Source organism: Novosphingobium pentaromativorans US6-1 (assembly GCF_000767465.1).
GTDB classification, from domain to species: domain Bacteria; phylum Pseudomonadota; class Alphaproteobacteria; order Sphingomonadales; family Sphingomonadaceae; genus Novosphingobium; species Novosphingobium pentaromativorans.
This window is the reverse complement of the sequence record NZ_CP009292.1, coordinates 1-115,343: the sequence shown is the minus strand read 5'-3', so window position 1 is coordinate 115,343 and position 115,343 is coordinate 1. Positions and strand designations below refer to the sequence as shown.

The window sequence follows — 115,343 nt, the reverse complement described above, 5'->3', positions numbered from 1 at the left end:
GACGATGTAACTGTGCCGGAAACCGCGCTGCTGCCAAATGTCGAAGGACTGAAAGGCCCCTTCGGCTGCCTGAACCGGGCCCGCTACGGTATCTCCTGGGGCGCGCTTGGCGCAGCGGAATTCTGCTATGCCGCCGCGCGCCAATATGGGCTTGAGCGCAGGCAGTTCGGACGGCCGCTCGCCGCAACCCAGCTCTACCAGAAAAAGCTGGCCGACATGGTAACGGACATCAGCCTTGGCCTTCAGGCATCGCTGCGGGTCGGCCGGCTGATGGATGAAGGAAATTACGCGCCGGAGATGATCTCGCTGGTCAAGCGCAACAATGTCGGCAAGGCACTCGACATCGCCCGCGCGGCGCGAGACATGCACGGCGGCAACGGCATTTCGGGCGAATATCATGTCATCCGCCACATGCTCAATCTGGAGACCGTGAACACTTACGAAGGCACGCATGACGTGCACGCCTTGATCCTTGGGCGGGGCATCACCGGGCTTTCGGCGTTCTGATGGAGGCTTTGCCGCCCCTGCATGGCCTGAGGGTTGTTGAGTTCGCGCGGATATTGGCTGGCCCCTGGGCGGGACAGATTTTCGCCGATCTTGGCGCCGAGGTGATCAAGGTGGAAAGCCCGGCCGGCGACGATACGCGTCGCTGGGGTCCGCCGTTCGTCGAACATGAAGACGGATCGCGCGAGGCAGCCTATTTTCACGCGACCAACCGGGGAAAGCAGTTCGTCACCATCGACTTTGCGACACCGGAAGGCCAGGCCCAGGCGCGTGAACTTGCAGCCAATGCCGATGTTCTGATTGAGAACTTCAAGGTTGGCGGGCTGGTGCGCTACGGCCTCGATTACCCTTCCCTTTCCGCTATCAATCCGCGTCTGGTCTATTGCTCGATCACTGGCTTCGGACAGGACGGCCCCTATGCTGCGCGCCCGGGCTATGATTTCATCGCCCAGGGTCTGAGCGGGATCATGGACCTGACCGGAGAGCCGGACGGTCCGCCCCAGAAAATCGGCGTCGCCTATGCCGATATCATGACCGGACTCTATGCCGTCATCGCCATTCATGCCGCGCTGGCCGAACGCGAACGCAGCGGAATGGGACAGCAGATCGATATGGCGCTGCTCGACGTGATGGTCGGCACGCTGGCCAATCAGGCGATGAATTATCTTGTGTCGGGCGTCGCCCCAAGCCGCGCGGGCAATGTGCACCCGAACATCGCACCCTACCAATCCTATGCGACCAGCGATGGCTGGATCATCCTCGCGGTCGGCAACGATGAACAGTTCCAGCGATGCTGCGCGGTTCTGGGCGTGGAACCGCATGAAAATCTCGCCACCAATGCAGGCCGTGTAGAGCATCGTACGCCGATGAATACGATGCTGATCCCCGCCATAGCGGCGCGCCCGCGTGACGAGCTCCTCGCCGCCTTGACCGCTGCCGGTGTGCCTGCCGGGCCGATCAACTCTGTGGCCGATGCCTTCAACGATCCGCAAGTCCGCCACCGCGGAATGGCAATCGCCGTGGCCCAAAGCGACGGTGGCGCTGCCATTCCCGGTCTGCGATTGCCGATTGTCTTCTCGCGCTCGCCGCTGGCTTTCCCCTGCTGAAGGCAGGATGCCGGGTCAAATCTTTGTCCGGTCGGCGCCCTTGAGATGGAGCAGCCCGCGCGCTTCGTCCGGGGTTGCCGGTTCTAATCCCATTTCGCGAATTATGCGCACGATTTTCTCGACCTGCTGTGCGTTCGACGAGGCAAGCTGGCCCCGGCCGATGAACAGGCTGTCTTCCAGGCCGACCCGCACATTGCCGCCGAGTTGGGCCGCCATAGTGCAGACAGGCATCTGAAATTTGCCCGCGCCCAGCACCGACCAGACATAGTCGCTGCCGAACAGCCTGTCGGCGGTGCGTTTCATGAACATCACATTGTCCAGATCGCCTCCGATCCCGCCGAGAATCCCGAAGATCGACTGGATGAAGAAGGGGGGCTTCGCGATACCCTTGTCGGCGAAATAGGCCAGATTGTAGAGATGGCCGATATCATAGCATTCATGCTCGAACCTGGTGCCGTGGTCGGTCAGAAGCTCATAGTTGCGACGGATATCGGCGAAGGTGTTGCGGAAGATGAACTTCTCGCTGTCGAGAATATATTGATCTTCCCAGGGAAATTTCCATTCCTTCACCTTACGACCCATGTCGTGGAACGAGAAATTCATGCTGCCCATGTTGAGCGAACACATCTCAGGCGAGAAGGCGAGCGCACCCGCCAGCCGGTCCTCCGGCGTCATGTCCGGGCTGCCGCCGGTCGTCAGGTTGATGACCGCATCGGTGCCCTGCTTGATGATAGGCAGGAATTGCCGATAGACATCGGGGCTCCCTGTCGGCGCACCCGTCTCGGGGTCGCGTGCGTGGATGTGCAGGATTGCGGCACCAGCTTCGGCCGCTTCGATCGCCTGTGTGGCTAGATCGGCCGGTTTGTAGGGCAGCGCATCAGACAGGGTGGGCGTGTGAATGCCGCCCGTGATGGCGCACGTGATGATTACCTTATTGGCCATGTTTGGCACTCCAGCGTGTTTCTTTGAGGAATAGCGTCAGCGCGAGGGCGATCCCCATGGCCCCGAGCGGCAGCCACAGAATATGTTCGATCCCGAAACTGTCAGCGACATGGCCCGCAATGATCGGGGCCAGCCCGCCGCCGCCAAGTTCGCCGCAGGCAATGATCACCCCGGTCGCCGTCGCCGTCAGCGACGTCGGCACGGTCTCGGCGCAAATCGGTCCGACGGTCAGCGTGATGCAGGCGTTGTTGAACAGATGAACCGCCGCCAGCCAGACAAACAGCATTGCAGGGTCGCTGCCAGCGTGTGCCAGCATCCACAGCGAACCCGCCACACCCAGCGTGGAGCCGATCATCACCGGTTTACGCCCGGTGACATCTGAAAGTGTCGGCAAGACCAGAGTTCCCACTGTCGAGCCAAGACCAATGGCAGACATGATGCCGCCCATCTGACCCAGGCCGAGATGATGATGATCAATCAGATAACTGGGCATCAAAGCCGATGTAGTGATCAGGCAGGTCAGCCAGCACAGCATCAACGGCATCAGCAGGCGGATATTGCGATAGCGCAGGACCGCCTTCCAGTCGGCGAAACTGTTCCGCTCCTGATCCGGCGCGGCTGCTTCGGGAAGAAATTTCCAGACGGCAATAGTCAGCAACAGCCCTGGCGCAGCGAACAACACAAAGATCCACCGCCAACTCATATGTGGAAGCAATTGGCCGACAAGCCACGGCGCCAGCGCCAGTCCACAGAGCGGCAGCATCATCTGTTGAATGCCGATGTTGAGCCCATGGCGCTTGGGCGGAGAGGCCTCGAGCGTCGCCGAAATGCTGGGAGGGGTATAGGCGCCATCGGCCACGCCCATTACGATGCGGACAAGGACCAGCCCCATAAGGCCGGACGCAAGGCCGCTGGCACCGATCAGGAGCGAGAACAGCAGCATCGCGCCGGTTAGGACTTTTCGCCGCCCGATGCGGTCCGAGATATTGCCCATCAGTAGCGCAGACACACCCCAGGCAAGAGCAAGGGCACCGGCGATATAGCCGATATCGCTATAGTTGAGGTGAAGTTCCTTGGCGATCGTGGGGAACAGTGGGGAAATCAGGAAGCGATCTATCCCGACGAGGCCGAAACCAAGCGCCATCAGGCCGACAATCTTGAATTCGCTCCACCCTGTCCTGGCCGGGCTCACGCCCTGCCTCTTGCGGCGATCAGGTGATCGACCAGCCGTGCACGCAGGGCGGCCTGTTCCTCATCGCTCCATTGCTGGAACCCTTCGCCGGTTTTGAAGCCCAGCCGGCCCGCGCCGATAAGGTCGTCCAACAGGGAGTTGGGTGCCGCATCGCGATTGAGCTCGGGAATGATGGTTCGATGGATATCCCGCGTAAGATCGATCCCGACGAGGTCGGCATTTTCAAGGGGGCCAAGCACGGCAAGGCGCAGGCCAAAGCTGTTCTTCACACAATCATCGACGGTACGGGCATCGCATATCCCATCGGCCACCATGCCGATGGCTTCACGCCACAGGGCATGCTGAAGGCGATTGGCGACAAACCCGGCCACATCTTTTTTGACATGTGCAGGCTTCTTGCCAACGCTGGCCAGCAGCCGCATCGTTTCATCCACTGTGCCGTCAGACGTTTGCGGCCCCTGAATCACCTCAACCAGCGGCACCAGCGTTGGCGGATTCCACCAATGCGTACCAAGCATTCGGCCGGCACTGCCAAGCCCCGCGACAATCGAACCGATCGGCATGACCGACGTATTGCTGGCGAGAATGGCGTGCGCCGGCGCCGCCTGTTCGAGAGCGGAGAAGATGGTCCGTTTGATCCAAAGCTTTTCCGGAGCCGCTTCGGTCACGAAATCGGCCTTTTCCACCGCCTCGGTCAGACTGGAGGTTACCAGCACCCTGTCCGCCGATGCAGGATCGTCGCCCAGTCGCCTCAGACCAGCCCGGATGCGCGAAACAACAGTGTCCCTCACGGCATCGTCAGGTTCTTGAACCCACACGTCATGCCCGGCGGCAGCGAACACCTGGGCGATGCCCGCCCCCATCAAGCCGCCACCGATGACCGCAATGCGTTGTTTTGTCATCGCTCAGCCCGCCGTATAGCCGCCGTCGGCATAGACAATATGCCCGGTATGAAAATCCGACGCGCGCGAACAAAGGAACAGCAAGGGGCCAGCCAAATCCTCCGGTTCGCCGAGGCGCCCCACGGGAACCCGGGCTAGAAAGCCTTCGCGCACCTTGGCCGCACTTTCATTTTCCTCGAACATCCAGGCGGTAAGCGGCGAGCGAAACACCGTGGGCGCGATAGCGTTCACCGTAATACCATGCTTACCCCATTCGCAGCCCAGCGCCTTGGTCAAGCCGTCGACAGCGGACTTGGACGTGCAATAGGCCGAATAACCTGCCGGATGGCCCAGCTTGCCCCGTGCCGATGACGTAAAGACGACCTTGCCGCCCCGGCCCTGATCGATCATCACCTTGCCCGCCGCGCGCGCCATCATCCAAGCCCCATCGACATTGGCCAGCATCACTTTCTGGAACTGCTCCGGGGTCAAGTCACCGATCATCGCCACTTCATTGACGCCGGATGCGATAACCAGAATGTCCACCCCGCCATGGGCCGCAACGGCAGAGGCCACGATCGCATCGCACGCTTCCTCGCTGTCGGGCCGAAGGTTGACGCCGGTCGCGGCTACCCCCGCATCACCAAGATCGCTGCAAAGCGCGTCGAGGTCGGCAGCATTCCCCGCCGTCACTGTCAGGCGGGCACCGGCCCTGCCGAGTGTGACGCACACAACCTTACCGAATGAGCCGGTGGCGCCGACGATGATCGCGGACTTGCCGGTCACGTCAAAAAGGCCCGAAGTGTCGATCAGAGGTAGTGTCATGCGTTCTTCTCCGGATAGGGCATGACTACGATCATTGCCGCGATTACATTGCCGTCATTGCGCACCGCCCTTCCCTCGCCACCGGGAATGAAACAGCTATCGAGCTTGCCGAGCACCTGCGTCTCGCCCGACGCCAGCTCGATCGTGACTTCACCTTCGATCACAACATAGATCTTGCCGAGCGGCCCCGCGTCCATCTCGGCGCCGCCACCAGGCAGAAAATAAGACAGGCCGGCCCATGCAAAATCGGCGGCACTGGCATCGACGCCCTGCAGGCGCAGCGAGCGCATGTCATAATGTTTGGGCGCAATATAGGTTCTGGCATCCACCAGCCGGACGACATCCATCCACCATCCCCTCAAATTATCGGGCTATCCCTGATCTGAAAGGCGTGGCGGAGCTGCCCCGCCACGCACCAGGCAATTCAGTCGTTATCCTTGCCGGTTTCGATCCGGAACGTGCCCTTCGGATCGACGATGGCGACAAGGCGGACGATACAGCCGTCGCCCTTCTTCCAGCGCCACGGGAACGCCGCAAAGGTCACACGCTTGCCGGTCACCTTGTCGATATCGCCACCGACATTCTCGAACCCGCAGATTCCGGCTGACAGGATCGCGCTGTGGCAGGGCTCCCACTCCGGGAAGTCCTCGATCACCTTCCGACCCGTCAACTGTTCATATTCCTGGTTGATGCGCGGCAGGAGGCCATTGGGCGCGCCCGGACCATGCGGACCGATCGCGGTACCGAGCGGATGGTCGAGTGCCTGGGTGTCGGACCCGCACATCTTGACCTTCTTCTGGACGAACCACTCGCCCGCTTCCTTGTAGAAGCCCGGCGAGTAGCCATAATAATGCTGGTTATCGCCATAATATTTGTGCCAACCGGTGTTGACGATGACGATGTCGCCCTCGCGGATCTGCGGGCGTGCATTCTCCAGATCCTCGGCGGTGATGACTTCCCATTTCTTCTTCGGGATCGAAACCACGACGCCCGTGCCAAAGAAATATGGAAGCGGCACTTCATCCATGAAAGGCGTTCCCGGCACCACATGTGCTGGCGCATCGATATGCGTGCCCGAATGCATGACGGTGGTGATCTTCTGGGTCAGCACGCCCGATTTGGACATGCCGTGCAGCCGCTCGATCTTCACGTCTTCGAAATAGGGCCAGCATGGCTGACCCAGGCCCCACGGGTGGCTCAGGTCGTAGAATTCCAGACCCATATCATTGAGCAGATTGCTCTGCGTGAATTTGCAAAGCGACTCGTCGCGCCAATCGCCTTCTTCCCAACCGGGCATCTCTCTCTCCTAGAAAGTCGACATGCATGCAGCTGGAACAACACACATGACCAATGATCATGTGTGTATTACAATCAAAAGTGATCTACAATCACTTTTTTGAATCAGTCGACTTCCGCCCTGGAAAAATGCCAGTCTATCGACGCTGGGGGATAGTCCGGCAGGGGATATGTCGAAACGCGTTGCGCCGAAGCAAAATCAAGACCCAGCAGCGCCGCTGTAGCCTGCGCAACAAAGCCATCGTCATTGGCTGTGCGTGCACCCACAACAATGTCATGAATACCGCCAACCATGACCCAGCAGGCAAGCGCCCAAGCCTGATCGATGTCACCAGCATCGATATGAAATATGCCGCTATTGATGCCGTCGCGGATGTCGCGTTTGGCAAATGGCCCGAACCCATCACGCAGACGATCGACTAGCAGGTCCGGACGCATGGCCCACCATTGCCAAATCGGCTCTTTCGCGGCCTCCCGAATGACAAGGCGTGTGGAAACCGCAAAAACAAACGCCGGGCTCTCTTCGCGCAGTTCCTTTGTCGCGACAGCGTTGCGGCGCCCCAAATCATCGATCATGCAATCGAGCACCGCGCTTGCAAGATCGTCCTTGCTCTCAAAATAATTGTAGAAAGTCCCGAATCCGACATCGGCCCGGTCAGTGATATCCTTGATCTTCGCGCCGTCCACCCCGCAGTCAGCCATCACTTCAAAGGCTGCGGCAAGCAGGCTTGCACGGGTTATTGCCCTTTTCCGTGCCATACGCCCCGTCGTCGCGCCTGCAGGATCGTTCGACTTCGAAGCTTTTGATTGAGCTGACATAGGCGGCATTTGCGAGAGCAGCCGCCTGGATGTCAAGAACGATCACGAATCATTTTAATTTGCGGCCGGGTCAGTGTGCCGCGTCAGCTAGCAACCAAAGTAGCTGGTTTTCATGTTCGTATAGAAATCGACGGCTGCCCTGCCCTGCTCGCGTGGGCCATGGCTCGACGCCTTTCGTCCGCCAAAGGGGACATGATAATCGACGCCAGCCGTGGGCACATTGACCATGACCATGCCGACCTGCGCATTACGCCGGAAATCCATGGCCCGGCCAAGCGATGTAGTGCAAATGCCCGCACACAGGCCGAATGGCGTGTCGTTCGCCATCGCCAGCGCTTCGTCATAGTCCTCCACGCGCAGGATGGACGCGACCGGACCAAATACCTCCTCACGATTGATGCGCATGTCGTGCGTCGTTTCCGAAAACAGCGTCGGCGCGAGATAATAGCCAGGGGACTCCCGTGTCGGAGAAGTACCTCCACAGACAAGGCGCGCGCCCTCCACTTGGGCGTGATGCACGAACTCCAGATCCTGCTCCAGTTGGCGGCCATCGACGACCGGCCCCATCGTCGTGTCAGCCGCCCGCGCATCACCAACCACGATGTGCCCCATCTCTTCGCTCATACGAGCAACGAAGGCGTCATGAACGCCCGCTTCCACAATCAGCCGCGAGGACGCTGTGCACCGCTGGCCGGTCGCCCCGAACGCGCCTTCGCAGGCTATCCGCGCCGCCAGGTCCAGATCCGCATCATTGAGTATGACCAGAGGGTTTTTGCCACCCATTTCCAGCTGGACACGGATGTTGTGCTGCGCAGCCCGCGCATGAATCGAAGCACCAACACCAGTAGAGCCGGTAAAACTGACCGCATCGACACCCGGACCGACCAGAACGTCGCCAAGCACCCGCCCGCGTCCCATGACAAGGTTGAACACGCCGGCGGGGCAGCCCGCACGGTCAAGCATTTCGGCCAACGCCCAGGCGCAGCCCGGTACCAGATCAGCGGGCTTGAAGATCACGCAATTGCCGAATGCAAGTGCGGGTGCGATCTTCCACGCAGGAATGGCGATCGGGAAGTTCCAGGGCGTGATCAGCGAGACCACGCCAACCGGTTCGCGGGTCACCTGAACCTCAATGCCGGGGCGGACGGACCCCATGCTGTCGCCAGCGATCCGCATCGCCTCCCCGGCGAAAAACTTGAAGATTTGCCCTGCGCGAGTGACCTCGCCGGTCGCTTCGGCTCGCGTCTTTCCTTCTTCCCGGGCGAGCAGGTTGGTCAGTTCATCGCGGCGCAGGAGGATTTCGCTCCCAACCTGATCCAGTAAATCGGCACGCTGTTGCGGCGATGTGCGCGACCATCCGGGAAACGCATCGCGAGCCGCCTCAATCGCGAGGCGGGCCTGATCCTCATCAGCCTGCGCATAGTCCCCAATCACGTCATTGGTATCAGACGGGTTAATATTGGCGGCCGACGTGCCGGCAACCCAGCGTCCACCGATCAAGTTATGATTCACTAAGTTAGCCCTTTTTTTTTGAAGCGCCCAACATCGTCAGCACCCTGACTGTTCACCATTCGATCATCGGGCAACTTCGCCTAGGTGGTTTCAGCTGCGATAATCTGTTCCAGCAAGCGCCGGCCAATCACTAAAGTAGCATCGGATTTGAACAGGATTTCCTTTTGTGGCGTTGATGCGTTCTGCAGCTGTTTTTCGATTTCTTCTGCCGCGAATACGTCTTGATCGAGGACACCGCGAAAGCTCTTCAGCATCGCCTGGTCAACCGCTTCGTCGCCATGTGCGAAAGAACGAGCGAACGTGACAAAGTAGTGGCAGCTATTCCTGCGCGCCGGCGTCAAGGCATGGTATGCGATCACTTGCATGATTTCGCGTCCCGCGTCGGGTTCGCCTTCCGGAACGGTAAAAATATCAGGACCGACATGCAACCCGGGAATGTGCCAGTTCATAGTCAGCGTCCGGTCAACTCGACGCTGCCCGAAAAACGGCTGAAAAGCCTTGGGAAGTTCAATGTCACGCATTTTGCGCGCGCTGAGAATCCAGTCTTCACCGGAACCACGTTCTTCGTCGGCTTGCCCTATTCCGTCATTGCCCAGAATGCCGGCGTGCAACACCTCAAGGTGCTGCAGGTCGAGAAGATTGTCGTTGAGCAGTTGATAGCGCGCCGCGATATCCAGTCTAAGGCCGCGGACCGCATGGTAGGCTGGGTTCGTGACGCCAATTTCAAAATGATCGGGGATCAGGCTTTCATCCGCCAGTTCGGGGTCCCCGGGCCATATCCAGATCCAATTCCACTTCTCACGAAGCTGATAGGATTTGACGTTGCAAGCACCGGGCACTCCTTCCAAGAATGGGGCACCAATACACGTTCCATCCGGCTGGAATTCGAGCCCATGGTAATCGCAAACTATATTGTCATTTTTTGTGCCGCTCTTGCCGAGTGGATAAAGGTGATGGGGGCATCGCCCGTCCAAACCCACGGGGACGCCATTTTCCTGTCGATAGAGCGCAACAGGTTCATCCAGAATCCAGCGTTCGATCGGCGTGCGCGTAATTTCGTCCGACCATGCGGCGATATACCAGCGATTTCGCGCAGCAAAATGTCCCTCAGACAATGGAAACATTGTCTAACTCCTTTGTGATCACTTGCCGCCTTGACCGACGAGCGACCCCACATCGTGAGCCAACAGCTTGTCCGGATTCATGATGCCGCGCGGATCAAGCGCGTGCTTTATGCAGCGCATCATCGCCATCTCCACTTCCGATTTGTAACGGGCGGATTCATCGCGGCGCAAAACGCCCAGGCCATGCTCGGCCGAAATGGACCCGCCACGCGCCACGACAATATCGTGAACCAGCTTGTTGACCGGGCCGGTCAGGCTTTCGACTATCGTGTCGGGCGTGCCATCTCGGGGGAGCACGTTGAAGTGCAGATTGCCATCACCGACGTGTCCGAACACACCGGTCCGCACTTCGGGGAAGCGTGCGTCCAGCGCCGCCTCGGACTCGATTATGAAGTCAGCCAGTTGCGATAGCGGGAGTGCCACATCGTGCTTGATAGTCTTACCCGCTTCGCCTTGAGCTTCCGAGATATCTTCGCGCAGGGCCCACAACGCTTCGGCCTGTGCCTCGCTGGAGGAGAGCGCTGCGTCGATGACAAGGCCCTGCTCAAATCCGGCTTCCAACAGGCTTTGCATCGCTTCATTCGCCAGATCGGCATCGGTCGCTGAGCTTGCTTCGATCAGCACATACCAAGGTGCCGATTCTTCGACCGGGCGCCGCGCTCCTTCGCGATGATGCAGCACAAGCTCAAGACAGAAGTCCGAGAACAGCTCAAAGCCGGTGAGGCCACCACTCAAATGCGTCTGTGCCAGATGGAGCAGATCGAGCGCATTCGCCGGACATTCAAGCGCAGCGACCGCCACGCAGCGCCCAACACTGGGCGGAAACAGCTTCAGTACAGCAGCGGTGATAACGCCCAGCGTGCCTTCCGAACCAATGAACAAATCGCGCAGGTCATAGCCGGTGTTATCCTTGCGCAGCGCGCGCAGGCCATCCCAGACCGCCCCATCCGCGGTGACGACTTCCAGCCCAAGACACAGGTCCCGCATGTTCCCATAGCGTAAAACCCCGGTTCCACCCGCGTTGGTGGCGAGATTGCCGCCGATTGTGCAAGACCCTTCGGCCGCGAGCGACAATGGGAACAGCCGGTTCACGTCTTGCGCAGCGGCTTGCACATCCGCCAGGATGCAACCCGCCTCCACGGTGATCGTATTGTTGACGGCATCGACGGTGCGAATGGCCTTCATCCGCGCCAGCGACAGAACGATGCACGCGCCGACAGCGAGCGGGGTAGCACCACCCGACAGGCCGGTGTTGCCACCCTGCGGCACTATCGCCACGCCGTGATCGCCACACCAACGCACGACAGCCGCCACTACTTCGGCATCGTCGGGCTGGACCACCGCCAATGCCCTCCCTGTCCAAATCCTGCGCCAGTCGGTCAGGAACGGCGCCATGTCATCGGGGTCGGTCAGAACCCGGCCACGCACCACGTCACGCAGTTCATTGATATCGGGCATGTCAGATTTCTGTGCCCTCAGGCGGAATCCGCGCAGCACTCCAATGCTGGTGAACCCGACCCTGCGCATCGACCGTATCGGCAATCGCCAACGCCAGATCGGTCACCGATATGCCTGCCGGACGGCCGTTCTCGATAGGCAGCTTGTCAATCGTGGTGCGATACCGTCCCGTCACCTCGGACTGGCCCAGAAGCCAGGGCGGCGACACGAAGCTCCAGCGGAAGCTGCGATCGCATTCGAAAAATTCATATTGCGCCCGGCCGCCTTCGCCTTTGCCGAAGATCTCGCCGATGCGGCTGTACCATTCCTCGATAACCGGTCCGGTGAAGTTCGCGTAAGGATCCTGCGTCGGATCGGCCAGGATGCGCTCGCGCTGTTCGGCCATTTCGAGAAACGCTTCGAAACCACTGAGTTCATGCAACCGACGCCAGTGTTCCGGCGGTCCTGAATTGAAAAACCAGTTCTGCCATTCCGGCTCTTCGAACATCTGGAAACCATTTGGCGTCCACAAGCTCGATGCGCCGCCGACATTGAGGAAATAGGCGTCCGGTATCGTCGCCTTGAACGCGCGCTTGATCCGCCACGCCGCCTCGACCAACAGCTTGTAGCCGATATAGGCATTGTCCTTTGGCGCATAGGCGACAACCAGCGCCTCATGCCCTGCCAGCGCCGCTTCCAGCTGCGGGAAATCGAAAATGTCGGTGGCGCGCGCCGTCAGGCGCGGATGGCTGGGCACGCTGCCCGGATTGCGCGCAACGGCCGTGATCTCATGCCCTTTTTCGAGCAGGAACCGGGTCACTTCCGCGCCAACCGTCCCTGTCGCGCCAATGACTGCAATCTTCATCGAAACACTCTCCGAACTTTTCTTTTTCAATTTGTTACCGGCAAGAGCAGATGGGAGTCGTGTGATCCCCCGGTATGAATCACATGGGTTCCGAGGTTGATCGTATCCGCCGGCGCAAGCCCCGGAAATTCCACGCCCGACAGCTTCTTGCCGCCGATCACCAGTTGCAGGCGCTCACCCGCGCGCCAGCGCATCCCCAGCGGCCAGATCTGGATATCCACCGGCACGACTTCACCTGGCGCGAGCTTTTCGACCCGATCAAACATATGGAACGGCTCGGCTGGCCCCGACCGTGCCGGATCGGTGGCGCGCAGCGATACACGCTGGATGCCCTTGGCACCGGCAAACACGATCATGCCGGGAAGTTCTTCCGGGTTTTCAGGCAAATCCTGCCGATCAACACCCGGCGGCAGGAATGTGCGCGAGGCAAGATGCTTTCCGCCAGCGCCCAATTTGCGGACTTCGCAATAGATATCCAGATCGTCGGCATCGACCGCCTCGACCCACAGGTGCAGCTTGATATAGCCCGCGATTTCCGTGTCGCGGTCGAAGCGGTGCTCGAAGATCGCCCGGCTAGCCTCGTCGCATGGGTCATAGCGCACGGTGGCCGACGCCGAGGCAGGTATGTCACCTAGAGTGGCGGATGCGGCATCGAGATAGAGCGGCCTGTAGTCTGTGCGCGCCAAAGGAAAATCCTTCTCGGGCCGGTCGACAATATCGGCACCTCCGGGATCGAGAATCGCCATACGGACACGCGGCGTGGCTTCCCAGCCATTGTCCTCGCCTTTGAGGTAATGGTCGAAAAACCGCAGGAGATCGGGCGCGCTGGTGTAATATTCCGTCCATTCATGGGTGTTGTGAATGCGTAGCCACTTATCGGGCGAGGCAATGCCCCGCCAGCCGTTCAGCGTGCCCATCGCGTGTATAAGGTTGGTCCAACTCGCCAGCACGAAGGCCGGTACTTCGATATTGCCAAGCGCTGGAATCTTATCTTCCCAGCAGGTGCCCATCAGCGGATTGGCCCGAGCCATCGCCGGTACGTCCTCGACGCGCCCGCCACCGGCGAACATCGAAAACATGTGATCCGCAAATCCGGCATCAGGCACGCCGCCGCGAACCACATCGCAGCGATAAAGGTCGGTCCAGCCTTCGCACGGCGCGATCGCGGCCAGATGCGGCGGCCGTTCCGCCGCGATGAACCACTGCACGATCGCCAGCCAGGATGTGCCGGTCAGGCCGACCTTGCCATTGCTCCATGGCTGGGCAGCGATCCATTCAACCAGATCATGCCCATCGCGCCCTTCCTGCCGACCCCAGGCGCGAATATCCCCCTCGCTGCTGAACGCGCCGCGCGCATCGGCATTCACCACGGCATAGCCATTGGCACACCAGAACGCGGGATCCGGTCCTTCGAACATTTCCAGCCCGGAGACGCTTTCGACCGGGACGCCCCCACGGTGCGGCAGGTCGTCAAATGTGATGACACCGCCCTGCTTGCCATAAGGCCCCCAACTGACGAGCGCGGGCAGCGGCCCTGCCGCGTCGGCGGGGCGGAAGATATCGACATAGATGGTCGTGCCATCACGCAGGCGGACAGCAACATCCTGTTCCATCACCAGATCGCACGCCAATGGCAGCGCACCGTCACGCACGACACTGCCGGTCGAGAGCCGCTTTATCGCAGGGTTGAACCCCGGATAGCGCGCGGGCGGATGCGACGCGGGCTTGGCCTGTCGGTACGGAGTGATCAGCGTGTTAATCTGAGTGACCATAGTTTCGTCTTTTCCAGCCCTTTGCCCGAAGCGCGTCTTCGCGCCAGTTCAAGCCTACAAGAAAGCAGGCGCTCCCGCGCGGCCATTTCGGCCTTGTGGGAGCGCCCGCCGCGCATCAGAATTTGATGCTGGCGCGAACGCCGTATGTAGCCGGCGCGTTGATCGCGGTGAACAACGCCGAGCCGCCCGACAAAGGCTGTATCGTCGCATTCGAATAGACCGGCTTGTTGCCCACGTTGCGGCCATAGGCCGAAAGCGTGAACCCGTTGTCAGGCGAAGTATAGGTCAGGTCGACGTCGACCGTCGCAAAGGGCCTCGCCAGTTCGGCGCCGACATATTCGCCTCCTAGCCAACGCGATCCCGCGAACGTGGTGAACGCGCGGAAGTCGACGTCGCCGCCGTTCGCCAACGGAAACACGTGATCGTAGGATACCGTGCCGGAAAACTTCGGTGAACGCTGCAGCGGGAAGCCCGAGCAATCAAGCGTCTGCACCTGATTGCCGAACTGGGTGAAGGCCGGCCCCGAAAACGTGCAGCCAGTGGTCACGCCGGGCACCAGGCCGGTGGCCGAGCGTACGTAAGAGAACTCGCCAAACTGCGTATGCAGATATTCACCGACGAAGCGGATCGTGTCGAGCTTGGTGATCTTCGCCGTCACGTCGAGGTCAAGCCCATAGATCTTAGCCGAACCGGCGTTGATGATCGGCTGGCTGACAATGCCGTTGGGCTGGGGTTGAAGCACGCTGGTCTGGTAGTCGTTGTACTTCCAGTAAAACGCCTCGGCGTTGATCTGCAGCCGGTTGCCGAGGAAGCGGTTCTTCGAACCGAATACGTACGAGGTCAGGCTTTCGGGTCGGAACTGGTTGTTTGGCGGCGCAACGGCCGAGAAACCGCCGGCCTTGTAGCCCGTGCTCACCGTTGCGTAGAGCATGTTCTGCGGCCCCACGTCGAATTCCGCACCGGCCTTCCAGGTCACGCGTGAATAGTTTGCGCTGCCAGAAATTGCGACCGATGGCAGATGGGCGATGGAAAAGTCGTTGAGCATCCCGAGGATCGATTTCTTGTCATGCGTGTAGCGGATGCCACCCAAAAGTCGGAACGAACTGGAGACGCTGAAAGTCGCATCGGCGAAGGCACCCAGGCTGGTCGTGGGAAGCGAGGGGATGTCGAAGCTGGCATTGAGGAACGGGATCACGTTGCTGATCGTGGGGTTGAGCACCGAGTCAATATTTTCGTGGAAATAATAGAGGCCGGCGACCCATCGCAGGACGTTGCTCTGGTTACTAAGACGAAACTCTACGGAGTCCTGCTTTGACTTACCGGCATAGTTGGTCGTGAATCCAGGCTGGGCCGTACTGGAATGCTGATCGACGTAGCGATGCCCGGCAACCAGCGTCGCCTTGGCAAAACCGACGTTGAGATTAGCTTCGGCCGAAACGCTGGCGTAATTGCCGTTGATGAAAGCGGTGTTCGCATTGGGCAGTATAGCGATAGATGGCAGGCGGCTGGTGGACAGGGTATCAGACGGCCCGGTCCATGCAGATGCGCCAGCGGGAAGAGGCAACAGCGCGCCGCCCGGCCCCTTGCCGCCTTCGTGCTGCACGTCGGCAACAACCAGCAGCGAGAAGTCTGACGAAGGCTCGAGCATTGCGGTCAGGCGACCAGCGCGCTGATCCTGATCGTTGCGACCATCGCTGAGATAGCCGTCATGCTTGGCGATCTGGAATGCACCCCGCAGCATGAAGATATCGCTGACCGGCACGTTCAGCGCTCCGTTCACCTTGAGCGAATTGTAGTTGCCCGCCTCGACTGTGACATAGCCGCCGGTTTCATAGCCTGGCCGACGGGTGATCAGATTGATCGCCCCGCCAGTCGAGTTGCGGCCGTAGAGCGTACCCTGGGGGCCCTTCAGGACTTCGATCCGCTCGAGGTCGTAGAAGTTGGGCGATAGTGCGATATTGCGGTTAATCACCACGCCATTTTCGGAATAGACTACGCCGCTCGAGCTGAAGTCATTGGTGGTCGCGTCGCCCACGCCGCGGATGAAGGTCTGCGCATAAGATCCGCCCTGCGCAACGGAGAGGCCGGGAACCAGCTGGCCTAGGTCGCGTGCGCTGGTGACGCCTGACTTGGCGAGGTCTTCCTTCGAGAGGACCTCGATCGACAGCGACGACTTCTGCACATTCTCTTCTCGGCGCTGCGCCGTAACGACGATATCCGCAATCTGACCGGAATCGACCGTGGACTGAGACTCCGTACCCGCCTGGGCCATCGCCGCGGGCGAACATTCCAAAGTCAAAACCATCGCTGCAGAAATGAGAAAAATATTTCGTTTATTCAGGTGCATACTGCCCCCTCTCCTGTCCCATTCAAGGCCCCGCAAAACCCCATTGGCGTGCCGTCGACGAATTGTTTATCGATTGATTCTCTTTTTGTCGAATGATTTTTTGTTACACTATTGATCTAGACATAGACCTCTCTTTTATATATCACCGCGCAATAAGGAGCCCATATGTCAAACCTCACTCACATCGGAATTTTCACCGACAGACCAGTCGAGATGGAGCAATTTTATCGCGGCGTGCTGCACCTGGTCGTGTCCGACACGGGCATCGGAAACCACTTCAAGCGCCGAATCATCTTCATGACTGGCAACCCGGAACACCATCATCAGTTCGTTCTGGTGGTGCGCGAGGAGGGCGATCCACCCGGCGGTGCGTTGTTCCAGGTTTCGTTCAAAATGGCCTCGCTCTCGGAGTTGCGCGCCGTTGCGGCCCGCGCCGAATCCGCCGGCGCCCGAGGCATTCGTCCGCTCAATCACGGCAACAGCTGGTCAGTGTATTTCAACGACCCGGACGGCAACATGATCGAGATCTACACCGACACCGGCTGGCACGTAGCGCAGCCCTTCGGTGACCCGCTCGACCTGTCATGGAGCGATGAGGAAATCGTGGCGCGAACCGAACAACGGCTCAAAGAGTGCGAGGGCGTGGAACCTCAAGCGCAATGGGCAGCAAAAATGGCGGCCCGGCTTGCGGAGGTGCGCAAGTGAGCGCGCTGCTCCAATGCCGCAAGACGGTGGTGATGATCGAGGACGTTCGTCACGACGGCGGTCCCGTTCTTGCCGCCCCCCTTCGAAAGGGAGCGGCCGCGGCGGTCGTCAACAACCCCTATGCCGGACGCTATGTCGAGGACCTCATCGAATGGATGGAATCGCTGCGGCCGCTCGGTCTCGAGCTGGCTGAAAGGCTGCTCGACGCACTGGGCTTCCAGGCCGCGGACGTACAGGCTTTCGGCAAGGGCGCCATCGTCGGCGTAAACGGCGAGATCGAACACGCCGCCGTCTGGCATGCGCCGGGCGGCCATGGCATGCGACAATTGCTGGATGCGCGCGGTTTTGTCACCAGCGGGCAGATCATCGGCACCATCGGTGCGCATCTGCATATCCCGCTAGCCTCGGTGCACAGTCCCTGGGTCCGCAGCCATTTCGACGGCGTCGACATCACCATTTCGGACGCTCCCAAACCCGATGAACTCGTCTTCGCCGTGGCGATGAGCAACGGCGGACGGCCCCATGCAAGGATCGGCGGACTCAGCTTTGCCGAAGCCGCGGACGGCCAGGGGCCGAAATTCTGATCAGCAGCAACATTCAACCATAATCAAATAGGGCAATATCCATGAAATTCGTCAGTTATGAAGTAGACGGCCGCGCCAGCTACGGGCTGGTTCGAGATGGCCAGATCGTTGATCTGGGCGCGCGCTTCGGCGAGACATCTCCTGATCTCAAGAGCTTCATCACCGAAGAGGGCTGGCAGGAACGCTGCAAAGCACTACTGGAGACCGAAACGGGGGACTATTCCTATGACAGCGTAAAGCAGCTGCCGGTCATTCCCAACCCGGAAAAAATCCTGTGCGTTGCGCTCAACTATCACGACCATATCGCTGAGGCTGACAAGGCACTGCCCGGCGGACGTGAAGTGCCCAAATATCCCGTGATGTTTGCGCGGATGCCCGATTCCGTTACCGGACATAATCAGGACATTGAGCGTCCGAAGGTTTCCACACACCTTGATTTCGAAGCGGAAATGGCAGTCGTCATCGGCAAGCCGACACCTCGCTACGTCAAGCCGGAAGACGCGTTGCAATATGTTTTCGGCTACAGCGCGATGAACGAAGGAAGCGTGCGCGACTATCAGTTCCACTCACGGCAGTTAACGCCGGGCAAGAATTTCTACCATTCGGGTTCCATCGGGCCGTGGCTGGTCACCGCCGACGAAATCCCCGACCCTCAGGTTCTGGACATCGAATTCCGCCTGAACGGCAAAGTGCTGCAAAAGGCCAATACCAGCGACATGATCTTCAGTGTAGCCGCGCTGATCACATACATCACCGAATGGATTCCGTTGAAGCCCGGCGACATTATCGCCAGCGGCACGATGGGGGGTGTCGGCTTTACCCGCGAACCGCCGATCTTCATGAAGCCTGGAGATCGTGCTGAGGTGGAGATCAGCAAGATCGGTTTGCTGGTAAACGATATTATTGACGAGGTTTGACTTTCGCCCCAACGCTGGTCCGCCTTCCGGCGCATTAGAGCCGATACAAGGAACCGAGCACACCGCATGCCGACACAGAAAAAGACTGTCGGGCGAGGTCGTCCCAAAAAGGCCGACCCGTCCGATATGGACCAAGGCGCCAGCGAAACGGTCGATACCGAACCGACCGACTTGCGCGCACGTCTGCGTGACGATGTGATCAGTTGTGTGCTCGCCCCCGGTCAGCGGCTCAAGCTGGATGAACTCAGGTCGTGCTATAATGCCAGCGTCGGCAGCCTGCGTGAAGCGCTGACCCACATGGTGTTCGAGGGGCTGGTTTCGGCGGAAGCGAACCGGGGTTTCTGCGTCGCGCAGATTTCCCTCTCTGACCTCGACGACATCACCGAGGTCCGGCTGGATATCGAAAGGAAGGCGCTCGCCCAGTCGATCGAACATGGCGATGATCAATGGGAGGCGGATATCGTTGCCGCCTATCACATGATGGTCAAAGTGGAGGCGGCAGTCACTTCGCCGACCAACCGGCGGATTTGGGTTGAGCGTCACAGCCGCTTTCACGAAGCGCTGATCGCCGCGTGCCCATCGAACTGGTTGCTGCGATTCCGCAGTCTGCTGTTCGATCAGGCACAGCGCTATCGGACGCTGTCAGTACGCAAGAGCCCTGCCCCCGGCCGCATCGACGAACATCGCAAGCTTCTAGAAGCTGTGCTCGAACGGGATACGGAGAAGGCTTGCGAGATCATCGAAAACCACATTCGCGGTACAGCAGAAAACGCTCGCAAATGGCTGATAGAAAATGGGATGCGCTGACGGGCGCCGTGACACTTCGGCTTACGAAGGAACGGGCCTCCAAGCGACCGCAGCATTGAAAGTGACAATGTGACCAGCCCGTCAAAGAACCCGATAGATCGATACAGCCGCACGGCAGTGATCCTGCATTGGTGGATTGCGGCATTTATTGTCGGCAATCTCGCACTCGGCTTTGTGATGATCAGAATTGTCCCGCTTGCAATGCGACCCATCCTGATGCCGGTACACGCGTGGATCGGGTTGACCGTTTTGCTGCTCACCGTCGCGCGCATCGGCTGGCGCCTCAGCCATTCAGCTCCACCGACGCCATACTCTTACAAGACCTGGGAACGCGGTCTGGCGCGTGCCGTACATGCTCTCTTCTACATTCTCATGCTAGCGCTGCCGATCACGGGCTATCTCATTCTGTCAGCCAACCCACCCAATCCAGCGTGGCGCCTGATGTTCTGGGGCATCATCCACGTGCCCTATTTTGAACCGCTGCAGGCAATGGAGCCTGTCTCACAGAAGATCGTTCACGGCAGGTTTGTCTTTGTTCACCTGATCGGCGCGTTCACAATCCTGATTACCCTTATTCTCCATATAGCAGGCGTTGTGAAACATCAGCTACTGGATGGTGACGACATCCTGGCCCGAATGATGCTGAAAAAGCGGGCCGACTAGCTGACGCCGAGCCATCAGTTCCCGGTAGCCCGCATAACAAGAGCCTGCCACACTTTCCCTCAAGGCCTATTGCCTTCTGCGGCTGCCCCGGGATCGGCTAGCGATTCTCGAATTGGCCATGATCCGCCGCATCAATGTGCGTACTCTCAACCGCTCTACTGCTGGCCAAGTTCAAATCCTTATGGCTTGAAGCGGAGCCGCGTCAGTCCTGTCCTGATCCAGCGGAGCCAAGTTCACAAGCGAGTGACAACCACCGCCCACCGCCAGATCCCGCTCCATTCCCCCCTCTCACCCCACCACATTGTGCGCACTTAACGGGTATGAGAGGTGGCCGGGATGGTCTGCACAATCCACTTATCCCCTGTGCAGATTCTCCAGACCACCTCTCTCACCTAAAAATTGACGAAATACGAATCGTACGATGAACGCTCTGATATAGATTAAAAGACTAATTGATCATTGACATAATTTTTATCCGATAATAGTGTCCAATCCAGAGAAGCGACGAAGGTCCACTCCGGATTTGCCGGCTGAGAGCGTTTTGCGCCGAGGCCTAGCTCGCGCGCTTCCCAACTATATTCTGGCACCGCGCACTGTCGACACGACTTTCCGATACCGAAGTGTTGGGTGACAATAATTGATTGTTAGTTGATTGCAGATACACATTTTCATAACCTCTATCTGCGCCTTCGCTCAAATAGAGTTTCATTTAAGAATGCAGTGAAGTTATATATTTTAGTTTTACTACTTATACTTAAAAAACAAATGGGGTGGATGATATGAAACGCAAGTTTACCTTTCTTAGCAGTGTGTCGTTGATTGGGCCGATTGCTGTCGCGCTGGCAACTCCGGCATGGGCAAGCAGCGACGACACGGTCACGGGCAGCAACGTTGCTGAAACGCAGACCGCGCCAGATGTTACCTCCGGTGAATCCGCGGATGAGACAGGTGCCAGCGCATCGTCCTTGCAGGAAATCATCGTGACGGCACAGCGGCGAGAGGAAAACCTCCAGCGTGCCGCAATTGCCATTTCAGTGGTCACTGGGGGTGATTTGGCGCGCCAGGGCATTTCCCAGCCTAATCAACTACAAGCAGTTGTCCCCTCTCTCCAGACCAGAACCGGGGGTAGTTATTCCAACTTTTTCATCCGCGGCGTAGGTGCGACGGTAACGAATGGCTACACGGACCCGGCCGTCGCTTTCAACTATGACGGCATATACATTAGTCGGCCATCGGCACTTAACGGCTATTTCTACGATGTTCAGCGCGTCGAAGTCCTCAAAGGGCCGCAGGGAACACTCTACGGTCGCAATGCAACGGGCGGCGCAGTCAACGTTCTTTCAAATCTTCCAAAACTCGGTGAGCTGAGCGGCTCGCTGACGGGAGAAGTGGGCAACTATGATCTCGTGCACGTCGACGGGCACATCAACGTACCCATAGGGAACAACTCAGCCCTGAGACTGTCCTCTAACTGGATAAATCGCTCAGGCTATTACCGTGACGGCACCGGCGATGAAGTGAGCCGGGCTGCCCGTCTTCAATTCCTTACTGAGCCGACTGAAGATCTGAAAATTCGCTTATCAACTGACTATTACCATCAGGGTGGAAATGGTCAGGGAAGCACTATCAGTACAGTAATAAACCCGGTTACTTCGAATGGCGTCGTCACTGGTTATTCTTACGATCCAACCAATCTGGCTCCAAATACCGGCATCCGTTCGCGCGAAACTCAAGCGATCTTGGGGACTCGCTTTTTGTTGCCCACCCGCGTCTTCAATCCTGCCGAACCTGACTACAACACTCTCGATAATACTTTTTGGGGCGTGAATGCTCAGGTCGACTGGCGCACGCCGATTGGAACCCTCACAGTTTTACCTGCTTACCGGCGGTCCAAGCTGAACATTCGCGAAACGGACGGCGGCAACCCCACTCGAATCAATGAGCTTTCAAAGCAAACCAGCCTGGAGTTGCGGCTTGCCAGCGACAGCGACGGTCCGCTTAAATACTTGGCCGGACTGTATTACCTCAAGGAGGATATCGACGCTCGATATATCTTCAATTTCAGGAACGTTTCGCCCTATCAGGATCTGAAAACCGGCGTAAAGTCGTATGCGGCCTTCGGAAGGCTCACCTACGAGCTGAGCGATAGCTTTCGCCTGACTGGTGGCCTTCGCTACACAAACGACAAAAGATACATGGATGGCGATGGACTGGTACTCGTGGCAATCTGCACGGAACCCGGAACCGCTCCTTGCGCAAATGGCGTAGCCGTCCCCATTTTTGAAAATTTGAGTGATCTTGGAATTTCCCAGCCATATGCACCAACACCGATACCGGGAACAAGTACGGTACTATTGCCTAAACTTAACAGTGTTAATGGGAAGAGTTCAGAGAGCGCCGTAACCTGGAGAGTCGGGGCCGAATGGGATATTGGGCCACGCTCGCTCCTCTATGCAAGCTATGAAACAGGATTCCGATCTGGCGGCTTCTTTTTCACAGCAGATGATCCCACCTTTAAACCTGAGAAAATCGGTGCCTTGACTATTGGATCGAAGAACAGGTTTTTTGACAATCGCCTGCAACTCAATGTAGAATTATTCTATTGGAAATATCGTGACCAGCAGGTAAGTCATATAAGCACTGACTCTACGGGTGGGTCCGTCTTTATTACGGAGAACGTTGGTCGTTCGACTAACAAGGGCTTTGAAGTCGAAACCCGCTTCCTGCCGTTCAAAAACACACTTCTAAGCGCGGACGTGCAATATCTGGACGCAAAGTTCAACGAATTCACATATAACGCGCCGAACTCCGGCAGCCCTCCTGTGAACGGTTGCGCTAGTTCGCTGGCATCGAACAGCGTCACTTACTTGATTGATTGCTCGGGAGGAGCCCCCCTTCGCGCCCCGAAATGGTCGATGAACTTCGGAATTGAACAGACAATTGCGCTGATGAACGGAGCTGACTTGGTAGCGAATTTGTCCACTCATTACCAGACCTCAAGTCTTGTCGGTACGGAATTTATTGCGGCTGAAATGCAGAAGTCTTACTGGATGTCCAACGCCTCAATTACCTATAAGTCATCTGAAGGCAATTGGTCACTGACTGCCTTCTTGAATAATATCGAAAATACATATGTCTCGAACTCCATCAGGCTCAACAGTTCGAATAAAATATTGTCCACCTCATACATGCCCCCACGAACATACGGGTTGCGAGCGACGGTCAGCTTTTAATCGGAGGTGTTTGAATAGATACGGCAATGTCAGGAGAAGCATCGAGGTGGCCGATCGATGCTTCTCCAACACAGACCGACATTCAGAGCTGCGCCCGAAAGTTATTAAGGAATACCAGCATGTTGCGATTCACACCGTCCTTGCGAAGAGATGGAGTGATCGATAGCGTGGATTGGTATTACCCGAGAGGAGCATAGCCGAAAAGGATTGCGCTATTCCAGTGATATGACGAACCGGAAGTGGCAATTGGCGGAGCCGTTCATCCCGCCCGCCAAGCGTGGAGGTCGACGTCGTACGACGGACATGTGGGAGGCGGTCAATGTTTTGCTTTACATCGCGGCAAGCAGCTGCGCCTGGAGACTTCTGCCCAGACGCTTTCCGCCGGTCTCGACGGACCAGCGCTATTTCTATGGCTGGCGCAACACCGGCCTCCTCGAGGCAATGAACACCGTGCTAGCCATGAAGCTGCGCGAATTCGAGGGGCGCGAAGCCTCGCCGAGCGCCGGAGTGATCGACTGCCAATCGGAAAAAATCACGAAAGACAGCTGGCCCTGCGGCTACGATGCAGGAAAAAAGATCAAGGGGCGCAAACGGCATATCCTGACGGATACCTGCGGCTTCCTCATCTTCATCCTTGCGCATCCCGCTAACATCCAGGACTGCGACGGTCCGGTCGATAATCTCAAGGCCGTGCGCCGGCGCTTCCCATGGTTACGCCATGTCTTTGCCGATGGAGGCTATGCCGACGACAAACCTCGCAAGGCTTTGGCGGGATCGGGAGATTGGACAATCGAGATCATCAAGCGCTCAGACAAGGTCAAAGGCTTTCAGGTCCATCCCCGTCGATGGGTCTTTGAACGCCTTCGCACGGCTCGGTCGATGCCGACGCCTCGCCAAAGACTGAGGAACCACCATCGCATCGTCCACCGCTTCGGCGACAATAACCTCAATTCGCATGTTCACCCGCAGAACTGCAAGGTATTGCTACGGTTGATAAACTTCCGAGTCAGACTCTCAGAGAGGCATGTCCTCACCTAAGAAGCCAGGTATGTTTGTTTTGGAATTTCAACTCGTCTCCGTGCGTTGGCCCCGGTGACAATTGAGATCCATGTGAGGCTTCCCCTATGCATCTTATGCTTTCGTAATATAGTCTATTACATTGCTGCGTCAGAAATCAGAAACATCAAACAAACGGTGATGAAATGATTACCATTGGACCCGAAATGCAGCTCGTCGCAATGCTCAAGAGACTCTTTCTTTTTAGCCTAGGCGCGGTTCTGCTGAACATGAGCGGTACGGGACTTGCTGATCAGTCAACCGTGGAAGGGCGGAGTGCTTTGTCGGCAGTGGGCGGGTATGAGGGACGCATCAGATTGATACGGTATCTTGATGAGCCGGACGGATATTGTATCGACATTCCCGGGAACATCTCATTTCTGCTCCCGTTTCCGGCTTGGGCACATACCTGTCACTTCGATCGGGTTCCCGACCAGGTTTTTCGGTACAATCGAGATGGGAAGCATAATATTCGATGGATATACGAAGACAGTAAGCAAAAATTTGATTGGTGCCTGACAGCCAAGTCAAAAGTTTCTGGATCTTATTTCGAATACGCGACGTGTGACCAACCATCTCTTCAAGAGTTCGAATATACGGATCTCGGTGAGTTCAAACTAAAAGATAGTGATTTTTGTATTTACGTCGAAAGTACAGGTCCGATAGCCGGAAAATTAATGCTTCCAGGCGGAGACCCCTATGGTCGTGGGCGTTCCATCAACCCGGCTTATTCTCATCTCGCGCGAATATTAGAGCTTCAACCCTGCGGATCGGGCGAAATATCAATGGAGCGCTGGGAAGCTCTTATTGAATAGCACCACAGGGCTTGCAATGCCCCCCAACCTTGGACCGCTCAAATCTAAAGTTCTCCGCCTGACGCGGGTCCAGGAGGCTGGTGGCCCCGGTCGGGTTTGCCCGCTTGATCGGGGGGATATTTCCGATTGCGGTGTGCGGTCGCTCTTCGTTGGAGTGTCTACGCCACTGATCCAGTCTCATGCAAACGTCTTCCAGTGACATGAACTAGTGGGTGTTCACGCATTCGCTGCGCGGCTTGCTATTGAACGCCTCGATGAACGCATTGTCGGTGGACTTGCCTGGACGTGAGAAGTCGAGCGTCACGCCCCGCTTGTAAGTACGCATCCGATAGCGGCCGCCTTGCGGCGAGGTGGTCGCTCGAGTTGTTCGGCGTACACGCACTGTCGATAGCACCGGAGTTAGCGACGGGTCGTAAGTTCAGGCTTCCAATTCTGACGGATCGCGGTTCTGGAGGGCTTTCTGAATAGCTCCTAGACCGTATGTTCGTGCGGTGAAGTTGGCCCGCCCTCGGAGTAAGCAGGAAACGGGGGTTACGCCGGACGGGCCGGCGCCTATCCCCATGCTCAGGCGAGGGCGAACCATGCACGAGTATAGCGAACTTTTCATCGGACTCGATACATCGAAAGCGAAGATCTCGGTTGCGGTCGCGGAAAAGGAGCGGAACGGCGAAGTCCGTTTCTTTGGCGATATCTCAGCCGAACCGACATCGGTTGCATCGATGGTGGCCAAGTTGGCAAAGCGCGGGGCCAAGCTTCACTTCTGCTATGAGGCCGGCCCGACCGGGTACGATCTTTACCGCCAGATCATCGCGCTGGGACATGCGTGCCAGGTCGTTGCGCCATCCCTTATTCCCAAGCGTCCGGGCGATCGAGTGAAGACCAATCGACGCGATGCAGTCAGCCTGGCACGGCTGCATCGCGCCGGAGAGTTGACTGCTGTGTGGGTTCCGGACGAAGCGCATGAAGCTGTGCGAGACCTTGTCCGCGCCCGTGAGCGCGCTCACGACGCGCTAAAGAAGGCACGCCAGCAGCTTCAGTCATTCTTGCTGCGCCATGGCCGGATCTACCCGGGACGAACGCCTTGGACACGGACCCATTTTCGATGGCTGGCGGCGCAGAGCTTCACCCATCCCGCCCATCATATAGTGCTCGCCGAATATATCCAGGCCATCGAGGATGCGGCCGTCCGTGAAGACCGGTTGACCAAGCAGGTCGCTGAGGTAACCGTGTCCTGGGCCATGGCGCCTGTCGTGGAGGCCTATCAGGCAATGCGCGGCATTGCGTTCATCGCAGCGGTCACCTTTGTCGTGGAAATCGGCGACATACGACGCTTCGAAACGGCGCCGCAGTTGATGGCGTACCTCGGGCTTGTGCCATCCGAGAGTTCAACAGGCGAGCGGGTGAAGCGTGGCGGCATCACCAAGGCCGGCAACAGGCGGGCACGCCGCGTACTGATCGAAGGTGCATGGACTTATCGCTACCCTGCTCGGGTGAGTCAGGCGATCCAAGCCCGGTTGGACGGGCTGCCACGCTCCGTCCGCGAGATCGCATGGAAAGCCCAGATCCGGCTCTGCGCACGCTATCGGAGACTGATCACCACCGGCAAGCTCAAAACCGTCGCGGTAGCGGCGATTGCGCGGGAGATGGCCGCATTTCTCTGGGCAATTGGGCAAGAAGTTTCTCCCACCGCTCAGGCATGAAGGCTCTTCCTCGGTAAACCGCAACGAGAAAGGAACAGAACAAAACCAGCGTCATCATCTGCTTGATGTGCAAAGTTGGGAGCAGGGCCCCGGTGGGGAATCCTCGTGAAAACTAAGTGGCGGACAATAACGTCTACGCCCGACCCTAGGCAGAGGCAGCCCCGGACGAACATACGGATATGCGGTAACCAACCCGCGCATAAGAGTGTGCCAACCGTCGTCGAAAGCCCTGCTTCCTACTCTGCACATCAGCTTCGCACCTTTGATTTCGTCATCTCGGGCGGAAAGGACATCATCATGTCGAAGGCTCTTGAATTCGAACATAAGAGTTTTCTAGACGCCTTCCGCTTTCAAGAACTACTGCCGCTCGTACTGGACGGGCGGCAGCATGCCTTTCCTGACCTGCTTGCGCACCGGGTTACAGAACATTTCGATGTAATCGAACACGTCCTGCCGGGCTTCCTCGCACATTTTGTAGGTCCGGCGCCGGATACAATCGCGCTTGAGCGAGGAGAAGAAGCCGTCGGCAACTGCGCTGTCGGCTGTTGCCGCGTCCGCTCATTGACTGCTCAAGATTGTGGGTCCGGATGACGGCAGGCCAGTCCTTGCTGGTGAACTGCGAGCCCTGGTCCGAATGGATCAACACCCGCTGCTTCGGCTTGCGCCGCCATAGCTGCCGTGCCTGCGCTCCTAGCGCATCTGCGCCCTGATGCCCGCCAGCCTGGTCAACCGGGCAACGCGGTTCGGGCAGCTGATCTCACCCTGATCCGGCAGTTCGTCTGACAACTTACGGTAGCCATAGACCTTGCCGCTATCGTTCCAGGCCCGCCGGATCAACTCGGTCTGCCGAGCGTCATCCCGAGCCCCTCGGCTCAGCGGCCTCTTCTGCCATGCGTAGTAGCCACTGGGTTGCACGGCGGGGCACCGGCAAATTGACCGCACGCCGAAACGATCGCGATGCTCGGCAATGAACGCGTATCTCATTTTGCATCTCGAGCGAAATACGCGGTGGCTTCCTAAGAAACAGCTATCTCCGGCTCGGGCGGCAGTTCCTCGAGCGAGAAGCCGCAGGCCTTGGCGCGGCGCTGGAGATTGCCGATTACCCGGCTGCGATACCGATCTTCGTATTGGGTAGCGCCGGGGTCATTGTAGGCCATCCCGTGCCGCAAAGCGTTGTAGAACAGCACGGCGATCTTGCGCGCGGTGGCAGTCTCAGCCTTGGATTTTCCGGTCCTTGCAAACAGCCGCCGGTAGAATGTCCCAAGCGCTGTATCAGTCCGACCTATCGTCTTTGCCGCAAGGCGCAGCAGTGCGGCAGCCCGGATCGATGATCGGCGCGTTTTCGATGACAGCAGCTTACCGTCCGATATCCTGTTGCCAGGCGCCAGGCACAGCCATGATGTGACGTGCTTTGAGCTTGGCCACACCGCAAGGTCGGTGCCGCATTCCCCTACCAGCTTGAGGGCCAGCGATGGTCCAATGCCGTGTATCAAGGTTAGATCTACTACCAGTACGCGATAGAGTGCCAAACGAACGTCAAAGTCCGGCGTGTTCACTTGCGTGGACTTGGTCCGAACCTTGGGCAAACGCGCGATGTCGTACTCTTCGCCGCCTTCGAGGTCCCGAAAAGCAATCTCCAGCTTTCGGTCGCAGTCCACGGTCTTGACCTGGTAGAAGTCGAACAGCGCAAGCGATTGGTATACAGCGAAGATGTGTTCATCGCGCCAGTTGCCGGTTAAGGCGGAACAGATTGTCTCGGCCATGGCTGGCATGGCACCGAACGTCACGCATTTGGGCAAGGGTGACGGAGTCGGGCTCACCGTCGGCTATGGCCCGGATAACACACATGCCCGTGGCCCCTTGATGTCGGAGACGACGTGGTGCAACCGATTCAAAACGGTCGAAAACCGCTCTAGCGACATGATCTTCAATGTCGCGGCACTGATCTCCTACATCACCGAATGGATCACGTTGAAACCCGGCGACATCATCGCTAGCGGTACGATGGGCGGATTCAGCTTTGCTCGTGCACCGCCGATCTTCATGAAGCCAGGCGCCCTTGCCGAGGTGGAGATTAGCAAAATAGGCGTGCTGGTGAACGGCATTGTGGACGAAGTCTAACATTCACCTTAGTACAAATGCGCCTCAGGGCGCATTTGTACCAAAGACGAGGAATCGAGCGCACAGTATGTCCACGCAGGAAAAGATTGTCAGGCGAGGTCGCCCGAAAAAGGCCAAAGCGCCCGATGTGGAACAAGTCGCGAGCGAGACGGTCGATATTGAACCAACTGACCTGCGCGCGCGCCTGCGTGACGATGTTATAAGTTGTGAACTCGCTCCGGGACAGCGACTGAAGCTTGATGAACTCAGGTCGCGCTATAACGCCAGCGTAGGCAGCCTGCGCGAAGCTCTCACCCACATGGTGTCCGAAGGATTGGTTTCTGCAGAGGCGAACCGCGGTTTCTGCGTCGCACCGATTTCGCTAACCGATCTCGAAGATATAACGGAAATCCGGCTGGACATCGAAAAGAAAGCGCTAGCCCAATCAATCGAGCACGGCGACGACCAGTGGGAAGCGAATATCGTTGCCGCTTATCATATGATGGCCAAAGCCGAGGCAACGGTGACCTCACCCACTGACCGACGGGTCTGGGTCGAACGCCACAGTCGTTTCCACGAAGCTCTCATCGCCGCATGTCCATCAAACTGGCTGCTAAGATTCCGCAGTCTGCTGTTCGATCAAGCGCAGCGCTATCGGACGCTGTCGATACGCAAAAGTCCTTCGCCCGGCCGCATCGACGAACATCGTCAGCTTATGGAAGCGGTACTGGAACGCAACACCGAACGCGCTTGCGAGATCATAGAAAGTCATATTCACGGCACTGCCGAAAATGCCCGTAAATGGCTGATAGATAATGGCATTCACTGACAAGAAAGATATAGCGCCAGCGTAAGGACGATCGATCATCTATGCTGCTACAACGTGAAAGCCATGATGTGGCACATCCGTCACAGAGTCCAGTAACTGCGCCGTAGTCACTACCGTAGTTCTGAATTGGTCGATTACAGCAGTCTTTGCCGGCGAACTAGCACTCGGGGCTTCGTGATGATCAACGCCGCATCGCACGCGGCAGAAACAGATTACCGAAGAAGTCATTGAACTTGCCTCCGGTGGGGCGTCAATGCGCTGATACGCGCCAGCGCCGCCAGCCCTTTTGCAGCCAGATTGCTCTGGATCAATGCAAGAGACAGGCGCATGATCCTATCCAGACCGTACGCTTGCTGGGAGTCTCACCATGACGATCCAGAACCGAATAACGGTGAACGAGGCCGACTTTCTGGACGGCCTGCGCGACGCGGCCCGGATACTGCCGAGCCCCGACGCGCCGCACTTCGCCGATGCGTTCGAAAGTTTCGGCGATGCGCGGGTCGTGCTGCTGGGCGAAGCGACGCATGGCACTCATGAATTCTATGCCGCGCGCGCCGCGATTACACGGCGCCTGATCGAAAAGCATGGCTTCAACATCGTGGCGGTCGAAGGCGACTGGCCGGACGTGGCCCGGATCGATGCCTATGCCCGGCACCGCGCCGCCCGTCCGCGCAAGGGCGAGCCCTTCGTGCGCTTCCCGACGTGGATGTGGCGCAATGAGGAAGTCTTGTCTTTCGCCGACTGGCTGCGCGGCCATAATGAGACTCTTCCCGATGAGCAGCGGGCGGGCCTCTATGGTCTCGACGTCTATTCGCTGGGCGAGTCGATCCATGCCGTGATCGCCTATCTCGATGCGCATGACGAGGCTGCGGCGGCCGAGGCGCGCAGACGATATGCCTGCCTCATGCCCTGGCAGGATGAACCGCAGCACTATGGCAGGGCGGTCGAGCATGGGACCCTGCGCGGCTGCGAGGACGCCGTGGTAGCGCAGCTCGAAGGCCTGCTTGCCGAGCGAATGGACTATATCCGACAGGACGGCGAGGCCTTTTTCGATGCAGAGCAGAACGCGCGCATCGTGCGCGCCGCCGAGCAATACTACCGCGCCATGTATCGCGGTTCCGCGGCAAGCTGGAACCAACGCGATCGGCACATGTTCGATACACTGCTCAGGCTGATGGCCCACCGCAAGGACGCCCGGGCCGTGGTCTGGGCGCACAATTCGCATGTCGGCAATGCTTCTGCGACGGCGATGGGCTGGCACGGCGAATTCAACATCGGGGAACTGTGCCGGGCGGCCTTTGGCAACGAGGCAGTGCTGATCGGTTTCGGCATGGATCGCGGCACCGTCGCGGCGGCTTCGGACTGGGGCGCGGACATGCGTGTGATGCAGGTTCGCCCTGCGCGCGACGATAGCTGGGAAGCCGCGTTCCGCCGGACGGGTCATGCCCGCAGTCTGACCGATTGGCGCAGACGCAAGGATCCGCGGCTTGTCGAGATGCTGTCCCAGACCCTCCTCGAGCGGGCAATCGGGGTCGTCTATCGTCCCGAGACCGAGCGCGCGAGCCACTATTTCGAAGCCATCCTGGCCGACCAGTTCGACGCTTTCGTCTGGTTCGAACAGACCAGGGCGGTCACGCCGCTGGGGCACGAACGCCCGCACGGCGCGCCGGAAACCTGGCCTTTCGGGTTATGAGCGCGCCGCTCCCTTCCACCGCGCTGGAGGAGGTGCGGATCGGCGAGCATGGACTGGCCGCGCTTCTGGGCGTGCCGGCGGACGCAAAAGGTCTGGTCATCTTCGCCCATGGCAGCGGCAGCGGGCGGCTCAGTCCGCGCAACAACTACGTTGCAGCGCATCTGCGCGACGACGGGCTGGCCACACTGCTCCTCGATCTGCTGACACCCGAAGAAGAACACGATCGCCGCAACGTCTTCGACATCGCGCTGCTTTCCACCCGTCTGCACCAGGCGGTCGATTGGGCCCAGGGCCATCCACGGACGCGTACCTTGAGGCCCTGCTACTTCGGTGCGAGCACGGGCGGCGGTGCAGCGCTCAGGGCTGCGGCCGACGATCCGCGCATTGCCGCCGTCGTCTCGCGCGGAGGCCGGCCGGATCTCGCCGGGCAGGCGGTGCTGCCCAAAGTGCTCGCCCCGACGCTGCTGATCGTCGGAGAACTGGACGGCATCGTCATCGATCTGAACGCTGCGGCCTACGATGCACTGACCTGCGAGAAGGACATGGCGATCATTCCAGGCGCAGGGCATCTCTTCGAGGAACCGGGTACGCTCGAGCAGGTCGTCACACTCGCAAGCCTGTGGTTCCGCCATCACTTGGGAGAAGCGCGATGACTGCGAGCGCTGGATTTGCCGACCGCAGGGATGCAGGCCTGGCGCTGGCGCAAGCCGTCGCGGCGCTGGATCTGAAGGATCCGGTCGTCCTGGCCCTCCCACGGGGCGGCGTGCCGGTCGGCTTCGAGGTAGCAAAAGCGCTCGGGGCACCGCTCGACATCCTGATGGTGCGCAAGATCGGTGCGCCAGGGCACGAAGAATACGGAATCGGTGCGCTCGTCGACGGGGCAGCTCCGCAGGTGGTCATCGATGAGGCCATGGCGCGCAGGGTCGGCGCCGACCGCGACTATATCGACATGCAGATTGCCCGCCAGCTTGCCGAGATCGAGCGGCGACGCTCGCTTTACCGCACTGGCCCTGCGGTATCGCTAAAGGGCCGCACGGTGGTCGTGGTCGACGACGGGATCGCGACAGGTGGAACCGTGCGCGCTGCGCTGAAGGGATTGGCAAAAGTCGGGGCGTCGCGCGTGATCCTGGCTGTACCGCTGGCCCCCGCTGAAGTCCTGCCCGAATTCCGGCAATTGTGCGACGAAGTCATCTGCCTTGCCACGCCCTTCCCCTTCCATGCCGTCGGCTTGCACTATCGCAAGTTCGACCAGACCGAGGACGAAGAAGTCGTCCGCCTTCTGGAAGCGGCGAAGAAATGGGAATGACCGGCCTGCAGTAGGCCTGTCCCAGCTACCGCTCAAATTCAGCAAATGCATCGCCTTTCATGCGCGAATATTCGGCGATGCAATCGTTGCTTGAAAAGACCGCTCAGGGTCCTGAAATTCAGCTATTAGTCAATCATTTACACTAAACGACTAGTGACGCTGCCCCAAGTACTTCTTGCACGAGTTCGCCAGCCCGCACCGCCGCCGGGCGACGGCCTGCTTGGATGCGCGAGGCTTGGGAGAGAGAACGAAATGGCTGAATCGAAGGCCGGACACGCATTGATCAGGCAGACGCCCGTCACCTTGCTGGCGTTGACCCGTCATCACGTCGAGCCGCACGAGGAAGACTGGTTCGCGCGCTGCCGCAGCGACTACCTGCGTTCGTTTCCGCTTACCCTGCTCGAACTTGTCCGGCTTGCCGCGCTTCTGCTGCTTGTCGGCCCGTCCACCAGCACGGCCTTCACTTGCGCGGCCCTTGCCGGATGCGCCCTGGTCGTCGGCATAGAACTGGCGGTTCGTCAGCGCGAGACAAAGCCAGATCTGAGTCAATCGCTTGCCCTGCGTTACCGGAAGACGGGCATTGGCCTGCGCACGCTCTGTTGGTCGGCGATACTGGGCTGGGCGATCGTCGTTGCACCGCAGGGTCACACCCACGAACTGGCTTCGCTGGGCTTGGCGATGATGGTGATCGATGGGATAAGCATCCTGACCCTGCCGCATCTGGCGCTTGCGTCCGTTTTTGCCAGCGGCGGGGCCCTCGTGGCGGGCGCAATCACCCGGGAGGGTCTTGCTGGTACCGCACCAGTTGCCGTCATCGTGCTGCTGCTGGCCTCGTTTCTCCATTGGTCGATCTACAACCTCTACTATCTTTTCGCCACGCGGCGTATCCGCACCAAGCGCCTGGCACAGTCGCACGAAACCATCAGTCTGCTCCTCAACCAGTACGATGACGAAGGCAGCGACTGGCTCTACGAGATCGATGCCAGAGGCCATATTTCCAACCCTTCCCCGCGATTTTGCGACGCCTGCGGCATCGAGGCGGCGCAACTTGGCGGCATGCCGCTGACGGCGCTGTTTCACGAGGGCGTCCACTTGCAGGAACTGCAGGACAAGCTGCAGCGCGGCGAAAGCTTTCGCGACCTGATCCTGCCCTTGATGGCGTGCGGGGAAGAGCGCTGGTGGTCGATAAGCGGGCGGCTCGTTGACCAGTTGCGCGGAGAAAGGGGCGGCTGGCGCGGGTTCATCGCCGATGTAAGCGAAGCCAAGCGTGCCGAAGCCCGCATCTCCCACATGGCGCACTTCGATCTGCTTACGGGATTGCCGAACCGCACCCTGTTCAACGCCACCCTCGAGCGCACGATGATGCGCCTTTCGGCACGACGGACTGCAGGCATGCTGTTCGTCGATCTCGATCACTTCAAGGAAATCAACGACGGATACGGTCACGCGGCTGGCGATGCCCTGCTGATCGAGGTCGGACGCAGGCTCGAACAGGTGGTCCGCCACGGCGACATGGTCGCCCGGATCGGCGGCGACGAATTCGTAGTCCTCCTGCCCGACCTGTCGTCCCATGAGGAATGCCTCGAAATTGGCCAGCGCCTTCTGGAAGTCCTGGCAATGCCATTGGAGATCGATGGCCAGGCGATGCCGATCGGCGCCAGCATCGGCGCGGCCTTCGCGCCGGAAAATGGCACGACAGGCGATGAACTGCTGCGCGCGGCCGATCTGGCCATGTACGAAGCGAAACTGGGCGGTCGCAATGGCATCTCGACGTTCAATGCCAACATGCGCGAGCAGATGCAGGAAAGGCGCGATCTGGCGACCGGGCTGCGGAACGCGATCCGCAGTGACCAGCTGGAAATCCACTACCAGCCGCTTGTGGACCTTTCGACCGGCCAGACCGGCGGCTACGAAGCGCTCGTGCGCTGGAACCACCCTTCCAGGGGCTTGCTGGGACCCGATCTTTTCATCCCGATCGCCGAGGAAAGCCGCCTCATCGTCGAACTTGGCGAATGGGTGCTGCGAAACGCCCTGGCCGAAGCGGCACGGTGGCCCGATCATCTTACCATCGCCATCAATGTCTCCCCGGCACAGATGCGGGACAAGAGCTTCCTGCCGCTGGTAACCCATGCGCTCGCGTCCAGCGGAGTGCTGCCGGATCGGCTGGAACTGGAAATCACCGAGAGCCTGTTCATCCAGAACCGGGACGAAGTCATCGACCTGCTTCACAGCATCCGGAAGATGGGCGTGCGGATCAGTCTGGATGACTTTGGAACGGGTTACTCCTCCCTGAAATATCTGCACGCCTTCCCGTTCGACAAAATCAAGATAGACCGCAGCTTCATCGCCGGCCTGCTTGATCGAGAGGACTGCCAGGCCATCGTGCAGTCGGTCATCACCCTCGCAAACGATCTCGATATCCGCACGACTGCGGAAGGAGTGGAGAACGACGGCCAACTCGAAGCATTGCGACGACAGGGCTGTGCCCAGGTCCAGGGTTTTCTCTTCAGCGGCGCCGTGCCTTCACAAAACCTGCCCTTCGAACGCAAGGATAGTCAGCGCGAGCCAGTTCGCAGGGATACCCTCGTCGAACTCGCGCATCGCAGCGACAGGGACGCAGCCATCGTCGGTGGATCGACCGACCGGCGCAAGAGGCAGGAGAAGCACCGCGCAAAGTCCGTCGGCAACCAACCCCGCGCCAATGCCGGTCGCTGAGGCATAGCTCACACGCCCGAGAGGCAAGACCTCGTTCTCCATGGCGAGAATGAGGTCTGAGGCCGCCGGCGGGCAGACCAACGCTTCATCAAGAAGATTGATTAACGCGCGTAGTTTCAACGCGCGCCGGGTTGGCTGCCCTCTTGCGCCGCAAGGCTGTCTTTGCTTCGACAGGACGAAGCCGACGCGCAACACATGGCCCTGTAGGGGATTACACATTTGCGATCTCTTTTCAGCGGCAGGGGTATTTCGATGGAGAAGTCCGATTGCGCATGACCGTTCGCCAATACCGCGCACTCCAGATGCGCAGCAGTTTCGCGGCTTCGAGCGGTAATCCGCCTTGAGCCCCCATCACCCGCTCGACGCGATCCTTCCAGCGGATCTTCTTGCCCCGACCCTGCCGTGAAACGCAGCCCCTCGCCCCCTGCCATGGCCTGTGCCAGTTTGCCCGCATGATGAAGGACGCCAGTTCCTATGACGCAGGCAGCGCGCCATCGTCCTTGCCGCCGATGACGCGGCGCTCAATGGTCGTGGCGGCGCTGTCGACGGCGGTGGAGTGGTACGACTTCACGCTCTACCTCTACTTTGCGACGGTATTGGCCCGCGTGTTCTTCGGCAGCGGCGCGAACTCGATGACCGAGACGCTGGGTGGATTTGCCGTGGCCTACCTGATGCGCCCCCTTGGCGCGCTGGTGTTCGGCCACCTTGGCGACCGGTTCGGGCGGCGCGTTGCAATGCTGGGCTCGATGGCGATGATGACAGCGGCAATGGCGGCGACCGCCCTGCTGCCGACACATGCACAGGCCGGGCCTCTCGCGGGCGTCCTGCTGATCGCGCTACGCTGCATCATGTCGTTCTCGGTTGGCGGAGAGTACACAGGCGTCGTCGCCTACCTGCTGGAAGGCGCCAGCCAAGAACGTCGCGGGCTGGTTACCAGCTGTGCCTCGGCAGCCAGCGAGATCGGCGCCTTGACCGCGGCGGGAGCGGCGGCGCTGACGGTATGGGTCATACCTGAAACCGCACTCGTCAGCTGGGGCTGGCGCCTACCCTTCCTGTTCGGCGCGGCAATGGCAGGCGTGGTGCTGATCGCTCGTGCCACGCTGGAGGAAACACCCGAATTCACCCGCCAGCAACGCATGGGGAAAGTGCCCCGGCGGCCGATCCGCCAGACGCTGGCGCGCCAGCGCATCGCCATAAGCCGCGGCTTTGCGATTTCGGCGCTGGGATCGATCACCTATTATGTGGGCATTACATATGTGCCGGTCTTTCTCGATGCCACCGGCACGATGCCCGAAGCGCGTGCATTGTCGATCTCGACGCTTGCGGCGCTGACGGTAATCCTGGTGACGCCGCTAACCGGGCTCCTTTCCGACCGGTTCGGCCGCCGCCCGGTTCTGCTGGCTCTGGCGCTCGGCGGCGTCGCGCTGCCAACCAGCCTGTTCGCGGCAATGACCAGCGGCGGTGTGGCGACGTGGGCGGGCGCCTTCATCATGGCAGCGCTGGGCGGCGCAGTAAGCGCGGTAGGCGCGGTAAGCACCGCCGAGCAGTTCCCCGGCGAGGGTCGCCTCAGCGGCCTCGCACTCGGCGCGACGACGGCGACCGCCCTGTTCGGCGGCCTAACTCCGCTCGTTGCCCATCTTGTCGTGACGCAAAGTGGCTGGGCGGGCGCGCCGGGAGCCATGATCGCCCTGGTAGCTCTCTGCGTGTTCGCAGTATTCTGGCAGATGCCCGAAACGGCGCCAGCGAGAACTGAAGCCTGAGATCCATTCGAAACGTCACAAGGAATGCTTTCCCACCCCTTGTCGCAACTTTGGCAATCGCCAGCGGCCCGACCACAAGTTCCTGGATGAGAGGGCAGCGGCATGAAGGAACGGCTACGTTCGCGCGCAAGATCGATTGCGCCGCGCCGTATCATTTCATGTATCATCGAAGCGGATCAATTGGGAGCTGTTGAATCCATGCTCGAAGAATTTGGGCCGTCCCTCTATTGCGTCGACGGACCGGACGTATCGTTCTTTGGCTTCCCCTATCCGACACGCATGGCTGCCGTGCGGCTTTCGAACGGCAAGGTGTGGATCTGGTCGCCCATCGCGCTGACGGATGAACTGGCCAGTGCCGTCGAAGCGATCGGGCCGGTGAGCTACCTTGTTTCACCCAACAAGCTTCATTACTTGTTCCTTCAGCAATGGGCCGAGCGCTGGCCGGATGCCCGGCTTTTCGCGCCGCCCGGTCTGGCCCGCAAAAGGCCCGAGATGCGCTTCAATGATGAATTGGCCGATCTCCCGCCCCCGTGCTGGGCGGCGGACATCGATCAGGTGATCTTTCGTGGCTCATTCGCGATGGAAGAAGTTGTCTTCTTTCATCGGCCATCGAGCACCGCGATAGTCTGCGATCTGATCCAGCGGTTCCAGCCCCCATACCTGCGAGGCTTCAAGGGCCTGCTGATGAAACTCGACGGTTTGGCCGGCGAACATGGAAGCACGCCGCGCGAATGGCGGGCGAGCTTTCTGCGGCGAAAGCCGGCCCGCGCCGCGCGTCGCAAGCTCCTCGGTTGGCAGCCGCAACAATTACTGATTGCGCATGGGAAATGTGTGAAAGCCAACGCCGCAAAAGTCCTCGAAGATGCATTGAGCTGGATCTAGGCTGCGCCCCGGAAACGGTCAGCCGCAAATGGACCCCTGGCCGGGAATACCTGCCTCAAGCCGCTTCCCGGGTTAGCGCGGTTCGGCGCCAGCTCGCCGGTGCTGAGCCGTAGGCCTTCTTGAAGGCGCGCGAGAATGCAGCTTCGGAATCGTAACCGACCGACAAGGCGATCTGCGCCAGGGACGCGGAAGAATTGCGCAGCTCCTGTGCCGCAATCTGCATGCGCCAATGGTAGAGATATTGGATGGGCGGCTGGCCCAGCAACCGCACGAACCTGTCTGCCAAAGCCGAGCGGGAGAGGCCGACTTCATGGGCGAGGTCGTCGATCGTCCATGCCCGCGCCACATCGCCGTGAAACAAAGAGAGTGCACGAGCGACGAAGGCATCGCGCAAACCGGCCAGCCAGCCGGTCTGACCTTCGGGAAGAGTTTCCGCATAGCGTCGAACCGTATCCACGAACAAAAGCTCTGACAGCTTGGCGAGGACGGCTTCCGACCCCGGCCGGCCGCCAGCCACCTCATTGGCAGCGAACTGGAAAGTGGATCGGATCCACTCCGCTCCTCCGGCCTCGTCTATGTTGAGGACCAGCAATGACGGCAGGGTGGAGAGGACGGGATTGGTCCGGGCGCCATCGCACCCCAGAAACCCGCAGACGATTTTTACAGGCCGGCCGCCACCGCCATGACTTATGGAGAACAGGCCCGACTCTCCCGGCGGCTTGATCAGGTCGCTGGCGAGAATTGGCGTACAGGAAAACTCGCTTCCGAGAAGGTGCACGTCATTGTGCGGCACCACGACGACTTCGCCGGCCTGCAACCGGTGCACTTTCGATGGCTCGCGTTCAGTCCGCACGAAACACTCGCCATCGACAACATAATGGTAGGGAATGAGATGCTCGGCCGGTTGCATGAACGGCAGGCACAGTTGCGGCGTCATCTGTGACGCGATGCACCATGGCGCAGTGAATTCGGCGTGCAGGAACACTCCACCTTTCAGCCGCGCCACACGCAAAACGTCGGAAAGCGGATCCACCGCACTCTCCTCAAGCAGCGCCGGCGTTTCGATCATTTTTCCCGGCGGGCCAATCATAGATCGCAAGGGGGCTTGGGCGCAAAACAAACCTGTGTTCGGAACCGCTGCATCGGTCGGCACCTGCCAGACATCAGAGGCACCAATGCTCCGATTCTGCCGTGATCCGAACAGAGAATGACCAGGAGAAAGGCCCAGCGCACGCGGGCAAGGCAGCGATTGTGCTGCCTATGGCTAAGGAGCAGCGAGAATGAACGTCGTTACCGAAATCACGCATCCCAATCGCTACCAGCGATGCATCAGCGCTTCCAAGCGCGTGCGCTGGGATATTGACGAGGACGTCATCCGGAACCGCAGATTTGCAAGAGAGGAGAAATTCCTGCCTGACGGGCTGTCCATGATCGACGAATTCAAGTCGCTTTCCAACAGCGAAAAGCGCCTTGTCAGTCAGATCCAGGGCCGGACCTACGCGAATGTATTCGGGCTGGTCGAGCGTTACATCAACGCCAAGATCCTTGAGCTGAGCCAGGATTACTGGCTTGGCGATCAGACGGCGCTGGAGGCCCTCATCCGCTTCAGCGACGAGGAGCTCAAGCATCAGGCCCTGTTCCGGCGGATCGACGCCATGATCGGCGACGTCCTGCCGAAAGGCTATCGCTTCGATATCGATCCCGACGAAGTGGCGGGCGCGGTTCTTGGCAAGAGCACATGGGCTGTCCTGATGCTGACGCTCGACATCGAATTGTTCACGCAGGCCCATTACCGGCAGAGCATCGATTTCGACGCTGAAGTCTCGCCGCTGTTCAGGGACGTGTTCCTCTACCACTGGAAGGAGGAAAGCCAGCACGCGATCCTCGACGAACTCGAACTGCAGCGGCACGACGCTTCGATCTGCGCCGATGAGCGGGACCGCGGCGTCGACGACTTCATCGCCTTGATCGGCGCCGTCGACGCAATCCTGCAGACGCAATCCGCTTGCGATGCCGCATACTTCGCGAACGTTTGCGGGCGAATGGTCGATCGCGGCGAAGCCGCCGCAATCGAGGCTGCTTTCCTCAAGGCCTATCGCTGGCAGTACATCCATTCCGGCGCGCAGCACCCGCACTTCGGCGAAGTACTGACCGGGATGGTCACCGAAGTCCAGATGAGCCGCATCGGCGACATGATCGCAAGCCTCGCCTGAAAGACAAAACCCCAGGAAAGAAGATGGAGACGTATGATGACCAGCGCAACCGAAATGACAAAGCCGGAAATCGTGAACGGCATCAATGTGGACGAGCTCAAGGCTCTCGTGGGCGGCGTGGCCGCAGACCCTGAAAGTGGAGCAACCAGCTGGCGCGTATCGACGCAGTGGCAGGGACAGACCCGATCTCGGAGCCAGGTCGACGGCTTCGGCCTTGCCGGCGAGCACATCGCCCGCCCCTTCACCATCGACATCGATGAACCGTGCGAGCTTGGCGGCTCAAACAGGTTTGCCAATCCACAGGAACACCTGCTTGCGGCCCTCAATGCCTGCATGACGGTGGGCTACGTCGCGCAATGCGCCATTCGCGGCATTGAGCTCGAAAGTCTCGAGATCGAAACCACCGGCGACATCGATCTTCGCGGTTTCCTCGGCCTCGATCCAGCAGTGGCCCCCGGGTATGAATCCCTGTCTTACACGGTTCGGATCAAGGGCAACGCCACCCCTGCGCAGTTCGAGGAAGTCCACGCTGCCGTCATGGCGACCTCGCCCAACTTCCATAACATTTCAAAGCCGATCGACCTCAGCCCGAAGCTGGTCGTTGGTTGAGACCATTGCCTGCCCCCCGGTCAGGTCGAACTCGCCCGGGGGGCAACAAGCAGGAGACGGTCCGTGCCCAGGCGCAATCTCACATGGTGGTTCTGGTTGGCCACGGACCTGATCCTGGCCAATTACCTCTTCGTCGATCGCAGTTTCATCAAAGGGCTGATCGGCCTGGGCCTGGCCCAGTTGCTCGTCACCGGCAGCAAAATCGGGCTCGGACCTGAAATCCTCGGCACAAACAGCACCGCTGTGCCTTTCGCTGCATTATCAAGGTGAACGAGAAGCGAATCCATGGCAGTCTGGCACAACCGATTGGCAAGAGGAGAGTGCCAGATGGAACTCAAGAACCAGACAGATCATATCGCGCTGCTGTCGCTGACGATGGTCGGCCTGCTCATCAAACGGCTTGAGGAGCTCAACCAGCTCGATGAGCCGACGCGAAAGCACCTTCACAGGCTGATCGATGGCGTTCGCAAGCATGCCGACAATCATGGCATCGGCGAGCTGAAAGTGCTCTTCGACAATATCGACAAGTCATTGAGCACCTGAATTCAGCGGCGATGCCTGAACCCGAAGGCATCGCCAGGTTCACCGGCCCTGCAACGCGGGGCAGTGCTCACACTCCGGAATTTGCGGCGCAGCAGCGCACTGGCGCTTGGCTCTGGCCTTGACGCTGCGTCCGGCAGGCGCCGGAGAGGCGGGCTAGCCCACGCCTCCGGAGCCCGGCGTTTCGTTCAGTTTCCTGGAGCCGCTTCGAGATCGGTGGGCGCAGGCGTATATTGAGACCGCATTTTGGCTATGCGGCTGGCCTGCCAGCGATAGTCGTCAAGCGTTTCGCGGCGCAGCTCCACGAGCCGGGCCTTCAACTGCTCGGTGATCTGCTCATAGCCCGGCTTGCCGTAGAGATTGTGATCCTCGTTGGGGTCGGTCTCGAGATCGTAAAGCTCGTGGCTTTCGGGCAGGACGAAGTAGTGGATATATTTCCAGCGTTCGGTGCGGATGCCCCGGCACGGGGGCACCGCCTGGAACGCAGGATATTCAAAGAACTCGTACATCCAGTCCTTTCGCCAGTCGGGCAGGTTCTTGCCCCTGGCCAACGGATAGAAGCTGCGACCCTGCATCGTGGCAGGCGCCGGAAGGCCAGCCATGTCCAGGAGCGTCTGCGCGGCATCCACGTTCAGTACCATTTCATCACGCACCGTGCCCCCGCGGATGGTCCGGGGATATCGGATCATCATGGGAATTCGAATCGACGGTTCGTACATCAGCCGCTTGTCGTAGAATGTGTGCTCGCCGAGGAAGAAGCCGTGATCGGAGCTGAGGAACAGCACCGTATCATCGAGTGCATTCATCTTCTCGAGGCTGCTCATGACGCGCCCCACGTCCTCGTCGTTCGATTGGACGCCGGCGTAGTGGTTCTTGACCAGTTCCTCCAGCGTACGAGGATCGTCGTTGAAGATCTCTGCCGACCCGATCTTGTTCTCCGCAGCGGCCACCCTGGGCGGCTTGCCCGGGTATCCCTTGAGATCGTCGTCGAAGTTCTCGGGCACCGGAATAGCCACACCGTTGAAATCATTGAGCATTCGGCGCGGACGATAGAACGGTGCATGCGGCGCGTAGAACCACAGGAACAGCACGAAAGGCTTGTCGCCGCTGCGGCTGTCGAGCCATTCGACGGCCTTGTCGGTCAGCAGATCGTCGACATACTCGTCATAAGTGATTTCGGGCCCGTACTTGCCGTTGCGGCCCTCGATGATCCGGGGATGCATGTAATCGGCCTGGCCCTTGAACCCGAAATAATAGTCCCAGGGATGGTCGAGCAACGCGCCGCCGATATGACTCTTGCCGACGAACGCGGTCTCGTAACCGGCTTCGCGCAGCAGGTCGCACAGCATCGGGAAGGAATCGGGCACGGTGTTCGCATCGTTAGTGACCGCCCCCGTGCGGTGCGAGTAGGCACCGGTCAGGAACGTGGCACGCGAGGGCAGGCACAGCGCGTTGGTGCAGAATGCATTGCGGAACACCGCGCCTTCCCGGGCAAGCCGGTCCATGTTCGGGGTCTTGAGGATTTCATTGCCCATGAATCCGAATTCGTCCCAGCGCAGTCCTTCGCCAAGAAAGAAGACCATGTTCGGCTTCTTGCCCTTGGCGAGCGATGCGCCGGGCAAGCCGGCCGCAGCCACGCTTCCTGCCGCAAGACCTGCCAGCATCTCGCGGCGGGTTCCTTTGATCGGGTTCATCGAGTCTTTCCTTCTAACCTTCTGCACGCTGCATCAATCATCGCGGTGCAAACGATAACGTTCGGGTTCCTGGACCACTTCAGCTGGCTGGCCAGCCAGCATCCGGCGGTAATTTTCGAGTTGGGGATCGCCGGTGCGCACCATTTCGTCGAGCATGAGCTTCTTCATGAGTTCGACCTGCCCCTGGTGTTCAGGCTCATCGATGAGATTGTGTCGCTGACCGGGATCGTTCTTGAGATCATAGAGGGCCATCGGATAACCCTCGGTATATTGGGCCGTTCGCCGTGCCATCGCGGGATCGCTCTTCGCGCGTTCCACCATGGCCGGCCATGTCAGGCCGAACATCGATTCAGCGCGAAATTTCGTCTTGCCGCCATCCGACCACGGGGTGACCAGGAAGGCCCAGCGCCGGTCCTGCAGCGTGCGCATGGGATAATGCATGCCGCTCGAAACATAGTCGACGAACGAGGTCACGAACGGACGGTCGACGCTTGCCCCGCCTTTCAGCATCGGCACCCAGGAATCGCCGTCGATACCTTCGGGCGCGGTCTGGCCCAGCAAATCGCACAGCGTTGGAAGTATATCGAGATTGGTCGTCAGGTTGTCGAACCGTCGCGGCGCACCCATGCCCGGATAATTGAGGATGACGGGCGTGCGGATGCCGTGGTCGTAACAGGTCGCCTTTGCGAAGGGCATCGGCATGCCGTGATCGGCGACAAACAGGATAACCGTGTTGTCCGCCTCGCCGCTCGCTTCCAGCGCATCGAGAATGTGCCCGACCGCAATGTCGAGACGCTGGGCGGAATTCCAGTATTGGGCGTGTTCCTCCCGCACATCGGGCAGATCGTCGAGATTGGGCGGAATGACCACATCGTCCGGTCCCAGTTCGTGCGGAATCCTGAAGGGCCCCCGGTTGTCGTTGTCCATGGCGAGACCGACCGGGCTGCCGTAAAAGGGGCGGTGCGGATCGTTGATGTTGCAGTTCACGAAGAACGGCATCATTTGCGCCTGGGCCTCGGTTATGGCCAGCGACAGGAAAGCGGCGTGGACCATCGGGTGCCGGTCCTTGCCTTCCGCGCTGTTGCGCCAGGGGAAAGACGAAGCCGGTTGCATGTGGCCGATCTTGTGGCTGGCTGCGCAGTAATAGTGGGCTGCCTCCAGCGTGCTGCACAGGGTCGGCGTACCTTCGAACATGGGAAAGAACCCATTTCCGCCATTACGATGCGGCAACTTGCCGCTCATGATCGCCTGCCGCGATGGCATGCAGATTGGCGCGACCGTGCGCACTTGCTCGAATACGTGGCTGCGTGCCGCAAGCTTGTCCAGGTTGGGCGTCAGCCCCTTGCGACCGGTCATGAAACCGAGTGCCGACCAATCGACATCGTCGGAAGTGATCAGCAGCAGGTTGGGCGCGCCACGCCGATCCACCGGTTGCCGATAGCTCCTGGCCCTCACGCCCCTGGGCATGAGCGCCATGGCCATGCCTGCCACGCCCGCCTTGAGCACATCGCGTTTGCCGAAGCCTGCCACTTGATTCGTTCCTCTGTCCCAACGCCGCTATCGCGCCCCACAAGCGGATCGGCCGAAGCGCTTCCCTGTCTGTGAGTGAATTGTAGCGCTAAATTGCTAAGTGCATCGGGCGGTGCTGTCAAGACGGCTCTGCTCTTGCCGGCGCTGCGCTCACTTCGTCCTGGACGGTGGCGTTCAGAGAAAGGCCCAGCCGGCAAAGGCATCGGCCGACCTTGCAACATCGTTCAATTTAGCGCTATATCCAGAGGGCGCAGCCTTGGGGCCGGGCTAACCCGGCTTTACTTCAAGAATGCAGCAATCTGCAGGGAGAGGACGACAGGACATGGAATCGCGAATCGAAATGAAGCGCCGCCACTTCATGGCGCTCGCGGCTGGCGTCGCAGCCGGCACGATGGCGATGGACGGGGCCCGCGCCAACAGCCTTACCCCGGTGCGTCGTCCGTCGGCAATGCCTGCAAGCGACGGCAAGCGGCCGAACCTGGTGTTCTTCTTCCCCGACGAGATGCGCGCGGACGCGCTGGGCTGTTACGGCAACCAGGTGTGCAAGACCCCGAATTATGACAGGCTTGCCGGGCAAGGTACGCGTTTCGCCCAGTGCCACGTGCAGTTCCCTGTCTGCGGCGCCTCGCGCTGCAGCCTGCTGACAGGCTGGCCGACAAGCGTGCACGGTCATCGCAGTCTCTACTACTTTCTCAGGCCCGACGAGCCGAACATGTTCCGCTACCTCAAGCAGGCCGGATACGATGTCTACTGGTTCGGCAAGAACGACGCGCTGGCGCAGGAATGCTTTCCGGACAGCGTAACCGAATGGTTCGACAATCCCTCGCCCTTGCCGCAATCGGTTCCCAAGCAGCATCGCGCGGAGCCTGCTGAGCCCCTGACGATGCTCAAGCCCGATGCCGTGGGCCCGCGCGAAACGCGTGACTATACCTTGCTGTCCCGGGCTATTTCGGTGCTCGAACAGCGCGATCGCGATCGGCCTTTCTGCATTTTCCTGCCCACCGGCAGCCCCCACCCGCCCTATCGCGCGCCGACCGGCTTCGACACGCTTTACGATCCCTCAGCGCTTCCCGCGCTGATCCCTCCCGGACTGCCGGGCAAGCCCTTGTTCCACAGCGCCATCCGGGAAACCTATCGCCTCGACGAAGTCAGCGATGCCACGCTTCGCCAGGTCCGCGCGACCTATTACGGACAAGTGAGCTATACAGACTGGCTGCTCGGCGAACTGATGGACGCCATCGACCGCACAGGGCATGCCGACGATACCGCGCTCATCGCCTCGTCCGACCACGGCGATTACGCAGGAGACTACGGCCTTATCGAAAAATGGCCGGCGGGGCTTGAAGATTGCCTGACCCATGTTCCCCTGATCATCCGCGCGCCCGGTGGCAAGGCGGGACATGTCGTGGAGGAAATGACCGAACTCTACGACATCATGCCCACCATGCTGGAGCTTGCCGGGACCGGAGCGACGCACACCCACTTTGCCGTTTCCCTGATACCGCAGTTGCAGGGAGCGGCGGGCGATCCCGATCGTGCAGCCTTCAGCGAAGGCGGCTACAACACTTACGAACCACAGGCCTTCGAGCCGCGCCTCGGCGGGCTTTATGCACCCAAGACCGACCTGCAGAACCTTCAGCCCAAGACTGTGGCCCGGGTTGCTTCGGTCAAGACCCGCGAGACGACTTTCATCGCTCGTCCCGAAGAGACGAGCGAGCTTTACGACCGCGCCCGGGACAGCGGCTTGACCCGCAACCGCGCCGCCGATCCGAAGGCTGCATCCACCGTGAATGCCATGCAGCTGTCGTTGATGAACCATTACATCCGGACCACCGGCGTACCGCCCAAGGACAAGGATCGGCGCGACACGCCGCCCTATTATCCCACCCCGGACTTCGGCGAGAGCGGGGCGCAGGCGCGCGTTGCTACCGGCCGGTAAGGCGGCGATAGGTAGAATGGTGCGATGTCATCAAACTCTGGCTTTCGAGAAAAGAGCACCGTGCGCACCAATGCGAGTGCGGAACATCCAGAAGGAGATTCGCAAGAAAGCCATACGACCCCAGTCTGTCGATTTTTCGCAATGATCAATGCCGGAGATACGGCCGGTGCGTATCCTCTCTCCACGACCATTTTATTCTAAGTCATCGAAAATGCTTCGTTGAGACGAGCGAAGGTAGGATCCGCACCCCAGATTGTACCCCTCGCTATACACGCGAAGGCATTTGCGCATGGCAGTCCCCAATCTCGTCCTTCGAGGCAGCAATTACTGGTGGCCTCGGAAGATCACTGTAGCTGGACAGTGTCTCACGGTAAGCGCTGTTCCGGGGCCACCTTGCAGGCTTGAAAGGAGCGCCGAGTCTTCGCGCCCTGATTGGGCGGGAGAGCGCTGCAACTACTATGATAATCTCGGGTGATGATCCTGTGAGCAGGGGCGCACAGCGCTTCGAGGTGTTCACGGGCGCTGGCAAGCGTCGGGAGTGGCAGCCCGAAGTGAAGGCGTCAGCCCGGCGGCGCGTCGGCATGAGCTTGATCCTTCGCAGGTTTACGCCCGGCGGCGGGATTTGCGGAAGCGGCTTGAAGCCGAAGGTGTGACACTGCCTGCGACAGAGCCGGGAGCGGTCGCGTTCGTGCCTGCCGTAATGGAGACGAGCACGTTGCCTGATCCTCCTACACGGCGTCCCCGCCGTCGACGTCGTACAGCACAAGCAGCTGTCGAGCTGGAGATCGACGGTGTGGCGGTGAAGATCTACGCCCGCCAGGGTATTCAACTCGACCGACCCACCTTGGCTGACTGGGTCGGCCTGGCAGCTTGGTATCTGCGGCCCTTGCGCGATCACATTCTTGAACGATTGCGACGATCACAGCGGCTGTTCGCCGATGAGACCACGGCGCCGGTACTTGATCCGGGCCGCGGGCGGACAAAGGCAGGCCAGCTTTGGGCCTATGCCCGCGACGTCCGACCTTCGGGCGGCAATGAATTTCGCTCACCCCGCGTCAAGTCGGAGGACTTTAGACTCCAAGTCTGGATAAAGCACTGGGCCCTAAGAGGACACGACCTACCATCACAGACCCCCCTCACCTCCGCAGATACTATGAATAAAATCCTGCTATGCATAATCTCGTTTGAATTCAAACTGTTGAGTTTGCAAATAAATGTTACAGAAATATTGTTATTCCATATAATTATGGTTATTCTTATGGGCAATTACACACAACCTAAATATTAAAAGATTACACCATTATCACGTGGTACAGTCCTAAATCACTTACCGAAAAGAACTGTAATTTAACAAATATTACAGCCTTAAAGAATCTTGGCCTTGAATAACTCCTTTCGCAACGGGCCATCGACCGCATTTGGCCCGTCTGCCAAAGCAAGGACTTGATTGACGACACATAGGTGCCCCGAACACACGGAATTTCGTCCGTACCTGGTCGGAATCCGCCACTTCCGACAGGCTGCGACGCCGTGTCTACAGCCGCCTGAAGAGCTGATGGATCGCCAGCGCACGCAACTGGTCAATGCGATCCGCGGTCACCTGGTCGAGTATGGCTGGGTGGCTCCACGCGGAAAGGCGCACATGGCGATGCTGGCCGATCTTCTTGAGGAAGAAGGGATGACCGCCACTTTGCCGCAAGCCGCGCAGCCGATGTTCAAGCTGATGATCGAGCACCTGGCCGAGCTCGAAAAGCGCATCGCAGAGCTGGACCGCGAGATCACGCGGCGCACGAAGGAAGATGAAGATGCCCGGCGGCTGATGACCATCCCCGGTATTGGCCCGATTGTGGCGACGGCGATCCTCGCACTCGCGCCGTCGATCGAGACCTTCCGCAAGAGCCGCGATTTCGCGGCATGGTTGGGTCGGACACCGCGCCAACATTCAATCGGAGGCAAGCAACGTCTGGGCAGCATCTCGAGGATGGGCGAGCGCACCATCCGACGACTGCTGATCATCGGCGGCAGTTCGATGGTGCGCCAGGCCACGCGCTTCGGGGCGCCGGAAGGCTCGTGGTTGGAGCGAATGCTGGCCCGCAAGCCCCGCATGCTGGTCTCGGTGGCGCTCGCCAACAAGATGGCGCGCATGGTTTGGGCTCTGCTCACCAGGCACCACTCCCGCGCCAGCGGGTTCGTACTTGTCCCAGCCCCAGGCATTCCAGTTCGCCGACTTGGACGTGAATGTTTGGCAGCTTCCGACGAGCTGATTTGGAACGGCGAACAGCGGCTTTCAGGGCGCCTCCCGCCGGCCCGCACGGGCCGCAAGCGAAGGGCAGCATTTCAACATTTTAACCGGGAACCAGCCTTTCCGGACCCGCCATGAAATCGGTCGTTCCAGACCTCTGCTGCTTTTGCTGAAACCCGTCATCCGTTCATATGTCGGCGGCCCGGCCTACGACCGAGAGCCATTTACCTAGCGGCCCGGCAACTGGATCGCCTGCGATCAATTCGGCACTTGCGCAGTTCGTTCCCCTCGTCGTCGAAAACTCTTGCGCGCCATGCGCGTTGGCCGGTCCGTTGGAGAGTCATGAAGCCGAAGGATGCGACAACCGCATCGAACTGCCGGATGGGTGTAGCGGGGGCAGGGACGACATTTGCAGGCAGCGTATGAGGAAGCGGCACGGTGTCCTCCTGCGTACCAGAAAAGCCGGCGACGAACTGGCTGGGTTCGGCGCCGCCGAAGTCGGCCTGTTCCCATACGTGGATGTGGCCGGCCAGAAGCACATCGACTCCCTTCGGCATGATGCGCCTGTCCTGCTGGGCGAAGATTGGATTGAGGGCCTTGTTACCGGCGCCCAGCTTGATCTTGCCGCCAGGCTTGGCCTGGGCCGTCACCCCAAGGAAAGGATAGTGATCGACTGCGAAAGTGAAGGCTTTACCTTTCGCCATCACTCCCAGCATCCGCGCGGTCTGGCTATATTGGGCGATGCGCGGATCGGAAGGTGCGATCTTGTCCGTGCCGGCATGCGAAAGGTCCATCACAACGACCTGCGCACCCTTGCCCAGCGGCACTGCATAAGGCGGGCTATAGTCCCCTTGCGAGTCGTTTTCGGCATCGTTGCAATCGCGCCCGGCAAGCAGCTGGCGGGGATCGAGCAGCCGCCACCAGCCTTGCCCGGCGCGGGCGCAGTTTTCGTGGTTTCCGCGGGCCAGAGCCCAGGGCGCGGTGGCCAGCAAGGGCGAACCGGGCTGGAAGAAGTCGGCGTTCCAGGCATCCCAGCCATAGCCCCAGGGCGATCCGGCGCAGCCCACGTTGCCGTCGGGGCACGGGTTCTCGCGGTAGAGGTAATCCCCGACGTGAACCACGAGGTCAGGCTTCCACGCGGCGGCGCGGGCGGCGATCCGGGCGAAGGGGTACTGCCGGGGATCGTTGCAGGCCTGCCAGGCATCATCCTTTGCCTTGAGTCGGCAGCCGGTATCGCCGATCACGACGATTCGGTCGATGTGACTGGACGGCAGCGGCAATGCGCGTCCGCCAAGAACGGCCGTCTTCGTCCCTTCCGGCAGGGCCATCTCGCACACGCGCACCGGAAAGGCGGAGGGTTTCGAAAGCTCCGCTGCGGAGGCTGTCGGCCGGAGCGGCTCCGTTGATGGCGCGGCGCGCAGTTGCATGGTCAGCTTGTGTCCGTCCACGGAAATGGCCGGGCACTGGTCCGCCTGGGTTATGACGCGGGCGACCGGAATGCCGCCGGGGCCCAAGGCCACGAAGGCCGCCTGGACCAGATTGGCATTGTCCGAAAGAGAGGGCGCGGCTGACAACGTCAGCACACCGGCGAAGGCGGGCATGGCAAACCGAAGGATAGCCACGCCCGCCCGCATCGTCAGAACTTCGCCTTGAGGCTTATGCTGGCCTCGCGGCCCGGCTGGAAGTGATACTGATCGTTGCCGTTGATATCACCGGCGGGACCGTCGTTAATGTCGATCGAAGTAACCTTTTCGCTGTTGAACAGGTCGGACACCGTGCCCTCAACCGCGAACATGCCGAAGTCGTAGCCGATCGACACAATCGTCTTGTGGTAGGGCGCGATCCGGTAGGCAGCCGTATCACCATCGTCGGCATACTGCACGCCGATGTACTTATCGATCAACGAGAACTTGATCGGGCCATGCTTGTAGAGAATGCCAGCCGCCGCCGTGCCCTTGGGCGCCTTGGAGACCTGCAGCTTGGTGTCCTTGTCCTTGGCTGAGTTGAGCGACCCGTTGACGAACAGCGCCAGCCCGTTGTCGAGCGCGTAAGTTACCTGACCTTCAACACCCTTATAAACTACGCCACCCTGGTTGTAAAAAACCGTGTCACCGCCGACCTTTTTACTCGCAAACTTGTTGTTGAAATCGATGTAGTAGTAATCGGCGTCGACCGAAATGTGCGAGCCGTGATAGACCGCGCCGACCTGGTAGTTGGACGATGTCTGCGGTTTTAAGGTATTGTTCGACGGGTCCTTGTTGTACAAAACGCTCAGCGGCGGGGCGAGGAAGCCCTTGGCGTACTGGGCATAGACTGACAGATTGTCCTTCACCATGTAATTGGCGGTCAGGAACGGCAAGGACTGATGCCAGCTCTTGGAGAAGTTCGCGGGCGTGTGCGTCTTCTGGTTGGCGATCGCGCTGATCGAGCGAGTAAACTCCAGGTATTTGAAGCCCGGCGTGATCTTCAGCCCGCTCGCCGGCTGCAGCTCCAGTTCGGCGAAAAGCTGTTGCTGGTTGCCGTGGGAATCCTGATCGTAGTTGATGTAGGTATAGTGCGTGTTGGGATCGCCTGCGACGGTGTACTTCTGGTTGTAGTTCCAGTTGCCGTATCCGCCGGCGAAGATGTCGTATTCGTAACGCTTGCGGTGCGTGACGTTCCACTCGATCCAGCCGCCGGCGGTGATCTCGGCCCAGGGCGTAACCTGGATCATCGCCTTCATGATGTCGCCATAAGTGCGGTAGCTGTTGAGCTTTGCGTAGCCGGGCAGTCCATCAGCCGAGGTGCGGCTCGTCGCGCCCAGGCCCGAAGCGCTGTAGACCTTGCCGCCTTCGACGGTGGTGTCCGCCGCCGTATAGGTCGAGTTGTTGTAAAAATAGGTGTAGGCCCGGTTTTCGAAGCGCACACCCGGCGCGATATCGGCCTCCAGCTTGACCAGTTCGAAATCGGTGGTCTTGTTGGTGTAATTGTACTTCCAGTACTGCGATGAAGCCGGGTCGTTGTTGAGCAGGTAGTGCTTGCCGTGATCCGCCACTTGCTGAAGCGTGGGTCCATCGTTGTCGGGCTGGTTGAAGTGGTTCTTGTTGTAGGTGGACAGCAGCGTCAGCTTGACGTCAGGTCCGATCGGGATGACCGCTTTTCCGAACAGGTTGAGCTGGTGATAGGGCGCATAGGACCGTACACCATCGGTGTGGACATACTGCCCGCCGAGCAGCACTTCGGTTCCGCCCAGTGCATCGATCGCACCCGACTGAAGCATCGGCCGGATCAGCCAGGTATTGTTGGTGCCGAAGGACGCCCGGACATTGGCGCCCATGTCTTCGCGGGTCGCGCGAGAGAACAGGTTCACGCTTCCGCCGAAGGTTGCCTGCCCGAGATTGCTGGCGTTGCCCGGGCCGCGATCGACGACGACGGTCTCGATGGTGTTTGAGGGAAAGAAGGTGTTGGAGTGGTGCGTCGGATCGTTGGTGTCGCCGAACGGCACGCCGTCATAGGTGATGTTGTATTCGCCGTCCTGGAAGCCGCGAAGCTGGCCTTTGGATTCGCTGATGCCCATGCCGCCGTCGCCACCAGTATTGGAGAAGCTCGGCGTGATCAGCGCAAGCTCATTGAAGTCGGCGGTGGCGGGCAGCGAGTCCTCGATGAAGGAGCGCGAGACGATCGCCTGCGGCTGCGTGGTCTGCAGAGATGAGGTCACCGGCGCAATCTCGTTCGCACGGGTGCCAGTGACGATGATGTTTGAACCTTCGGCGATGCCAGTTTCGGTATCCGGCGCCGCATTGCTTTCTTCGGCCCACACAGGGGCGGCAAGGCCTGTCGCAAGGGCCGCGAGACTGAGGCCGAAAAGACGGGCGAATTGACGTGATCGGATGTCATGACGATGCATTAGGTGAGTCCCCCCTGGTTCGAATATGTGGTCCTGAGAGGGGCCGCTATGGCTGTTGGGTGACGGAACGACGTCAACATTGTTGCAATTCTAATATTGGGAAATTGTAATGTTCTCGCGGACTTCAAAAGAATCGAAAAATCATTTTATTGCAGTATTTTGATGTCCGAATTTGGCGGCAAGGCGATTGTTGATTATTCCCAATGTCGCGAGCATTTGGCGCTCTGTTCAAAGGAGGTGATGCCATGCACGTGCTTTTGGCCGAAGACGATTTGAAACTGGCGGCCATGATCGCCGAACGGCTAGTGGCCGAGTCCCATACGGTTGCGCACGCCAGTTCGGGGCCGGAGGCTCTGGAAATGGCGGAAGCGGCCATTCCGGATGTCGTGGTGCTGGACCGGATGTTGCCCGGCATTGACGGCCTGTCCGTGCTGCGGCGCTGGCGGGAAGTGGGGCTTGGCGCACCGGTTTTGATGTTGACGGCGCTCGACAGCATCGACGACAGGGTCGAGGGTCTCGAAACGGGCGCCGACGACTATCTCGGCAAACCTTTCGCGTTTACCGAACTGTTGGCGCGCCTCAATGCTTTGATGCGGCGCGCGGCGGCGGTGCAACCGGACCTCATGCTGGAGGCGCGCGGTGTCGTTTTGGATCTGCTCAAGCGTGAGGCACGGTGCGGAGATCAGCCTGTACTCCTGCAACCACGCGAATTCCGTCTGCTTGAGCAACTGGTGCGAAACAAGGGTGATACGGTAACACGGCAGATGCTGCTCGAGAAAGTTTGGGGCTTTCACTTCGACCCACAGACTAACATCGTGGAGACCCACATGAGCCGGCTACGCAGCAAGTTGGTCGAGAGCGGAGCCTGCGATGTGATTCAAACGGTCAGGGGCGTTGGCTACAGGATCGACGAGACCTGACATGAGGGGCCGAGTCCGCCTGCTGGACAGCGCCGCCTATCGGATCGCTTTCGCGAGCGCAGGAGTGTTCGCGTTGGCCAACGTGCTGCTGGGAAGTGTCGTCTATTTTGCTGCGCACAGGGCGGTTGTAACACAGGTGGAAGGCCAGATTGCCGAAGACTCCCGTTCGCTCGTGGCCGAATTTCGTGAAGGCGGTGCGCGTGAACTGCACTACGCGATTCGACAGCGGGAAGCTGGGAACACGACAAATGAGCTGGTTTATGCCGTCTACTCGCCGCAAGGGAAGCGGATCGATGGCGCCATGGATGCGTCCCCGCCTCCGTTGGGGTGGAGCGATATGCGCTTTCTCGATCCGATCGATGGGCCCGATGTCGGTCGCGCGCTGACAGTCCGCCTACAGAACGGATCGCTGCTGGTTGTTGCGGCGGACAAGGAAAATATCGAGCGGCTCGACGATATCATTTTATCGCTGTTCGGCAGTGCGCTGCTTGCGATTCTCCTTTTCGGAGCCGCCGCCGCCTTGCTGATCGGCCGCTATCTGGAAGGTCGCTTCGCTGGCGTCGCCAACGCGGCTCAGGCAATCGTGGCCGGGCAGATGCAGGAGCGCATCCCGATCGGCCCGCGCGACGATGAGTTCGACCGGATGGCTGCGACGCTGAACGCGATGCTGGACCGGATCGCCGAGCTCATGGCCAACTTGCGACAAGTCTCGAGCGATGTCGCCCACGATCTGCGCACGCCCCTGGCGCAATTGCGTCAGCAGCTCGAACACAGCCTGGCACAGCCTCCCGATGCCTCGGCCCAGCGCGCTGTACTGCAGGATGCTTGCGAGCGGATCGACGACGTTTTGGGGCTCTTTGCGGCGATCCTGCGCATATCCGCGCTGGAAGGTAGTTCGCGGCGGGCTTTCGCGCCGATCGAACTGGAACCATTCGTCACTGACTTGTGCGAAATCTACGCGCCGGCGGTGGAGGATGGCGGACGCGGCCTGGCGTGGTCTCTGGAGCAGGGCTGCATCATCGAAGGAGATCGGGAACTGCTCGCGCAGGCAATTATCAACCTGCTCGACAATGCCCAGATCCACACGCCAGCCGGCACCGAAATCGCGGTCACGCTGGCATCGGATGCCATCGCGTTCCATCTGTCGGTCGCCGACAACGGGCCAGGTGTGCCCGCCGCGGACCGGGCACGCATCGCCTTGCGTTTCACCCGGCTCGAAGCCAGTCGCTCGACACCGGGACACGGGCTGGGGCTGAACCTCGTGCAGGCCATCGTTCGCGCCCACGGCGGGCACATGGAGATCTCCGACAACGCCCCGGGGCTGCGGGTTACCCTGGCTATTCCCCGGGCGTGACCAGGGCGGGTTCGATTTCACCTTTGGGATGGCGGAAGGCAAGGATCAGGGCGGGCAAGGCAATCAGGCTCATGGTTGTGGAGCTGATCAGGCCGCCCAGGATCACGATCGCCATGGCGCCCTGGATTTCGCGGCCCGCCTGGCCCGCTTCCAGCGCCAGCGGGGCCAGGCCTAGCCCGGTCACCAGCGCGGTCATCAGGATCGGCGTCACGCGCTCGCGGGTGGCGCGCAGCACGGTGGACGTTGTCCAGGGTTCGCCTTCGGTAGACACGAGATGATCGGTGTGCGCGATGAGCAGGATCGCGTTACGCGCGGAAATGCCAAACAGGGTAACAAAACCCACAAGCGCTCCCAGCGAGAGTACGCCGCCGGTCAGGGCCACGGCCACTACCCCGCCAACCATAGCGAACGGCGCGGTGGTCAGGATCAGCGCGGCGGGGCGCGGGCCGCCAAATGCTAGCAGCAGCAGGGCAATCATGCCCACGGCGGCGACCGCGACGTTGATCGTGAGCTGCCGCTGGGCCGCCGCCTGCCCCGCCGCCTCGCCGCCGAAATCCAGATAGACCCCTTGCGGCAGCTTAACCTGGCGGGCTATCGCGGCCTTCGCGTCGTGAACGAAACCCGCGATGTCGTTGCGGGTGGGGTTAGCCGTGACCACCTGCAACCGCTGCCCGCCTACATGGTTGATCAGCGGCCGCCCTTCCGTCATCGCTAGCGATGCGATCTCGCCGAGAGGGACAGTCGATCCGCCGGCACCGCGCACCAGAACCTTGCCCAGTTCCTCTGGATCGCTCACCGTGCCCGGCGGCAGCGTCATCGAAACCTCGGTGATCCGGTCCGCTTGGGCGACCTGCGCCGCCTTGCGTCCCTGGAACGCCAGTTCGATGGCGTCCTGGGCATCGGACGGGCTGACGCCGTGGAGCGCCATGCGCCCGGCGTCCAGGCGGATGTGCATCGTCGGGGATTGCGGCTGCGACTTCATCTGCACGTCGGCGGCGCCGGAAACAGTTCGCAGCACGGCGTTGATCCGCCCGGCCACGCGGTCCAGGGTATCGAGATCGGCACCGTAAATGCCGATGGCGACCTTGGCCGTTTCGCCCGACAGCGATTCCCCGATCCGATCGCCCAGGAACGTCTGCGTTTCGGTGTTGATACCGGGATAGCTGCCGAGCACGGCGCGGATCTCGCCGAGGATCGTTTGCTCCGCGTGCCCGCCGACGTTGCCGTTAAGCTCAACGTGGATTTCGCTTTCGCTAGGCGGAAAGATGTCCTCGCCCACTTCGGCGCGCCCGATCTGCTGCTCCACGGTCGCGATGCCAGGAATCGTCAGGAGATCGTGTGAGATGCGCGCGCCCTGCTCGTGCATCCACGCCATCGACGAGCCCGCCGGCCCGCGGACGGACAGCACATAGTGGCGTTCCCGGAACGAGGGCAGCAGTTCCGAACCGAAAGCGGAAAAACCCGCGACGGCCAGGATGCCGACGATGGCACTGGCAAGGGCAATCTGCCCGGGCCGGGCGCAGACGGCTTCCAGCAGTCGGGCATGGCCATCCTTGATCCGCGCCAGAAAGGCGGGTTCGGAATGCGGCCTGGTCTGACCCAGCATGAGCATGGCAAGCGCCGGGGTCACCGTTACCGCAACCGCCAGAGAGGCCAGCGTTGCCAGCAGGAAGGACAGTGCCAGCGGGCCAAAGAACGCGCCTTGTAGCCCCGTCAGGAACAGGATCGGCATGATCGTCAGCGCCAGCACGTAAGTCGCGTAGACCACCGGGCCGCGCACCTCGATCGCCGCTGCCTCGATGATCGCGGCGCGGCTGGCGCCATCGGGTGCCATGCGCAGGCGCCGGACGATGTTTTCCAGATCGACGATGGCATCGTCGATTACCACGCCCAGCGCCACGGCAAGGCCGCCCAAGGTCATGGTGTTGATCGTCTCGCCCATCGTATCGAGCACGATCAGCGCGGCCAGAAGCGACAGCGGAATAGACAGGAACGCGATCATCGCGACCCGAAGATCGCGCAGGAACAGCATTAGGACGAAGGCGATCAGCGCCGCGCCGATCAGAAGGTCGATCTGTATCCCGGCCAGCGCGGTCTGGATGAAATTCGCAGGCCGGTGGAGCGCCGGATATACTTTGATCCCTTGCGCCTTGAGCGCAGGCAGAAGGTCTGCCAGCGCCGCTTCCGCCGTGCGCGTGGTATCCAGCGTGTTGGCGCCGTACTGGCTGGATAGAGTCAGCAGCAGGCCGGGTCTGCCCATGATCAGCGCATCACCGTACTTTGGCGCGGGCGCATAGCGGACATCGGCGATGTCTCCGATCCGGATCGCCGGGCCCGATCCCGTCGGCACCACGGCTTCGGCAATGGCTTGCGGGGTCACCGCTCCGCTTGTCGGTTCAACAAGAATGCGCTGGTTCGGCGTTTCCGCAAAGCCCCCGCCCCGGATCGCGGTCGCCGCCTGGACGGCGCCTTCAACGTCACTAAGCGCCATGTTGCGGGCGACAAGCTCGGCCGGCTTTACCTGGACTTCGATGCGCCGTTGTTCGCCGCCGAAGACGTTGATCCTCGCGACGCCGCGCGCCGCCAGCAGGCGCGGACGCACTTGCCATTCGACGATGTCGCGCAGTTGCATCGGGCTCAGCTTGTCGCTCAGAAAGCCGATCTTGAGCAGGTCCATCGTGGAGGACGTGAGCGGCGTCAGCTTCGGTGCATCGACCCCGGCCGGCAATTGCGAGGCGGCTTCGGCCACGGCCTCGGCAATCACCTGACGGGCGCGATAGGGATCACTGCCATCGACGAACGTCACATTGATAACCGAAAGGCCCGGCACCGATTCCGAACGCACCATCGCCACACCGTTGGCCCCGTTGACCACCGCCTCAAGGGGACGGGTGACCAGCGCCTCCACCTGCTCAGGTGTCATTCCCGGGGCTTCGGTCTGCACCACTGCCTGCGGCGGGACGAATTCGGGGAAGACGTCGTATCGCGCCTTCATCACCGTAAGCGTTCCCAGAATCAGCAGCATGAACGCCGCCAGCGTGACCATCACCGGATGGCCCAGGCACAGGCGAATGATCCGTTTCAGCATCGGCTCAGTCGTCTTCCTGCACCGCCGAACTGCCGCGTTCGACTGCGAACAGGGTGGTTGCGCCGTCGATTACGACCCGATCGCCCGGCGTCAGGCCCCGCCTTACCAACCAGCCGGATCCGACCGGCCGGGCCTCTTCGATGGCGATCCGGCGGAACGTACCCTTTCCGGTTTCCTTGTATGCCCAGAGCTGCCCCTGCCAGCGCACCAGCGCCGCGCGCGGCACGATCACCCCGTCCTGCTTTTCCTCCCCGGCGGCACTTGCGCTGAACTGACGCCCAGCCATGGCGCTGGCGGCCATTGGAGCGGACAGCACTGCCAGCACCGCAGCGTTCTGCAACTGCGGGTCGGCGCTCGCGGCGGGCCCCATGACCCGCACGGTCTGCGTGTGCAGGCCATCGTTGACCTGAACGCGGGTTCCGGGAAGTGGCAGCCGTCCCGGAATGCTGATGCGCAGCAGGGCCGCTCGGCCGGCGCCTGCATCGGCTACCAGCGCACTGCGCGCCGCAGCGCTCATCCTCGCAAGGCCCGGGCCGAATTCCAGGCCGAAGCGGCGCTCCGCCAGCCTGACCTGTGCTGCATCGCTGCCGGCTTTTGCCCGCGCCGCTTCGACGGCCTGACGCGAGGCGCTCTGGTCCTGTGCGGCCAGCGAGGCCAGCCTCTCTGCCTCCGCCCGCGAGGCGGCGAGGTTCGCCCGCGCCGTCGTCAGATCGGCGTCGATCGAAGCCAGCATGGACAAGTCCAGAACACGAGCGAAACCTTCAAGAAGGCGGGGCGCCGATCCGGAGGCGACGGGTTCGCTCCTGATCGCGGCGCGGGCCAGTGGCCCGGGATCGAGGTGCACAATGCCGTCCTGTTCCGGCGCGGTTTCAGCCTCGCTCGCCGCGTCATCGCTGTCTCCGCCAGCAGTGCCGGTTACCGGATGCAGAACCCCGCCCGCCAGCAGCATAAGTGCCATGATCGCGGCCCCCAGCAGAGCCCAGAGCGCCGGTACGAATCCCTTTTTCATTTTTCGCTTCCCTGGCTTTGCGCAATCAGCAGTTCCGGCCCTGACAGCGGACGGTGCAGCGCATCTTCCAGCGCGGCGTCGGCCAAGTGCACCCGGTTCAGCGCATCGCCGGCATTGATTCGTGCCATCAATGCCCCGGCTTTGGCGGAGGCCCAGTCAACGCGATCGATCGATCCGGCTTCCAGCTCTCGGTCTGCCCGTCCAGCCAGACTTTCGGCAGCGGACAGCTCTGTTCCCTGAATATGCTTCAGAGCGACGCGCGCGGCAGCGCATTCGCTCAATGCGCTGTCGACGGCGGCGCGGGCGGCGGAAACGGCGGCCTCAACCTGCTTGCCCTTTTCGCTGCGGCTCGCCTCGGCCGCGGCAATAGCATGACGATTAAGGTCCAGTGGCGGCAGCGCGAGGCCGATGTTGAACGGCAGCTTCACCAGCCCGCGCTCCCAAGTATAGCCCGGGCTGAGTGTGATCTGCGGATATTGGCGCGCCACTTCGCCGCGCAGGGCTGCTTCGGCCTGGCCGTAAGCTACCATCGTACGCAGGATGTCTGGCCGGGCCAGCATCGCCTGACGGACCTGTTCGCGCGAGACGATCTGCGAGGTTAGCGGTGCGGGGCTATGGAACCCAGGCCAGACGACGTCGTCAAACGATATCTGCGGCAGGCCCACGGCCGCCGCGAGAGCGATTTTCGCCGCGACAACCGCTTGGTTCGCATCCCCGGCAAGCCGCTCCGCGTCGGCCCCCTCGGCCCGGATCCGTTCGAGATCGGTCCGTGAAGCCGCGCCAGCCGCCACGCGCCGTTCCACCGCGGCGAGCTGGCGCGCGCGCAGATCCGCAAGCTGGCGGTACAGGCTGGCCCGTGCTTCGTTGGCAATCCCGTCTATCAGCGCCCGGTCAATTGCCATGCGCACCGACCAGACCGAGTCGGCATAGACGTAGCGCGCATCATCGGCGGCGAATGCCGCGCTCGCGATACGAGCCTGGCGAACGCCCCCAATGTCAAGAGGCATGTCCAGCGCACCGCCCAGCAGCCAGGGAGAACTGGCACTGGAGTCGTTCGCATATTCCGTGGCTAGCGTGAGGGTGGTTCCAGCGGCCTGCCTAGCTGCCCCCGCCTGCGCCTCAGCCGTCTCGATCCCGGCCTGAGCCGCCGCGATGTCGGGGTTGTAGAGTAGCGCCGCCGCAAGCAGCGACAGCTTGTTCCACTGCCCCGGCACCCATGCCGCCTCCGGTGCGATAGCCCGCACTTTGTCCGCGACGACACCCTCGTCGAGCCGGCCCGAAGCTCGCTGCCGCGCCAATGTCTGCGTATCAACAGGTGCCGGTTCATAATGGACGCAGCCGGCAAGTGACAGGGCCGCTGCCAGCGGAGCTAGGTGCAGCTTCAAGGCTGGTTCAACCCCCTGATTTGAAAAGTGACGGCTCCCATACATTGTCAGCCCCAAGACAGCGAATTGCAAATTCCCAAGGTTTCGCATCTCTGAAACGACATCGATCAAACATGGCCGACAGCCGCGAGCGAATGACGGCAGAGCACTTCGCGGCTTGATATCTTCCTATTGGTCTGTCCCAGCTTTATATCATCCCAAGGCTTTGTTGCATAAGTGGCCGAGAGATTCCGATAGTGAATCCAAGTTGTTAAGGGGCGGCGATGAGCAAACTGCCCCGCGCACGCTACCGCACAACGAACTGGAAAGCCTACAATGCAGCGCTGGCACAGCGAGGCTCGCTTCAGATCTGGTTTGATCCCGGGATGCAGTGGTTGTCTGCGCCCACCGGTAAGCGCGGGCGCCAGCCCGTCTTCTCGGATGCCGCGATCCAGACCTGCCTGACGCTGAAGGCGTTGTTCAAGCTGCCTTTGCGCCAAACCACCGGCATGGTTGCGAGCCTGCTGGAGATGGCCGGGCTCGATTGGCCGGTGCCGGACTTCAGCACACTGAGCCGCAGGTAGAAGACCCTGCTCGTGGAAATTCCCTGCCGGCCCAGTTCTGGGGCGTTACACCTGCTGATAGACAGCACTGGCATCAAGGCCGCGGGTAATGGTGAGTGGTGCGCGCGTAAACATGGTCCTTCCAAGCGCCGCCAGTGGCGCAAGGTCCACCTGGGCGTCGACGCCCGAACACTGGAGATCCGTTACTAGCAGCCGGGTTGGCGATGCCCCCATGCTGCCAGAATTGCTGGGGCAGATTGCCAAGGATCAACCTGTCGCTTCGGTCAGCGCCCATGGAGCCTACGACACAAAAGCCTGCCACAATGTTATCGCCGCACGCCATGCCTGTGCCGTCATCCCCGCCCGCCGTAACGCGCGGGCCTGGCCCGAAAGCACGCCGGGCGTCAAAGCCCGCAATGAGACCGTTCGTGCAAGCCGCCGCCTCGGTCAGACAATCTGGAAACGCTGGAGCGGCTATCACCAGCCCAGCCGTGTCGAGACCAAGATGCATTGCTTCAAGCTGCTCGGTGAACGCGTCATGGCACGAGAGTTCGATCGCCAAGTCGCCCAGCTACAAATCCGCGCGGCCATCCTCAACCGCTTCATTGCACTCGGAACGCCCGAAACTCAGCGTGTTGCCTAACCGCTTGCCAACAACGGCGAAACTACAACTGCGCGCCCATTTGTGCAACAAAGCCCCTTCGAGGCTTCGCTCGTCTGAGCGGTGGAAGCTTTCTTCGCCATGTCAGCACACCCCTTCAAAGGAGGGCAGATGGACGGCGCGAATGATCCCGGCCGCGCGCTGCTCAAGGACGACAAAGGGAGGCCACTTTTCGAAGATCAGCCCCTGCCGGGTCGCCCGGATGCAGGTGCCCTTCCCGCTCGCCGGGATGAACCAGATGTCGCCGCCGCGCGATCGCCAGGCAAAATGGCAGCACTTCACGTCGCGCCCCTCGCGCAGGAACAGGTCGAAGCTCGCGCCGCGGTCGACATCGAAGCGCAGCATGACGACATCGTGCATCGAGGCTTGCGCGATCAACAGCGCCTCGGGCAGCAGCAGCGGGCGCCGGCAATTCGTGCCCGCAATCACCAGATTGGCCTCAGGCAGGACCATCGTTCCGCCCAAGAGCGGATCATGTGGACCGGCATCGAGGTCGATGCCCCCGCCGATGGCCTCGGCCAGCGCCCCCATCCGGTTTAGCACCCGCCGGGACGTGGGCGGCATCAGGCATTCGCCCGTTGCCGGGCGGTCAAATAACATCATGTTCATTGGGTAGTTTCCATTGCCGGGCCGCCGCGCTGGCAAAGCGTGCGGACGGGCCATGCAAAATTTCATCAATTCCGCTCTGCCACCTGGGCTGTCTTCATCCCTTCATCCGGGACAGGCAGCGCTGCGGATCAGCGCACCGCTGGCCTCAAGGCGCCAGCATCAGCGCGTCGGCGACGCGCATGCCGAGGTCGAACCGGCCGGATTGGCTCGAGGGTTCCTCACACAGTCGCAGGACATTGGGGAGAAGTTCGAACCTTGGCCCTTGCGGCATTTCGCTGAAACGATCGGGGACGAGGAACAGGGCGCCGTCCCGGTCGATCCAGAGCCGCAAGGCCCGGTGCCAGTGCATCCGCCCACCCGCAGGGCGCAGCAGCGAGAAGTAGAAGGTCGGATGGCCAGGCGTCGTCACACCGGGCTCGACGATCAGCACATTTAGGCGGATCTCGGCTGCGGCGCTTTCGAGCCTGTAGGGATAGTCCCCGCCCGATGGCAGGATGAGGAGATGGAGCGAGCCAATGTAGATGCCTTCCCGCAAGGCAGGAGGCAGCAGCGCGAGCTCATCGACGGGCTCGAAACCGGCAAGGCGGATGAGCGTCGATGCCCCTTGACGCGCCCGGGCTTCGCGGGCGCGGTATTCTTCATCTTTGTACTTCATGGCCTGGCAGCCCTTGTCGAGGCTGCACCCGGCCGGCTGCGTGCCGGGTGCATCAGTGGAAATTTTCACCCTAAGGCGACAGCCACTGACCAATTCACCAGCATCGCTTCACCTTTCTCGAAGGTCAAAGCCGCCGGAACTTGCACGTAATGCTTATGTAATGACGCCAAGATGTAGATAGACGTTTCCGGAATGTTCCGGCGCACTGCATCCCAAGATTAATCCAATTATTTCGACAATTTAGGTACATTTCGACACGCTTAGCGTAGTTTCATCGCCGGACTGCACATCCATCAACTGTTCGTAGCGCCGTCGGCGATGCCGGCGATCCGTTTGCGCGCGTTCGCGAATGCCTATTAGGCGCAAATGCCGGGGGCACTTGTGGCACCATGCCCGATCTCGGTGCGATGCGCTTCGAGCCGCGCCTGACGCATTGCTTCCTTTTCCTTGAGCAAACCAAAGCTATCGCTGGCGGTTCGGCGATAGGGCCGGCTGCCTGTTCCATCCATTTTCAACGAATGGCGACCACTTCAACACCGACCTTTTCGGCAACTTCACTCCACTGCCGATCCGATGTCCATGCTGGCACATTCTCAATCAAGGCCAGCGCCAGACAGAAGCGGTCGCCCAGAGACAGTCCGGCGTCAGCAGTCAAGGCGCGCAAGTGCCCCGCAAGCCGCGCGATATCGGCATCCGCCGGGACAAGAGAAATTGGCAATGGATGCAGCATGTCATCCACCTCGTGTGGGGGCATGCCAATGTGAATGAAGTGACTGACGACTTCCGCGTAGTTGACCACGCTCATGCGCGCATCGCCAAGCGCATCGGCCACTTTGTCACCGCCCGGCTCCTCCCTGAGCATGGCCAGAAGCGCAGACGCATCGAGAATAAATGCGCTCACGCCCCACTGTCCTCACGCCGGTTCGCGAGAAACGTATCGACCGAGGCATCAGGCCGGTCAGCGGTATATTTCCGGGCGATCGCGCGGGCATGCGCAACCGACTGGGCAACAGTGCGCAGGATCACGCCATCAGGGGTTTCCTCGACGATCAGCGAGCCGCCTCCCGCAAGGCCAAGCCGCTTGCGAATATCGGCGGGCAAGCTCAACCTTCCACTAGGTGTTATTGAGATCTGGATTGTCATAGCGCAGGCCCATATGGCTAAAGATCAAAATTGTGACATAACTTATAAGGCATGCCACAATTTAAACCTCTTGTCATGGACCAAAGATCGCAGCTCGGCACGACAACGATCGAAGGCGGCAGGCGCGGCGAGAGGCCAGTCCCTTCATGCAACAAGCGCGAGAACGATCTCATCGTTGCCGGGCGCCAGGCAGCTTGTGCGGATAGGCTGAAACGGATTGCCGGTGGCGACGATAAACCAGCGCATGCCCGATTGCCGGCGCGCGCGGAGCGCAACATTATACGCCCGATGGAAGCTCGTGAGTTCTGCTTGGCGCGGCACTAGTAAGTAGTGCCTTAGTTTTCTAGACGCCTTCAACTTTCAAGATCTGCTGCCGCTCGAACTGTGCGGGTGACAGCATCCCGTTCCTGACGTGCTTACGTCCCGGGTTGTAGAACATGTCGATGTAATCGAACACCTCCTGCCGAGCGTCCTTGCATGTTTTGTAAGTCCGGCGCCGGATACGCTCACGCTTGAGCGAGGAAAAGAAGCTTTCGGCCACTGCGTTGTCATGGCAGTTGCCGCTCCGGCGCATCGAGTACTCAAGATTGTTAGCTTGGATGAAGGCTGCCAATTCCATTTCATGAGTTATAAAAATTCCATTTATAGCTCACCATATGATGCCTATTGATGGATAAATCTGACCTTTACGCATCATGTCGGCTTATAGTGCGGTTCAATGTCTAGCGTGGCGCTATGCCTTGGATTGGGACCTTCGCGACGGTTGGCCGCGGAGCTCCGCAGGGTCTATTCCGGACATCGAGCGGCAGCTTCCAAGGAAGCGTTCAGACAACGGGAACGTCGCCTTTATTGGCGGCAGTAGACTCGGCGTCGGAGCCTGCCGGGAGTGGCGGATTCCGACCATTCAGTCCTTCCTGCTCCAACCAGTGGACGGCTGCTTCTGGCGAGAGTGGTCTTTGCGACGTACAACTTGCCTCCTGCAGCGTTCATCCTGCATATGCTTGTTGATCGTGCGCAAGGCCAGTGGCGGTCCAGTCTGACACTCATTGAATGCTCGACGCATCAACCGAAAGCTTGTGCTTAGGAAACAAAAGGGGCCGCCTTGCGGACTATTGGGGAGTGGTCATGGCCGCAGGTTTCCCGGACAATCGTATCGCGACCGATCTAGCTTTCAGCGGATCGGGCCTGGAGAAGACCTATCAGACGGGCGAGACGCAGGTCCATGCGCTGCGCGGCGTCGATCTTGCGGTCCCGCGTGGGGAGATGCTGGTCTTGCTGGGTCCTTCGGGCAGCGGCAAGTCAACGCTGCTCAATATCATTGGCGGGCTGGACCGGCCGACATCTGGCAAGCTGTTCTACCGCAATACCGAGCTTACCGCGTTCGATGATCGGGAACTTACCCGATATCGCCGGGCCGAAGTCGGCTTCATTTTCCAGTTTTACAACCTGATCCCCAGCCTGACGGCAGAGGAGAACGTGCGGCTGGTTACCGACATCGCCGACGATCCGATGGACCCTGCCGAGGCGCTGGCGCTGGTTGGCCTTGCGGAACGGCGTGGACATTACCCTGCGCAGCTCTCGGGGGGCGAACAGCAGCGAGTCGCTGTCGCGCGCGCAGTTGCGAAACGGCCGGGGGTGCTGCTCTGCGACGAGCCCACCGGCGCGCTCGACAGCAGCACCGGCGTTCGGGTGCTCGAAACGCTGGAGCGCGCGCACAATGAGCTTGGGACGACGGTGATCATCATCACCCATAACGTCGGCATCGCGGCGATGGCGCATCGTGTGATGCACTTCCGCGACGGCCAGATTGCCAAGATCGAAGTGAACGAACATCCGGTAGAGCCGGGGAAGATCAGCTGGTGAAGGCGCTCGACCTCAAGCTGGTACGCGACTTGTGGCGGATGCGCGGTCAGGCGCTGGCGATCGCGCTGGTGCTGGCAGCCGCGACAGCGACCTTCGTGTTGTCGGTGGGCGTCCATCGCTCGCTCAGCGCAACGCGTGAGGCTTACTATGCGCGCAACCACTTCGCCGACGTCTTCGCGGGGCTGACCCGCGCGCCGCGCAGCGTCGTCGCGCGGATAGCGCAGATACCCGGGGTGCAGCGCGCCGAAGGTAATATCGTACAGTACGCGACCCTCGACTTTCCCGGACGCAATGAACCGGTGCGCGCGCTTATCAATTCGGTCGATGAGTTCGGCCGCACCCATCTTAATGCCATCACCTTGCGCAAGGGCACATTACCGCGTCCGGGGCATTCGAGTGACGTGGTAGCCGATGAGAGCTTTGCCAAGGCCAATGGGCTCGACATAGGCGACAAGATCACCGCGCAGATCTACGGCCGCCGGCAAGTGCTCGACATTGTCGGCATCGGCCTTGCACCCAATTACATCTATGCCCTCCCGCCGGGCGATCTCGTTCCCGATGAACGGCGCTTCGGCATCTTCTGGATGGGACGCAAGGCGCTGGAGGCTGCGACCGACCGGCGCGAGGCGATCAATGCGCTTTCGCTCACGCTCGGCTACGGCGCATCAAGGTCTGATGTGATCCGCAAGGTCGACACAATCCTGGCACCTTATGGCGGCACCGGCGCCTACGGGCGCGAGGATCATTTGTCGCATGCCTTTCTCGATAGCGAACTCAAGCAACTGGACGCCATGACCCGCGTGATCCCGCCGATTTTCCTGCTGGTCTCGACCTTTCTCGTCTATATCGTGCTTGGCCGGATGATCCGCACCGAACGCGAGCAGATCGGGCTGATTAAGGCGTTCGGCTATTCCAACTGGGCAATCGGCGCGCACTATCTCAAATTCGCGTTGGCGATCGCCGCCGTCGCGATCACGCTTGGTTCGCTGGCAGGCGTGTGGATGGGGCAGGCCATGACCCGGCTCTATGCGGAATACTATCGCTTCCCCTTCCTCGAGTATCAGCTCTCTCCGCAGGTCTTTGCCCAAGCCGGCGGCCTTGCGGCGGCGGCGGCGGCGCTGGGAGCGCTTGGCGGCGTGCGCGCGGCGGTGAAGCTCGAACCGGCGGTCGCGATGTCGCCACCGCCGCCGCCGATCTATCGCGCGGGGCTCGTCGAGCAGCTGGGACGTCTCGCCGGCTTCACCGCCATCGGTCACATGATCGCACGGCATATCGCCCGTTGGCCGGGCCGATCGGCTATTACCGTGTTCGGCGTCGCGCTATCGGGAGGGCTGCTCTTTTCGACTCTCCAATTCATTGACGCGAGCCGAAGCATGCTCGACCAGATATTCGCACGAGCGCAACATCAGGACCTGACTGTCACCTTCACCGAACCGCGCAACGAGGACGTGATCCGCGCCCTCGCGCAGTTACCAGGGGTGCTGCGCGTGGAGGCGACACGGGCGATTCCGGTCAAACTTCGGTTCGGCAGCCATAGCGAGCGCGCTGCAATCGAAAGCGTCGAACCGGACACGCAACTCACCGCGCGGATCGACAGCCGGGGATTAACGATCGCCCAGCCTCCGGGCGGCCTGATGTTCAGCCGCCAGCTCGCGGACAAACTCGGCGCCCATATCGGCGATCCGATCGAAGTCGAACTTCTGGGCGGGCGTCGCACGAAAACCGTGCTACCCTTGGTGCGGACCATCGACGAGACCGTCGGCGCCCGCGCTTATGCGGATCGATCGACGCAGGAACGGATTGCGCGCGACGCCGCACCCGTCGGCGCCGCCTTGCTCAAGATCGACCCAGCGGCGCGCGACCGCATTCTGATCGCGCTCAAGGACATGCCGGTGGTACTGGGCGTAACCGAGCGCGAAGCCGCCCTGATCAAGTTCACGCAAGTGATCGACACCAACATCCTGACGATGATCAGTTTCTACGTCGCCTTCGCCTCGGCCATCGCCATCGGCGTGGTCTACAACAGCGCGCGCATTCTCTTCTCCGAGCGGGCACATGAACTCGCGACTCTCAGGGTGCTGGGCTATCAGCGCGACGAAGTCGCGATCGTGCTGCTCGGCGAAGTTGGTTTTCTGGTGGTGCTGTCGCTGCCCCTCGGCTGCCTTATCGGCTATGCCATGGCCCAGCTCATGACTGCAATGTTCAGCTCTGACCTATTCCGCCTGCCTTACGCCGCCACCCGCGCGAGCTATGGCTTTGCCATGCTGGTGGTGCTGGTCGCGGCGCTGGCCACAGCCTTGCTCGTCGCGCGGCGCGTGATGAGGCTCGACATGGTTCGCGTCCTCAAGGCGCGCGAATAATGGGCAAGTTCCTCGAGCGCTGGCGTTGGGCCCTGGTTATCGGAGGATTGCTCCTCCTTGCCTTCGGTTACGCCTTCTGGCCCGAGGCCAAGCTGGTCGATCTGGGCACCGCCAGCAAAGGCCCCATGGCAGTGGGCGTCACCGATGACGGCGTGACACGCGAAAAGGAACTTTACGTCGTCTCCGCGCCCGTAACGGGCTTCGCCTCGCGCATCACGCTCGAGGCCGGCGACCCCGTCGCCAGGGGCCAGATCATCACCCGCATGACCGGCCGTCCGGTGTCGCCGCTCGATCGGCGGACACGGGAGGAACTGCGCGGACAGCTTGCATCCGCTAAAGCCGCCGAAGACGGGGCCACCGCCGAGCTGGCACAGGCACGGCGCGATCTTGCCCGCGCCGAGTCTCTGGCGCCGAGCGGTTTCATCTCGCGAGCGCAACTCGAACAAGTGCGCACACGGGTTTCGACCGGGCAGGCCGCACTCGCTCAGAGCCGGGCCGAGGTGCAGCGGATCAGGGCTTCGCTCAGTGAACCAGGAGGCACGACGGCTGGTGCGCCGGTTGCAGTAGTCGCACCGGTGAGCGGGTCCGTGCTGCTGGTTCCCGAAAAGAGCGAAGGCGTGATCACGGAAGGAACGCCGCTCGTCACGATTGGCGACCCTGACAAGATCGAGGTGGTCGTCGATCTGCTATCGCGCGAGGCGGTGCGGGTGAAGCCGGGCGATCGTGTGGAGATCACGCAATGGGGTGGTTCGAAGCCGCTGATCGGCCGCGTTAAATACATCGAACCTTACGGGCGGCTCAAGGTCTCGGCGCTTGGCATCGAGGAGCAGCGCGTCAATGTCGTCATCGGCTTCGACGCTTTCGCCGCGCGCCAAGCGACCCGCCTTGGTCACGGATACCAGATCGACGCGACGATCATCGTGTGGAGCAAGCCAGATGCCTTGCGGGTGCCGATCGGCGCGTTGTTTCGCGGCAAGGATGGCGGCTGGCGTGTCTTTGTTGACGACAGCGGCCTTGCCCGCGAGCGCGTGGTGAAGATCGATCACCTCAACGACGACTACGGCGAAGTGATCAACGGCCTCGCCGACAATGCCAGTGTCGTGCTCAATCCGGCCAGTGACCTGAAGGAAGGTGACCGCATCAGGGCCCGCTGAGCGCGAAATCAATCGTCGTGCTCCGCGCCTTCTTGTGGCACTCCCCAATGGCTGCCAATCCGCTGGCGCCCTCAGACTATGCGTAGCGTCTGGCATTTCCACCAGGCATGCTCACGTGATGGTCGAGGTGCATACCTTCCGAGGCTGCCGGTCGCACCTTTAGTTAAAATTCCACGGTGTAGATCCCCAATCCTCCTGCGCTCATTGAAGAAGGAAAACAGGTAGCCCGGTTTTACTCCGCCCGCGACGAAACTATCCCGCTGCTACCGTCGCCGAATTTTACTCAGCGTTCTCATATCGGTCTGTCCCGGCCTTATGTCATCCCAAGGCTGACAATCAGCTCCTCTGAACGAAAGGCAGCTTCAGCTGGTGCATATCTGAAAGGAAACATTCCGAATCATCCGCACCCATCGTCATTCGCGTGCCGCGTTCAGGCGAATGAATGTAGAGCAGCCTAGACCTGATCTGCGGCGCGAAGCCGCCGTTCCGGTTTGTCCAACGGCTAAGAGTTGGGGGAGAGGGCTGACGTGGTGCCACGAATTACCGGTTTCGGCGTAATCAGCCGTTGCCAGTAGTGGCGGCGACCGGCAGCAACGTCCCGCGAACCGGTGTTCGCTTCCAGCGACAGTCGACCCACCGCAGTCGTTCAGACGCCAATTTTGGGTCCTCAGGTGCAGACCATCCGCAACTCGGGCAGATGTCGAGCGATCTCTACTTAGTCGAGGAACGCTCGCATGATGCGTGAACGGCTCGGATGTTTGAGCTTGCGTAGCGCCTTTGCTTCGATCTGACGGATTCGCTCGCGAGTCACCGAGAATTGCTGTCCGACCTCCTCCAGCGTGTGATCTGTCGGCATGCCGATGCCGAAGCGCATGCGCAGCACGCGCTCCTCGCGAGGAGTCAGCGATGCCAGCGTACGAGTGATCATTTCCTTGAGGTTGGCCTGGATCGCCGCGTCCACCGGGATGACGGCGTTCTCGTCCTGGATGAAGTTGCCAAGGCTGCTGTCTTCCTCGTCGCCAATCGGCGTTTCGAGGGAGATCGGCTCCTTGGCGATCTTCAGAACCCGCTTCACTTTTTCGAGCGGCATCGACAGCTTCTCGGCCATTTCCTCGGGCGTGGGCTCGCGGCCCTGGTCATGGAGGAACTGGCGGCTCGTGCGTACCAGCTTGTTGATCGTCTCGATCATGTGGACCGGGATACGGATGGTGCGGGCCTGGTCCGCGATCGAGCGGGTGATCGCCTGCCTGATCCACCAGGTCGCGTAAGTCGAGAACTTGTAGCCGCGGCGGTATTGGAACTTGTCGACCGCCTTCATCAGGCCGATATTGCCTTCCTGGATGAGGTCCAGGAACTGCAGGCCGCGGTTGGTGTACTTCTTGGCGATCGAGATCACCAGGCGCAGGTTCGCCTCGACCATTTCCTTCTTGGCGATGCGCGCTTCACGCTCCGCCTTCTGGACCATGTTCACGATGCGGCGAAACTCGGGAAGCGCCATGCCGGTTGCGGCGGCGATGTCCGATATCTCGAGGCGGATACGCTCGGCAGGTTCAGCCTCGCTTTCAGCAAAGGCAGCCCACTTCTTGTCCGTGCTGGCCACTTCAGCGAGCCAAGTGTCGTCCAGCTCCCGGCCCGTGTAAGCATCGAGGAAATCGGCGCGCTTGACCTTGTGGCGTTCGGCCAGGCGCAGCATCTGGCCGCCCAGCGTCGTCAGGCGGCGGTTGAAGGCGTAGAGGTTGTCGACAAGAGATTCGATCTTGGTTGCGTGGAACTGAACCGATTCGACCTGCGCCGTAAGGTCTTCACGAAGCTGCTGGTATTGGTCTTCCTTGGCACCCGGGAAATCGATGCCCAGTGCCAGAGCGTCGAGCCGCTCGCTCTGCAGGCGTTCGAATGTGCGGAACAGTTCCGTGATGAGCGCAAACTTTGCCAGCGCTTCCGGCTTAAGCGCGGCTTCCATCTGGCCGAGGGAGAGAATGTTGTCATCTTCTTCATCCTCATCACCCCTGCGCTTGGGGATCGGATTGCCCTCCTCGTCGACTTCCTCCGAGTTGTCCTCGACGGAATCGTCGTCCTCCTTGAAGGTGGGCCCGGCGGTGGCAGCGGAAATCTCGCCGTCGCTCTCACCGTCCTCGCCCAGATTTTCGGGCTGCGGCTCCTTGGAGAGCATCGCGTCGAGATCTAGGATCTCGCGCAGCTGCATGTCGCCCTTGTTGAGCGCTTCGGACCAGCCGATGATCGCGTGGAAGGTCATGGGGCTTTCGCAGAGGCCCATGATCATCATGTCGCGGCCGGCTTCGATGCGCTTGGCGATGGCGGCTTCACCCTCGCGGCTAAGCATCTCGGCGGCGCCCATTTCCTGCAGGTACATGCGGACCGGGTCGTCGGATCGCGCGTGGGTGTCGACCTTGCGGCTCTCGCCGGGACGGCGCCGGGAATTACCTTCATTGAACTCGGAATCCGAACCGGAATCGTCATCGCGACCATCAACGGCGTCCACGCCGTCTTCCTGCTCGCCTTCCTCATCGTCATCATCGTCGTTCTCGATGATTTTGACGCCCATATCCGAGATCGCGGCCATGATGTCCTCGATCTGATCGGTGGTCATCTGGTCCTGCGGCAGAGCGGCATTCAACTCCTTGACCGTGATGACGCCCTTGCTTTTGGCGCGCGCGATGAACCGCTGGACCGAGCCCTTGTCCAGGTCGAGGAGAGGAGAGTCGTTGTCGCCGCTGCGATCGTCGTTAGTCATGCAATCCGTTGTCGTCTTATGGGCCTGTCCATGACGATGATCGCGCCAGGACAAGGCTAGGTTCTCAGATCACCAGGCAGGAATGAACCGCCTCTGATCTGGGGTTCGAGCAATGTGGCCGGACATCAGTTCCGAGAAGAAGCTGGTCCGCCCGCGTGCTCCGCGTTCGGACCAGGGACACACGCCCCTGGCCCTGCAATCAGTATGTCGAAGGCTGCCTTGATCAGGGCCATCGACATGAGCCGGGCGCTTTCCGTCGCCGATCATGAGGCGATCGGTGACGGAAAGCACGAGATGAAGCCATGGCCTCCTGCGGCAGCCATGGCCCAGTCCGTCAGCGCTGGACCAGATTCACGGCCGACGCCTTGCCGCGGCGATCGATCTCGATCTCGAATTCGAGCTGATCGCCTTCCGAAAGGCCGTGCAGACCGGAGCGCTCAACGGCGCTGATATGCACGAACGCATCAGGCTGGCCGTCATCGCGGACGATGAAGCCGAAGCCCTTCGTGCCATTGAAGAACTTGACCGTGCCGGTTGCCTTCTCGCCAGTGGACTGACGTTGAACAGGAGCGGCAGGCCGCTCGCGACGTTCGGCAACAACGACCTCGCCGACGATGGTCAGTTCAGATGCGGAAACCTTGCCGTTGCGCTCAACCAGCTGGAATTCCAGCTGCTGACCTTCCGCCAGCGTTTCGAGGCCGGCGGACTGCACAGCGCTGATGTGCACGAATGCATCGTCGCCGCCACCTTCAAGCTGAATGAAGCCGAAGCCCTTGTCGGGGTTGAAGAACTTGACCGTGCCACGGCCCTGACCCACAACCTGGCCTGGACCGCCACGCGAACCGCCACCGCCGAAACCGCCGCCTCGCGAGCCACCGAAGCCACCACGCTGGCCGCCACCGAAGCGGTCACCGCCGCCAAAGCGATCGTTTCCGCCGCCCCAACGATCATCACCACCGCCGAACCGATCGCGACCATAGCCGCGATTTCCCCTGTCGAATGTCATCTGTTAGATACCTTAAACCACGTCCGAAGAAACCTATCCTCGCGAGTGAACGTAGCACGCAAGGCTGCAGAACCCGTTTCAGGATGCAGGATAATAGCCGATAGCAGCGAAGCGGCGCCTTGGCGACTCGAGTTCTGCGAACAGCTCGATACAAAGTACGCAGGCGGCATTATCACGGCGATGACGGAGCCAAACTCATCAGCAAAGTCGGGACGACCGGCAGGTCTGGTTTTATGCGAGCAAGGCGTGAAACATTCGTACATTCAAAGTACGCGCGCCGCTGGCTCACTGGGCGTTGCAATGCAACAGCTTCGTGCGCGCAGTCTGCAGTTGGCGCTTGGACAAGTCGATCAGACGCCCAAAGCAGCACAGAGTTTAAGTTTCCAGGTCACGTGCGGTAAATATCTGCTGGAGTCGCTTCATTCCCCGGTGAAAACTGCGGCTGCGCGGCGCATAAGCTGCCGAGGCATTTCGTAAAGAATTCAATTTGCTTGAAGGCCAGTCCGCGCATCGGAAATTGAAATGGAAAAGCTCGATCGGATAGATTTCAAGATTTTATCGTTTCTCCAGGAGCACGGCCGCGTGACCAATGTCGGATTGGCGGATGCAGTCGGGCTTTCGACCAGTCCTTGCCTGTGCCGCGTCAAGCGCCTTGAAAACCTGGGCTATATCAAATCCTATGGCGCCCGCATCGCGCTGGAATTGCTGGGCGAGCATTTGATGGTGTTCACGGAAGTGACACTGACGGGACATCGCACTAGCAATTTCAAACGATTCCTCGACCACGTCAGGGAAGTTCGCGAAATCGTCGAATGCCATCATGTTACAGGAGGATATGATTACCTTCTTAAAGTGGTGGCCAGAAGCGTTAGTCATTACCAGAAGGTCATGGAAATATTGCTAGAAAGTGAAGCCGGGATAGGGAAATACTCCTGCTATATTGTACTCGACTCTCCGATTGTTCGCGAAAGTTATCCAATTGACCAACTTTTCGCTTCTAATCCCAGTTGATTTGCCCGCGATGGATCGCAGGTGTCTTTGTAACCCTGTCCCTGAAAATGCCTCCATTGAGCATTAGAGGAATCTGGCAAATTCGAAACTGATGGAAGCACAAGGGCATTGCTGATCCACTACGATCCTGTGCCAATTTCGAGGACAGCCTCCAAGGCGGGACAAGATTCTTCTGAACATCGAGACAACGGCAGCATTCCGCACCGCTCAGACCCTAGCCTTGGTCTTGTCAGAAAACTTCGACCAAGGTGTGTCCTCCCATGTTCAGGCCAAAATACATAAGTTTCGATTGCTATGGCACCATGATCAATTTCATCATGGGGCCGAGCGCGCGCGAAATTTTCTTGAACCGCGTCAAGCCTTCGAAGATGGATGCCTTTCTTGATTCATTCCGCGCCTATCGTCTGGATGAAGTGTTGGGCGCATGGAAGCCGTTCTACGATGTCATTGCCAACTCGATCGAACGCGCCTGCCGCAAGCATGGGGTCGAACATGACGCGCGCGACATCCAGGCCCTCTACGATGCAGTGCCCACCTGGCAGCCCCACGCCGATGTGCCCGGCCCCTTGAGCCGGATCGCGGAGCAATATCCGCTCGTCATCCTGTCCAACAGCATGGTGGATCTGATCCCCCACAGCGCGCGCAATATTGGCGTGCCTTTCCATGCCGTGCTGACGGCCGAGGAAGCGGGCGCCTACAAGCCGCTGATGCGGCCGTTCGAGTATATGCTCGATCGGTTGGGATGTAGACCGGAAGACATGATGCATGTTTCATCGAGCCCGCGCTACGATCTGATGACGGCACACGATCTGGGTTTTGGCGCCAAGGTGTTCGTCGATCGCGGGCATGAACCGCCTACCGATCATTATGGCGTGACCCGCATCAAGGACTTCCACGAACTCCCGGCCCTGCTGGGCCTGTGAAGATAAGGACGGCCGGGCGGAAAGGTTATCTATGTCGCTGTTTGTCTTGCTAAAAGACTGGGTGGAAGGTGCAGGTCAACCCTGCGCTCGCTGCAAAGCCGACGCAGCTTGTCATATGGGATATGCTGCATCGTCCCGGTGTGCTCGTACCCTTTGGACAGGACCTTCGAGGTGAAGTCACGCACCGGCGTTTCAACCGATGCGGAGGTCAGGGAAATCGGCCTCCTGGCGGGCGATCAACGTGCATCGTGCGATGACAGGGCCTACTTCCAGGCCGCTGCGGAGCGCCTGGCCATGCTGCCCGACGCATCGGAGTCCGATGTGCCGGTCTTGCTGCTTGAGCAGCACTACGGGCAGCAGGGTGCTCTCACCGCCTTGTCGTCCGAAGTGGAGCGCACCTTCGATGCAAAGCTGACCGATGGCCGGGCGTTCATTCTCAAGACGTCTTCGAGACCGCAGACCCTTGAAAGCTTTCAGTTCCAGTCCGCCGCGATGGCAGGTCTGCGCGGGGCCGACGGGGTCATGGCGCCAGAGGTGATCGACACGCTCTCTGGCGGGCTGATGTTCGAACATGAGGGGGGCTGCGGCTACCTCCAAACGCGCATGGACGGGATTCCTCTGCACATGGTGCCGCGCACTCCTGAGATCCTCCGCAAGGTCGGCGCGGCGCTCGCTCGGCTCAATCTCGCCATGAAAGACACCGACCCGCAGGCGGCACGGCGCCCCGTGCTTTGGAACATCGCCTGCTGGCCATGGCTGGTGGAACTGGAGCGCTATCTTAGCAAGGGACGGACTGCGTCGCTCGTGCGCAGTGCCATGGCGGAGTACATTCGCGACATTTCTCCGTACATCGCCGACCTCGACTGGCAAGTCACCCACAACGATCCCAGTCCATTCAACATGATCGATACCGGCAAGGGCATCGGATTCATCGATTTCGGCGATGGCGGCTGGAATCCCCGAATTCAGGACCTCGCCATTGCAGCAGGGCATTTCGTCATCGATCCGCGCACTCCGCTGGGCGGAGCGGAACATGTCATCGCCGGCTATGCATCGCTGGCTCCCTTGTCGGAACTCGAAGCATCGCTCCTGCTGGGATTGATGCGTGCGCGCCAGAGCGCTCTGCTCCTGATCAACAACTGGCGGTCACACCTTTTCCCGGCTGCCGCCCCCTATATCATGAAGAACGTGAAGCGGGCGGAACAAGGGCTGGCGGTCCTGGCTTTGCTCGATGCGTCGTCAGGCGAAGCGGCAATTCGCGCCGCGGCGGGGCTCGCCCCATCCTGAAGCAGCACCCACATCCTGAACGACAACCGCACCATATAGGCAGCACCTCATGTCCGTAGATCTCATGCCCAACCGCTTCAGGCCCGGCGAGGCCGAGCTTCCCCAACGCGAGACTGAATTGATCGCGCGGCGTGATGCCGTTCTCGGCGCTTCATACAGGCTGCAGTATCGCAAACCGGTCCACTTCGTGCGCGGCGAAGGGATGTGGCTCTACGACCCGGATAACCGCGCCTATCTCGATTTCTACAACAACGTGCCGTCACTCGGGCACTGCCATCCCGAAGTGAATGCGGCGATGGCCGAGCAGGCGGCCCGGCTCAGCGCCAATACCCGGTATCTTGAGCCGAAGCTGGTGGACTATGCGGAAAGGCTCGTCGGCACATTTCCCGCCGAGATGGACCGCGTGGTGTTTACCTGCACCGGCAGTGAGTCCAACGACCTTGCCTTGCGCATTGCGCGATTGGTAAGCGGCAACGAAGGCGTAATCGTCACCTCCTATGCCTATCACGGAACCAGCGCCGCCGTGGCCGCAGTATCTCCCAATCTGGGAGCTGCGGTGAACCTCAGCCCGACCGTGCGCATGGTCGCGCTGCCCGGACCGAGCGGCGTGCCCGATGATCAGGCGGCATCATTCTTCGAAGCCCAGGTTCGCGCCGCAATTACGGACCTGCAACGCCGCGGTATCGGCGTGGCTGCGCTGTTGTTCGACAGCATCTTTTCAAGCGATGGTGTCTGGATCGATCCGCCGGGCTTTATCGCCGGCGCGGTCGAGGCTGTCCGCGAGGCGGGTGGCCTGGTTATATCGGACGAGGTTCAGCCGGGCTTCGGCCGCACCGGTTCGCATATGTGGGGCTTCGAGCGCCACGGCATCGTCCCCGATCTGGCCACGCTGGGAAAGCCTATGGGGAATGGCTTTCCGATCGGCGCAGTCGTAGGCCGCCAGCATCCGATGGAACTGTTCGGCCAGACCGCGCGGTACTCGAACACCTTTGCCGGAAACACGGTCGGCATCGCCGCCGCCAGTGCCGTTCTGACCGTCCTGCAGCGCGACGGCATATTGGAAAAGGTAGTCGCCGTGAGCCGGCGGCTGAGGACCGGCCTTGAGCTCGTTGCCGCGCACTCCCCCGGAATTCGCGCGATCCGGAACGCCGGATTGTTCTTCGGGGTCGATATCGGGTCTGACGCAAGTTCCTCTATGGAACGCCGGATGCTCGCGCTCGATCTGGTCAACGCCATGCGGGACGACGGCGTGCTCATCAGCACGACGGCAGCTAACGAGGATGCGCTCAAGATTCGACCTCCGCTGGTCTGCGAGGACGAGCATGTCGACAAGTTCCTGGTGGTATTCGAAGCTGCTCTGAGAAAATGTACATTGTAGAAAAAGACGAAGTTTCACCACCTGCATGTGCGCTTCGCCGCGATATAGACGGAAGAGCAGCAGGCTGCTGGCCTGGTATTAAAGGTCGCATTGCTGTGGGGTCGCGCCCCGTTTCGAAAATTGGCAAGTGTCCGCTCCCCCGACCTTCCTGCAGATGGAGGCGCCCCAGGCACGGCCTGAAACCGGTCTTTTTTACCGGATCGGACTGCTGAGCAGCCCTGGCCGTCACAGCGACCGGGGATAGGATTTTCAACCAGATCGGACAGGGGTTACCCGCAGGATTTCGCTAGCGGACCTTACTAGCTACGCCACTCCTTCTCCAGCCGATCCGCCCGATTGACCAAGCGCTAGAGCCCCAGTTCGGACAGGCCCGGCGCGCCCCCGGGGCGAGGCCCGAGCGGCCAATGAAACAAACGGTCAGCCTCCGCGATCGGATGCTCATTGATGCTAGCGATACGGCGCTCCATCAGCCCTTCGGCATCGAACTGCCAGTTTTCGTTGCCATAGGCGCGGAACGAGTTGCCACTGTCGTCGTGGTATTCGTAGGCAAAGCGGACCGCGATGCGGTTGGCCGTGTGTGCCCACACTTCCTTGATCAGGCGGTAGTCCAGCTCCCGCGCCCACTTGCGGGCAAGGAATGACTCGATCGCCGGACGCCCGGTGATAAACTCGGCCCGGTTCCGCCACTGGCTGGCGGGCGTGTAGGCAAGCGCCACGCGGGCAGGATCACGACTGTTCCAGGCATCTTCTGCCGCGCGGGCCTTGAGGGCGGCAGTCTCGTGCGTGAACGGAGGCACTGGCAGGCGGCTCATGGTTTGGTCCTTTCGATCTGGGCCCGGAGCTCTGCGTTTTCGGTTTCGAGTGTGGCAATGCGGGCTTCCAGAGAGGTGATGGCAATGGTCACGTCATCGGCGTCGAGCTTGCGAGGAATATGCTGTGGGCAATTCACGTCCCACGCCAGCACAGTGAACAGGATCGCCTGTTCGGCCCGGGCGGGGTAGCCTTGCGGCATGAGCCGCGCGACCAGCTCCGGATCGTCCGCCACAACCCGCGCCAGGCCCCAGATCTTGATGCGCCGGCGAGCGCCATAGTCCATCAGGAACAGGAAGGCCTGCTCGTTCTCGGCAAGGTTGCCGGCAGTGACGTATTGGCGGTTGCCGACAAAATCGGCAAAGCCCAGCGTGCGCGCGTCGATCACCCTGATGAAGCCGGGTGGTCCACCTCGGTGCTGGGCATAGGGCTGGCTGCCGGCGCTGGCCGTGGCGAGATAGGCCGTGTCGATCCGGGTGAGGAAGTCAGCCAGGTCGTCGTTGATCCCGGTGCGGAAGCCGCCACGCTGTTCAATCCTGGCATAGGCTTCGCGTGACCCGCGGGCCTGCTGCATCGCCTTGACGCTGGCGGTGAAGGCAACGTCGCTGGAGGGCATAGTTTGGGACTCCTCCACAAATAGCGGGAGGCGACGGTCGCCGGATGGTCGGAGCGCCCGCCGCCCGTCCGGTCAGGCCGCCTGGCGCGCGGTCAAGACCGGAAAGTCGATCTCGGTCTGGAACACATTATTGAAGCTGTTGGTCCAGGTGTTCAGCGCGACATGCTGCACGATCTCGATGATCTGCGCGTCGGTGTAGCCGGCCAGTTTCACTGCCGAGAACTCGGCGTCGCCGATATGGCCGCGCGTCGCCGCGACCCGGACGGCAAAGCGTACCGCGGCATCGGCCTTGGGATCGTTCGAGGCACCGCTGCGGTTGGCCGCAATTTCGGCTTCGTCGAGCCGGGCGAATTTCTGGCCCAGGTAGGCGTGGGCAGACAGGCAGTAGCCGCAGCCGTTGATCTCAGCAACCGCAAGCGCGATCCGTTCGCGGGTCGCGGCCGGCAGCGCACCCTTGCCGAGCGCACCCGACAGAGCGAGATAGCCCTCCAGCGCCTGCGGGCTGGTGGCGATCAGGCGGAAAAGGTTGGGGGCTGAACCGAGTTGCTTGATGACAGCTTCGAGCAGGGGACGCGAGGCTTCGGGCGCATCGGCAATGGTGGCAGGTTGGGGAATGCGGGGCATGGGCTTGGTCCTTGTCTGACGGGCGGCCTGGGATTGGCCGGTGGACAAGAATTAGAACCTTTCGATAATTCTGAGCATCCATTACTTTCGAAAGCCATTCTTCCGGATTATGGAAGGTACATGGACAGGTTCGAAGCCATACGGACACTCATCACCGCCGTCGACGGAGGTAGTCTCTCCGCTGCGTCGCGCCGGCTCGGTGTGCCGCTGCCGACCGTAAGTCGGCGGGTATCCGACCTGGAGGCGCACCTTCGCACCCAGCTGGTCGTGCGCACGAGCCGCCGGCTGCTGCTCACCGACGCCGGCCGGGCCTACGTGGCCGCTTGCCGCCAGATCATTGAAGAGTTGGACGATGCCGAACGGCTGGCCAGCGGTGAGTATCGCACGCCCCGCGGTGAACTCTTGATCACCGCGCCGGTAATGTTCGGGCGGCTCCATATCCAACCGGTCGTGCTGGATTTCCTCGCGGCCTATCTGGATATTACCGTCCGCTTGACGCTCTCAGACGCGATAATCGATATCGTCGAGAACCGTGTCGACCTGGCCGTGCGGATCGGCGAGCTGCCAGACAGTGGCTTGGTTGTCCGGCGATTGGGTGCCGTTCGGTGGATCACCTGCGCCAGCCCGGGCTATCTCGCCCGTCGCGGCTCCCCGGCCACGCCGCAGGACCTCGTGGACCATGATTGTGTCGGGTTCGAGCGCGTCCGCTCCGATAGCACTTGGCTGTTCTCTGTTCAGGACCGGGCCACAGCCATTGCCATCAGTCCACGCTTCTCGGTCAACACGGCTAACGGCGCGATGGATGCTGCCCTTGCCGGGGCGGGCATCATTCGCGTGCTTTCCTACCAAGCGGCGCAGGCGATTGTTGAGGGGCGCCTGACCAAGGTCCTCCAAGCCTTTGAAACCGAGCCGCAGCCCGTGCAACTGGTCCATAATCCGCAGGCCATCTTGCCGCTCAAGCTGCGCGCCTTCCTGGACTTTGCAGCACCGCGGCTGAAAGCTGGATTGGCAGACGAGCCAGGCTGAATGCATGGCAGGTTCCGACGAGCCGGTCTGGGGCCGCGAACGGCAGCTCAACTAATCACCTGCATCGGACAGCCAAGTCGGCATATTCCGCTTGGCATGAAGCACACGCCAGACATCCACATGTGTGTCGAACTCAAGGCAGAATGCGAGCCACGGAAATTCCTTGAGTCGTATGGTCCTCAGCCCGGGCAAGTTGAGCTCATGGGAGCACCGTGGAGACCCGGCGGCTTGTGTTGCCCCAATGAAGGTATAGGCCTGTTCAAGCGCGTCGATTTGGCAAGGCTTTGAGCGCTAGCTGCCATCTGCAAACAGGGCGACGCTCGGCATCGGCGTCCGATATCCTCTGATCGGCTATTCCGGCCACGGGAGAAGCATCATGGGACGTTCAGACATCGACCCCGCCGTGCATGAACGGCGCCCTCGGAATGCAGGTCAGAACGTGTGACAAGGTTCCGCAGGCCTGCCTCCGCTCGTTCTCTCCCCGGCCATTCCAGGCCAAGGTGTCAAACGAACTGCAGATTTGACCCCACGTGTTGCCTCACCGAAGATTGTTACCGGGCTGAGCGGTTGCGAGGTGCGCCCTATCTCCACCCGCCGCGGCGGGTGCAGATAGGGCGAAGCCCTTCATCCAGTCACCATTGAGGATGATCTGCCCGGTGATTTCCGCGCGCCACGCCTTCACGGCTAATTGCACCGTTCGCTCGCTCTTCTTCGTGAAGCGTGACGGATCGGCGCTCATAAGCCGCTGCAACACTGCGGCTGCCGAGAGCGTCGGGTCCGCCGCGATCCACGCGCGGATTTGCGCCTCGAACGGATCGAGCATGCTCGGCCTTTTGGGATAGGGCTTGGTTCGCCGATAGGGACGCCGATGCGTGGGCCGCGTCTCGCCCGCCTGCCAGGCTGTCTCCAGATTGACGGCAAAGCGCTGCAGGTCGACAACGACCGGCTCCTCAGGCTTGGCATTCAGCCCGCGGCGATCGACGCGTTTCCCCAGATCGTCTTGTGCTGCCCGGATGCCTGCGAACAGCATCACGGGATCGGCCATTTCCAGCATCCGGCTCAGCCGCTCTTTATCGGGCGCGGCTACATCGGGATGAGCCAGCACGCGCGCGGCCGGCGGCGTGGGCGGATGATAGCGTTTGATGATGCGCGCACCGATCCGGGTCTTCTCCCGCAGTTTGAACGAGGGTTGGAACAGATTACCGTGCAGCCGCACCACATCGTACAAGCGGCTGAGCGCCGCTGTCGCCTCCGCTCCCACGAACCTGCCGTAGCCCACCAGGCGCCGGACGATGGCGCCGTTCTTCTGCTCGACCCACGCCTGATCATTCTTGCGATAGGCCCGGGAGCGCGTCACCTCCAGACCCTGGCTTCGGCACCAGCAGACCACGAGTTCATTCATGAAGGCGCTGTCATTGTCGAAGTCTACGCCCAGGAGTGGGAACGGAAAGAACCGCTGCGCTTGCTGGATCGCCGCAACCACCAGGCTGCTGTCGCGACTGCGGACCGGCACGCATTCGGTCCACCCCGTGGCGATGTCGGTCAGCACCATCGTTTGCACGAAACTGCCGGAGGAAGAGGTGCCGGAATGCGCCACGAAGTCGACCTCAACATAACCGGGCACAGGATCGTTCCAGTCCCCGAAGGTGCGGACCGGAACCGACCGGCGCACTGCGGAGCTCATGCCGGTCCGACGCCGCCGCCCGCCGCGCGCGACAATACGCACCTCCGACAGCAGCCGGTCCATCGTCGCCGCGCTCACCGTGAGCAGCTTGTCGCGCAGCTCGGCACTGACGTCGAGCCGGTCGTGCCGCTCGAGCGCCGGTAGCAGAACCGGGATCAACGGCTTCAGGCGCTTTGAGCAGAGGCGATCCGACGCCTCCCACAACACCACCAGCGCCTCGCGGACATCGCCGCCGTAACGGATCGCCTGACGCCGGTCGCGCGGCGGCTTCGTCTCGCGGCGTCCAAGCACGCGGATCGCGTGCTTGCGATGATAACCGGTGACCGCAACAAACTCGTCCAGGATCTGCTGCTTGCTCGCCCGAGAGCATGATCGATACCGCTCGATAATCGCCCCCACCAACTCCGATCGTGTCGCCATGCTGATCCGCCTGCCCATCCGACATCCCCGATCCAGGGTTACAGAACAGCCTCCATCCCCCTCGGGCCCGCAGTCCTACCGGTAACATTCTGCTTGAGGCAATGCGGGGGTCAGTTTGTCAGTTCGGGTGACACAAGGAGAAGTGTCATGGGTTAGGCCTGAGCCAAGCGTCCGAGCAACGGCAGACAAATAGCCGTCCGTCCGACAGCACCGGACTGATCCGCAGGCGCCCTCGCGGCATGCCCTGATAGGCGATCTGCTGCTCTCTATCGTCGGAGATCAGCAAGGAGAGGCGCGCGGCCTAGAGATACGTGTGAGTGTATGCCATCGGGCTCTCATGCCCGATGTTGGGGTGGCAAGGGCGCCGCCGAGGCATCGCTCCAGCAAATCCAAGCGCGATCCTTAGCTGACCCTTGCTTGCTCGTTCAGCGTCCGGCGGTCATCGCAGAGACCTGATTGCCGTAGCCGGCCCAGACGGACTGGCTGGCCGGACTTAGTCGGCCAGCCAGTCGATCCAGGCGCCGTAGGGGTGGCAGGTCGCCAGGTGACGGGTGCTGCCATCGGGCCAAAGCGTCAGCAGGAGGCGCACCTCGCTGCGATCTTGCGTCCACTCGAAGCTGATCCAGGCGAGGGGATGCCGGGCGTCGGCGCACTCGCCTGCTTGGCGAATGGCGCCTTCCACCACCGCTCGCTCTTCGGTGGCCAGATACTGGATCATCATCGAATGGAGCACGACCCGGCAGGCGCCTTCACTCTGGGGTTCTGCCAGCCGTTGTCCCAGCCATGAGCCGGCATCCATGCGATCAACCAGGGGCCTGTGCGTGCGCGCCAAGTCCAGCGCCAGTGCCAGCCGCTCCAGCCGCGCGCCCTGATCGGCCCACACATAGGACAGCATGCGATCGGCCGTTGCGGGATCGTCAAGGTCGGGCGGGTTTAGATCGACGCCGCGCGCGGAGCGAATTTCTACCGGGGCGTGCGGCGGCGGCGCGCCGCGCCATTCGGGTGCCACCCGCACGGGCGAGCCAGCCCGTCCCACCTGCCGGCCGGCAAGGGCGTAGTCGTAATGGTCGAGGTTGAGATTGAGCCCGCAACTTGCGCCGAGTTCCAGCAGGTCGAAAGCCATGCCTGTCTGGAGTTGCACCACCATGAGCGCGCACAGCAGCGCAGCCGCCCGTCCGACTTCGTTGGTCTGCGTGGGGTGCGCCATGGCTGCCAGTATACGCCCATCGCCCTGGCGAAGCGCCTGCGCGATCGCTCCGTCGAAATCGTCATGCTCGCATCGGTACAAGGCCGAAAGTGCTGGAATTTCTTCGCTTCGGGCAAGAGCGTGGATGGCCGCGTTGAAGCGCATCGCCATCGCCGACGATGCCGGATCGCCCTGCCAATTGTCGATCAGGTCCGCCGTAAGCGGCGCCTGATCGAGTTGGCGCTGTCCCGCCTCGAGCACTGCCGCCACGAATGGCGAGCCGATCGACCGGGCGAAAAGCGCCTGCCGCCCCAGTTCGCTGCGGCATCCCAGATGCGCCGCAACACGAACCGGCAGCCGATGCGTGGGCAGAGTTAATCGCCAATCGCCGTCGTTTGGCATGACCAACGGGCTGCCGCGCCTTGCTGGTGTGATACCCTCGAGGTGCTCCCCGGCCGCTTGCACGCAATTCGCGGCAGGCAACGGCTTCTCCGTTGTCGCTGACCGGCCAGCAGCCGGGATGGGCGGCGCGGCAATTTCAAGAGGAATGGCCTCACAGGCCCGTCTGGGCATCAGAACTCCGCCCAGTCTTCGTCGGCTTCCGACCTGACCGCGAGATTGCCCATCACAGTCAGTGCTGGCCGAGCGGGTGCGACGAAGTTCTGGCTGAGCGCGGGCGATGTCTCACCGACAAGCGGGCGCTGGGGCTTGCGACCGCTGTCGCGCAACTGGAAGCGCGTGACTAGCGTGGCTAGCTGGTCGGCTTCGTTGGCAAGACTGCGCGCGCAGGCCATCGTCTCTTCGACCATTGCGGCGTTCTGCTGGGTCATCTGGTCCATTTCAGCGATGGACCCGTTAACCTCGCGCAGATTAGTCGACTGGGTCTGGGTGGTCCCAGCCATGTCGCTGACCAAGGTCGTTATCTCGCTGATGCCCTGGATTATGCGTGTCAGCATCTGACCGGTCTCGCCGACAAGGGTCACACCCTCGCCGACCTGATTGCTGCAGGTCGTGATGAGATGCTTGATGTCCTGGGCCGCGTCAGCGGAACGCTGGGCGAGCGCCCGGACCTCGTTGGCGACCACGGCAAAGCCCTTGCCGGCATGGCCTGCCCGTGCCGCCTCGACGCCGGCGTTCAAGGCCAGCAGGTTGGTCTGGAAGGCAATGCCATCGATCACATTGATGATCTGATGGATTTCCTCGCTGCTCTTTTCGATCGCATCCATCGCGCAAATCGCTTGCTTGACGACATCGCCGCCCTTGGCAGCTTCCTGATGAACGGAATCGATGGCTCCGCGCATGGTGTGGGCACCCTGTGCGGTTTCGGCGACCATATTGGTCACTTGCCGGGTCGATCCAGCCGTCTTCTCGATTGAGATCGCCTGGATTTCCGTACGGTGGGCCAAATCCTCGGAGGCGGCTCGGATTTCGCTGGAGCCGGTGCGCACGCTTTGCGCCGATTCGGAGACCTGACGAAGGCTTTCCTCCATGTGCCCGGCCATCTGATTGAAGCTCTGGCGGAGCAGATCGTAATGGCCAGCAAAAGGCTGTTCGATCACGTAGGTCATGTCACCCGACGCCAGGACTTTCAGCCCTTCGCCCAGCGTTTTGACAACATGGGCCTGATCCGCATCGGCTCTGGCCTTGTCCTTGGCTGCGTCGCGAAAGACGAGCAGCGCGCGGGCCATGTCGCCCAGTTCGTCGGGTCGCGACGTTTCGGGGACGTCGATATCGTTGCGGCCGGCCACCAGGTCGCTCATCGTGCAAGTCATGGCGGTCAGCGGAGCGGCGATGCTGCGGCTGAGCGTCCGGGCGAGGAATACGGCAAGGCCGATGAGCAGCGCCGTTCCCAAGCCCAGCACGACTAGCGCCGTGACTATTGCCTCGTCCTGTTGCTCGGCGTTACTCTGGATAAGCTTGTCTTCTACCGCGCGCAGGTCGCGCAGCGGCAGGACGGCGGCGCTGACCAGTACGGCCTTGCCCGCCTGGCGAACTTCATCGGATGCCGCCTGGCGGCCCTGAGCGTGTACCACGTCGATCAGGCGGTCACCCCAGTTCTTGCGCCAGGCAAGCGTTTCCGCACGAGATTTTTTAAGGAGAGCGAGCGTCTCGGGGCTCTTCAGCAGGCCCTCAAGCTCAGCCGAAGTCCTGTCATAGTCTTCGCGACCTTCATGGTAGGATTTCAGGTAGCTATCGTCGCCGGTAACCAAAAAACCTCGAAGCTGGCTGTTCTGACGTAGGATCGAGGTTTCCAGCAAAAGTTCCTTGGCCAGGATCGACTGGCTGAGGTTGTTGCTGGCAGTGGACGAGCGGATCATCATGATGCTCACGAAGAACACGGCCATGACAAGGGCTGCGCACAGGTTGATTGCCAGGAAGGAAAAACCAAGTTTCTTCGGTATCGTCATGGACTGGAACATGTCTCGCGCCATTTCTCGTTTTGTGTGGGTGGGGGCCGCCGCCTCGGTGCGCCGCGCCGGCGCCCCCCGACCGTTGATCAGAAGTTGAACCGCAGCGATGCGGAAACTTGGCGACCGTTAAGCGTCTGCGCGGCAACCACGCCCGAGGCCGGCAGAGCGCCTTGCGTGACGTTGACGACGGCCAGCTTGTCGAAGAGGTTGGTCGCATTGACCGACAGAACGACGTTGCTGGCCGGACGGAACAGCGCAAACGCGCCAACCGTGGTAAAGGCCGGCAAGCGCAGCTGGTTTTCGTCCTGCGCATAACTTGCGGTGGTGCCAACGATGCTGGCACCCACCGCGAACTGTCCCTGGTCATACTGCGGGACCAGCTGGTAGATCAGCTTGGCCTGATGGCGCGGGGTATTTCCGACGAATTCGGGATGAGCGGGGTCGGCAGTGATTTCCGCATGGGTCAAGGTCGCCCCGCCGTTGATCGAGAACCGGCCGCGGCGCCAGCTGGCCTCGAACTCGGCCCCATAGGCACGGTACGAGCGCGAAATCAGCTCGAGCTGGACGTCACCGTTTGTGTTGGTGTTGATCTGCGTGTTGGTCTCGTCAACGTTGGCGAGGAACCCGGTGAGGTTGGCAGTCACGTCGCCGCTGCGATACTTGAAGCCCCCCTCAAGCTGCCGGACCGGGTCATAGGCCGCCTTCTTGCTGGTCAGGCCGCCGTCTATCGAACTAATCGCCGGGGTGAACAGGATGCGGTCGGCGGCGGCGCGCGCGCCCCGGCTGTAGCGCGCGAACAGCGAGAATTCTTCCGCGAGGCGGAAATTGGCGCTGACCGAATAGGACAGGTAGTGATAGTTGTAATGAACCGGATCGGCGGGCGTCGTCGGCAGGAAGTTTGCGAGTGTTTCTGGCACCCCGTCGCGGTTCAAGTCGTAGGCGCCGGCACTTTCCGGAGTGTCCGCCAGGGTGGAGCCGCGCACCGCACCGTAGTCATATCGCAGGCTGCCGCCCAGCGCGAGCCGGCCCTTGTGGAAATTGAGCGAACCATAGGGGGCGTTGACGTTGTAGCTCACGTCATAGGCGCGCTTGATCCCGATATATCCGGGAACACCAAGGGCAAGGACGCCATTCTGGGTGATGGGAGTGCCGTTCAACGTGATGTCGACAAGCGCGCTCTTGCCACCGCCCACAACGTCGCTGATATACGTCGTGCCGTTCATGTCGAAATCGAGCTTCTGGTCAGCATGATAGAAGCCGCCGGTCATGGTCAGCTTGCCGCCGCCAAGATCCCACACCCGGCTGGCGCGCAGGTCGTTGGTCACGTTGGACATGTCGTTGACGTGGGCGATGACATAGATGTTGGCGGCCAACAGCCCGTTGCCACCGATCGTGGTCTTGCCGGCATTGGGACCGTTCACGTAGCGTACGCCGTTGCCGCCGAAAGCCGCCGCGGTAAAGGCTGCGGGCAGCGTGACGATTGGAGAGAAGGTGGGCTCGTTTCCGCTCACGTCGGAATACCGGAAGTTGTCAGTGACCGTCCACTCGCCCAGGTCGATCTTGGTCGAAAAGCCCAGCGCCGTGTTCTTGAGGTGAACGCCCTCGTGAACGTCGGCGGTGAATAGCTTGTTGTCACTGTCGAGAAACGGCAGCGTGGAGAAGTAGCGGGACGACATGGTGTTTTTCTGGGCGTCAAAGCCGGGTAACGCGGAATAGGTCGGTTTTGCGTTGGTCCCCGACACGCCAAGCGGCGCCGTGTAGTAATTCGGCACATGATCGTCGAGCAGTTTGAAGTACACTCGGAAATAACCGCCGGCGAAATCCTTGGTCATGTTGAACTTGACCTGGCCGCCATGATAGGCGTTGTATCCCGTGGCACGCGGCCCTTCGCCAGAGCGATAGAACCCGCCGATGTGAAAGCGCAGCGTGTCGTTGATATGCGCGCCATAGTCCATGTCGAGGCGGTAGCTCTGATAGTCGAGCCCGGCAGTTGCCTGGATGGAGCCACCTTCCACGTCGCCGGTCTTGTCGATCAGATTGATGATGCCGCCCGGCGCGCTGGACGCGAAGGTCGAAGCCGACCCGCCGCGAATCGCCTGTACGGCGGCGAGGTTGAGGTCGAGGCGCAGCAGGCGATCCGAACCGAGGTTGAACACGTCGCCGTATTCCAGCACCGGCAGTCCGTTTTCCTGCAACTGGATGTATTTTGCCCCGTCCGAAACGAGCGGCAGGCCGCGAACAGTATAGCTGTTGCCGCCCTCGCCATTACCAGCTTCGGCCCGGATGCCCGGGATCAGCCGGGCCAGTTCTGCCAGTGATCGCGGGGAAATCTTGGTGATCTCGGTTTCCACGATGGTGCTGGTCGAGATAGCCGTATCGAGCGGATCGCGGGCGCGCGCGACACCGGTATTGAATGCTGGCTTTCGTGCCGGACGCGCCGTAGGCTGGGTTTGTTCGGCAGCATTAGCGCCATCGTCGTCCAGAACCTGCGTCGCAGCAAAAGCAGGCGTGCTGAGTACAAGCGAAGCGACCGTACACAGCAGATAGGTATTTCTCATTATTGGGCACTCTCTCTTTCACTTCAATCGCGCTGCATCCCCTAGAAAGGCTTTAATTATTTGATCTTGATCGCAGACTAGGAGTTTCCCGTAGTCCGGCTGCAAGCCATTATTGCAAATGTGCTATGCGCTCGTCTTTCGCTCGCAGACGGACTTCGCCAGCAGCAGAACACCGCCCGGCGAAGTGAGCCGGCCATCGAAACAGCCTACCGCCGCACCTTCGGCTGGGATTTACGAAGAAAAGGGAATGAACCCGCGCTATCTTGGCGCCAGCGGGTGCCCGCAGATAGAGCAGTTCGCCCACACGGCAGGCCGTGCTGAGAGGACACGCGTCCCCGCTTAAGCGACCGAAACTACTCACTCACGCTTTGGCGAGGTCCGCGAGCAACTCGCGAATCCGGCGGGCGTTCGGACCAATGTCGCCAACACCGATCCGGCTGAGCGAACGCATATCGACGCGCGACTGAGGGCCATCGTCGATGGAAGTGATCCTTATGACCACGTCATCTTGAAGCCGGATGTACGCCGTGGCCTCGACATGCCCGTGCTCCGGATCGTCCGCGCTGATGGTGCTCGTGGTGCTGGGCGGCGCGACAAGCTGGCTTGTATCGATTCGGCCACGGCCTGCCCCTGCCCCTGCCCCTGCCCCTGCCCCGCGAGGAGATGCCTGAGGTAGCGGCGGTATGGAATGGGAAATACTTCAGCAAGGTCGGCGATCTTCTTGCCGCAAGTGGCATTTATGTCGTCAGCGGCAAGCTCGCCGAAATCCTTTCGCGGTACGACCCTGGCGAGGGCGGCCTGGAGCCGTTTCCTGCCTGCAAAGCCGATCTCGAGACGCCCTATCGGGGCGGGTTCTTCCTGTTCAAATTTCGGGGCGCGGAAGAATACGCTGGTGCCCTAGGTCAGCCCGAATGCTGCGAAATTTGCAGTCCATTCCAGGACGGGCCAGCAGATTTGGAAAGTGCGGGATTGGGTCGAGGGGCAGGTGGCGCTTTCACCGGCGGGGCTGGACGGACCCGACCCCTGGCTCGAAGAAGTGCGGGAGGACGACACATTCATGTCCGATGCACTTGCCCAGGCTCTGATTTCGGCAAAACTGGATAAGGACTGACGCCTGACACCCTGCTCCATCGTGAAGGGCGGGCGATGAACGAAGATTAACTCATCTTGTTCAGCTTTCAGACGCAGCACATTTTCGTCAACGAGATTGCGAAAGAAGCATCGGCTGCGGCGAAAACTGCGAACCAACTTCTCATGGAGGCGGGGTCTAAGCTCAACGGCGAGGGTAACCTGATCGGCCTGCTCGGCAGCAGCGACGCGCTGAAAAACGACCCTTGCTCTCGACTTTCTCGCCGATGCGCTGGGCGTGTTCGGAAAGGGGGCAGGCATGGCCGGGTTTGCGCTCTGGGGCAGCGCGGACATCTTCAGCCACGCACGCCGCGATCTGGCCAGGGGCTGGACCCGCCCATATCGAAAGACCTGATTCATTTCGGGCAGCAGTCCGACGCATTTCTCAACAGAAGCAGCCCCGTGACTCCGCGTATCCGCACAGCCCTAGTCCTTGGCGCTGTCCCATTCGCTTTCCTTGCCGCTCCTACCACCGCACAGCAGGCCGATGTCGATCGCCAGGAAGCGGAAGGGGAAGACGTCATTATCGTTCAGGGGACCCGGTTCGGGCGGCGGGTTCAGGACGAGCCAGACCGCGTCGAGGTGATTGTGGGCGAGGAGATCGAGGAAAAGGCAATGATGCGCCCCGGGAACATCGCCATGCTGGTGGCCGGGACGGGCTGGGTGCTGCCGGGCCGGGCGGCGCCCGACGGAATGGAATTCACGCAAACGCAGGAAACAGAGCGCTTCGACGCCGGACTGGTCGTGCAGACGGCCCTGGCCGATCTCGGAACGCTCAATTTTTGGGCCTGGGCGATGCGACAGTGTGCGGCGCAAATATCCGGAAGGCGACCCGGCTGCAACAAACCGCACCTGACAGCGTCCCTCTCGTCAACATCGAAGGAGCGACGCGCGTGCGGGGGACCGAATTGCTACTGCGCTTCAGGCAAGACGACTTCACCATTACCGGGCGAAGGCCGAGACGATGTAGGCGCCACAGACGGACTGCTGCGCTCCAGCGCAAGGTCATCGGCGATGACCGCTTCGTCCCGTTCGGGTTTCGCGGAGAAGGCGGTTTCGTCAGCGCGCATGATCGACCTCCTCTTCCGCTTTCTGAAGCAGATCGGCGGCACCTTCTCAAAGCGCGCCCGCGAGAACGAATTCGCCGCCCTGATCAACGATGAGGCAACGCTCATGGAGACGATTTGCACCGAAGCTTCTTGGTAGGGGTGTGGGTAGCTGTGCGCCCTCTCGGTGATACGACAGAACTTCCTGGATAATTCCGGAGCGGCAAGCGTTCCCGCTTTCCAAATCAGTTATCTCATTATATATCGGAGTATATTTCGATTGTACTGCAGGCGTTTGGAACGAGCCGGGATGTCCTTCCGGTCCCTATGAAGACGTAATAGACCTTGCAGAAATCGATTGGCGTAATGGATGCGTTGCCATGTCATTGCCGGCACGTTGAGGTCTTGGCCGTGTTTCTTGGGGGGGGAATTCTTGAAGGGGCAATCCCGCAATCCGGAATGGTCGAGCGGCTGGACGCTGGTCATGGCCGCTTTTTTCGGTTCGTCGCTGCAGAACCTGCCAGTTTATTCCTTCGGCGTTTTCATGCTGCCCGTGGCAGAAGAATTCGATTGGTCGCGCGCCTCTACCTCGGCGGCGCTGACGCTCTTTGCCATGCTCGTAGTTCCCTTCGGCCCTTTCATGGGTGGCCAGATTGACAAGCGCGGTTCGCGCGCGCTTGCCCTGCCGGGCGCGATCATGCTCGGCCTGGCGTTCGCATTACTTTCGCTCAACAACGGAATGCTGCCGTTGTGGTTCGCGCTTTGGGCGCTTGTCGGGCTGGCGGCGCTGTTCATCAAGACAACCGTCTGGACGACGGCAGTGTCAAGCGTGTTCACCCGTGGGCGAGGCCTTGCCCTTGCGTTCACGCTGTCCGGCCTCGGCCTCGCTTCATCCGGCGCGCCGATCCTTTCACGGTTGGCGATCGACAATTTCGGTTGGCGCAGCGCCTATGCGATGATCGGGCTGGGCTGGAGCGCGGCGGTCCTTCTGATCCTCTATCTGTTTTTCTTTGACGCGGGCGACCGCAAGCGGCGCAGCATCGACGGTTCGCGGGCCAGCGCGACTTCGCCCGGGGGGCTAACCTTGCGAGAGGCGCTGCGAACAGGATCGTTCCGGATGATCCTGGCCAGCACTCTGTTCCTCAACATCATCATGGCCGGCCTTGCCGTCCATATAAATCCGATCCTCATCAGCCAGGGCCTGACGCCGACGCATGCGGCGGCCGCTCTGGGCATATACGGATTTGCCGGAACATTCGGAAAACTGGGATCGGGCTGGCTGCTGGACCGGTTCCATGGCCGGATCATCGCCCCGATCATCCTGATCGTTCCCGCCCTTGCGGCACTCGTCCTTCTGCAACCGTTGACGATACCGCTGGCATTGGTTGCGGTGTCGCTTGTAGCGCTGGCGTCGGGCGCGGAACTGCAGGCATTGACCTATCTGACGACGCGCTATGTCGGCCTGCGCCATCTTGGCAAGATCTACGGCACGTTCACCAGCATCGTCGCCGCCTGCATCGGCATCGGACCGGTTCTGGCAGGGTATATCTTCGATCTGACAGGAAGCTATCATCTGCTGTTGCTGGGCCTGATCCCGGTCACGCTTGCCTGCAGTTTCATGCTGACCAAGCTACCGCCCTATCCTGAGCATGCGACCGAAAGCGTCTGATGAACAAAAGCAGAGCGGATCTGCCGGATATGTGCAGGGCCTTCAGCGCCTCACCGCCGATTGCCGTAACTGCGACCGGAACATCCTGAAGCCGCTCCCCGCGTCGTCGCCCGAATGCAGACATTCCAAAGCGTCCGGCATGGCACGGCGCGCCATGCCGGAATCGCTTCATCCGATCAGTAGACGAATTCGGTCTTGCGACCGATAACATCGATCTCCCGCGTCGAATGCACAGGCCACATGGGTTCCGGCAAGGCGGCATCGAACTTGTCCAACTCGCGTACCAGCTTTGCCGTCACCTTGGGCAACTTGGCGGACAGATCGGTGCGCTCCCAGGGATCGGCTTCGATATCGTAGAGCCTGGTCTGCTTCCAGTCGAGCGAACGCCACAGCTTGTAGCGTCCATGGCGAAGCGCCTGAACAGGCCTTTGGTCCCAGATGAACGAGCGCTCCTTGGGAGCCGTGCCGGCAAGGGTATCCAGCAGATCGACCCCATCGAGTTCCTCGGGCAGCGTCTTGCCGGGCGAGACAGCCTCGAGCACCGTCGGGACGATGTCTAGCGAGCTGACCGGAGTGGCGATACGCTGGCCCGCCGCGATATGGCCGGGCCAGGACGCCATGAACGGGACGCGCATCCCGCCTTCGAGATATGTGAACTTCCCGCCGCCCCAGGGGTGGGTCTGCGTGCAATAGCCGAATTGGACGGGACAACCGTTATCGCTGAGGAATACGACCAGCGTGTCCTCGCGCAGGCCCTTGTCGTCGAGTGCCTTGAGAATTTGGCCGACCCCTGCATCGAGGGCGTCGATCATCGCCACGTAAGTGCGCCGGGCCGGATCGGCGATTTCGGAATGGCGGTCGTAATAGGTCCGGGGCACCTGCAAGGGCCAGTGAGGCGCGTTGTAGGCCACGTAGAGGAAGAAAGGATCCTTCCCGTCAGCCTTGCGGTCGATGAAATCGACGGCGTGCTCGGTAATTTCCTCGGTCAGATATTTGTGAGGCTGCGCAACCGGCTCCATATCCGGGCCCTGGAAAAGTCGCTGCGCGCCCTCGCGCTCCTTGGGCTGATACTTGTCGAAGGAGGTGGGCGTCGTGACGATGCCCGGCGTATCGGGCGTGGCATAAATGCTCTCGCCCGCCAGAAAGCCGAAGAACTCATCGAAGCCGCGACGGGTCGGATAGAATTCCGGAGTGCTGCCCTGGTGCCACTTGCCGAAAACCGCGGTATCGTATCCCAGCGGCTTGAGCCGCTCGGCCAGCGTGGGCACGTCAACCGGCAGGCCCGCGCCCTTGTCGACCGCGCCGCGTTCGGTGATGTTGTACATAAAGCCGAAAGTCGTCGGGTTGCGCCCGCTGAGCAGACCGGCGCGGCTGACCGAGCAGACCGAAGCCGTCACGTAGCCAGAGGAGAAAGTTGCGCCGGCGGCACCGATTGCGTCGATATTGGGGGTCTGGATCGTGCTCGCGCCGTTGGCCGAAACGTCCGTCCAGGCAAGATCGTCGACAAGGATGACAACCACGTTCGGCCGCGCTTCGGACTGCCTTTCAGCAGGAGCCGCTTTCGGCTGCGGCGGCGCGGCCATGGTCAAGGATGGACTCAGCGTCGTGCCTGCAAGCAAGGCTGCCAGGCCAATCTTCAATGCGCGCATGCAATTCATCTCCGAAATAACGTGTATTCTGGTGCCGGACCGGGGGTCCGCGATGCAGTCAGGCCAGTTCGCCCCCCGCGCGCTCGGCGCGTGCCGCGCGCAGTCCCGACATGCCGATCAGCAGCAGGACAAGCGCCAGGGGCGATGCAACGGCGCAGACAAGTGAAATCGATTCGCCCAGTCGGCTGGGATCGGCGAATACGAAATCGGTCACCATGGCCACGGCCGTAGGCCCGAGAGTCGAACCGATCAGGTTGATCGAGAGCATGTAGATGACCGAGACCTGCGCGCGCATCCCGTTAGGGGTCAGCTCCTGCAGGGCGGCAAGACCACCGCCGAAATTGAATCCGGCGAAGAAGTTCATGCCGCCTATGCCAGCGAGAGCGAGGCCCGCGGTGGGCATCAGCGGGAATCCGACCGTCAGGGGGATGAGCACGGAAAAGCCGATTACCGCTGCCAGCAGGTTGCCGTTGACAAACCCGCGCCGCTGCAGCCAGCTGGCGCAGAAACCTCCGCTCAGAGCGCCCGTGGTCCCGCAGAAGAACACCATCCAGCCGTAGGATGCGCCGATCTCGGAAATCGACATGCCATAACTGCGCTCAAGGAAGGCGGGAATCCAGGCGCCGGTTCCGTTGCCGACAAGAATCATCAGCGAGAAGCCGATGATGATGCCGAAGTAAGCGCGCGCATGGCGCCCGAGTTGCGCGAAGATCTCTCCAAGGCGGGCATGGGTGACCGGCATGCCGGCGCCAGTCCCGCGGCGTCGCGGTTCGCGTACAAGCAACATCGCGAAAGACAACAGCGCGCCCGGCAGGCCGAGCAGCAGGAAGATGATGTGCCAGCCCTTCATCGTTCCCAGGATCGGCACCACGATTTCGCTGCCCGGAGGGACCTGGGCCGCAATCAGGCCGCCCAGGATCAGGGCGCCCGCGCCGCCGAAATAGACGCCCATGTTATAGATGCCCATGGCGACCGCGAGCCGTTCCTTGGGGAAGCAGTCGGCCAGCATGGAATAGGCCGCGGGACTGAGCCCACCCTCGCCCGTACCCACTGCAACGCGCGCCATGAACAGACCCGAATAGCTGCGCACGAGTCCGCAGGCTGCAGTCGCCAGACTCCAGACGAAGATCGAGACGGCAATGATGTTGCGCCGGTTCGAGCGGTCGGCCAACCAGGCCACCGGCACCCCGACAATGACATAGAAAATGGTAAAGCTGAGCCCGTAGAGCAGGCTCATGGCCGTGTCCGATGCTCCCAGGTCTTCCTTGATCGGCTGGACCAGAAGCGCCAGGGCCTGACGATCTACGAACGCAAGCGTGTAGGCCGCCATCAGCAGGAACGCCGCCGTCCACGCCTGCCGTGCCGGGGGCCAGCTTTCCGTGTCCTGGGCCTGCTGGCCGGTTGGGTGGGAAGTGGCGTCCATCAAGATCTCTCCATCGCCGGATCCATCCTCGCGGACCCATGCCTGTTCGTTACGGGCCGGTCGATTCGGCCTAAATTCCAGCGCGCGCAAGGCAAAAGCCCAAATGGCCCGCGCCAATTTGTGTAGCGCTAAATCGCTATCCGCGCTGCGAGGGCTTGTCAATCATCGAAAGGCCAACTTATGGTCGGCATGCATGACAACAGAGACATCAGACCCCCCGGTGGGCCGTACCCGGAAACGCGCGACCAAGGGCGCGACAATGGCTGCCGTAGCGCGGCGGGCCGGGGTATCCGCAATGACGGTGTCCAACGTCATTAACAACAAGGTCAGCGTTCAGCCCGGAACGCGCGAAGCCGTGCTCAAGGCCATAGCAGAGCTCGATTATCGGCCCAATGCCGCGGCGCGGGCGCTGGCCAGTGCCAGCACGCTGCGGATCGGATTGCTGCACCGGGACCAGGACAGCGCACTGCTCAGCGCGATGCTGGTAGGCTCGCTCAAGGCCGCCTCGCGGATCGGCGTGCAGTTGATCATCCAGCCGTACAACCCGGATACCGCGCTCGAAGACATCCTGGAATTTGCCGAATCCGGCCTCGACGGCCTGCTGCTTCCGCCCCCTCTTTGCGAACAGTTCAGCGACAGCGGCCTGAGTGCGCGAATCAATATCCCCGTCGTGGCTATGGCGCCGGGTACATCCCTGCCCGATATCGCCTGCGTGCGGATCGACGACGAGGCGGCGGCTTTCGCGCTTACCTCCAGCCTCATTGTCCACGGCCATCGCCGGATCGCCTTTGTCCTGCTGCCCGGCACACATGTCGGCAAGGCACGTCTGGAAGGCTATCGCCGCGCCCTGCGGGAGGCCGGCATTCCTGAGGACCCGGATCTCATCTGGCAAGCACGCCCGACCTTTTCCGAAGGCCTTGTCCTGGCCGAACGGAAACTGGGAACCGCTGAAAAGCCGGTGGCGCAAGGCCCCTTCACCGCGATCATGGCCGGCAACGACGACATGGCCGCTGCCTTCGTCAACGTAGCACTGCGTTTGGGCAAGCGCATTCCCGAAGATCTTTCCATCACCGGGTTCGATGACACGCCGATCGCGATAAAGATCTGGCCGACCTTGACGACCGTCCGGCAGCCGCTGGCTGAAATCGCGGAGCAGGCTACGGAATTGCTCATTGCCATGCTGCGCAATCCGTCCGCTCAGGGGCCGTCCGCTCAGGGAGCAGTGCCGCGTTTCGTCGATTACAAGCTGGTCGAACGCGCCTCAGTCGCCGACGTTGCCCCTGAGTGATGCGAAAAAGAGCGGCGACGGATCGCGTCCGCCGCCGCTCAATGGGACCCGTGTGGAGGAGAAGATTACACGGGCCCTGGGTGGTCAGTATCGGGCCTGTTCAAGACCGCAGAATGCGTCGACGGGTGAGACGCCGGTGAAGGCAGCTTCGCCGACAAGGCGCTCCACCACCCCCTTCTGGACACTGTCGAGACCGCTGTAACCGTTCACATAAGTTGCAATCTCGGGAGCATCGTAAAGGTAGTACGGCTGCCCCAGAGACACCATGAGTGTCGGGATTTCGGTATTGAAGCGCAGCATCGCCTTGCGCGCACCCCCGTGCAGCTTGATCCAGTCGATATGGATCTGCGCAATGGCGGGCGTCGCTTCCTGGCCGATAAGATAGATGAGGAGATCGGTATCGTCGCGCGTGGGCGGTGCCTCGCTGTCGAATGTGCGCACCTCGAAACCGCGTTCGCGCAAGGCTTCAATGAAAGCGCTGCTGCTGCGCGGCATTGCGCCCGAAACGAAGTTCCATCCCTCCTCGACCACGATCGTCACGCGCTTGTGGCGTGCCGGATCAATCGGCAGCAGGGCCTGGGTATCCTTGACGAGCGTAATGGCCCGGGCGCTGGCCTGATCGACCACCGCCATGTTCCCGGGCTTGCGCAGGACCGCGCGGGCCGCATCGAGCGGCGGCAGAAGTTCAGCAGGTTCGCGGCGATGCAGACCGAGCCGGGCCTTGAGTGAGAGCACCTTGTCGACCGCGGCTTCCAGCCGCTCCTCGCTGAGCAGCCCATGCCGCAAACCGTCCAGCATCAGCTGCTTGTCGGCTGCCGCATCGCGGCTGAACAGGAAGACATCGCATCCGTTCTCGATCACGGCCGGCACCACTTCGGCGCGCTCGCACCACGCATTAAGGCCGCCCATGGCTGTGGCATCGGAGACGATCAGACCGCGAAAGCCCAGTTCCCCGCGCAGGAAGTCGAGGTTCAGCGTTTTCGACAGCGAAGCCGGCTTGAACGCATCGCGGCCGGGATTGCCATCACGCGCCCGGATATATTCGGGCAAGGCGATATGGGCACTCATGACCGCCATTACGCCTGCATCGATCATGGCCCGGTAGATCCGCCCGTAACTGGCGTCCCATTCGTCCATTGCGAGTGTATTGACCGTCGGCACGAGATGCTGATCGCGATCGTCGATGCCGTCGCCGGGCCAATGCTTGGCGGTTGCCGCGATACCTTGCGCCTGCAGTTCCTCGACCAGGACTTTCGCCTGCGCAATGATCGCGTCGACATTCGAACCGTAGGAACGCGTGCCCACGACGGGATTGCGAAAATTGACGTTGACGTCGACGACGGGAGAAAAGGTCCAGTTGAACCCCATCGCCCGGCTTTCAATCGCGATGATGCGGGCAATCCTGCGCGACAATTCGAGGTCATCGGCTGCAGCCAGTCCCAGCTGGTTGGGAACCGGGCAGGCATAGAAGTGGCTGAGCGATCCCCCTTCGATGTCACCGCTGATCAGCGGCGGCACCGCCGAGCGTTCGAAGGCAGCATGCGTGGCGGCCCAGGCCTTCTCGAGGTCGTGCCCGGGAAAGCGGTGGATGCCACCGACCCCAAGGGCACAATGCCGCTCGATTTCATCGATATCGTCGTTGATCGAGCTAAGGACGAAGAGTTGGCCGACCTTGTCCTCGGTCGACAGCTCACCGAGGCGAGCGTCGACCCAGGCCCGATCAGCCGGAGACAGCGCGAGCGGGTCGTCGCTGCCCCCGGCTGCGGGGTTGGAACCATTCACGCAGGCGGTTTCGGGCTTCATCAGAAGCTGAAGGAACCGCGCACGCCCCAGTAACGGTCGGCTTCGCGCAGCACCTGCTGGTAAACGCGCCCGCCGTTGAAGCTGGAGGCAAAGACATTCCCGGTGAAGTTCTTGTCGAACAGGTTCCGGACGAAGAATGCGAGCGAATACCGACCGTCCTTGTCCTCGATGCCAAGTTCGGCATTCACGACGGCATATCCATCCTGGATGGTGTCGGGATTCTGGTCGAGCTGGTACTGGACCCGTGTCTGATAAGTCATGTTCGACTGAACGTAAGTGTCGAAGGGCAGACTGTCGCCCATCGGCACGTACTGCTTGACGAATGCGGTCATGCGGAAGTCCGGCGCGTTGGGCAGGTCTCCACCGGAGAGATCCTGCGCATTGTTGACGCAGCCCTCACCGGCGGTCTGTCCGAAGTAGCACGGGCCATCGGTGTAGCTGTCGATGCGCGCGTCCATGAACGTGCCGCCCAGCGAGATCGTGGTGAGGCTGGTGGGACGCAGGTTCAATTCCAGCTCGATGCCCTTGGTGGAGATCGAACCGGCGTTCAGCAGGTAGAACGAGATGTCGCCCGGCAATTGCGCCTGCGCCTGGTAGTTGTTGTACTTGGTGTAGAACAGCGCGCCGTTGACCGAGACCTTGCGGTCGGCACTCTCGATCTTCATGCCCACCTCGAAGGCGTTCGAAGTCTCGGGGTTGACCGGCTTGTAGGTATCCTGGGCGGCAAAGATCAGGTTAAAGCCCTTGCCCTTGTAGCCGCGGGCATAGCTTGCATAGACGTTGCCCAGTCCGGCGACGTCGTGGCGCACGCCGATCTTGCCGACGACACGGGTGTCGCTGGTCGAACCGCTGAAGTCCGCCGCCGTGCCCGCTGCACCGCCCAAGGCAAGGTCGCCCGGAACTAGGACATTGGCGGGATCGCGGTTGACGGTCCAGTCAAGCTTCTCGTGAAGCAGGCGCACGCCGCCGAACAGCTGCATCTTGTCGGTCAGGTCGATGTTCGTGCTGGCAAAGGCAGCAATGTTCGAATTGGTTGTACCGCCGGTGAACTGGCCGCTGCGCGAAGCGGAAGTGGCCTCCGTCCGGCGCATGAAGCTGGTATCGGCGTCGAGCTTGAACGCAAACGCGCCCAGCAGAATGTCGAAGCCGCCCAGGTCGCCCGACACGAGGCGAAGTTCCTGGGAGTACTGCTTGAGCTCGGTCGTACCGGTGTTGACGTCCCAGAGAGTCACGCCCGGTACCGGCGTCGTCAGCGGGGTATAGTCCGTGTCGCCACGGCCGTGGAAGTTCCACTTGCGGAAGGCCGAGATCGAGACGAGCTGCAGATCGTCGTTGAGCTGATATTCGACCTTGCCCGAAACGCCCCACTGCTTGCTGGTGTTGGTGTTGTTTGCATTGAGGTTCACTTCGCGCAGGTCGGCCGAAGGGACCAGCGGCGCAATCGCGTCGGCATAAGCTTGCGTGTTGACCGAACGCAGCGTCGGCACCGTGTCGTCACGGCCGTTGCTGTAATCGCCGATCAGGGTGATCGTCAGGTCCGAGCTAGGTTCGAAACGGAGCTTGGCGCGCCCGCCCCAGTTGCGATAGCCGCTCAGCCAGCGGTCACCGATGCCGGAGACATTGCGGACAAAGCCGTCATAGTCCTTGTAGAAACCGCTGACGCGATAACCGGCGTTATCGCCGATCGGACCCGAAATGGAGCCGCGCGCCTGCCACTCGCCGCCTTCGGCATAGCTGCCGTCGAAGTGGCCGGTGAGCGTGGAACTGGGAGCCTCGGTCGTTACCGAAATCAGGCCGGCAGAGGAATTCTTGCCGAAGAGCGTCGACTGCGGGCCGCGCAGGACTTCGACGCGCTGGACGTCGACGAGATCCTGGAAACCCTGCCCCGAACGCGCCAGCGGCACATCGTCGATGACGACCGAAACAGCCGGTTCGGTCGCGGCCGAAAAGACGGTCGTGCCGATGCCGCGGATCGAAAGCGAGCTGTTCGACGAATTGCTGCCCTTGGTGAATGTCAGCGAGGGGGCGACACTGGTAATCGAAGCGACGCCATCGGCACCGACTGCGTCGAGCTGTCCGCCCGAAACCACCGAGACGGCGATCGGAACGTCCTGCAACGTCTGCTCGCGCAGACCGGCGGTAACGATAATCTCGGAAGGAACGGCCTGCGTGCCGTCATCGCCGCTGCTGGCGGCGACATCCTGCGCGGCTGCCGGCGCGCCAAGCGCCAGCGCGACAACAAGCGCGCCCATGGAAACAGAAATGCGATTAGCTGGCGAGTAAGCCGTGTTCATAAAACTCTCCCTGCTCAAGCGCCCCTCTTTAGGAGCGCACCGTAATTTAGCGCTACATACCGCAGCCCGAATGCCGCCTTCCGCACGGCTCTCGGCGCGAGCTACTGCGTGATGTAGCGCTACATGTCAACCTGATTCTGCACAGCCCGGGGAATCTTGGTCTCCCGGCAGATGAGACCAGAACCGAACTGAGCACTGTTTGCCCGCAGCGGCAGGTCGAATGTCGCGAACGCTTCAATGTCGAGGCGATTGTCCTCTAGCCCGAGTGGCAGCTGGTCCCAGAACAATACGCGCAGGCCATGGCGCTTTCGCAATCGCTCCTGGAAGGCATGGCGATGAGCCTGATGCCCGGTGCGCGCGAGAAAGGGATCATACCCGCGCTGCTGCAGCCTTCGAGAAGCACATGCACATCGACATTCACGACCGCCTTGTGACGGGCAGGCTCGACTGCCCGCCAGAAAACCTAGTCGCCCTGCTCCTTGAGAAACAGCAGCGCTCCGGCGGCAATCAGGGAGCCCATTGCCATGAGTAGTGACACATAGCCCAGGCCCAGCCCTGCATTGAACAGCAGCCCGGCAACGATCGGGCCGAGCGCAGCGCCGCCGCGGCCGATGCCGATGGCAAAGCCGGTTCCGCCGGCCCGTACCGAAGTCGGGAAGCCCCTGGCGAAAAGCGCGTAGAGGCCAACCACCGCCGCGTTCGTGCAGAAACCTGCCGCCGCGGCCACCAGCGCCAGGCCGCCGAGCGTCGCCTGCCCCTGGCCGAACAGGGAAACCAGAACTGTCGATGCCAGCATGGCCGTGATGACCAGCGCACGAACGCCGAAGCGATAGGTCATCACGCTTAGCAGTGCCGCGCCCAGCAAGCCGCCGACATTGGCCCAGACCAGCACATCGCCGGCCCTTGATGCGACATAGCCCATGTCGACGACGATTTTCGGTATCCACTTGAGGATATAGTAAAAGGTCATGATGTGGCAGAAGTATGCCAGCGTCAGAACGATAGTGACGCGCGCAAGCCCGGGCGCGAAAAGTTGGGCGATGGAAACGCTGTGCGCCTTCTCGGGCGCAGGAGGAAGCGCCTGTGCGATCTCATGACCGAAGCGGCGCAGGGTCGCGTTGATCCGCTCAAGCGCATTGGGACCGCGCTTCTGCGCAAGGTAGCCGATCGATTCCGGAAGCAGAACCCAGGCGATCGGCAGGAACACGCCCGTGATGATCGCGCCGAAGACGAACACATCGCGCCAATGCCCGTCGGCAAGCAGGCCGGTGGCAATCGAACCGCCGATGATCGCGCCCATCGGATAGCCCGCAGCCATGATCGCGACGGCCAGGTTGCGATGACGGTCATTCGAGAATTCGGCAACCAGCGCATTGGTGCAAGCCAGCATCCCGCCGATGCCGAGCCCGGTGGCGAGCCGGATCAGCGAAAGCTCGATGACCGAATTGGCAAGGCTCGCCAGGCCCATGCCGCCAGCCATGACGACGAGACATCCCAGGACTGTCGGGCGGCGGCCGATCCGATCGGCTAAGTTGCCCAGCACCAGCGAACCTACCGCCATGCCGATGAGTTCCATCGACAGGACGAACCCGAGGGCGGCACGGTCGATACCCCACTCGCTGGCGATGCCCGGGGAGGCAAAGCTGATCGCCAGCACGTCGAAACCGTCGAGCGCATTAAGCAGGATACACAGGACTACGGCCGCGATCTGCAGCGGCCGCATCGCGCCGTGCGACAGGATGGACTGGGGATCTCTGGTCATCGTTTCGTTCGATCTCTGGGCAGCGCCGGCTGGGGCGGTTGATGGTCTGTGGTGCGGTCGATGCGGCCATATGCCCTGTCGAGCCATAATGCGGCGAGCATGATTACCGGCACCGGAAGCGCAAGGCTGAGCAGGGCCGTGCCACCGGCAACGTCGTGCATGGTTACGAAACCGATCAGCAGCGGCCCGCAAAGCGCACCGAACCGGCCCAGGCCAAGAGCCCAGCCGATACCCGTTGCACGCAAAGGCAGGGGATAGAACTGGGATGCTGCCGCAATCATGCCTTTCTGTCCGCCGCCGATGCCGATACCGGCCAGCACTGCAGCGATCAGGAACATCGTGCCTCCCTCCCCCGTGTGCATACCCAGCAGCACGATGCCAGCCAGGCCGATTGCGCTTACGCAAACAAGAGCCCGAAAAGGCCCCATGCGGTCCGCCCACCAGATCATCGGGACTGCGCCGAGGGCATTGCCCACCGTGAACAGGTTCGCGGAGGTTACCGCGCTGGAGTAAGTCACCCCCTCGCGGGCGGAAAGCAGCGGCAGCCATCCCTGAACCGCATAGAAAAGGCCCAAGCCGATCGAGCACATGAGCCAGAACAGCAGTGTGCCCGCACGCAAGTGCGGCGCGAAGAGGGAAACCACGGGCCGCGATTGCGGAGCATGGGGCCGCCGTGCGGGAAGCGCGTTCCACAAGAGTGCCGCCGCGATCAGGGCCGCGGGCACAGTCAGGCCCCACGCCGCGCGCCAGCCGTGCAGGGGCACCAGCCAGGCGCTCGCCAGTCCAGCTGCGAGAAACCCGAGGGAGTAGGCCACATAGATTCCGACGACCTGCGCCCCCCGCCAGCGCTGGCTCCCATGCTGGCTGGCGGCCGAGACAGCGCTGGGGAAAGCCGCACCGATGGCAATGCCAAGCAGGACGCGCCCGAGGATCAGGAATTCAATGTTCGGCGCGACGAGGCAGATCCCGGTCGCTCCGGCAAGCACCGTCATGGCGCCGCAGACCACCGGGCGCGCGCCCAGCCGATCGGCAAGAGGTGCAACGAACAGGTAGCCCAGCAAAAGGCCGAGAATGGCCGCGCTGAGCAGCGGGCCGATCAGGCCCTCGGCAATATTCCAGTCACGCACGAGACCGGGCATCGAGAAGCTCAATGTCTGGAATGCGAAACCGCCTGCAAAGAGGGCCATGGCGCAGCCCAGGATGAGCTGGAGACCATGGAATCTACCTTGAAACACCCGGTACTGCGCTCCCGCCGCCGATCCTGCCGCCGATCCTGGCGACAGGCGACGGTCCAGCACTCCGGCCGACATGGCAAGCAGGAATACCGGACCGGCCACGGCGTCAGAACCGCAAGGTCAACATGGTCTTCACGAACAGGTTATCGCCATAACCTGCGCGGCGTAAGACCTTTCCGGCATCGGCATAGTTGACCATGCCGGCCAGGGCGACGTGGGGGTTGAGAGACCAGTTGGCCTTGAGGCGCGCGATGTTCGCCACGTGCCTACCGGCGACGTTCTGCGTGCCCGCATAGGCCTGCGCATTGCCGCGATAGGCCGCATCGTTCTCGTTCGGGCGCCAGTAGGATCCCCACTCCGCGCCCACCTGCAGTTTGCGCGTGGGCGAGAAGCTGATCGTGGGCGCGATGCCCATGGTGTTGATCGCGCCGACGAAGTTGTCGTCGCTGAAAATCACCGTGGCATTGTAGAGGAAATTGAACGAACCCACCTTGCCTGCGGCATCATAGGTTCCCCCGCCCGAAGCGTAGTCGGCATGGAAGCCAAGCCGTGGGGCGCTCTTGCCGCTGCCCAGGGCGACTGACTGGTTGGTGCTCACCGCCCAGGCATCGACACGCCGACCGGCAAAGCGGCCGTCCTGCTTGATCGCCGTCCAGTCGAAGGACAGGTTGCCGCGCGAGCCCCACAGCCGCGCACCATATGTCTCGCGCCGGTCCTTGCCGCTGATCGGGCCAAGCTTCCGCTCGGTGTCCTCGAAATGGTAATAGAACGGATCGAAGAAGATCCGTCCCTTCCCGGCATCGCCCTCGCCGGCAAGCAGGAAGCTGCCGTAAGCGCCGGTCAGCGTCTCGCCATTGCCGATCCCGTCATCGAGGAAGCCGTTGCCCGGATCGGTCGGCTCGAAATAGAACGCACTGAAGCGAAAGCGCTTCCAGTCCATCGACAGCCGCGCGCCGTTCATCGAGACGCGAATGTTGGGATTGTCGCGCGGGCTGATGATGAAACGCGGTCCGTCGAAGAATTCCTGCCGGCCGACCGTGACACGCGCCACGCCCGAAGCGACCGGAGCGCGCACCTCGGCGAAGAGTTGCTGCACGACCAGGTCGTTCTCGAAGTTGGCAAGGTGACGGGTCTCGTTCTTGCCGAAGATATGACCCGATGCGAGTTCGCCATAGACCCGCACCGCCGGACCTATCCTCAGGTCAGCCCCCAGGGTGGTGCGCGAGAGCACTTCGATGCGATCCGTGGAATCGCTTAGCAGCGGCCGCGTCGAAACACTGACGCTGGTGCGCTGGTCGCCGTTCAGCGACAGGGAAATGTCGCCATCGCCATCAAGCGGGATATACTTGAGCGGCGATGCCCAGTCGCGCTTCGCCTTGGGACTGGCCAGGAACCGCCAGTCCTCCGCACCGCGCAGCATCGTATAGTTGGGGCCAGTGCGCGGCCCCTGCCCATCGGCTTGCGCAGGGTAAGGCGATTTCAGCGGGTCGCGCGCCGACGACGCGGCTGCGGCCTTGGCATTCAGGGGAGTCGCTTCGGCGATCGGCTGCGCAGCCGCTTCCTGCTCGCCTCCGGCCGTAGCTGCGAAAGCGCAGCCCGGTACCGTGAGACCGAACATCAGAACTGCGGACAGGCTTCGATCGCGTAGCGGGTGTGTCCGGTTACGCTTCGTCATGTTCCAGGCTTTTCTTATCCGAGCGGAATTTCCATCAGGTCGCGTCCGACCACTATCTCGCCCTTGTAGTGCTTGGCGACTTCGTCGCGCCACATGTCGTCGGTGATCCAATCCATGTCTCCCGGCACGAAGTGGCTGAGCACCAGTTTCTTCACACCCGCGCGCTTGGCGATCATGCCGACCTGCTCGGCTGCGGTATGGCTTTCAAGGATGTGGTTGCGGAATGCCGGTGTCCCGTTGGCGCGCTTCACCAGCGCATCGACACCCGGGACGTAGAGCACTTCGTGCACGAGCACATCGGCGCCCCTGGCGAAATCGGCCAGCGCCGGATTGTAGGCGGTGTCGCCCGAATAGACGACCGAGCCGTAAGGCGTCTCGAACCGGTAGGCGAGGTTCTCCATCGGCGGGTGCGGCGTCGTGAAGGCGGTAACCGTCACGCCATCTGCGGCCATGACCGTGCCCTGCGATTGGCGGAAGTCGTGCGCGCGCACGAAAGTGCCGGGGTGCGGCTTGCCCTCGTCGGCCATGCGGATGCGGATGTCCTCGCGGTTGAGGTGCCAGTAGTCCGCGGCAAGGGCCTCCATGCCCGCCGGACCATAGGCGTCGATCGGTCGTCGCAGCACGCCGGCCGCCCACATGTTGTAAACGAGATTGCCGAATTCGAGTTCGTGATCGGAATGCATGTGCGAAATGAAGATCGCGCGAATATCGGACAGGTTGAGCCCCGCCTTCACGAACTGCGAGGTTACCCCCATGCCGGTGTCGATGACATAGACATTGTCGTCGACAACGAGTGCATTGGCCGGATTCGAGCGTTTGCCGCCGACACGCGGGCCACCCTTGGTTCCCAGCAGGACGAGCTTTGCGCCCTTGGCGGTCCCGGCCTGCGGTCCGACGGCCGGTGCGGCCAGCGACATGGCCGGTGCAGCGATCATTCCGCCGGCAGTCAGGGCCATCGCTGCGCGCAGCATGTTGCGCCGGTTGAGCATGGGCAGGTGCGATTCGGAAAACATCGAATTCCTCTCCTCCACAATGGGGTGCGGCATTGAGCCGGTTGCCAGTGATCTATCATCGAGTGCGAGCCGTCGTCAATACGAATGCGAGTCTTGTTCGGTTTTCTAATGGCTGGACAAGGCAGGCCTGATCGGCGATCCCAAAGGCATGGGCGACGGGGCGGCAAATTTCGATATCGAGGAAAGTCTGGCGAAAGTCGGGGTAATTCCAGCACTTCAGGCACGCAGTCGGACCTTGCGCGATCGCCTGATCCAGGAAGCCCTGGCCATCGCGCGCCAGGTTCCGTTCGACGATGTCAGCATCAATGAAATCTGCGCAGCGGCCGATTGTTCGACCGGCGCATTCTACTCCCGCTTTCCCGACAAGATCACGCTGTTCAAGGCCGTCATGGTCTTCGCCGCTGCCGAGTCGGGCCCCTTGTTGCAGGACATCGTGCGCTTTGCACCTTTCGACCAGATCCTGACGAAGCTGATGGCCCGTCAGGTCGAACGATACCAGCTGCAGGAGACCTTCTTCCGCTCCGCCTTCAAGGTCAGCCTCGATTCGCCCGAGGCCTGGGAACCGTTCCGGCGCAATGCCAACCGGCTCGCCGAGGCATTCCTGGAACGCTTGCGCTCACAGCCGGAGTTCGACCAGGATCGGGTCAATCCCGACCGTGTTCGTTTCGCCTTCCAGGTCATGTACGGGGTGCTCAACAATGCGATCATCAATCGTCCCGGACCATTCCTGATCGAAAGCGAGGACTTTCCCGTCCTGCTTGAGGAGGCGATGCTTTCCACGATGCTCCTGCCCCGCCGGGAACCCTAGATTTTCGCGGCTCCCGCCCGCGCGTTCGGATCAAGACAAGTCGAGAATGCGCCGCGCCTGCACCTGATGCGGCCGGTCGATCATCTTTCCATCCAGCTTCAGGGCCCCTACGCCCGGATTGGCGGCGAAGGCCTCGACGATGGCGCGGGCATCGGCCAGTTCCGCCTCGCTTGGCGTGAAACCGCGATTGATCGTTTCCACTTGAGAAGGATGGATCGCCATCATCCCTGTAAACCCGTCGCGCCTTGCCCGCGCGACATAGGCGGTGAGTTCATCGATGGCATCGATGCGCGGAAAGACGGTCTCAATCGCCGGGACTTGTGCGGCATGGGCGCCAAACAGGCACAGGCTGCGAACCATTTCGTACGGAGCGGTATAACTGCCGTCTTCCTCGCGCGAGGTTGCCGCGCCGATTGCAGCCGGCAGATCCTCGGCGCCCCAGGTTAGGCCCGCGAGCTGAGAGCCGACTTCGCCGTAAGTGCCCAACTGAAACACGGCAGCGGGCGTTTCCGTGGCGATCGGCAGGACCGGCGGCAAAGCCCCCTGCCCTGTCGATACCTGCGCCATCATCGCGGCAAGCCGGCGCACACTCGCCGCCCCTTCGGCCTTGGGTAGGACGATCCCATCCGGCTTTCCGGGCAAAACGGCACCGAGATCATCGGTCGTCACATCGCCGTCGAGCGGATTGACACGCACGAACGTGGGGGCCTTTCGTTCACCCGCCAGCCACGCCGCGATCGCCTCGCGCCCGGCCTGCTTTTTCTCCGGGGCGACCGAATCCTCAAGGTCAAGGATCAGCGCATCCGCACCGCTTGCGGCCGCCTTGGCAAAGCGCTCGGGCCGATCGGCCGGCACGAACAACAAGGAACGCAGTTTCATCGCATTCTCCGCATGGTCTCGGCCAGTCTGGTTGCACCTGCGCTCAGGCGCCGATCAATTCCCGCCCGATCAGCATGCGCCTGATTTCATTGGTTCCCGCACCGATGTCGAGCAGTTTTGCATCGCGCATCAAGCGTTCGACCGGCCAGTCCTTGGTATAGCCTGCCCCGCCCAGCGCCTGAACGGCCTCAAGCGCGGTCTTCATGGCATTCTCCGAAGCCAGCAGAATCGCCCCGGCAGCATCGAAGCGCGTCGTCTTGCCCGCATCGCAGGCGCGCGCCACCGCATAGACATAGGCCCGCGCACTGTTGAGGGCGACGTACATGTCCGCAATCTTCGCCTGCATCAGCTGGAATGCCCCGATCGGCTTGCCGAACTGCTTGCGCTCACGCACGTAGGGCAGCACCACGTCGAGGCAGGCCTGCATGATGCCAAGCTGGATGCCCGAAAGCACCGTGCGCTCGTAATCCAGTCCCGACATCAGCACGCCGACGCCGCCGCCGACCGGCCCCATCACGTTCTCTTCCGGCACCTCGCAATCGTCGAAAACCAATTCGGCCGTGGGAGATCCCCGCATGCCGACCTTGTCGATCTTCTGACCGATCGAGAAGCCCTTGAAGTCCTTCTCGATCAGGAACGTCGTGATCCCGCGCGAGCCTTCGCCGGTCTTGGTATAGACCACCAGGGTATCGGCGTAAGGTGCATTGGTGATCCAGAACTTGGTGCCGTTCAGGACATAGCGGTCGCCCTTCTTCTCGGCCTTCAACTTCATCGAAACGACGTCGGAGCCTGCGCCCGCCTCTGACATTGCCAGGCTACCGACATGTTCGCCCGAGATCAGCTTGGGCAGGTAGCGCGCCTTCTGCTCCTCGTTTCCCCAGCGCCGGATCTGGTTGACGCACAGGTTCGAATGCGCGCCGTAGGACAGGCCGATCGAGGCGGAGGCCCGGGCGACTTCCTCCTGCGCCACGACATGTTCGAGATAGCCCAGGCCGAGGCCGCCCCACTGTTCTTCAACCGTGATGCCATGCAGGCCGAGTTCGCCCATCTGCGGCCACAGCTCGCGCGGGAACCAGTCCTTCTCGTCGATCTCGGCGGCCAGTGGCGCGATCCGGTCAGCAGCAAAGCGCCGAGTGGTCTCGCGGATCATATCGGCGGTTTCGCCCAGGGCAAAATCGAAATCGGTCATCGCTTCTCTCCTTGCCCTGCCTGATAGCGCGGATCGGTGCATAGGAAAAATTGAACCTACCCCAACAACATCATTAGCACTATCTATATACGGCCAGTCCGCCGCCGGAGCCTGCCCGTGCTTGATCGTTATCTGCTTCGCTATTTTCTCGCCGTTGTCGACCAAGGCAACTTCTCCCGTGCGGCAGTACATTGCAATGTTTCTCAGCCGACCCTGTCCGTGGGCGTCGCAAAACTCGAGCGCCTTCTCGGCCACGCGCTGTTCGTGAGATCGAACCAGCGGGTGGAACTGACCGATGCCGGATCGCGGCTTCTTGCCCACGCCCGCAGGATCGAGCGGGAATTCAACCTGGCGCAGCAGGCAATGGAACCGGCGAGCGCCCTGCCCTCGCTGCGGCTCGGCGCACTGTCCAGCATCCCGGCGGGCCCCATCGCCGCCGCCATCGCGGGGGTGCGACCGCAGGAGACCTATCGGTTCGAACTCGTGTTCGGAAGCGAACGGGAACTGGCCAGCCAGCTCGCAAAGGGACGTATCGACCTGGCCCTAACACTCGTCGACAGGGGCGCCGAGCGCTTTCTCGAACGCCGGATCCTGAACGAAGGCTACGTATTGGCCATGCCGCGGAAACATGCCCTGGCCGGCATGGAAGCGATCGATGGAGAACAGCTTGTCGGTGAAGTCATGATCGTGCGCCGTCATTGCGAAGCCCTATCGGACGTCAGCCGGCATTTCACCGAACGGGGCGTCAGGCCGCATTTCTCACTGCGCTCCACCAATGATGAACGGGTTCTGGAGATGGTAGCCGCCGGGCTTGGCATCACGGTCATGCCCGAGAGCTATGTCCACCAAGGCGTTGCGAAGCCGCGCCTGTCCGGTTTTTCGGATCGGCGGACGGTCGGCTGGATGGCGGGCCACCACGCCGAGCATCTGCTTGCCGGTCCCGGAGATCTCATCGCCGCCATCGAAGCCCAGCTACATCGCACCCATGAGCTTGCCTGAACGGTCAGGCCAGGGCAGCACAGGCGCAGGGACGGGCTCTCAATGACATTGAGTCAAAGAGGGTGTATAGCTATTGGAAGTTAGCTATACAATTTTTCCCATCCCAATGAAGTAAAAGGTTTTTATGGGCGAGTTTGAAGGCAATTCCCCGGAAATCGATCCCGCGGTGCTTGGCGCACTGTACCTTGGCAGGGTCCAGGCGTCCTTGTCCCAGGCCAGCGACGGCACATTGCGCGTCCTTGCCGGTCGACTGATCCGCGAATGCCTCGTGACCGCGCTGCGCCAGGAAGGACATTCCTTCACCGACGAGCGTTTTTTCGACTGGTTTGCCGGTCTGAGCACGCTTTCGGATGTCTCTGCACACAAGCTGCGCGCACCTCGTTCCTTGTGCCAGGCCATCCTCACCGAATTCCAGCACAATCCCTGGAGGCAGCTGGCTGAGGCTTCACAAAAGCTGGCAGACGCTTTCCTTGCCCCGGTCGATCTCAATGCGAACGAAGGTCACGAAGATGCGCATGCATTGATTGCCGAGGCCCGCGCCCTGATCGCCGAGATCGCCGAGATCGCCGTGCCTGATACCGACTTGCCTTTTGGCCCGCTGGCCGCGCTTTTCACTGCAGCCCGTCAGTCGCCGCGCTTCTCGAGGCAGGAACGCGGGATCGAACTGATCAGGGGGCCGCGATCGAGCATTGCGGTAGAGACCAGTGAGCATGCCCACTCGCGCTGGGCACTGGACATTCTGGCGGGCACTTACCTTTCGCCGCTGCGCGGCCTGCCTCTCGCCGCCCCGCTGCCTGGCCTCCTCACGTTCAAGGAGGCTACGTCCGATCCCTTCGATGACGACCTTACCTTTTCCCATCACCCTTCCCTCCTGGACCGGGATGCCTTCGCGGCGCTTCGCGATGCGCTTTGGTCTCTCGACCGCCGACTCATCGAAGCGAGGGCGGACGCTGAGCTCATTCGGGAAGGGCTTCAGGGCCGGCGTTCGAACGGCCGCGCCGGTGATGTTGCTTATTACCTTGCTGGCTTCGGTAAGTTGCGCGGCGCCCAGATCGAAAGGATCATCGGCGCGTCGCGCCTGGGCGTGCGCACGATCATGGCGACGCTCTCGCAGTCCGGGGTGGTCAGAGGCGAGACGTCGCGCAATGCAGCCACCATGTACAGGTTCGCCCCGCTCGAGGCCGATCAGGCCGGCCTTGTTCCCGACAAGCGCGAGTTTGCCTTTTCGCCCGAAGCGATCGACGACTTTGAATCCTCCATGGGCGCCATAGACGATTTGCTGCGGCGCATTTCACCTGAAGCGTTGGACGATGAAGACTAACCGATGGCTGCCGGGACAGGCTGCTGATCTGCCTGACCCGGGAGCTCTGCCTATTTTTTAGGCGCGCCAGAAGGCCGCAGAGCGCAAAATCGACAACTTCATGACCTTTTCACCATATAACGAAGCCCTGCGCTCCTGCGGCCCCGTGCTGCGATTTTTCCGCACCAACACCGCCGAACGCCAGCCGTCAGGGTATTTGAAGCCCCGCTCGGTTCCCGGAAACAAGCAGGGGCCGGTTTGCAGTGCAAACCGGCCCCTCGGCTCATTCCAATCTTATCGGGATGCGTTGCCAGCAGATGTGCCGCGCCTGCAGCGCGCTTCCTTCTTTCCAGTCACTCCTCGAGCAGGCCGCGAATGGCTTCGAGCATCTCATCGCTCGTCGCACCCGAGCGCGGAAGTATCTTGAGATTGAGCCCTCCCCGGGCCGGACGCGAATAGCGCAGCATCGGCTTGCCCTTGCGCGTCTTGAGCAGTTCTTCCTTCGCGCTCTTCTTCGATGTTGCGACGGTTGCCTTGACCAGGCGCTTGGCAACTTCCGGTCCGGTCAACCGGACGCCCAGATCGTTACGCTCGGCAATGATGGCACGACCTTCGGCAGCCATAAACGCGAGGGCCCGCTGATCGCCGGTCAGAGGCTTGAGGTCGCGGGCGACACGCACGGTGATGTCATGCGTATCGGCAAAGACGTTCACGATCTCGCTCGGCAAGCGCGCAACGTCCAGCAAGCGGGTGAGCCACGAGCGAGAGATCTTGAGGTGCTCTGCCATCTCGCTCTGTGAGCCGTCGTAGAATTCATCCAGGGCGCGCAGATATTCATTCGCCCTCTCCCAATCCGAGATGTCCTTGCGCGACCGGTTCTCGATATCGGAGACGCGAAACGCCTCCTCGTCGGACACGTGCTGGATGGTGACAAGATACTCGTACTCGGGATGGTGGTGCTCGCGCAGCCATTGCACGGTCCACCACCTGCGCACGCCGGCGATGATCTCGTAGTCGAATTCCGGGTCGTCATGGAGCTTGCGGACGATGGCCGGGATGCGCTGCTTCTTGGCGGATAGAAACGCATCAATTAGGTCGCGGCAGGTCTCCTCGTTGAGGTGATCGACATCGCGATTGTGCAGTCGCCAGGGCCTGCAGCGAGCCGGGTCGACCCACTCGGTGCGGTCGGTGACCACTTTGCCCGAAGCGAGACGGGCAAGTGTCTGGCTGCGACTGGCCATGATGCTTTCAGCCGGCGCCGAGACGTCGAGTTCGCTATCGTCCAAGCCTTCCGTGAGGCTGCTGCCGAAGCCCCGATTGCCTTTAGCCATGATCCATTTCCTGCCTTTTGCCGCCATATTCATGGTCGAGTTGCCACGTGGCAACAAGCCCACCTTCACCTTCGCCAATGCTCTCGTTCGAACCACTCATGGCGAAGTTCATACCCCGCGCATGAGCCGCCTTGGGGGCACCCTGCCCTCGAGTTGCCACGTGGCAACCGGTCACGTCATATGCTCCGCGCGGCTCGCCCACGAGCGCAGAACATCCTGCTCGATGTCATGGCAGACATCGCCGAGAAACTTGACGCAGCGGTTGTGCACCTCATGGGAAGTCACCGGTCTGTCGAGCTCGAAAACCGTCTTCATGCGTGAGCTGGCATTGTCGATCTCGGCACTGGTCTTTAGCACCGAGTTGATCATCGAGCCTCCAAACACCTGCCGCATCATCGAGAGAATTTCCCGGTGCATCGACTTGCTCTCGTCGACACGGCTGCCAACCAGGCGAATGAAATTATAGGCCGGCTTGACCCTGCCACCCAGCTTCTCGAGCTGGTGCATCGTCGTGCGAGCCATGTCGATGAACGAGACTGTCGAGGCAAAGTCGATGACGCTCGGCGGCATCGGAATGACCATCGCGTTGGCCGCCTGAAGCACGGCCATGGACACCATGCCCAGCGCCGGCGGCGGGTCCATGATGACGATGTCATAATCGTCCACGACACTGTCGATGGCCTGGGCAATGAGATCGATGATATCGAAGCTCTGGTGCTGCGCGAGGTAGCCCGCGATCTCGTACTCCAGATTGTAGAGCTTGAGGTTCGCCGGAATCAGATCGAGCCCGAAGAAATGCGTCTTGCGGATGATCGAACGCACGCCGAGCAGTTCGGGATTATGGAAGTGCCCATAGAGAGTGTCATCCTCGCCAAGGTCGACGTCGGGCCGATAGCCGAACATCATCGTCGAGCTGGCCTGGCTGTCGCAGTCGATGAACAGCACGCGGTAGCCGCGGATGGCGAAATGTTGGGCAAGGTGCAGGGCGATCGTGGACTTGCCGACGCCGCCCTTGAAGTTCGACACCGAAATGATCGCCGGCGTATCGGTCGGCTCGCGCCACGGCCGCGTCCCGAAGACCTCGCGCATGTGATCGAGTTCCTGGAGAGTATATTGCACGCGGTGACCCGAGGCGGTCCGGTCTCGCGGCGGCAGCCTCCCGTCGCGCTCGGCCTCGCGAATGGCAGAAGCTGTTCGACCGACGAGCGAGGCTGCTTTTGAAATGGGGAAGGAGGGCCCGACCTTGTGACCGGTTTCCGGATCGAGTGCACCGTCCCTGATCCGTTTCAGGATGGTCAGGGCCTTCCTGTGCAGCAGGCCAAGGCCGTCATTGGTCAATTCGTCAGGCTGAATTTCAAGACTGGGATGGGTCGCCAT

At 61.2% G+C, this 115,343-nt stretch carries 87 protein-coding genes and 8 pseudogenes (1 of these 95 running past the window's edge); 44 read left to right on the top strand and 51 right to left on the bottom strand.

What is annotated here, in order from left to right; all coding sequences use genetic code 11:
- Positions 1-507: the 3' end of an acyl-CoA dehydrogenase gene (locus JI59_RS19230; protein ID WP_007014047.1), read on the top strand. 669 nt of this gene lie to the left of the window's left edge; the window shows 507 of its 1,176 coding nt (coding positions 670-1,176); the start codon falls outside the window, past its left edge; its stop codon occupies positions 505-507.
- Positions 507-1,610, top strand: coding sequence for a CaiB/BaiF CoA transferase family protein (locus JI59_RS19225; RefSeq protein WP_007014048.1), 1,104 nt, complete (start codon positions 507-509; stop codon positions 1,608-1,610). Before JI59_RS19230 ends, JI59_RS19225 begins: the two co-directional genes overlap by 1 nt.
- A gap of 15 nt (positions 1,611-1,625) precedes the next feature.
- On the opposite strand, the gene kce is transcribed toward JI59_RS19225, so the two are convergent.
- The 13 genes from kce to JI59_RS19160 form a co-directional block, all read right to left on the bottom strand.
- On the bottom strand, positions 1,626-2,552 hold the full coding sequence (kce, locus tag JI59_RS19220; RefSeq protein WP_007014049.1) for a 3,5-dioxohexanoate:acetyl-CoA acetone transferase: 927 nt from the start codon (positions 2,550-2,552) through the stop codon (positions 1,626-1,628).
- On the bottom strand, positions 2,542-3,744 hold the full coding sequence (locus tag JI59_RS19215; RefSeq protein WP_007014050.1) for an MFS transporter: 1,203 nt from the start codon (positions 3,742-3,744) through the stop codon (positions 2,542-2,544). Before JI59_RS19215 ends, kce begins: the two co-directional genes overlap by 11 nt.
- Positions 3,741-4,646: a 3-hydroxyacyl-CoA dehydrogenase family protein gene (locus tag JI59_RS19210; RefSeq protein WP_007014051.1), complete on the bottom strand. Its 906-nt coding sequence runs from the start codon at positions 4,644-4,646 to the stop codon at positions 3,741-3,743. The genes JI59_RS19215 and JI59_RS19210 overlap by 4 nt, the downstream gene beginning before the upstream one ends.
- A 3-nt stretch (positions 4,647-4,649) precedes the next feature.
- The gene (locus JI59_RS19205; RefSeq protein WP_007014052.1) at positions 4,650-5,450 is read right to left on the bottom strand and encodes an SDR family NAD(P)-dependent oxidoreductase; all 801 of its coding nucleotides are present in this window, start codon (positions 5,448-5,450) and stop codon (positions 4,650-4,652) included.
- Positions 5,447-5,797 (bottom strand): cupin domain-containing protein, encoded by a 351-nt coding sequence (locus JI59_RS19200; protein WP_007014053.1) that lies wholly within the window; start codon positions 5,795-5,797, stop codon positions 5,447-5,449. Before JI59_RS19200 ends, JI59_RS19205 begins: the two co-directional genes overlap by 4 nt.
- Before the next feature lie 77 nt (positions 5,798-5,874).
- Positions 5,875-6,672 carry a cyclase family protein gene (locus tag JI59_RS19195; RefSeq protein ID WP_085997512.1) on the bottom strand — a complete coding sequence of 266 codons (798 nt, stop codon included), beginning with the start codon at positions 6,670-6,672 and terminating at the stop codon, positions 5,875-5,877.
- A gap of 179 nt (positions 6,673-6,851) precedes the next feature.
- Positions 6,852-7,565 carry a TetR/AcrR family transcriptional regulator gene (locus JI59_RS19190; protein WP_007014055.1) on the bottom strand — a complete coding sequence of 238 codons (714 nt, stop codon included), beginning with the start codon at positions 7,563-7,565 and terminating at the stop codon, positions 6,852-6,854.
- An 87-nt stretch (positions 7,566-7,652) separates the two neighbouring features.
- Positions 7,653-9,077, bottom strand: a complete 1,425-nt coding sequence (locus tag JI59_RS19185) for an aldehyde dehydrogenase family protein (protein WP_039857627.1) — start codon at positions 9,075-9,077, stop codon at positions 7,653-7,655.
- A gap of 80 nt (positions 9,078-9,157) precedes the next feature.
- Positions 9,158-10,201, bottom strand: coding sequence for an aromatic ring-hydroxylating oxygenase subunit alpha (locus JI59_RS19180; protein WP_039857629.1), 1,044 nt, complete (start codon positions 10,199-10,201; stop codon positions 9,158-9,160).
- An 18-nt stretch (positions 10,202-10,219) separates the two neighbouring features.
- Positions 10,220-11,659, bottom strand: a complete 1,440-nt coding sequence (locus tag JI59_RS19175; protein ID WP_007014058.1) for an FAD-binding oxidoreductase — start codon at positions 11,657-11,659, stop codon at positions 10,220-10,222.
- A gap of 1 nt (position 11,660) precedes the next feature.
- Complete coding sequence (locus JI59_RS25770; RefSeq protein WP_007014059.1) at positions 11,661-12,503, bottom strand: NAD(P)-dependent oxidoreductase; 843 nt, start codon at positions 12,501-12,503, stop codon at positions 11,661-11,663.
- Positions 12,504-12,529: 26 nt separating this feature from the next.
- Entirely contained in the window at positions 12,530-14,275 is a 1,746-nt protein-coding gene (locus JI59_RS19165; RefSeq protein ID WP_007014060.1) for a CocE/NonD family hydrolase, read from the bottom strand.
- 115 nt (positions 14,276-14,390) lie between these two features.
- The gene (locus JI59_RS19160) at positions 14,391-16,580 is read right to left on the bottom strand and encodes a TonB-dependent receptor (RefSeq protein WP_041565024.1); all 2,190 of its coding nucleotides are present in this window, start codon (positions 16,578-16,580) and stop codon (positions 14,391-14,393) included.
- 207 nt (positions 16,581-16,787) lie between these two features.
- On the opposite strand from JI59_RS19160, the gene JI59_RS19155 reads away from it, so the two are divergent.
- The 8 genes and pseudogenes from JI59_RS19155 (at position 16,788) to JI59_RS26855 (ending at position 25,402) form a co-directional block, all read left to right on the top strand.
- Positions 16,788-17,327, top strand: coding sequence for a VOC family protein (locus tag JI59_RS19155; RefSeq protein WP_039857632.1), 540 nt, complete (start codon positions 16,788-16,790; stop codon positions 17,325-17,327).
- The gene (locus JI59_RS19150) at positions 17,324-17,911 is read left to right on the top strand and encodes an amino acid synthesis family protein (protein WP_007014063.1); all 588 of its coding nucleotides are present in this window, start codon (positions 17,324-17,326) and stop codon (positions 17,909-17,911) included. Before JI59_RS19155 ends, JI59_RS19150 begins: the two co-directional genes overlap by 4 nt.
- A 41-nt stretch (positions 17,912-17,952) precedes the next feature.
- A complete protein-coding gene (locus JI59_RS19145; RefSeq protein ID WP_007014064.1) occupies positions 17,953-18,828 on the top strand; it encodes a fumarylacetoacetate hydrolase family protein in 876 nt (291 codons plus the stop codon).
- A gap of 66 nt (positions 18,829-18,894) precedes the next feature.
- Entirely contained in the window at positions 18,895-19,635 is a 741-nt protein-coding gene (locus JI59_RS19140) for an FCD domain-containing protein (protein WP_138921440.1), read from the top strand.
- Positions 19,636-19,704: 69 nt separating this feature from the next.
- The gene (locus JI59_RS19135; RefSeq protein WP_007014066.1) at positions 19,705-20,298 is read left to right on the top strand and encodes a cytochrome b; all 594 of its coding nucleotides are present in this window, start codon (positions 19,705-19,707) and stop codon (positions 20,296-20,298) included.
- A gap of 779 nt (positions 20,299-21,077) precedes the next feature.
- Positions 21,078-23,531, top strand: coding sequence for a TonB-dependent receptor (locus tag JI59_RS19130; RefSeq protein WP_007014067.1), 2,454 nt, complete (start codon positions 21,078-21,080; stop codon positions 23,529-23,531).
- 162 nt (positions 23,532-23,693) lie between these two features.
- Positions 23,694-24,525: pseudogene (locus tag JI59_RS19125) on the top strand (IS5 family transposase).
- A gap of 229 nt (positions 24,526-24,754) precedes the next feature.
- Positions 24,755-25,402 carry a ricin-type beta-trefoil lectin domain protein gene (locus tag JI59_RS26855; protein ID WP_138921441.1) on the top strand — a complete coding sequence of 216 codons (648 nt, stop codon included), beginning with the start codon at positions 24,755-24,757 and terminating at the stop codon, positions 25,400-25,402.
- 94 nt (positions 25,403-25,496) lie between these two features.
- Here JI59_RS26855 and JI59_RS27440 read toward each other — a convergent pair.
- A pseudogene (locus JI59_RS27440) lies at positions 25,497-25,718 on the bottom strand (integrase core domain-containing protein); the annotation flags it as partial.
- A gap of 265 nt (positions 25,719-25,983) precedes the next feature.
- Here JI59_RS27440 and JI59_RS19115 point away from each other — a divergent pair.
- Positions 25,984-27,102, top strand: coding sequence for an IS110 family RNA-guided transposase (locus JI59_RS19115; protein WP_041565023.1), 1,119 nt, complete (start codon positions 25,984-25,986; stop codon positions 27,100-27,102).
- A 357-nt stretch (positions 27,103-27,459) separates the two neighbouring features.
- Here JI59_RS19115 and JI59_RS27750 read toward each other — a convergent pair.
- Both JI59_RS27750 and JI59_RS19105 read right to left on the bottom strand, forming a co-directional pair.
- A pseudogene (locus JI59_RS27750) lies at positions 27,460-28,116 on the bottom strand (IS3 family transposase); the annotation flags it as partial.
- Positions 28,117-28,118: 2 nt separating this feature from the next.
- Positions 28,119-28,991: pseudogene (locus JI59_RS19105) on the bottom strand (transposase); the annotation flags it as partial.
- Here JI59_RS19105 and JI59_RS26850 point away from each other — a divergent pair.
- The 8 genes from JI59_RS26850 to JI59_RS19065 all read left to right on the top strand — a co-directional run bounded on the left by JI59_RS26850 (position 28,966) and on the right by JI59_RS19065 (position 38,387).
- Positions 28,966-29,223 carry a fumarylacetoacetate hydrolase family protein gene (locus JI59_RS26850; RefSeq protein ID WP_052117995.1) on the top strand — a complete coding sequence of 86 codons (258 nt, stop codon included), beginning with the start codon at positions 28,966-28,968 and terminating at the stop codon, positions 29,221-29,223. The pseudogene JI59_RS19105 and the gene JI59_RS26850 overlap by 26 nt on opposite strands.
- 67 nt (positions 29,224-29,290) lie before the next feature.
- On the top strand, positions 29,291-30,031 hold the full coding sequence (locus JI59_RS19095; protein ID WP_007014075.1) for an FCD domain-containing protein: 741 nt from the start codon (positions 29,291-29,293) through the stop codon (positions 30,029-30,031).
- Between the two features lie 367 nt (positions 30,032-30,398).
- Positions 30,399-31,724, top strand: coding sequence for an erythromycin esterase family protein (locus JI59_RS19090; RefSeq protein WP_007014076.1), 1,326 nt, complete (start codon positions 30,399-30,401; stop codon positions 31,722-31,724).
- Positions 31,721-32,377, top strand: a complete 657-nt coding sequence (locus JI59_RS19085; RefSeq protein ID WP_007014077.1) for a dienelactone hydrolase family protein — start codon at positions 31,721-31,723, stop codon at positions 32,375-32,377. The genes JI59_RS19090 and JI59_RS19085 overlap by 4 nt, the downstream gene beginning before the upstream one ends.
- On the top strand, positions 32,374-33,030 hold the full coding sequence (locus JI59_RS19080) for a phosphoribosyltransferase (protein ID WP_007014078.1): 657 nt from the start codon (positions 32,374-32,376) through the stop codon (positions 33,028-33,030). The genes JI59_RS19085 and JI59_RS19080 overlap by 4 nt, the downstream gene beginning before the upstream one ends.
- Before the next feature lie 252 nt (positions 33,031-33,282).
- The gene (locus tag JI59_RS25760; RefSeq protein ID WP_052117994.1) at positions 33,283-35,745 is read left to right on the top strand and encodes a putative bifunctional diguanylate cyclase/phosphodiesterase; all 2,463 of its coding nucleotides are present in this window, start codon (positions 33,283-33,285) and stop codon (positions 35,743-35,745) included.
- A 452-nt stretch (positions 35,746-36,197) separates the two neighbouring features.
- Positions 36,198-37,505, top strand: a complete 1,308-nt coding sequence (locus tag JI59_RS19070; protein WP_007014081.1) for an MFS transporter — start codon at positions 36,198-36,200, stop codon at positions 37,503-37,505.
- A 102-nt stretch (positions 37,506-37,607) separates the two neighbouring features.
- Positions 37,608-38,387, top strand: a complete 780-nt coding sequence (locus JI59_RS19065) for a DUF4336 domain-containing protein (RefSeq protein ID WP_007014082.1) — start codon at positions 37,608-37,610, stop codon at positions 38,385-38,387.
- A 55-nt stretch (positions 38,388-38,442) separates the two neighbouring features.
- Here JI59_RS19065 and JI59_RS19060 read toward each other — a convergent pair whose 3' ends face one another.
- Positions 38,443-39,477, bottom strand: coding sequence for an AraC family transcriptional regulator (locus JI59_RS19060; protein WP_007014083.1), 1,035 nt, complete (start codon positions 39,475-39,477; stop codon positions 38,443-38,445).
- 190 nt (positions 39,478-39,667) lie between these two features.
- Here JI59_RS19060 and JI59_RS19055 point away from each other — a divergent pair, with 190 nt between their 5' ends.
- The 4 genes from JI59_RS19055 (at position 39,668) to JI59_RS19045 (ending at position 41,752) form a co-directional block, all read left to right on the top strand.
- Complete coding sequence (locus JI59_RS19055; RefSeq protein WP_007014084.1) at positions 39,668-40,600, top strand: hypothetical protein; 933 nt, start codon at positions 39,668-39,670, stop codon at positions 40,598-40,600.
- 36 nt (positions 40,601-40,636) lie between these two features.
- A complete protein-coding gene (locus JI59_RS19050; protein WP_039857685.1) occupies positions 40,637-41,209 on the top strand; it encodes an OsmC family protein in 573 nt (190 codons plus the stop codon).
- A gap of 63 nt (positions 41,210-41,272) precedes the next feature.
- A complete protein-coding gene (locus JI59_RS26845; RefSeq protein ID WP_138921445.1) occupies positions 41,273-41,479 on the top strand; it encodes a hypothetical protein in 207 nt (68 codons plus the stop codon).
- Positions 41,480-41,536: 57 nt separating this feature from the next.
- Positions 41,537-41,752, top strand: a complete 216-nt coding sequence (locus JI59_RS19045; RefSeq protein ID WP_007014087.1) for a hypothetical protein — start codon at positions 41,537-41,539, stop codon at positions 41,750-41,752.
- A gap of 185 nt (positions 41,753-41,937) precedes the next feature.
- On the opposite strand, the gene JI59_RS19040 is transcribed toward JI59_RS19045, so the two are convergent.
- Together JI59_RS19040 and JI59_RS19035 are read right to left on the bottom strand one after the other, a co-directional pair.
- On the bottom strand, positions 41,938-43,443 hold the full coding sequence (locus tag JI59_RS19040; RefSeq protein ID WP_007014088.1) for a sulfatase family protein: 1,506 nt from the start codon (positions 43,441-43,443) through the stop codon (positions 41,938-41,940).
- Positions 43,444-43,476: 33 nt separating this feature from the next.
- A complete protein-coding gene (locus tag JI59_RS19035; RefSeq protein ID WP_007014089.1) occupies positions 43,477-44,973 on the bottom strand; it encodes a sulfatase family protein in 1,497 nt (498 codons plus the stop codon).
- 322 nt (positions 44,974-45,295) lie between these two features.
- Here JI59_RS19035 and JI59_RS19030 point away from each other — a divergent pair, with 322 nt between their 5' ends.
- From JI59_RS19030 to JI59_RS19020, 3 genes and pseudogenes are all read left to right on the top strand, one after another.
- The gene (locus JI59_RS19030; protein WP_007014090.1) at positions 45,296-46,912 is read left to right on the top strand and encodes a sulfatase family protein; all 1,617 of its coding nucleotides are present in this window, start codon (positions 45,296-45,298) and stop codon (positions 46,910-46,912) included.
- 802 nt (positions 46,913-47,714) lie between these two features.
- Positions 47,715-47,945 (top strand): annotated as a pseudogene (locus tag JI59_RS27430) (IS66 family transposase); the annotation flags it as partial.
- A gap of 519 nt (positions 47,946-48,464) precedes the next feature.
- Positions 48,465-49,079: pseudogene (locus JI59_RS19020) on the top strand (IS110 family RNA-guided transposase); the annotation flags it as partial.
- Between the two features lie 299 nt (positions 49,080-49,378).
- Here JI59_RS19020 and JI59_RS19015 read toward each other — a convergent pair.
- Together JI59_RS19015 and JI59_RS19010 are read right to left on the bottom strand one after the other, a co-directional pair.
- Positions 49,379-50,776, bottom strand: coding sequence for a metallophosphoesterase family protein (locus tag JI59_RS19015; protein WP_160289746.1), 1,398 nt, complete (start codon positions 50,774-50,776; stop codon positions 49,379-49,381).
- A 14-nt stretch (positions 50,777-50,790) separates the two neighbouring features.
- Positions 50,791-52,953 (bottom strand): TonB-dependent receptor, encoded by a 2,163-nt coding sequence (locus JI59_RS19010; protein WP_239000622.1) that lies wholly within the window; start codon positions 52,951-52,953, stop codon positions 50,791-50,793.
- A gap of 332 nt (positions 52,954-53,285) precedes the next feature.
- Here JI59_RS19010 and JI59_RS19005 point away from each other — a divergent pair, with 332 nt between their 5' ends.
- Positions 53,286-53,960, top strand: a complete 675-nt coding sequence (locus tag JI59_RS19005; protein ID WP_039857693.1) for a response regulator transcription factor — start codon at positions 53,286-53,288, stop codon at positions 53,958-53,960.
- Between the two features lies 1 nt (position 53,961).
- Positions 53,962-55,314 carry a HAMP domain-containing sensor histidine kinase gene (locus JI59_RS19000; protein ID WP_007014095.1) on the top strand — a complete coding sequence of 451 codons (1,353 nt, stop codon included), beginning with the start codon at positions 53,962-53,964 and terminating at the stop codon, positions 55,312-55,314.
- Here the strand turns inward: JI59_RS19000 and JI59_RS18995 are convergent.
- The 3 genes from JI59_RS18995 to JI59_RS18985 are packed head-to-tail and all read right to left on the bottom strand — an operon-like array spanning position 55,298 to position 60,796.
- On the bottom strand, positions 55,298-58,402 hold the full coding sequence (locus JI59_RS18995) for an efflux RND transporter permease subunit (RefSeq protein WP_007014096.1): 3,105 nt from the start codon (positions 58,400-58,402) through the stop codon (positions 55,298-55,300). The two genes, JI59_RS19000 and JI59_RS18995, sit on opposite strands and share 17 nt — an antisense overlap.
- 4 nt (positions 58,403-58,406) lie before the next feature.
- A complete protein-coding gene (locus JI59_RS18990) occupies positions 58,407-59,411 on the bottom strand; it encodes a permuted SH3 domain-containing protein (RefSeq protein WP_007014097.1) in 1,005 nt (334 codons plus the stop codon).
- Complete coding sequence (locus tag JI59_RS18985; protein WP_007014098.1) at positions 59,408-60,796, bottom strand: TolC family protein; 1,389 nt, start codon at positions 60,794-60,796, stop codon at positions 59,408-59,410. The genes JI59_RS18990 and JI59_RS18985 overlap by 4 nt, the downstream gene beginning before the upstream one ends.
- A 263-nt stretch (positions 60,797-61,059) precedes the next feature.
- On the opposite strand from JI59_RS18985, the pseudogene JI59_RS18980 reads away from it, so the two are divergent.
- Positions 61,060-61,981, top strand: a pseudogene (locus JI59_RS18980) (IS5 family transposase).
- Between the two features lie 102 nt (positions 61,982-62,083).
- Here JI59_RS18980 and JI59_RS18975 read toward each other — a convergent pair.
- The 5 genes and pseudogenes from JI59_RS18975 to JI59_RS18950 all read right to left on the bottom strand — a co-directional run.
- Complete coding sequence (locus JI59_RS18975) at positions 62,084-62,608, bottom strand: hypothetical protein (RefSeq protein ID WP_039857669.1); 525 nt, start codon at positions 62,606-62,608, stop codon at positions 62,084-62,086.
- Positions 62,609-62,753: 145 nt separating this feature from the next.
- Positions 62,754-63,263 (bottom strand): hypothetical protein, encoded by a 510-nt coding sequence (locus tag JI59_RS18970; protein WP_138921447.1) that lies wholly within the window; start codon positions 63,261-63,263, stop codon positions 62,754-62,756.
- 511 nt (positions 63,264-63,774) lie between these two features.
- The gene (locus JI59_RS18960; RefSeq protein WP_007014104.1) at positions 63,775-64,164 is read right to left on the bottom strand and encodes a type II toxin-antitoxin system VapC family toxin; all 390 of its coding nucleotides are present in this window, start codon (positions 64,162-64,164) and stop codon (positions 63,775-63,777) included.
- Positions 64,161-64,406 carry an AbrB/MazE/SpoVT family DNA-binding domain-containing protein gene (locus tag JI59_RS18955; RefSeq protein WP_052117993.1) on the bottom strand — a complete coding sequence of 82 codons (246 nt, stop codon included), beginning with the start codon at positions 64,404-64,406 and terminating at the stop codon, positions 64,161-64,163. Before JI59_RS18955 ends, JI59_RS18960 begins: the two co-directional genes overlap by 4 nt.
- A gap of 343 nt (positions 64,407-64,749) precedes the next feature.
- A pseudogene (locus JI59_RS18950) lies at positions 64,750-65,016 on the bottom strand (IS3 family transposase); the annotation flags it as partial.
- A gap of 515 nt (positions 65,017-65,531) precedes the next feature.
- Here JI59_RS18950 and JI59_RS18945 point away from each other — a divergent pair.
- The 3 genes from JI59_RS18945 to JI59_RS18935 are packed head-to-tail and all read left to right on the top strand — an operon-like array spanning position 65,532 to position 69,783.
- Positions 65,532-66,269: an ABC transporter ATP-binding protein gene (locus JI59_RS18945; protein WP_052117992.1), complete on the top strand. Its 738-nt coding sequence runs from the start codon at positions 65,532-65,534 to the stop codon at positions 66,267-66,269.
- Positions 66,266-68,629, top strand: coding sequence for an ABC transporter permease (locus tag JI59_RS18940; protein WP_007014109.1), 2,364 nt, complete (start codon positions 66,266-66,268; stop codon positions 68,627-68,629). Before JI59_RS18945 ends, JI59_RS18940 begins: the two co-directional genes overlap by 4 nt.
- Positions 68,629-69,783, top strand: coding sequence for an efflux RND transporter periplasmic adaptor subunit (locus tag JI59_RS18935; RefSeq protein ID WP_007014110.1), 1,155 nt, complete (start codon positions 68,629-68,631; stop codon positions 69,781-69,783). The genes JI59_RS18940 and JI59_RS18935 overlap by 1 nt, the downstream gene beginning before the upstream one ends.
- Positions 69,784-70,498: 715 nt before the next feature.
- Here the strand turns inward: JI59_RS18935 and rpoD are convergent.
- Together rpoD and JI59_RS28030 are read right to left on the bottom strand one after the other, a co-directional pair.
- Complete coding sequence (gene rpoD / locus JI59_RS18930; RefSeq protein WP_007014111.1) at positions 70,499-72,535, bottom strand: RNA polymerase sigma factor RpoD; 2,037 nt, start codon at positions 72,533-72,535, stop codon at positions 70,499-70,501.
- 334 nt (positions 72,536-72,869) lie between these two features.
- A complete protein-coding gene (locus JI59_RS28030; RefSeq protein ID WP_039857671.1) occupies positions 72,870-73,541 on the bottom strand; it encodes a cold-shock protein in 672 nt (223 codons plus the stop codon).
- Positions 73,542-74,063: 522 nt separating this feature from the next.
- Between JI59_RS28030 and JI59_RS26270 the strand changes: the two genes are divergently transcribed.
- The 4 genes from JI59_RS26270 to JI59_RS18905 all read left to right on the top strand — a co-directional run bounded on the left by JI59_RS26270 (position 74,064) and on the right by JI59_RS18905 (position 78,140).
- Positions 74,064-74,552, top strand: a complete 489-nt coding sequence (locus tag JI59_RS26270) for an Lrp/AsnC family transcriptional regulator (RefSeq protein ID WP_007014114.1) — start codon at positions 74,064-74,066, stop codon at positions 74,550-74,552.
- A gap of 260 nt (positions 74,553-74,812) precedes the next feature.
- The gene (locus JI59_RS18915) at positions 74,813-75,475 is read left to right on the top strand and encodes a haloacid dehalogenase type II (RefSeq protein WP_007014115.1); all 663 of its coding nucleotides are present in this window, start codon (positions 74,813-74,815) and stop codon (positions 75,473-75,475) included.
- Positions 75,476-75,646: 171 nt separating this feature from the next.
- Positions 75,647-76,762 carry a phosphotransferase enzyme family protein gene (locus tag JI59_RS18910; protein WP_052118030.1) on the top strand — a complete coding sequence of 372 codons (1,116 nt, stop codon included), beginning with the start codon at positions 75,647-75,649 and terminating at the stop codon, positions 76,760-76,762.
- 49 nt (positions 76,763-76,811) lie between these two features.
- Positions 76,812-78,140 carry an aspartate aminotransferase family protein gene (locus tag JI59_RS18905; RefSeq protein WP_039857675.1) on the top strand — a complete coding sequence of 443 codons (1,329 nt, stop codon included), beginning with the start codon at positions 76,812-76,814 and terminating at the stop codon, positions 78,138-78,140.
- A 347-nt stretch (positions 78,141-78,487) separates the two neighbouring features.
- Here JI59_RS18905 and JI59_RS18900 read toward each other — a convergent pair whose 3' ends face one another.
- From JI59_RS18900 to JI59_RS18890, 3 genes are all read right to left on the bottom strand, one after another.
- The gene (locus JI59_RS18900; protein ID WP_007014118.1) at positions 78,488-78,952 is read right to left on the bottom strand and encodes a nuclear transport factor 2 family protein; all 465 of its coding nucleotides are present in this window, start codon (positions 78,950-78,952) and stop codon (positions 78,488-78,490) included.
- Positions 78,949-79,566: a pyridoxamine 5'-phosphate oxidase family protein gene (locus tag JI59_RS18895; protein ID WP_007014119.1), complete on the bottom strand. Its 618-nt coding sequence runs from the start codon at positions 79,564-79,566 to the stop codon at positions 78,949-78,951. Before JI59_RS18895 ends, JI59_RS18900 begins: the two co-directional genes overlap by 4 nt.
- Positions 79,567-79,638: 72 nt before the next feature.
- On the bottom strand, positions 79,639-80,190 hold the full coding sequence (locus tag JI59_RS18890) for a carboxymuconolactone decarboxylase family protein (protein ID WP_007014120.1): 552 nt from the start codon (positions 80,188-80,190) through the stop codon (positions 79,639-79,641).
- A 120-nt stretch (positions 80,191-80,310) separates the two neighbouring features.
- Here JI59_RS18890 and JI59_RS18885 point away from each other — a divergent pair, with 120 nt between their 5' ends.
- Positions 80,311-81,216, top strand: coding sequence for a LysR family transcriptional regulator (locus JI59_RS18885; RefSeq protein ID WP_007014121.1), 906 nt, complete (start codon positions 80,311-80,313; stop codon positions 81,214-81,216).
- Positions 81,217-81,754: 538 nt separating this feature from the next.
- Here the strand turns inward: JI59_RS18885 and JI59_RS18880 are convergent.
- The 5 genes from JI59_RS18880 to JI59_RS27730 all read right to left on the bottom strand — a co-directional run bounded on the left by JI59_RS18880 (position 81,755) and on the right by JI59_RS27730 (position 90,043).
- Positions 81,755-83,338: an integrase catalytic domain-containing protein gene (locus tag JI59_RS18880; protein WP_007015845.1), complete on the bottom strand. Its 1,584-nt coding sequence runs from the start codon at positions 83,336-83,338 to the stop codon at positions 81,755-81,757.
- Positions 83,339-83,813: 475 nt separating this feature from the next.
- Complete coding sequence (locus JI59_RS18875) at positions 83,814-84,908, bottom strand: DUF2332 domain-containing protein (protein ID WP_138921450.1); 1,095 nt, start codon at positions 84,906-84,908, stop codon at positions 83,814-83,816.
- A gap of 170 nt (positions 84,909-85,078) precedes the next feature.
- Positions 85,079-86,926 (bottom strand): methyl-accepting chemotaxis protein, encoded by a 1,848-nt coding sequence (locus JI59_RS18870; RefSeq protein WP_007014123.1) that lies wholly within the window; start codon positions 86,924-86,926, stop codon positions 85,079-85,081.
- A 77-nt stretch (positions 86,927-87,003) separates the two neighbouring features.
- Positions 87,004-89,475, bottom strand: a complete 2,472-nt coding sequence (locus tag JI59_RS18865) for a TonB-dependent receptor domain-containing protein (RefSeq protein WP_007014124.1) — start codon at positions 89,473-89,475, stop codon at positions 87,004-87,006.
- Positions 89,476-89,836: 361 nt separating this feature from the next.
- Positions 89,837-90,043: a DUF1499 domain-containing protein gene (locus JI59_RS27730; RefSeq protein WP_274378225.1), complete on the bottom strand. Its 207-nt coding sequence runs from the start codon at positions 90,041-90,043 to the stop codon at positions 89,837-89,839.
- A gap of 393 nt (positions 90,044-90,436) precedes the next feature.
- On the opposite strand from JI59_RS27730, the gene JI59_RS27145 reads away from it, so the two are divergent.
- From JI59_RS27145 to JI59_RS18855, 3 genes are all read left to right on the top strand, one after another.
- Positions 90,437-90,586, top strand: coding sequence for a hypothetical protein (locus JI59_RS27145; RefSeq protein WP_007014125.1), 150 nt, complete (start codon positions 90,437-90,439; stop codon positions 90,584-90,586).
- 419 nt (positions 90,587-91,005) lie between these two features.
- Positions 91,006-91,809, top strand: a complete 804-nt coding sequence (locus JI59_RS28215; RefSeq protein ID WP_041565021.1) for a hypothetical protein — start codon at positions 91,006-91,008, stop codon at positions 91,807-91,809.
- A gap of 273 nt (positions 91,810-92,082) precedes the next feature.
- The gene (locus JI59_RS18855; RefSeq protein WP_007014127.1) at positions 92,083-93,318 is read left to right on the top strand and encodes an MFS transporter; all 1,236 of its coding nucleotides are present in this window, start codon (positions 92,083-92,085) and stop codon (positions 93,316-93,318) included.
- A 176-nt stretch (positions 93,319-93,494) separates the two neighbouring features.
- Here JI59_RS18855 and JI59_RS18850 read toward each other — a convergent pair whose 3' ends face one another.
- Together JI59_RS18850 and JI59_RS18845 are read right to left on the bottom strand one after the other, a co-directional pair.
- Entirely contained in the window at positions 93,495-94,967 is a 1,473-nt protein-coding gene (locus tag JI59_RS18850; RefSeq protein WP_160289745.1) for a sulfatase family protein, read from the bottom strand.
- Between the two features lie 58 nt (positions 94,968-95,025).
- Positions 95,026-96,390, bottom strand: coding sequence for an MFS transporter (locus JI59_RS18845; RefSeq protein WP_007014130.1), 1,365 nt, complete (start codon positions 96,388-96,390; stop codon positions 95,026-95,028).
- Between the two features lie 193 nt (positions 96,391-96,583).
- Between JI59_RS18845 and JI59_RS18840 the strand changes: the two genes are divergently transcribed.
- Positions 96,584-97,678: a LacI family DNA-binding transcriptional regulator gene (locus JI59_RS18840; RefSeq protein WP_039857708.1), complete on the top strand. Its 1,095-nt coding sequence runs from the start codon at positions 96,584-96,586 to the stop codon at positions 97,676-97,678.
- Between the two features lie 84 nt (positions 97,679-97,762).
- Here the strand turns inward: JI59_RS18840 and JI59_RS18835 are convergent, their stop codons facing one another.
- From JI59_RS18835 to JI59_RS18810, 6 genes are all read right to left on the bottom strand, one after another.
- A complete protein-coding gene (locus JI59_RS18835; RefSeq protein WP_007014132.1) occupies positions 97,763-99,481 on the bottom strand; it encodes a glycoside hydrolase family 3 protein in 1,719 nt (572 codons plus the stop codon).
- Positions 99,481-101,775: a TonB-dependent receptor gene (locus tag JI59_RS18830; RefSeq protein WP_081474018.1), complete on the bottom strand. Its 2,295-nt coding sequence runs from the start codon at positions 101,773-101,775 to the stop codon at positions 99,481-99,483. The genes JI59_RS18835 and JI59_RS18830 overlap by 1 nt, the downstream gene beginning before the upstream one ends.
- A gap of 463 nt (positions 101,776-102,238) precedes the next feature.
- Positions 102,239-103,537: an MFS transporter gene (locus JI59_RS18825; RefSeq protein ID WP_052117991.1), complete on the bottom strand. Its 1,299-nt coding sequence runs from the start codon at positions 103,535-103,537 to the stop codon at positions 102,239-102,241.
- A complete protein-coding gene (locus tag JI59_RS18820; protein WP_007014137.1) occupies positions 103,534-104,874 on the bottom strand; it encodes an MFS transporter in 1,341 nt (446 codons plus the stop codon). The genes JI59_RS18825 and JI59_RS18820 overlap by 4 nt, the downstream gene beginning before the upstream one ends.
- A 4-nt stretch (positions 104,875-104,878) precedes the next feature.
- Positions 104,879-106,447: an alginate export family protein gene (locus JI59_RS18815; RefSeq protein ID WP_238532581.1), complete on the bottom strand. Its 1,569-nt coding sequence runs from the start codon at positions 106,445-106,447 to the stop codon at positions 104,879-104,881.
- Between the two features lie 14 nt (positions 106,448-106,461).
- Complete coding sequence (locus tag JI59_RS18810) at positions 106,462-107,460, bottom strand: MBL fold metallo-hydrolase (RefSeq protein ID WP_007014139.1); 999 nt, start codon at positions 107,458-107,460, stop codon at positions 106,462-106,464.
- Between the two features lie 148 nt (positions 107,461-107,608).
- On the opposite strand from JI59_RS18810, the gene JI59_RS18805 reads away from it, so the two are divergent.
- On the top strand, positions 107,609-108,268 hold the full coding sequence (locus JI59_RS18805) for a TetR/AcrR family transcriptional regulator (RefSeq protein WP_007014140.1): 660 nt from the start codon (positions 107,609-107,611) through the stop codon (positions 108,266-108,268).
- A gap of 30 nt (positions 108,269-108,298) precedes the next feature.
- Here the strand turns inward: JI59_RS18805 and JI59_RS18800 are convergent, their stop codons facing one another.
- Positions 108,299-109,147, bottom strand: a complete 849-nt coding sequence (locus JI59_RS18800) for an HpcH/HpaI aldolase/citrate lyase family protein (RefSeq protein ID WP_007014141.1) — start codon at positions 109,145-109,147, stop codon at positions 108,299-108,301.
- 43 nt (positions 109,148-109,190) lie between these two features.
- Positions 109,191-110,336: an isovaleryl-CoA dehydrogenase gene (locus tag JI59_RS18795; RefSeq protein WP_007014142.1), complete on the bottom strand. Its 1,146-nt coding sequence runs from the start codon at positions 110,334-110,336 to the stop codon at positions 109,191-109,193.
- A gap of 117 nt (positions 110,337-110,453) precedes the next feature.
- Between JI59_RS18795 and JI59_RS18790 the strand changes: the two genes are divergently transcribed.
- Positions 110,454-111,335 carry a LysR family transcriptional regulator gene (locus tag JI59_RS18790; RefSeq protein WP_039857711.1) on the top strand — a complete coding sequence of 294 codons (882 nt, stop codon included), beginning with the start codon at positions 110,454-110,456 and terminating at the stop codon, positions 111,333-111,335.
- Between the two features lie 124 nt (positions 111,336-111,459).
- Positions 111,460-112,656: a hypothetical protein gene (locus tag JI59_RS18785; RefSeq protein ID WP_007014144.1), complete on the top strand. Its 1,197-nt coding sequence runs from the start codon at positions 111,460-111,462 to the stop codon at positions 112,654-112,656.
- Between the two features lie 332 nt (positions 112,657-112,988).
- On the opposite strand, the gene JI59_RS18780 is transcribed toward JI59_RS18785, so the two are convergent.
- Positions 112,989-113,966: a ParB/RepB/Spo0J family partition protein gene (locus JI59_RS18780; RefSeq protein WP_007014145.1), complete on the bottom strand. Its 978-nt coding sequence runs from the start codon at positions 113,964-113,966 to the stop codon at positions 112,989-112,991.
- Positions 113,967-114,137: 171 nt separating this feature from the next.
- On the bottom strand, positions 114,138-115,343 hold the full coding sequence (locus tag JI59_RS18775; RefSeq protein WP_007014147.1) for an AAA family ATPase: 1,206 nt from the start codon (positions 115,341-115,343) through the stop codon (positions 114,138-114,140).

Excerpts from the sequence above, each read along its gene's own strand:
- JI59_RS19225 (WP_007014048.1), top strand. The coding sequence starts at position 507 with ATGGAGGCTTTGCCGCCCCTGCATGGCCTGAGGGTTGTTGAGTTCGCG.
- kce (WP_007014049.1), bottom strand. The coding sequence starts at position 2,552 with ATGGCCAATAAGGTAATCATCACGTGCGCCATCACGGGCGGCATTCAC.
- JI59_RS19210 (WP_007014051.1), bottom strand. The coding sequence starts at position 4,646 with ATGACAAAACAACGCATTGCGGTCATCGGTGGCGGCTTGATGGGGGCG.
- JI59_RS19205 (WP_007014052.1), bottom strand. The coding sequence starts at position 5,450 with ATGACACTACCTCTGATCGACACTTCGGGCCTTTTTGACGTGACCGGC.
- JI59_RS19200 (WP_007014053.1), bottom strand. The coding sequence starts at position 5,797 with ATGGATGTCGTCCGGCTGGTGGATGCCAGAACCTATATTGCGCCCAAA.
- JI59_RS19195 (WP_085997512.1), bottom strand. The coding sequence starts at position 6,672 with ATGGGTCTGGAATTCTACGACCTGAGCCACCCGTGGGGCCTGGGTCAG.
- JI59_RS19190 (WP_007014055.1), bottom strand. The coding sequence starts at position 7,565 with ATGTCAGCTCAATCAAAAGCTTCGAAGTCGAACGATCCTGCAGGCGCG.
- JI59_RS19180 (WP_039857629.1), bottom strand. The coding sequence starts at position 10,201 with ATGTTTCCATTGTCTGAGGGACATTTTGCTGCGCGAAATCGCTGGTAT.
- JI59_RS19175 (WP_007014058.1), bottom strand. The coding sequence starts at position 11,659 with ATGCCCGATATCAATGAACTGCGTGACGTGGTGCGTGGCCGGGTTCTG.
- JI59_RS25770 (WP_007014059.1), bottom strand. The coding sequence starts at position 12,503 with ATGAAGATTGCAGTCATTGGCGCGACAGGGACGGTTGGCGCGGAAGTG.
- JI59_RS19165 (WP_007014060.1), bottom strand. The coding sequence starts at position 14,275 with ATGGTCACTCAGATTAACACGCTGATCACTCCGTACCGACAGGCCAAG.
- JI59_RS19160 (WP_041565024.1), bottom strand. The coding sequence starts at position 16,580 with ATGGTTTTGACTTTGGAATGTTCGCCCGCGGCGATGGCCCAGGCGGGT.
- JI59_RS19155 (WP_039857632.1), top strand. The coding sequence starts at position 16,788 with ATGTCAAACCTCACTCACATCGGAATTTTCACCGACAGACCAGTCGAG.
- JI59_RS19145 (WP_007014064.1), top strand. The coding sequence starts at position 17,953 with ATGAAATTCGTCAGTTATGAAGTAGACGGCCGCGCCAGCTACGGGCTG.
- JI59_RS19140 (WP_138921440.1), top strand. The coding sequence starts at position 18,895 with ATGCCGACACAGAAAAAGACTGTCGGGCGAGGTCGTCCCAAAAAGGCC.
- JI59_RS19130 (WP_007014067.1), top strand. The coding sequence starts at position 21,078 with ATGAAACGCAAGTTTACCTTTCTTAGCAGTGTGTCGTTGATTGGGCCG.
- JI59_RS26855 (WP_138921441.1), top strand. The coding sequence starts at position 24,755 with ATGCAGCTCGTCGCAATGCTCAAGAGACTCTTTCTTTTTAGCCTAGGC.
- JI59_RS19115 (WP_041565023.1), top strand. The coding sequence starts at position 25,984 with ATGCACGAGTATAGCGAACTTTTCATCGGACTCGATACATCGAAAGCG.
- JI59_RS26850 (WP_052117995.1), top strand. The coding sequence starts at position 28,966 with ATGTCGGAGACGACGTGGTGCAACCGATTCAAAACGGTCGAAAACCGC.
- JI59_RS19095 (WP_007014075.1), top strand. The coding sequence starts at position 29,291 with ATGTCCACGCAGGAAAAGATTGTCAGGCGAGGTCGCCCGAAAAAGGCC.
- JI59_RS19090 (WP_007014076.1), top strand. The coding sequence starts at position 30,399 with ATGACGATCCAGAACCGAATAACGGTGAACGAGGCCGACTTTCTGGAC.
- JI59_RS19085 (WP_007014077.1), top strand. The coding sequence starts at position 31,721 with ATGAGCGCGCCGCTCCCTTCCACCGCGCTGGAGGAGGTGCGGATCGGC.
- JI59_RS19080 (WP_007014078.1), top strand. The coding sequence starts at position 32,374 with ATGACTGCGAGCGCTGGATTTGCCGACCGCAGGGATGCAGGCCTGGCG.
- JI59_RS25760 (WP_052117994.1), top strand. The coding sequence starts at position 33,283 with ATGGCTGAATCGAAGGCCGGACACGCATTGATCAGGCAGACGCCCGTC.
- JI59_RS19070 (WP_007014081.1), top strand. The coding sequence starts at position 36,198 with ATGATGAAGGACGCCAGTTCCTATGACGCAGGCAGCGCGCCATCGTCC.
- JI59_RS19065 (WP_007014082.1), top strand. The coding sequence starts at position 37,608 with ATGAAGGAACGGCTACGTTCGCGCGCAAGATCGATTGCGCCGCGCCGT.
- JI59_RS19060 (WP_007014083.1), bottom strand. The coding sequence starts at position 39,477 with ATGATTGGCCCGCCGGGAAAAATGATCGAAACGCCGGCGCTGCTTGAG.
- JI59_RS19055 (WP_007014084.1), top strand. The coding sequence starts at position 39,668 with ATGAACGTCGTTACCGAAATCACGCATCCCAATCGCTACCAGCGATGC.
- JI59_RS19050 (WP_039857685.1), top strand. The coding sequence starts at position 40,637 with ATGACCAGCGCAACCGAAATGACAAAGCCGGAAATCGTGAACGGCATC.
- JI59_RS19045 (WP_007014087.1), top strand. The coding sequence starts at position 41,537 with ATGGAACTCAAGAACCAGACAGATCATATCGCGCTGCTGTCGCTGACG.
- JI59_RS19040 (WP_007014088.1), bottom strand. The coding sequence starts at position 43,443 with ATGAACCCGATCAAAGGAACCCGCCGCGAGATGCTGGCAGGTCTTGCG.
- JI59_RS19030 (WP_007014090.1), top strand. The coding sequence starts at position 45,296 with ATGGAATCGCGAATCGAAATGAAGCGCCGCCACTTCATGGCGCTCGCG.
- JI59_RS19005 (WP_039857693.1), top strand. The coding sequence starts at position 53,286 with ATGCACGTGCTTTTGGCCGAAGACGATTTGAAACTGGCGGCCATGATC.
- JI59_RS19000 (WP_007014095.1), top strand. The coding sequence starts at position 53,962 with ATGAGGGGCCGAGTCCGCCTGCTGGACAGCGCCGCCTATCGGATCGCT.
- JI59_RS18995 (WP_007014096.1), bottom strand. The coding sequence starts at position 58,402 with ATGCTGAAACGGATCATTCGCCTGTGCCTGGGCCATCCGGTGATGGTC.
- JI59_RS18990 (WP_007014097.1), bottom strand. The coding sequence starts at position 59,411 with ATGAAAAAGGGATTCGTACCGGCGCTCTGGGCTCTGCTGGGGGCCGCG.
- JI59_RS18975 (WP_039857669.1), bottom strand. The coding sequence starts at position 62,608 with ATGAACATGATGTTATTTGACCGCCCGGCAACGGGCGAATGCCTGATG.
- JI59_RS18970 (WP_138921447.1), bottom strand. The coding sequence starts at position 63,263 with ATGAAGTACAAAGATGAAGAATACCGCGCCCGCGAAGCCCGGGCGCGT.
- JI59_RS18955 (WP_052117993.1), bottom strand. The coding sequence starts at position 64,406 with ATGACAATCCAGATCTCAATAACACCTAGTGGAAGGTTGAGCTTGCCC.
- JI59_RS18945 (WP_052117992.1), top strand. The coding sequence starts at position 65,532 with ATGGCCGCAGGTTTCCCGGACAATCGTATCGCGACCGATCTAGCTTTC.
- JI59_RS18935 (WP_007014110.1), top strand. The coding sequence starts at position 68,629 with ATGGGCAAGTTCCTCGAGCGCTGGCGTTGGGCCCTGGTTATCGGAGGA.
- rpoD (WP_007014111.1), bottom strand. The coding sequence starts at position 72,535 with ATGACTAACGACGATCGCAGCGGCGACAACGACTCTCCTCTCCTCGAC.
- JI59_RS28030 (WP_039857671.1), bottom strand. The coding sequence starts at position 73,541 with ATGACATTCGACAGGGGAAATCGCGGCTATGGTCGCGATCGGTTCGGC.
- JI59_RS26270 (WP_007014114.1), top strand. The coding sequence starts at position 74,064 with ATGGAAAAGCTCGATCGGATAGATTTCAAGATTTTATCGTTTCTCCAG.
- JI59_RS18915 (WP_007014115.1), top strand. The coding sequence starts at position 74,813 with ATGTTCAGGCCAAAATACATAAGTTTCGATTGCTATGGCACCATGATC.
- JI59_RS18905 (WP_039857675.1), top strand. The coding sequence starts at position 76,812 with ATGTCCGTAGATCTCATGCCCAACCGCTTCAGGCCCGGCGAGGCCGAG.
- JI59_RS18900 (WP_007014118.1), bottom strand. The coding sequence starts at position 78,952 with ATGAGCCGCCTGCCAGTGCCTCCGTTCACGCACGAGACTGCCGCCCTC.
- JI59_RS18895 (WP_007014119.1), bottom strand. The coding sequence starts at position 79,566 with ATGCCCTCCAGCGACGTTGCCTTCACCGCCAGCGTCAAGGCGATGCAG.
- JI59_RS18890 (WP_007014120.1), bottom strand. The coding sequence starts at position 80,190 with ATGCCCCGCATTCCCCAACCTGCCACCATTGCCGATGCGCCCGAAGCC.
- JI59_RS18885 (WP_007014121.1), top strand. The coding sequence starts at position 80,311 with ATGGACAGGTTCGAAGCCATACGGACACTCATCACCGCCGTCGACGGA.
- JI59_RS18880 (WP_007015845.1), bottom strand. The coding sequence starts at position 83,338 with ATGGGCAGGCGGATCAGCATGGCGACACGATCGGAGTTGGTGGGGGCG.
- JI59_RS18875 (WP_138921450.1), bottom strand. The coding sequence starts at position 84,908 with ATGCCAAACGACGGCGATTGGCGATTAACTCTGCCCACGCATCGGCTG.
- JI59_RS18870 (WP_007014123.1), bottom strand. The coding sequence starts at position 86,926 with ATGTTCCAGTCCATGACGATACCGAAGAAACTTGGTTTTTCCTTCCTG.
- JI59_RS18865 (WP_007014124.1), bottom strand. The coding sequence starts at position 89,475 with ATGAGAAATACCTATCTGCTGTGTACGGTCGCTTCGCTTGTACTCAGC.
- JI59_RS18850 (WP_160289745.1), bottom strand. The coding sequence starts at position 94,967 with ATGCGCGCATTGAAGATTGGCCTGGCAGCCTTGCTTGCAGGCACGACG.
- JI59_RS18845 (WP_007014130.1), bottom strand. The coding sequence starts at position 96,390 with ATGGACGCCACTTCCCACCCAACCGGCCAGCAGGCCCAGGACACGGAA.
- JI59_RS18840 (WP_039857708.1), top strand. The coding sequence starts at position 96,584 with ATGACAACAGAGACATCAGACCCCCCGGTGGGCCGTACCCGGAAACGC.
- JI59_RS18835 (WP_007014132.1), bottom strand. The coding sequence starts at position 99,481 with ATGAAGCCCGAAACCGCCTGCGTGAATGGTTCCAACCCCGCAGCCGGG.
- JI59_RS18830 (WP_081474018.1), bottom strand. The coding sequence starts at position 101,775 with ATGAACACGGCTTACTCGCCAGCTAATCGCATTTCTGTTTCCATGGGC.
- JI59_RS18825 (WP_052117991.1), bottom strand. The coding sequence starts at position 103,537 with ATGACCAGAGATCCCCAGTCCATCCTGTCGCACGGCGCGATGCGGCCG.
- JI59_RS18815 (WP_238532581.1), bottom strand. The coding sequence starts at position 106,447 with ATGACGAAGCGTAACCGGACACACCCGCTACGCGATCGAAGCCTGTCC.
- JI59_RS18810 (WP_007014139.1), bottom strand. The coding sequence starts at position 107,460 with ATGTTTTCCGAATCGCACCTGCCCATGCTCAACCGGCGCAACATGCTG.
- JI59_RS18805 (WP_007014140.1), top strand. The coding sequence starts at position 107,609 with ATGGGCGACGGGGCGGCAAATTTCGATATCGAGGAAAGTCTGGCGAAA.
- JI59_RS18800 (WP_007014141.1), bottom strand. The coding sequence starts at position 109,147 with ATGAAACTGCGTTCCTTGTTGTTCGTGCCGGCCGATCGGCCCGAGCGC.
- JI59_RS18795 (WP_007014142.1), bottom strand. The coding sequence starts at position 110,336 with ATGACCGATTTCGATTTTGCCCTGGGCGAAACCGCCGATATGATCCGC.
- JI59_RS18785 (WP_007014144.1), top strand. The coding sequence starts at position 111,460 with ATGGGCGAGTTTGAAGGCAATTCCCCGGAAATCGATCCCGCGGTGCTT.
- JI59_RS18780 (WP_007014145.1), bottom strand. The coding sequence starts at position 113,966 with ATGGCTAAAGGCAATCGGGGCTTCGGCAGCAGCCTCACGGAAGGCTTG.
- JI59_RS18775 (WP_007014147.1), bottom strand. The coding sequence starts at position 115,343 with ATGGCGACCCATCCCAGTCTTGAAATTCAGCCTGACGAATTGACCAAT.